89 protein-coding genes, 1 other RNA gene and 1 pseudogene are annotated in these 101,400 nt (G+C 38.1%); 62 read left to right on the forward strand and 29 right to left on the reverse strand.

Annotated elements, in window-relative coordinates; translation table 11 throughout:
- Positions 1 to 142: 142 nt before the first annotated feature.
- From HMPREF2988_RS01720 to recU, 3 genes are all read right to left on the reverse strand, one after another.
- A complete protein-coding gene (locus HMPREF2988_RS01720) occupies positions 143 to 676 on the reverse strand; it encodes a hypothetical protein (RefSeq protein ID WP_024635162.1) in 534 nt (177 codons plus the stop codon).
- 295 nt (positions 677 to 971) lie between these two features.
- Positions 972 to 3,350 (reverse strand): PBP1A family penicillin-binding protein, encoded by a 2,379-nt coding sequence (locus HMPREF2988_RS01725; protein ID WP_002339329.1) that lies wholly within the window; start codon positions 3,348 to 3,350, stop codon positions 972 to 974.
- On the reverse strand, positions 3,340 to 3,987 hold the full coding sequence (gene recU, locus HMPREF2988_RS01730; RefSeq protein ID WP_002309362.1) for a Holliday junction resolvase RecU: 648 nt from the start codon (positions 3,985 to 3,987) through the stop codon (positions 3,340 to 3,342). Before recU ends, HMPREF2988_RS01725 begins: the two co-directional genes overlap by 11 nt.
- Before the next feature lie 63 nt (positions 3,988 to 4,050).
- On the opposite strand from recU, the gene HMPREF2988_RS01735 reads away from it, so the two are divergent.
- The 11 genes from HMPREF2988_RS01735 to HMPREF2988_RS01785 all read left to right on the forward strand — a co-directional run bounded on the left by HMPREF2988_RS01735 (position 4,051) and on the right by HMPREF2988_RS01785 (position 16,681).
- Positions 4,051 to 4,590 (forward strand): SLOG family protein, encoded by a 540-nt coding sequence (locus HMPREF2988_RS01735; RefSeq protein ID WP_002315085.1) that lies wholly within the window; start codon positions 4,051 to 4,053, stop codon positions 4,588 to 4,590.
- A gap of 89 nt (positions 4,591 to 4,679) precedes the next feature.
- Entirely contained in the window at positions 4,680 to 5,099 is a 420-nt protein-coding gene (gene gpsB, locus HMPREF2988_RS01740; RefSeq protein ID WP_002295835.1) for a cell division regulator GpsB, read from the forward strand.
- Between the two features lie 21 nt (positions 5,100 to 5,120).
- Positions 5,121 to 5,488, forward strand: an RNA gene (gene rnpB, locus HMPREF2988_RS01745) — RNase P RNA component class B.
- Positions 5,489 to 5,649: 161 nt separating this feature from the next.
- Positions 5,650 to 6,816, forward strand: a complete 1,167-nt coding sequence (locus HMPREF2988_RS01750; protein ID WP_002329169.1) for a THUMP domain-containing class I SAM-dependent RNA methyltransferase — start codon at positions 5,650 to 5,652, stop codon at positions 6,814 to 6,816.
- Between the two features lie 45 nt (positions 6,817 to 6,861).
- Positions 6,862 to 8,358 carry a carboxypeptidase M32 gene (locus HMPREF2988_RS01755; protein ID WP_070769881.1) on the forward strand — a complete coding sequence of 499 codons (1,497 nt, stop codon included), beginning with the start codon at positions 6,862 to 6,864 and terminating at the stop codon, positions 8,356 to 8,358.
- Positions 8,359 to 8,438: 80 nt separating this feature from the next.
- On the forward strand, positions 8,439 to 9,122 hold the full coding sequence (locus tag HMPREF2988_RS01760) for an HD domain-containing protein (RefSeq protein WP_024635165.1): 684 nt from the start codon (positions 8,439 to 8,441) through the stop codon (positions 9,120 to 9,122).
- Positions 9,123 to 9,617: 495 nt separating this feature from the next.
- On the forward strand, positions 9,618 to 10,808 hold the full coding sequence (locus HMPREF2988_RS01765) for a glycine C-acetyltransferase (RefSeq protein WP_002315081.1): 1,191 nt from the start codon (positions 9,618 to 9,620) through the stop codon (positions 10,806 to 10,808).
- Between the two features lie 101 nt (positions 10,809 to 10,909).
- Complete coding sequence (locus HMPREF2988_RS01770) at positions 10,910 to 11,863, forward strand: L-threonine 3-dehydrogenase (RefSeq protein WP_070769882.1); 954 nt, start codon at positions 10,910 to 10,912, stop codon at positions 11,861 to 11,863.
- A 63-nt stretch (positions 11,864 to 11,926) separates the two neighbouring features.
- Positions 11,927 to 13,276: an APC family permease gene (locus HMPREF2988_RS01775; RefSeq protein ID WP_070769883.1), complete on the forward strand. Its 1,350-nt coding sequence runs from the start codon at positions 11,927 to 11,929 to the stop codon at positions 13,274 to 13,276.
- 88 nt (positions 13,277 to 13,364) lie between these two features.
- Entirely contained in the window at positions 13,365 to 14,783 is a 1,419-nt protein-coding gene (gene pepV, locus HMPREF2988_RS01780) for a dipeptidase PepV (protein WP_070769884.1), read from the forward strand.
- Between the two features lie 236 nt (positions 14,784 to 15,019).
- Positions 15,020 to 16,681: an AbgT family transporter gene (locus tag HMPREF2988_RS01785; RefSeq protein ID WP_143355231.1), complete on the forward strand. Its 1,662-nt coding sequence runs from the start codon at positions 15,020 to 15,022 to the stop codon at positions 16,679 to 16,681.
- Here HMPREF2988_RS01785 and HMPREF2988_RS01790 read toward each other — a convergent pair.
- Positions 16,605 to 16,928 (reverse strand): hypothetical protein, encoded by a 324-nt coding sequence (locus HMPREF2988_RS01790; RefSeq protein WP_002315076.1) that lies wholly within the window; start codon positions 16,926 to 16,928, stop codon positions 16,605 to 16,607. The genes HMPREF2988_RS01785 and HMPREF2988_RS01790 overlap by 77 nt on opposite strands.
- 128 nt (positions 16,929 to 17,056) lie before the next feature.
- On the opposite strand from HMPREF2988_RS01790, the gene HMPREF2988_RS01795 reads away from it, so the two are divergent.
- Entirely contained in the window at positions 17,057 to 18,220 is a 1,164-nt protein-coding gene (locus HMPREF2988_RS01795; protein WP_002329179.1) for a VanZ family protein, read from the forward strand.
- 69 nt (positions 18,221 to 18,289) lie between these two features.
- Positions 18,290 to 19,639 carry a DEAD/DEAH box helicase gene (locus tag HMPREF2988_RS01800; protein WP_002315074.1) on the forward strand — a complete coding sequence of 450 codons (1,350 nt, stop codon included), beginning with the start codon at positions 18,290 to 18,292 and terminating at the stop codon, positions 19,637 to 19,639.
- Between the two features lie 44 nt (positions 19,640 to 19,683).
- Here HMPREF2988_RS01800 and HMPREF2988_RS01805 read toward each other — a convergent pair whose 3' ends face one another.
- On the reverse strand, positions 19,684 to 20,115 hold the full coding sequence (locus HMPREF2988_RS01805; protein WP_002339320.1) for a GNAT family N-acetyltransferase: 432 nt from the start codon (positions 20,113 to 20,115) through the stop codon (positions 19,684 to 19,686).
- A gap of 390 nt (positions 20,116 to 20,505) precedes the next feature.
- Here HMPREF2988_RS01805 and alaS point away from each other — a divergent pair, with 390 nt between their 5' ends.
- From alaS to HMPREF2988_RS01820, 3 genes are all read left to right on the forward strand, one after another.
- Positions 20,506 to 23,148, forward strand: a complete 2,643-nt coding sequence (alaS, locus tag HMPREF2988_RS01810; RefSeq protein ID WP_002315072.1) for an alanine--tRNA ligase — start codon at positions 20,506 to 20,508, stop codon at positions 23,146 to 23,148.
- 206 nt (positions 23,149 to 23,354) lie between these two features.
- A complete protein-coding gene (locus tag HMPREF2988_RS01815) occupies positions 23,355 to 23,951 on the forward strand; it encodes an ECF transporter S component (protein ID WP_002315071.1) in 597 nt (198 codons plus the stop codon).
- 112 nt (positions 23,952 to 24,063) lie between these two features.
- Positions 24,064 to 25,212 carry a cation diffusion facilitator family transporter gene (locus HMPREF2988_RS01820; RefSeq protein WP_002342634.1) on the forward strand — a complete coding sequence of 383 codons (1,149 nt, stop codon included), beginning with the start codon at positions 24,064 to 24,066 and terminating at the stop codon, positions 25,210 to 25,212.
- Positions 25,213 to 25,259: 47 nt separating this feature from the next.
- Here the strand turns inward: HMPREF2988_RS01820 and HMPREF2988_RS01825 are convergent, their stop codons facing one another.
- Complete coding sequence (locus tag HMPREF2988_RS01825) at positions 25,260 to 25,664, reverse strand: ribonuclease HI family protein (protein ID WP_002315069.1); 405 nt, start codon at positions 25,662 to 25,664, stop codon at positions 25,260 to 25,262.
- A 78-nt stretch (positions 25,665 to 25,742) separates the two neighbouring features.
- On the opposite strand from HMPREF2988_RS01825, the gene HMPREF2988_RS01830 reads away from it, so the two are divergent.
- Positions 25,743 to 26,192 (forward strand): EbsA family protein, encoded by a 450-nt coding sequence (locus HMPREF2988_RS01830; protein WP_070769885.1) that lies wholly within the window; start codon positions 25,743 to 25,745, stop codon positions 26,190 to 26,192.
- 103 nt (positions 26,193 to 26,295) lie between these two features.
- Here the strand turns inward: HMPREF2988_RS01830 and HMPREF2988_RS01835 are convergent, their stop codons facing one another.
- On the reverse strand, positions 26,296 to 26,526 hold the full coding sequence (locus HMPREF2988_RS01835) for a cold-shock protein (RefSeq protein ID WP_002315067.1): 231 nt from the start codon (positions 26,524 to 26,526) through the stop codon (positions 26,296 to 26,298).
- A gap of 182 nt (positions 26,527 to 26,708) precedes the next feature.
- Between HMPREF2988_RS01835 and HMPREF2988_RS01840 the strand changes: the two genes are divergently transcribed.
- From HMPREF2988_RS01840 to HMPREF2988_RS01960, 26 genes and pseudogenes are all read left to right on the forward strand, one after another.
- Entirely contained in the window at positions 26,709 to 28,379 is a 1,671-nt protein-coding gene (locus HMPREF2988_RS01840; RefSeq protein WP_070769886.1) for a formate--tetrahydrofolate ligase, read from the forward strand.
- Between the two features lie 173 nt (positions 28,380 to 28,552).
- The gene (locus tag HMPREF2988_RS01845) at positions 28,553 to 28,939 is read left to right on the forward strand and encodes a hypothetical protein (RefSeq protein ID WP_002315065.1); all 387 of its coding nucleotides are present in this window, start codon (positions 28,553 to 28,555) and stop codon (positions 28,937 to 28,939) included.
- Positions 28,926 to 29,624, forward strand: a complete 699-nt coding sequence (locus tag HMPREF2988_RS01850) for a CBS domain-containing protein (RefSeq protein ID WP_002309327.1) — start codon at positions 28,926 to 28,928, stop codon at positions 29,622 to 29,624. The genes HMPREF2988_RS01845 and HMPREF2988_RS01850 overlap by 14 nt, the downstream gene beginning before the upstream one ends.
- A 4-nt stretch (positions 29,625 to 29,628) precedes the next feature.
- A complete protein-coding gene (lspA, locus tag HMPREF2988_RS01855) occupies positions 29,629 to 30,093 on the forward strand; it encodes a signal peptidase II (protein ID WP_002309326.1) in 465 nt (154 codons plus the stop codon).
- Positions 30,090 to 31,001 carry an RluA family pseudouridine synthase gene (locus HMPREF2988_RS01860; protein ID WP_002315064.1) on the forward strand — a complete coding sequence of 304 codons (912 nt, stop codon included), beginning with the start codon at positions 30,090 to 30,092 and terminating at the stop codon, positions 30,999 to 31,001. Before lspA ends, HMPREF2988_RS01860 begins: the two co-directional genes overlap by 4 nt.
- Positions 31,002 to 31,236: 235 nt before the next feature.
- The gene (pyrR, locus tag HMPREF2988_RS01865; protein WP_002295862.1) at positions 31,237 to 31,776 is read left to right on the forward strand and encodes a bifunctional pyr operon transcriptional regulator/uracil phosphoribosyltransferase PyrR; all 540 of its coding nucleotides are present in this window, start codon (positions 31,237 to 31,239) and stop codon (positions 31,774 to 31,776) included.
- Positions 31,777 to 31,789: 13 nt separating this feature from the next.
- Positions 31,790 to 33,073 (forward strand): solute carrier family 23 protein, encoded by a 1,284-nt coding sequence (locus HMPREF2988_RS01870; protein WP_002315063.1) that lies wholly within the window; start codon positions 31,790 to 31,792, stop codon positions 33,071 to 33,073.
- A 12-nt stretch (positions 33,074 to 33,085) separates the two neighbouring features.
- A complete protein-coding gene (locus HMPREF2988_RS01875; RefSeq protein WP_002335694.1) occupies positions 33,086 to 34,012 on the forward strand; it encodes an aspartate carbamoyltransferase catalytic subunit in 927 nt (308 codons plus the stop codon).
- An 18-nt stretch (positions 34,013 to 34,030) separates the two neighbouring features.
- Positions 34,031 to 35,311 carry a dihydroorotase gene (locus HMPREF2988_RS01880; RefSeq protein ID WP_002335695.1) on the forward strand — a complete coding sequence of 427 codons (1,281 nt, stop codon included), beginning with the start codon at positions 34,031 to 34,033 and terminating at the stop codon, positions 35,309 to 35,311.
- A gap of 4 nt (positions 35,312 to 35,315) precedes the next feature.
- Positions 35,316 to 36,392 carry a carbamoyl phosphate synthase small subunit gene (locus HMPREF2988_RS01885; protein ID WP_070769887.1) on the forward strand — a complete coding sequence of 359 codons (1,077 nt, stop codon included), beginning with the start codon at positions 35,316 to 35,318 and terminating at the stop codon, positions 36,390 to 36,392.
- A gap of 4 nt (positions 36,393 to 36,396) precedes the next feature.
- Positions 36,397 to 39,582 (forward strand): carbamoyl-phosphate synthase large subunit, encoded by a 3,186-nt coding sequence (gene carB / locus HMPREF2988_RS01890; protein ID WP_070769888.1) that lies wholly within the window; start codon positions 36,397 to 36,399, stop codon positions 39,580 to 39,582.
- Between the two features lie 53 nt (positions 39,583 to 39,635).
- Positions 39,636 to 40,412, forward strand: a complete 777-nt coding sequence (locus HMPREF2988_RS01895) for a dihydroorotate dehydrogenase electron transfer subunit (RefSeq protein WP_070769889.1) — start codon at positions 39,636 to 39,638, stop codon at positions 40,410 to 40,412.
- Entirely contained in the window at positions 40,409 to 41,341 is a 933-nt protein-coding gene (locus tag HMPREF2988_RS01900; protein WP_070769890.1) for a dihydroorotate dehydrogenase, read from the forward strand. The genes HMPREF2988_RS01895 and HMPREF2988_RS01900 overlap by 4 nt, the downstream gene beginning before the upstream one ends.
- Positions 41,338 to 42,051 (forward strand): annotated as a pseudogene (pyrF, locus tag HMPREF2988_RS13820) (orotidine-5'-phosphate decarboxylase); the annotation flags it as partial. The gene HMPREF2988_RS01900 and the pseudogene pyrF, both read left to right, overlap by 4 nt.
- A 9-nt stretch (positions 42,052 to 42,060) precedes the next feature.
- A complete protein-coding gene (gene pyrE, locus HMPREF2988_RS13825; RefSeq protein ID WP_029744090.1) occupies positions 42,061 to 42,690 on the forward strand; it encodes an orotate phosphoribosyltransferase in 630 nt (209 codons plus the stop codon).
- Between the two features lie 593 nt (positions 42,691 to 43,283).
- On the forward strand, positions 43,284 to 43,700 hold the full coding sequence (locus tag HMPREF2988_RS01915) for a PTS sugar transporter subunit IIA (protein WP_002309312.1): 417 nt from the start codon (positions 43,284 to 43,286) through the stop codon (positions 43,698 to 43,700).
- Entirely contained in the window at positions 43,697 to 44,167 is a 471-nt protein-coding gene (locus tag HMPREF2988_RS01920) for a PTS sugar transporter subunit IIB (RefSeq protein ID WP_002315055.1), read from the forward strand. The genes HMPREF2988_RS01915 and HMPREF2988_RS01920 overlap by 4 nt, the downstream gene beginning before the upstream one ends.
- Positions 44,168 to 44,186: 19 nt before the next feature.
- Positions 44,187 to 44,966: a PTS mannose/fructose/sorbose/N-acetylgalactosamine transporter subunit IIC gene (locus HMPREF2988_RS01925; RefSeq protein WP_002335699.1), complete on the forward strand. Its 780-nt coding sequence runs from the start codon at positions 44,187 to 44,189 to the stop codon at positions 44,964 to 44,966.
- 14 nt (positions 44,967 to 44,980) lie between these two features.
- The gene (locus HMPREF2988_RS01930; RefSeq protein ID WP_070769891.1) at positions 44,981 to 45,793 is read left to right on the forward strand and encodes a PTS system mannose/fructose/sorbose family transporter subunit IID; all 813 of its coding nucleotides are present in this window, start codon (positions 44,981 to 44,983) and stop codon (positions 45,791 to 45,793) included.
- Between the two features lie 52 nt (positions 45,794 to 45,845).
- Positions 45,846 to 46,823: an SIS domain-containing protein gene (locus tag HMPREF2988_RS01935; protein WP_002313783.1), complete on the forward strand. Its 978-nt coding sequence runs from the start codon at positions 45,846 to 45,848 to the stop codon at positions 46,821 to 46,823.
- A gap of 105 nt (positions 46,824 to 46,928) precedes the next feature.
- Positions 46,929 to 49,658 carry a sigma 54-interacting transcriptional regulator gene (locus HMPREF2988_RS01940; protein ID WP_070769947.1) on the forward strand — a complete coding sequence of 910 codons (2,730 nt, stop codon included), beginning with the start codon at positions 46,929 to 46,931 and terminating at the stop codon, positions 49,656 to 49,658.
- A gap of 11 nt (positions 49,659 to 49,669) precedes the next feature.
- Positions 49,670 to 50,305, forward strand: coding sequence for an HAD family hydrolase (locus HMPREF2988_RS01945; protein WP_070769892.1), 636 nt, complete (start codon positions 49,670 to 49,672; stop codon positions 50,303 to 50,305).
- 127 nt (positions 50,306 to 50,432) lie between these two features.
- Positions 50,433 to 50,660 carry a hypothetical protein gene (locus tag HMPREF2988_RS13935; protein WP_306807592.1) on the forward strand — a complete coding sequence of 76 codons (228 nt, stop codon included), beginning with the start codon at positions 50,433 to 50,435 and terminating at the stop codon, positions 50,658 to 50,660.
- A gap of 37 nt (positions 50,661 to 50,697) precedes the next feature.
- Positions 50,698 to 51,339 (forward strand): YfbR-like 5'-deoxynucleotidase, encoded by a 642-nt coding sequence (locus HMPREF2988_RS01950; protein ID WP_002288886.1) that lies wholly within the window; start codon positions 50,698 to 50,700, stop codon positions 51,337 to 51,339.
- Positions 51,340 to 51,381: 42 nt separating this feature from the next.
- Entirely contained in the window at positions 51,382 to 52,074 is a 693-nt protein-coding gene (locus HMPREF2988_RS01955) for a carbonic anhydrase family protein (protein ID WP_179294098.1), read from the forward strand.
- Positions 52,071 to 52,973, forward strand: coding sequence for a LysR family transcriptional regulator (locus tag HMPREF2988_RS01960; protein ID WP_002335705.1), 903 nt, complete (start codon positions 52,071 to 52,073; stop codon positions 52,971 to 52,973). Before HMPREF2988_RS01955 ends, HMPREF2988_RS01960 begins: the two co-directional genes overlap by 4 nt.
- 181 nt (positions 52,974 to 53,154) lie before the next feature.
- Here HMPREF2988_RS01960 and efbA read toward each other — a convergent pair whose 3' ends face one another.
- Positions 53,155 to 54,861, reverse strand: a complete 1,707-nt coding sequence (gene efbA, locus HMPREF2988_RS01965; protein ID WP_070769893.1) for a fibronectin-binding protein EfbA — start codon at positions 54,859 to 54,861, stop codon at positions 53,155 to 53,157.
- 188 nt (positions 54,862 to 55,049) lie between these two features.
- On the opposite strand from efbA, the gene HMPREF2988_RS01970 reads away from it, so the two are divergent.
- The 11 genes from HMPREF2988_RS01970 to HMPREF2988_RS02020 all read left to right on the forward strand — a co-directional run bounded on the left by HMPREF2988_RS01970 (position 55,050) and on the right by HMPREF2988_RS02020 (position 65,460).
- On the forward strand, positions 55,050 to 55,673 hold the full coding sequence (locus HMPREF2988_RS01970; RefSeq protein ID WP_002315045.1) for a hypothetical protein: 624 nt from the start codon (positions 55,050 to 55,052) through the stop codon (positions 55,671 to 55,673).
- Between the two features lie 449 nt (positions 55,674 to 56,122).
- Positions 56,123 to 57,172 carry a tryptophan ABC transporter substrate-binding protein gene (gene trpX / locus HMPREF2988_RS01975; RefSeq protein WP_002339299.1) on the forward strand — a complete coding sequence of 350 codons (1,050 nt, stop codon included), beginning with the start codon at positions 56,123 to 56,125 and terminating at the stop codon, positions 57,170 to 57,172.
- Positions 57,169 to 58,050: an ABC transporter permease gene (locus HMPREF2988_RS01980; RefSeq protein WP_002309295.1), complete on the forward strand. Its 882-nt coding sequence runs from the start codon at positions 57,169 to 57,171 to the stop codon at positions 58,048 to 58,050. The genes trpX and HMPREF2988_RS01980 overlap by 4 nt, the downstream gene beginning before the upstream one ends.
- A 2-nt stretch (positions 58,051 to 58,052) precedes the next feature.
- The gene (locus HMPREF2988_RS01985; protein WP_002335710.1) at positions 58,053 to 58,823 is read left to right on the forward strand and encodes an ABC transporter ATP-binding protein; all 771 of its coding nucleotides are present in this window, start codon (positions 58,053 to 58,055) and stop codon (positions 58,821 to 58,823) included.
- Between the two features lie 278 nt (positions 58,824 to 59,101).
- On the forward strand, positions 59,102 to 59,956 hold the full coding sequence (aroE, locus tag HMPREF2988_RS01990) for a shikimate dehydrogenase (RefSeq protein WP_070769894.1): 855 nt from the start codon (positions 59,102 to 59,104) through the stop codon (positions 59,954 to 59,956).
- 177 nt (positions 59,957 to 60,133) lie between these two features.
- Positions 60,134 to 61,297: an LCP family protein gene (locus HMPREF2988_RS01995; RefSeq protein WP_070769895.1), complete on the forward strand. Its 1,164-nt coding sequence runs from the start codon at positions 60,134 to 60,136 to the stop codon at positions 61,295 to 61,297.
- A gap of 110 nt (positions 61,298 to 61,407) precedes the next feature.
- On the forward strand, positions 61,408 to 61,818 hold the full coding sequence (locus HMPREF2988_RS02000; protein ID WP_070769896.1) for a VOC family protein: 411 nt from the start codon (positions 61,408 to 61,410) through the stop codon (positions 61,816 to 61,818).
- A 174-nt stretch (positions 61,819 to 61,992) separates the two neighbouring features.
- Positions 61,993 to 64,221 carry a type IA DNA topoisomerase gene (topB, locus tag HMPREF2988_RS02005; protein ID WP_024636303.1) on the forward strand — a complete coding sequence of 743 codons (2,229 nt, stop codon included), beginning with the start codon at positions 61,993 to 61,995 and terminating at the stop codon, positions 64,219 to 64,221.
- A gap of 170 nt (positions 64,222 to 64,391) precedes the next feature.
- Positions 64,392 to 64,676 carry a hypothetical protein gene (locus tag HMPREF2988_RS02010; RefSeq protein WP_002313773.1) on the forward strand — a complete coding sequence of 95 codons (285 nt, stop codon included), beginning with the start codon at positions 64,392 to 64,394 and terminating at the stop codon, positions 64,674 to 64,676.
- 152 nt (positions 64,677 to 64,828) lie between these two features.
- Positions 64,829 to 65,065 carry an AbrB/MazE/SpoVT family DNA-binding domain-containing protein gene (locus tag HMPREF2988_RS02015; protein ID WP_002289715.1) on the forward strand — a complete coding sequence of 79 codons (237 nt, stop codon included), beginning with the start codon at positions 64,829 to 64,831 and terminating at the stop codon, positions 65,063 to 65,065.
- Positions 65,062 to 65,460 (forward strand): type II toxin-antitoxin system death-on-curing family toxin, encoded by a 399-nt coding sequence (locus HMPREF2988_RS02020; RefSeq protein ID WP_070769897.1) that lies wholly within the window; start codon positions 65,062 to 65,064, stop codon positions 65,458 to 65,460. Before HMPREF2988_RS02015 ends, HMPREF2988_RS02020 begins: the two co-directional genes overlap by 4 nt.
- 658 nt (positions 65,461 to 66,118) lie before the next feature.
- On the opposite strand, the gene HMPREF2988_RS02025 is transcribed toward HMPREF2988_RS02020, so the two are convergent.
- From HMPREF2988_RS02025 to HMPREF2988_RS02045, 5 genes are all read right to left on the reverse strand, one after another.
- A complete protein-coding gene (locus HMPREF2988_RS02025; protein WP_002329192.1) occupies positions 66,119 to 67,063 on the reverse strand; it encodes an L-lactate dehydrogenase in 945 nt (314 codons plus the stop codon).
- Between the two features lie 123 nt (positions 67,064 to 67,186).
- Entirely contained in the window at positions 67,187 to 67,429 is a 243-nt protein-coding gene (locus HMPREF2988_RS02030) for a hypothetical protein (protein ID WP_002329193.1), read from the reverse strand.
- 25 nt (positions 67,430 to 67,454) lie between these two features.
- Positions 67,455 to 67,787 (reverse strand): hypothetical protein, encoded by a 333-nt coding sequence (locus tag HMPREF2988_RS02035; protein WP_070769898.1) that lies wholly within the window; start codon positions 67,785 to 67,787, stop codon positions 67,455 to 67,457.
- Positions 67,788 to 67,857: 70 nt separating this feature from the next.
- Complete coding sequence (locus tag HMPREF2988_RS02040; protein ID WP_002339290.1) at positions 67,858 to 68,100, reverse strand: hypothetical protein; 243 nt, start codon at positions 68,098 to 68,100, stop codon at positions 67,858 to 67,860.
- Positions 68,101 to 68,664: 564 nt separating this feature from the next.
- A complete protein-coding gene (locus tag HMPREF2988_RS02045) occupies positions 68,665 to 69,609 on the reverse strand; it encodes an AraC family transcriptional regulator (RefSeq protein WP_024635189.1) in 945 nt (314 codons plus the stop codon).
- Positions 69,610 to 69,830: 221 nt separating this feature from the next.
- Here HMPREF2988_RS02045 and HMPREF2988_RS02050 point away from each other — a divergent pair, with 221 nt between their 5' ends.
- Positions 69,831 to 71,045: an MFS transporter gene (locus tag HMPREF2988_RS02050; protein WP_179189353.1), complete on the forward strand. Its 1,215-nt coding sequence runs from the start codon at positions 69,831 to 69,833 to the stop codon at positions 71,043 to 71,045.
- Positions 71,046 to 71,066: 21 nt separating this feature from the next.
- Positions 71,067 to 73,082 carry an alpha-L-rhamnosidase-related protein gene (locus tag HMPREF2988_RS02055; RefSeq protein WP_070769900.1) on the forward strand — a complete coding sequence of 672 codons (2,016 nt, stop codon included), beginning with the start codon at positions 71,067 to 71,069 and terminating at the stop codon, positions 73,080 to 73,082.
- A gap of 82 nt (positions 73,083 to 73,164) precedes the next feature.
- Here the strand turns inward: HMPREF2988_RS02055 and HMPREF2988_RS02060 are convergent, their stop codons facing one another.
- From HMPREF2988_RS02060 to HMPREF2988_RS02080, 5 genes are all read right to left on the reverse strand, one after another.
- The gene (locus HMPREF2988_RS02060) at positions 73,165 to 74,538 is read right to left on the reverse strand and encodes a PTS ascorbate transporter subunit IIC (RefSeq protein ID WP_002313768.1); all 1,374 of its coding nucleotides are present in this window, start codon (positions 74,536 to 74,538) and stop codon (positions 73,165 to 73,167) included.
- A gap of 25 nt (positions 74,539 to 74,563) precedes the next feature.
- The gene (locus HMPREF2988_RS02065) at positions 74,564 to 74,848 is read right to left on the reverse strand and encodes a PTS sugar transporter subunit IIB (RefSeq protein WP_002309270.1); all 285 of its coding nucleotides are present in this window, start codon (positions 74,846 to 74,848) and stop codon (positions 74,564 to 74,566) included.
- 1 nt (position 74,849) lies between these two features.
- Positions 74,850 to 76,865 (reverse strand): BglG family transcription antiterminator, encoded by a 2,016-nt coding sequence (locus HMPREF2988_RS02070; protein ID WP_070769901.1) that lies wholly within the window; start codon positions 76,863 to 76,865, stop codon positions 74,850 to 74,852.
- A gap of 162 nt (positions 76,866 to 77,027) precedes the next feature.
- Positions 77,028 to 77,333, reverse strand: a complete 306-nt coding sequence (locus tag HMPREF2988_RS02075; protein ID WP_002329195.1) for a hypothetical protein — start codon at positions 77,331 to 77,333, stop codon at positions 77,028 to 77,030.
- Positions 77,334 to 77,429: 96 nt separating this feature from the next.
- The gene (locus HMPREF2988_RS02080) at positions 77,430 to 78,461 is read right to left on the reverse strand and encodes a Gfo/Idh/MocA family oxidoreductase (protein WP_070769902.1); all 1,032 of its coding nucleotides are present in this window, start codon (positions 78,459 to 78,461) and stop codon (positions 77,430 to 77,432) included.
- A gap of 206 nt (positions 78,462 to 78,667) precedes the next feature.
- On the opposite strand from HMPREF2988_RS02080, the gene HMPREF2988_RS02085 reads away from it, so the two are divergent.
- Positions 78,668 to 79,543: a MurR/RpiR family transcriptional regulator gene (locus HMPREF2988_RS02085; RefSeq protein ID WP_002315027.1), complete on the forward strand. Its 876-nt coding sequence runs from the start codon at positions 78,668 to 78,670 to the stop codon at positions 79,541 to 79,543.
- A gap of 121 nt (positions 79,544 to 79,664) precedes the next feature.
- Here HMPREF2988_RS02085 and HMPREF2988_RS02090 read toward each other — a convergent pair whose 3' ends face one another.
- The 4 genes from HMPREF2988_RS02090 to HMPREF2988_RS02105 form a co-directional block, all read right to left on the reverse strand.
- Complete coding sequence (locus tag HMPREF2988_RS02090) at positions 79,665 to 80,507, reverse strand: class C sortase (RefSeq protein WP_002339284.1); 843 nt, start codon at positions 80,505 to 80,507, stop codon at positions 79,665 to 79,667.
- A 91-nt stretch (positions 80,508 to 80,598) separates the two neighbouring features.
- Entirely contained in the window at positions 80,599 to 82,476 is a 1,878-nt protein-coding gene (locus tag HMPREF2988_RS02095) for a SpaH/EbpB family LPXTG-anchored major pilin (protein WP_070769903.1), read from the reverse strand.
- A complete protein-coding gene (locus tag HMPREF2988_RS02100) occupies positions 82,473 to 83,894 on the reverse strand; it encodes a SpaH/EbpB family LPXTG-anchored major pilin (RefSeq protein WP_070769904.1) in 1,422 nt (473 codons plus the stop codon). The genes HMPREF2988_RS02095 and HMPREF2988_RS02100 overlap by 4 nt, the downstream gene beginning before the upstream one ends.
- A gap of 1 nt (position 83,895) precedes the next feature.
- Positions 83,896 to 87,285, reverse strand: coding sequence for a SpaA isopeptide-forming pilin-related protein (locus HMPREF2988_RS02105; RefSeq protein WP_070769905.1), 3,390 nt, complete (start codon positions 87,283 to 87,285; stop codon positions 83,896 to 83,898).
- A 244-nt stretch (positions 87,286 to 87,529) separates the two neighbouring features.
- Here HMPREF2988_RS02105 and HMPREF2988_RS02110 point away from each other — a divergent pair, with 244 nt between their 5' ends.
- Positions 87,530 to 88,921, forward strand: coding sequence for an AcpB/EbpR/MafR family transcriptional regulator (locus tag HMPREF2988_RS02110; RefSeq protein ID WP_070704600.1), 1,392 nt, complete (start codon positions 87,530 to 87,532; stop codon positions 88,919 to 88,921).
- Positions 88,922 to 89,130: 209 nt separating this feature from the next.
- Here the strand turns inward: HMPREF2988_RS02110 and HMPREF2988_RS02115 are convergent, their stop codons facing one another.
- From HMPREF2988_RS02115 to HMPREF2988_RS02125, 3 genes are read right to left on the reverse strand one after another with little or no spacing between them, the layout of a single operon-like run.
- Entirely contained in the window at positions 89,131 to 90,969 is a 1,839-nt protein-coding gene (locus HMPREF2988_RS02115; protein WP_070769906.1) for a carbohydrate-binding domain-containing protein, read from the reverse strand.
- Positions 90,970 to 90,991: 22 nt separating this feature from the next.
- The gene (locus HMPREF2988_RS02120) at positions 90,992 to 91,666 is read right to left on the reverse strand and encodes a DUF4956 domain-containing protein (protein WP_070769907.1); all 675 of its coding nucleotides are present in this window, start codon (positions 91,664 to 91,666) and stop codon (positions 90,992 to 90,994) included.
- Positions 91,656 to 92,390 carry a polyphosphate polymerase domain-containing protein gene (locus tag HMPREF2988_RS02125; protein ID WP_002290387.1) on the reverse strand — a complete coding sequence of 245 codons (735 nt, stop codon included), beginning with the start codon at positions 92,388 to 92,390 and terminating at the stop codon, positions 91,656 to 91,658. Before HMPREF2988_RS02125 ends, HMPREF2988_RS02120 begins: the two co-directional genes overlap by 11 nt.
- A gap of 158 nt (positions 92,391 to 92,548) precedes the next feature.
- Here HMPREF2988_RS02125 and HMPREF2988_RS02130 point away from each other — a divergent pair, with 158 nt between their 5' ends.
- A complete protein-coding gene (locus HMPREF2988_RS02130; protein WP_070769908.1) occupies positions 92,549 to 93,223 on the forward strand; it encodes a response regulator transcription factor in 675 nt (224 codons plus the stop codon).
- Positions 93,224 to 93,227: 4 nt separating this feature from the next.
- Complete coding sequence (locus HMPREF2988_RS02135) at positions 93,228 to 94,568, forward strand: sensor histidine kinase (RefSeq protein WP_002290385.1); 1,341 nt, start codon at positions 93,228 to 93,230, stop codon at positions 94,566 to 94,568.
- 199 nt (positions 94,569 to 94,767) lie between these two features.
- Here HMPREF2988_RS02135 and HMPREF2988_RS02140 read toward each other — a convergent pair whose 3' ends face one another.
- From HMPREF2988_RS02140 to HMPREF2988_RS02155, 4 genes are all read right to left on the reverse strand, one after another.
- Entirely contained in the window at positions 94,768 to 95,754 is a 987-nt protein-coding gene (locus tag HMPREF2988_RS02140) for a DUF2382 domain-containing protein (RefSeq protein WP_002292433.1), read from the reverse strand.
- A 242-nt stretch (positions 95,755 to 95,996) separates the two neighbouring features.
- The gene (locus HMPREF2988_RS02145; RefSeq protein ID WP_002292434.1) at positions 95,997 to 96,374 is read right to left on the reverse strand and encodes a hypothetical protein; all 378 of its coding nucleotides are present in this window, start codon (positions 96,372 to 96,374) and stop codon (positions 95,997 to 95,999) included.
- A 16-nt stretch (positions 96,375 to 96,390) separates the two neighbouring features.
- Complete coding sequence (locus tag HMPREF2988_RS02150) at positions 96,391 to 97,317, reverse strand: phosphodiester glycosidase family protein (protein WP_002292435.1); 927 nt, start codon at positions 97,315 to 97,317, stop codon at positions 96,391 to 96,393.
- Between the two features lie 12 nt (positions 97,318 to 97,329).
- Positions 97,330 to 98,361, reverse strand: a complete 1,032-nt coding sequence (locus tag HMPREF2988_RS02155) for a GtrA family protein (RefSeq protein WP_002292436.1) — start codon at positions 98,359 to 98,361, stop codon at positions 97,330 to 97,332.
- Between the two features lie 211 nt (positions 98,362 to 98,572).
- On the opposite strand from HMPREF2988_RS02155, the gene HMPREF2988_RS02160 reads away from it, so the two are divergent.
- Together HMPREF2988_RS02160 and HMPREF2988_RS02165 are read left to right on the forward strand one after the other, a co-directional pair.
- Positions 98,573 to 99,604: a tyrosine-type recombinase/integrase gene (locus HMPREF2988_RS02160; protein ID WP_002292437.1), complete on the forward strand. Its 1,032-nt coding sequence runs from the start codon at positions 98,573 to 98,575 to the stop codon at positions 99,602 to 99,604.
- 103 nt (positions 99,605 to 99,707) lie between these two features.
- Positions 99,708 to 101,240 carry an AMP-binding protein gene (locus tag HMPREF2988_RS02165; RefSeq protein WP_002339267.1) on the forward strand — a complete coding sequence of 511 codons (1,533 nt, stop codon included), beginning with the start codon at positions 99,708 to 99,710 and terminating at the stop codon, positions 101,238 to 101,240.
- Positions 101,241 to 101,400 lie beyond the last annotated feature (160 nt).

Raw genomic sequence — 101,400 nt, forward strand, 5'->3', positions numbered from 1 at the left:
AGAAACCACGCCTGTAGACGTGGTTTCTTTAATTGCAAATAAATGTATGAATTATCTTGTTATTATGGAGGAAAGCTGTTTCGTTTATCTTTTTTGCATGAAAAAGTAAATGTACATTCTCAGTAGCTAGGATGGTAACTTATTACAATTTATTGCGATAAAAATAAATGTTGTTATTTTTCTTGGGAAAATACCCGATGTAGAAAATAATGCCTTCCAATATACCTATAAAATAAGTCCAGTATTCCAAAGGATTATATAAATAAGTGACGTATCTATCTAAAGGTGTAATAAAAATGATAAGTGATAATAAAAAAATACCATTTATAACTAAACATAAACTAATGGATTTGGGCGGTTTCAGGCTCATCAGAAAAATATAGATTCTGGTGAACAACAACCATAAAAAAGTGAGAATCATTGCATGAGAGCTTCTTTCCATAAATTTTCCTTTAAGAGTAGTGCTTAAAAGTACAGAAAAAATAATAAATGCAAGGATAGGAGCAATTAAAGTAAATTTATTTAATAATAAACTAAATTTTTCAGCTTTTTTATTCTTGGAATAACGAGGTATTGTTTTCGATAAAAAAAGATGGTGCAGACAAATTATGATAATTAAGCATACTATTAGATAACCCATAATGAAGCCTTCTTTCAAAAAATTATTCAAAACCATATATTGTATTTTTTATTTGATAATAACAATGGGATTATTAAGAAGTGGCACTAAATAAAAGACTAGTGTGTATTTAGCCGATTTAATTATAAACAAGTCAATGGATAAAGTATATGTAATGATAAAAGAAAAATGGATTTTCTAATTTTTAAGCTAAATGTTAGATCACACATGTATACGCTGGATAGTCTTATAAAAAATCATGTAATACAGCTTGGTACATGATTTTTATTTGTAGCTGTTTTTTACATAGACACAAAAAAGAAACCACGCCTGTAGACGTGGTTTCTTTTTTCTATCTGTTTCCAGAAGCTGAGGTGCTACTGGATGGTGTATGGTCATTTGCAGCATCCGCTTCGCTAGTTGCTGGTTCACTGGAAGAAGCAGGAGGAGCAGATGAAGACGGCGTCGAGCTTTCTTCAGATGAAGAACTAGGAACCGTCGTTGATGACGCTGGCTCACTTGTCTCTGCTGTCGTGCTTTCTGTTGAGGACTCAGCGGTTGATTCGCTTTGACTAGTAGAGCTAGTTTGAGTCGTCGTCTCTGTTGTTGAACTTCCAGGAGTCTGGACATAGCTGGAAGAAGGAATAGTTGTTGATGGCGCAACTGTATTTGATCTCACTGTATATTGATCCTTATAGTACAGTTCACCGCCCACACGAATCAAGCCACTTGGCATCTCCCAGTCTGTATTTGTCACGTTAGCTGAAACATACTGCATAAGCTCGCGATAAACATCAGAGGCCACGTGTGACGATTCTGAAGTGACAGGTGTCATTTTATTGTTGTAACCTGTCCACACGGAAATCGAATAATTTGGTGTATAGCCCGCAAATAGGATATCTGGATATACACCAGAAGAAATACCAAGTTTCGCATACTCGTCATCTGTATAATTTGATGTTCCGGTCTTACCGGCTTGATATAACCCAGCGATTTGCGCATTCGTACCAGTACCTTCAGTGATTGTATCTTTTAAAATGTCTGTGATCATATAAGCTGTTTCTGGAGACATGGCTGTTTTTCCATCAGGTTCATAAGTTTCTTCTGTACCGTCTTGGAAGACGATTTTATTAACATATTGAGGTTTGTAATAGGTTCCTCCATTGGCGAAAGCCGCATAGGCTGCTGCCATTTTTAAGGAAGAAGCTCCGTATTTTGTCCCATCTTGTTCTTCCGTATTACTAGAGATCGCATTCGATTGATGGATCGTACTGTATTCGATCCCAAGATTTTTTAAGAAAGAAGCCACTTTATCTGAACCGACTTCATTGAATAATTTGACTGCTGGAACATTACGGGATAAGTAAAGTGCTTGGCGTAAAGTAATGGTGCCCATATATTGATTATCCCAGTTTCCTACAGGAGTAGAAGTGCCTTCATAGTTATACGGTGCGTCAGTGATAGTTTTTCCAGTAGAATATTTCAAATATTCAAAAGCTGGTCCGTAATCTGTGACAGGTTTCATCGTAGAACCAAAATCACGGGAAGTATTCACTGCTAAGTTGTTGCCTAAAGTCACGTCTTCTGCGATGTGACGCCCGCCAATCTGGGCTTTGACTTTCCCGGTATTTGTGTCGATAAGCGTGGAGGCAACTTGCATCTCATCGTCTGGATAAGAGACATACTGATCCGTATTGACGATATCATATAGTTTCTTTTGAGCATCCAGATCCAAATTCGTATAGATCTCTAAACCGTCTGTGTAGACATTCTTATCTGTTTTTTCTTGTACTTCATTGATGACTTCTTTGACATAATTATCGACGATCTTAGTGTTGTCATCAGATTGAGTCAGCTCTTGCAAACCATCCGTTACCGGTACATTGACAGCTTGATCATATTCTGTTTGAGAGATTTTTTCGTTTTGAAGCATCGTATACAAAACAGTATCTCGTCTTTTCTTCGCCTGATCGGGATAAACATAAGGATCATAGGCAGAAGGGGCTTGAGGCATTCCAGCAAGCAATGCTGTTTGTGGTAAAGAAAGTTCTGATAGTTTCTTACCAAAGTACATCTCAGAAGCTGTCTCCATCCCGTACAAACCATTTGACATGTACACTTTATTTACGTAGTAGGTCAAAATTTCTTGTTTCGATTTTTTCTGTTCCAATCTTACAGCCATCCACGCTTCTTGAGCCTTTCGTTTCAGAGTCTGATCCTCGGCGCTGGTGGAGAAGAAGGACAGTTTGATCAATTGTTGTGTCAAAGTACTTCCGCCTTGTAGACCGCCAGAGGTGAAATTAGAAAGGGCAGAACCGATGATCCGAATAGGGTCAACCCCGATATGTTTATAAAAACGGCGATCTTCTACTGACACGATCGCATCTTCCAATGTTTTCGGTAATTCATTTGCAGAAATCTTTTCTCGCTTTTCCGCACCTAGATCTTCGAATAATTCGCCATCTTGTGTATATAATTTGGAAGATACGGTAGCGTCTAATTTTTTATCTGTCAATTCGGGCGCATCTTTTGCGTAATACCAGAACAGTCCTACACCTGCTAAAAAGAGGATACAGAAAAACGAGAGGATGCCTAAAAGGATTTTGATAAACAATCCTTTTTTATGTGGTCCAGAAGTCTTCCCAGAACCTTTGCCCGAATTCTTCTTCACACTCTTTTTAGGAGTAGGCTGTTTCTGTCGTCTAGAGCTTCTAGTTTGTTCATTTGCCATTCTTGCTTTCTCCTTCAATAGATAATGTTGATAAATAGAAATCAACCGCGTCCAAATAAGGAATCCGCGGAGAAATACCAGTTTTGATCTCTATTCCTAGTTCTTCGATCAATGATAAAGGCAGTGATTTGCGTCCTTTTTCCTTTTGGGCATCCCAGTAAGCAATCAAATGAACACTATTCAAATAAAAACAGCGTTTCAATGTCGAAAACCATAATAAGACAAAGCAGACTCCTTTTTGTTCGAGGCATGCTTTCATGTGTTCGATTTGATGGGCATGGAAGTTTTTAAAGGGAAACGATGTTTTGTTCTTGGTTTCTTTTGCTTCAAAGTCCAAGTAAAAGCCTCGATAGACGCCATTATAGTCTGTGGTTGAGGCTTGGGTAAAGTAGGCTTCTTTGATTACAGCAGCGCTTCTCTTAGGATAGTCTACTTTCACGATTTGGATAGGGGTAGGCTTTTTATGGATAACTGCCAACCCGCGGGAAAGATAATACTCATTACTTTCATTGATTGCTTCTTCAAAGCGCATCCCCCGATTGCCGAATTCGGTGATTTGTTTTCTTTTTTCTTGAATTTTTTCGACGGGAGAGGCATTCTTATAATAAGGTTGGCCGTTTGGATAGCGCAATACCATCTTTAATCACACTCCTAGGCCACATTATAGCAAAAAAGCAGATAGAAAGAAAAGGAATCTGAGATGGATAAGTCAAAAGTAATCTATGTGTCTGGGTATCGAAGTTTCGAACTCGGTGTTTTTAAAGAAAATGACCCTAAAATACAAGTTGTTAAAAATGTTTTAAAAAGGGAACTCCGTCAATTAGCAGAAGAAGGGGTGGAATGGATACTTGTCAGTGGGAATTTGGGCGTTGAACTATGGACCGTGCAAACAGTAGCGGAATTGAAAGAAGAATATCCGGAACTTTCCCTTGGTATTTTGTATCCTTTTGCTGATTTTGGTAATAACTGGAATGAAGGGAACCAAGAGAAGAAACAATTAGCAGAACAATTAGCAGATTATGTCGAAGCTGTTAGCCATCAACCCTACCAATCACCTAGTCAGCTAAAGAATCATACTCGTTTTATACTTGAACATACAGTAGGCTGTCTGCTGATCTATGATGAAGAATTCCCTGGGAAAACGAAGTATTTTTTTGAAGATGCACAGAATTACCAAGCAGATCATCCCTACGAAATTCGGCTGATCAGTATGGACGATCTTCAAAATTTTAGTGAATAATCGATATTGTGTTTGATTTATCAACTTTTTTCCTATACAATGAAAAAGGTAGAAATGTTATTACGTAAATGAAAACTAGAGGTGTAAATATGGCGAATTTGGTTTATAGTCCTAAAGACATTTTACAACAAGAATTCAAAACAAAAATGCGCGGCTATGATCCCGTTGAAGTTGATGAATTCTTAGACAATATCATCAAAGATTATGAAACTTACAGCAAAGAACTCCTTGCTTTACAAGAAGAAAACGATCGATTGAGTGCAAAAGTAGCTCAATTATCTAAAACTCAAGGAGCAGCTCAAACACGTGTGCAGCAAACAGAAGCACCGAAGAGCGCAGCAGTAACCAATTTCGATATCTTAAAACGCTTGTCAAACCTTGAACGTGAAGTATTCGGTAAAAAGCTTGATCAACAAGCAAGTGCAGTCAAACCAGCACAACCTAATCCAAATAACTACACAAATGCAGATACAAGCTTAGATGATAATGAAAAAACACGTCAATTTTAATTTTTGACTAATGAATTTGCGGTTTTCGGGTAATCGCGGTCTGACTTGATCAGGCTGAGGAAAGTCCATGCTCGCACAGGCTGTGATGCCTGTAGTGTTCGTGCTTAGCGAAACCATAAGCTAAGGTACTCTTTGGAGTAACGGCAGGAAAACAAGCTAAGGCTTCGGCTATGCTTAAGTATCCTTGAAAGTGCCACAGTGACGAAGCGGCTGGGGAAACCCATCCGGTGGAACGCGGTAAACCCCTCGAGCGAGCAACCCAAACAATGGTAGGGGCGCTTTTTGTCTGGAAGAAGAACAAGACAAAAAGGCAGTACAACTGCAGATAGATGGTTACCGCTTTGCTTTTTCTCCCTGGAAAAGCAAAGTACAGAACATGGCTTATAGAAAACCGCAAACATCAGGGAATAAGGTCGTGACAAAAGAAAGTATGTTGTTCTTATTGCAAAACAGGCTTTTGTGTCACCGGTTATTCGGAGTTTGAGTAAAAGCGTGGGGTAGGACTGACTGATGTCCCACCCCCCTTTTTTTATAAATAAGGAGATTATGTATGGAAAAAAACAGGAAGTTCAACCTCGTCGCAACTGCGGCAAGCGGTCTCGAAGCGCTGGTTGGTAAAGAATTAAGAGATCTTGGAATCGAATGCCAAGTTGAGAACGGACGTGCACGATTTGAAGGAACAATGGAAACGATCGCTACAGCTAATTTATGGTTACGTACAGCAGATCGAGTAAAAATCGTGGTTGGGGAATTCGATGCGTATACGTTTGATGAATTGTTTGAAAACGTAAAAGCATTGCCTTGGGAAGATTTTCTTCCACTAGATGCAGCTTTCCCTGTAGCTGGAAAATCAATCAAGTCGAAACTATATAGTACACCTGATTGCCAGGCAATCACAAAAAAAGCAATCGTTGAACGTCTTCGTACGTATTATCATCGTCCAGCTTCTGTTCCGCTGACGGAAACAGGCGCACATTTCCAATTGGAAGTAGCTTTGCTGAAAGACCATGTGATGGTAACTTTGGATACGACAGGACCAAGTTTATTCAAACGTGGTTATCGCTTAGAAAAAGGCGGTGCACCATTGAAAGAAAACATGGCAGCAGCACTTGTGATGCTGACAAATTGGCGGAAAGATCGTCCATTTTATGATCCTGTATGTGGTTCAGGTACGCTTTGTATTGAAGCAGCCTTAATAGGCCATAATATCGCACCAGGATTCAATCGCGAGTTTGCTTGCGAATCTTGGGACTGGTTCAGTCAGGAAATCATGGAAGAGGTTCGATCAGCAGCAGAAGAAAAAGCAGATTATGATATTGAATTAGATATTACTGGTTCAGATATCAATGGACGAATGATTGAAATTGCCAAAGCCAATGCAGAAGAAATCGGACTAGGCTCTTCGATTGTCTTTAAACAACAAGCAGTGAAAGACTTCAAGACAGATAAAGAATATGGGGTCATCGTTGCTAATCCGCCATACGGAGAACGACTAGGAGAAGAAGAAACCGTTCGAAAATTATATAAAGAAATGGGCGATGTATTCCGTCCATTAAAAACATGGAGTAAATATATCTTGACTAGCGACTTAGCGTTTGAGGAATTTTACGGACAAAAAGCAACCAAAAAAAGAAAATTGTATAATGGTGCTTTGCGTACGGATCTGTTCCAGTATTGGGGAACTCGTCCGCCTAGAAAAAAAGAGAAAGACGAATAATCTGACTAATTGATTCATTTAATTGGATGTTTGGAGGAATAGGGAATGAAAGAAAAAGAGTTTTTACAAGAAGTAAAAGAAATCAATCTTCTACAACAAGCTTTAGGAATCCTCGATTGGGATACACAAACAGGTATGCCAGAAAAAGCTAGTGCATACCGGAGTGAAGTAGATAGCTATCTTTACAGTATTTATTTTTCAAAAAAGATCGGTCCAAAAATTAAAGAAGCCATTCGCTATTTTTCTGAACATCCGGAAGAATTATCGGAAGTCGGAACGTCCGTTTTTGACAAAGTAAAAGAAGAGTATGATTTAGAACATCGCGTACCGGAAGATCTCATGAGAAAATATACAGCTGCTGTTTCTTCCGCTCATGGTCAATGGCAAAAAGCTAGAAAAACACAACAGTTTTCTGATTTTCAAGAAGCATTGAACCAAAATATCGAATTGACAAAACAATTGATACCTTATTGGAAAAAAGAAGAAAAGACAGATTATGATGTTTTGCTGAACCAATATGAACCTGGGATGACTGTTGAAATCCTCGATAAGGTATTTGATCAACTCAAAGAAGGAATTCTTACGATCCGCCGTACGCTCCAAGAAAAAGGGACGGAACCTGAAACAGACTTCTTAAATCGGAGAATGACAAAGGAACAACAGAAGAGATTTGTAGTAAAAGTGATCGAACAACTTGGTTATGATTTTAGTCGTGGTCGTCTAGATGACACTGTCCACCCATTTATGACTGGAATCAATCCAAATGATGCACGGATCACGACACGCTGGAACGAAACAGATTTCAAAATGGCTGTTTTTGGAGTGATCCACGAGGCTGGTCATGGAATGTATGAACAAGACATTGATGATAAATATGCTTATACACCAATTTACCAAGGTACATCAATGGGTATTCATGAATCACAATCGTTGTTTAACGAGATCATTGTGGGAAGTAGTCGCAGCTTCTGGAAAAAGCAATATCCTTTTTTCCAGGAATGTGCAGAAGGAACATTCGATGATATTCCTTTTGACAAGTTTTATCGTTCATTGAAACATACACAATCAAGTTTGGTTCGTATCGAGGCAGACAGTTTGACTTACCCTCTCCATATCATCATTCGTTATGAAATCGAAAAAATGATTTTCAATGAAGGGGTAGATGTTGCTGAATTACCTGAGATATGGAATCAAAAATATGAAGAGTATCTGGGAATACGACCAACAAATGATGTGGAAGGGATCTTACAAGACGTTCATTGGTCAGGTGCAAGCTTTGGTTATTTTCCCTCTTATGCATTAGGGTACATGTATGCGGCACAATTACTTCATTCTTTGCAGCAAGAAATAGATGTGGAAAATGTTCTAGCGTCAGATGATTACTCTCCAATCAAAAATTGGATGTCAGAGCATATCCATCAATATGGTGCATCTAGAAAGCCAAATCAATTGATTATGGATGCAACGCATGAACCACTTAATCCACAATATCTGATCGATTACATGAGAGAGCTATATTTCAATGTATATCAGGTAAAATAAAACCTATTTATAAAGATAGCTGGAATTCATCTAATCGATTAGATGTTTTCAGCTATTTACTTAAGAAAGAAGTGGACTGGATGGATAAATTACAAGTAATCGCTGATTATAGCATAGAACAATTAGCACATGATCAAACGGGACATGGAAGCGACCATACCAAAAGAGTCGTCAAGCTAGCAGAAAGAATTTTGGATACGGAACCGCAGGCAGACCGTTTTGTGACGCTTGCAGCAGCTTACCTACATGATACGATTGATGATAAAGTCGTTAAAGATGAGAACGAAGCAAAGCAACAGCTTCGTGTATTTCTTCGCTCTTTGCCAATCACAGAGGAACAGATTTCAATGATTTTTGCCATTATCGAAAATATGTCCTTTTCTAAAAATCTCTCTGAAGCAGTCGAACTATCTTTGGAAGGGAAGATCGTTCAAGATGCTGATCGTATCGAAGCGTTAGGAGCAATCGGCATTTTGCGAACTGCTTATTTCGGTGGAGGACATGGACACCCGATTTTTGATTCTGAACTGTATCCACAAACATTCAAGGACAAAAAAAATTACCGAAAAGGCACGACAGTTATCAATCATTTTTATGAAAAACTGTTCTTGCTGCCTGATAAAATGAACACTGATTACGGATACAAAGAAGCCAAACGTAGAGAAGGCTTTATGCGTGAATTTTTAGAAGAATTTTTTCTAGAGTGGTCTATTGACGATCCATCTTTCACACCAGATAATTGGATCAAAAATAACAAAAAATGATGGAGATTGTGTCCGAGGAGTTGGCAGGAGAACACCGTTTATTCGGAAGAAGGGATTGTGATAAGACATTTATCACAGTCTTTTTTTCAAATTCAATATAAATATTTTGTGAAAAAATGATCAGGTAATAAGATTAAAAATTGCTGATAAATAAAGATGAAAGCTTTTTACATATTTTTTTATTTTTATTGGTCTATGCGAGGAATAGTTTAAAAATTCAGAATATACTAGATTTTATCTAGCTAGCTTCCATCAATGGTTTTGTTGTGTTTTCTTTCTAGGTAAATCAAAATACCACTATTATTTAAAAGTTAACTTTTCATACTATACAAGTTCTTGGAAAGTAAAAAGATGCAGTAAATAAAAAATATGGTTAAATAACTCTCATAATTAATGTAAGCGTTACCAATCGTGTGGCATACTTGCTTCGTAGATGAATGACACGATATATGTTTGGTATGTTCTGCAAGACAGATAAATATGGAGGTGGAGGCCATGTCTTCCAAAGAGTTAACGATGTATTTGGAGAAAGAATTGGAGCAACTGAAAGAAAAGGGATTGTACAACACGATCGATATACTAGAAAGCGAAAATGGTGCTTGTATCATCGTAGACGGAAAAAAGATGATCAATCTGGCATCCAACAATTACCTCGGGTTTGCCAATCGCAAAGAATTGAAAAAAGCATGTATTGAAGCAACTGAAACTTATGGCGTAGGAGCAGGTGCAGTCCGAACAATCAATGGCTCGCTGAAGATCCATCAACAATTAGAAGAAAAAATCGCAGAATTCAAAGGGACAGAAGCTGCAATCGCCTTTCAATCTGGATTCAACTGTAATATGGGCGCTATCTCTGCAGTAATGACCAAAGAAGATGCTATCTTATCGGATGAATTAAACCATGCATCTATCATTGATGGCTGCCGTTTATCCGGAGCAACAATCATCCGAGTCAAACATCAAGATATGGAAGACCTTGAGAATAAAGCGAAGGAAGCCGTAGAAAGTAAGAAATATAAAAAAATCATGTATATCACAGATGGGGTTTTCTCCATGGATGGAGACATTGCGCGATTGCCGGAAATCATCCCGATCGCCGAAAAATATGGACTGATCACCTATGTAGATGATGCGCACGGCTCAGGTGTAACTGGAAAAGGTGCAGGAACCGTCAAACATTTTGGATTAAGCGACAAAATTGATATGCAAATGGGTACGTTATCGAAAGCTGTAGGTGTTGTTGGGGGTTATGTAGCTGGTTCAAAAACACTGATTGACTGGTTGAAAGCCAGAAGCCGGCCATTTCTATTTTCTACCTCGCTAACTCCTGGAGCAGCTGCATCTGCGTTGGCTTCGATCTCTTTGATGCAGGAACATCCGGAACTTGTCGAAAAAGTTTGGGAAAATGCTAATTATTTTAAAGAAGAATTGAAAAAAGTCGGCTATAACATCGGTGTGTCTGAAACACCTATCACTCCAGTTATTTTAGGAGATGAAAAAGTGACTCAGACTTTCTCTAAGAAACTGATCGAACATGGGATTTATGCTAAACCAATCGTTTATCCAACTGTTCCTCTGGGGACAGGCAGAATCAGAAATATGCCGACTGCGGAACATACAAAGGAAATGCTTGATGAAGCAGTAGCGGTTTATCAAAAAATAGGAAAAGAAATGGAAATTATTTAACTAATTTAGTTTTTTCGCATATTTAAAATTAGAGAACATGTTCACGCATATATTGTTAATCATCTGAAGATAGTAGTAAAAAAAGATCAGGGAGGATCATCATGAAAAAAGTATTGGTGACAGGATGTTTAGGACAAATTGGTTCAGAGTTGATCACACGGCTACGTCAAGAACTAGGCAGTGAAAATGTCATTGCGACAGATATACGCATGCCTGAAGTCATTGGGAAGAACGATATCTTTGAGATCCTAGATGTAATGGATTACGAAAAAATGCGCAGCATAGCAGAACAATATCAAGTGGACACATTGATCCATTTGGCTGCTCTTTTGTCAGCTGTTGCGGAAGCAAAACCACAGTTAGCCTGGGATTTGAACATGACTGGGCTGGTCAATGCATTGGAAGTCGCTAGAGAATTCCAGCTGAAATTTTTTACGCCAAGTTCAATCGGCGCGTTTGGTCCAAATACTCCAAAAGATCATACCCCACAAGATACTCTTCAGCGCCCTACAACCATGTATGGGGTAACGAAGGTAGCGGGAGAACTACTATGTGATTATTATTATGTGAAATATGGCGTAGATACTCGTGGTGTCCGTTTCCCTGGATTGATTTCTTATGCGACCTTGCCAGGAGGCGGTACGACAGACTACGCAGTCGATATTTATTATTCAGCAATCAAAGAAGGAAAGTACACTAGTTTCATTGATCAAGGTACATCAATGGATATGATGTATATGCCAGATGCGATCGATGCCATTATAAAGCTCATGAACGCAGACCCTAATCGACTAGTTCATCGAAATGCCTTTAATATATCGGCAATGTCTTTTGAGCCTGAAGAAATCAAAGCATCTATTCAAAAAATCATACCAGATTTTAAAATGGATTACGATGTCGATCCTGTGCGTCAATCGATAGCAGAATCTTGGCCAAACTCACTAGATGTTTCTTGTGCGCAAGAGGAATGGGACTTTTCACCAAAATACGATTTAGATGCAATGACAAAGGATATGTTGGAAAAACTGAGAGAAAAATTAGCAGAGACGGTATAAAACAAGAACCATAGTCAAAAAGGTTTCTATACTTTTTGGCTATGGTATGGAAGGAGGTAAGTAATGGAAGAATATCAAGCCACGCCAATAAAGGAAGTAAAAACGGAAAATGAATTGAAGCGTACGATGGGTTTTTTCACTGCTTTATCGACTGTTATGGGCACAGTGATCGGTGCAGGGGTGTTTTTCAAAGCCGCAAGCGTAGCAGAAGTAACAGGTACCGTCAGTTTGCATATGTTTTCCTGGTTTCTAGGTGGTGTGATTTCTGTTTGTGCAGGACTGACAGGAGCTGAATTGGCAGCGGCTATTCCTGAAACAGGCGGGATGATCAAATACATCGAACGGATTTATGGAAATACAGCAGCATTTTTACTTGGCTGGGCTCAAGTCGTGATTTATTTTCCAGCAAATGTAGCAGCCTTGTCGATCATTTTCGGTACACAGTTCGTCAATTTATTTGATCTTTCCCAGTCGATGATTGTTCCTGTAGCTGTTACAGCTGCTGTATCGATCATGCTGATCAATTTTTTAGGTTCTAAAGCTGGAGGAGCTTTTCAGTCGATTACGCTTGTCTGCAAACTCATTCCTTTGTTTGTGATCGTTATTTTCGGTTTATTCCGACAAGAAGGAGTAGACTTCCAACTGTTTCCGATCCAAGCAGGAGAAAACCTTTCATTTTTCTCTGCCTTGGGAGCTGGCTTACTAGCAACGATGTTCGCATACGACGGTTGGATACATGTAGGAAATATTTCGGGAGAATTGAAAAAGCCGGCGAAAGATTTGCCAAAAGCCATTTCTTTAGGAATCATCGGAATCATGATCGTTTATTTATTAGTAAATGCGGTGTTCTTAAGAACCGCATCTATCGACGGAGTCGTAGGAAACAGCAATGCGGCAAGTGATGTTGCAAAAATGATTTTTGGCGGCTTTGGTGGAAGACTGGTCACAGTTGGTATCTTGATTTCTGTTTATGGAACTATCAATGGCTATACCCTTACTGGAATGCGTCTTCCTTATGTTATGGCAAAAGAAAACAACCTGCCTTTTAGCAAGCTTTTTGCTAAACTTCATGATAAAACTAAAGTTCCTGTAGCCGCAGGTATCTTAGAGCTAGTCATCGCTATTGGCATGATGATGGTCGGTGGTTTTGATACACTAACGGATATGCTGATCTTTGTCATTTGGATTTTTTATACGATGGTCTTTGTTGGTGTCATTCTTCTTCGTAAAAAAGAACCTGATCTGATTCGACCATATAAAGTTCCGATGTATCCGTTTATCCCATTAGTAGCAATCATTGGAGGAACCTTTATTGTATCAAGCACACTTATCACTCAAACTTTTTTAGCTTCGATGGGGATTGCACTGACACTTGCTGGTATCCCGTTTTACCTTTATTTGAAACGTAGATAGCAAAAAATGATTTGAAATTCATTGGAAACAAACTTTTGACCATAAATACCCGTTAAGAAATTAAGTCATTTCTACCAAGGAGGATCTTATGGAAATAAACTGGTTGCAAGAAGCACAAAAGAGAAAAGAGATGTTGCTAGAGGATTTAAGTGAATTGCTACGCATCAATAGTGTAAGGGATATCGAACATCAGACAGATGAATATCCACTAGGCGCTGGTCCTGCTTTAGCATTGAAAAAAGTACTGTCATTTGGGGAAAGAGATGGCTTCAGAGTTAAAAACATTGATAATCTAGCCGGACATATAGAATATGGGGAAGAAACAGCAGAAGCACTTGGTATCTTAGGACATGTAGATGTCGTACCGCCAGGAGAAGGGTGGGCAACTGATCCGTTCGAACCAATCGTCAAAGAAGGGAAATTGTTCGCAAGAGGTTCAAGTGATGACAAAGGTCCTTGTATTGCTGCCTATTATGGGATGAAAATTATCAAAGAACTGCAATTATCAACATCGAAAAAAATTCGATTCATTTTCGGAACAGATGAAGAGAGTGAGTGGATAGGTATCCATCGTTATATGGAAAAAGAAGAAATGCCAGCATTTGGATTTTCGCCAGATGCCAATTTCCCAATCATTAATGGTGAAAAAGGGATCTTATCTTTCGAGTTGAGTTTTACTTTGAAGGAAGAAAAGGCAGACAAAATGCAACTGAAAAGATTCTCTTCTGGTTTGCGTGCAAATATGGTACCAAGCGAGGCAATAGCCGTCTTGGAAATTCCTGATTTGGAAAAGTTATCTTCTTTAGAAGCTGGATATACAAAATATCTAGATGACAAAAAATTGAAAGGGACTTTTGAATATAAGGAAGGAGAAGCATCCTTCGTTCTGTATGGAAAAGCTGCACATGCCCAAGAACCAAAATTTGGTATCAATGCGGGAACTTATCTCGCCGACTTTTTGCATCAATATCCATTAGACAGCTCAGGATCTGCTTATCTTTCTGTCATTGCCAATTATCTGCATGAAGACTTTAATGGGCATCGGTTAATGGTCGATTATGAAGATGACGTGATGGGAAAAGTGACTTCAAGTGCTAATGTATTCATTTATCAGCAAGAAGGAGAGAAAAAGATCATTCTTAATATTCGTCATCCAAAAGGGATCACAAAAGAAAAAATTCAAGAATCCTTGCTAACTGTCCTTCAAAATGAATCAGTATCAATTTCGATAGTTGGAGACATCAAGACTCCGCATTATGTTTCAGGAGATGATCCATTCATCCAAACATTATTGTCTGTTTACGAAAAACATACTGGGGAAAAAGGTTACGAACAAACAATTGGTGGTGGTACGTATGGACGAATCTTGGAAAAAGGATGTGCGTACGGTAGTTTATTTCCTGGTAGAGAAAATGTAATGCATCAGCCAAATGAATATATGTACGTAGAAGATATTTTGAAAGCAACAGCTATTTACGCTGAAGCAATCTATCGTTTGGTTAAATAAACGTATTCATAGAAAAAACGTTCCCAATCAGTCGTAACTATTTTCACACTCGTAACGCTTGTATCCTTCAGTAAAAAAGAATATTCATGAAAGTTTGAAAGATTGCAGAGAATAAGACGGCAATTTCCTTGAAGTAAAGAAGATTCTAAAAATAAAAATGAACCAGATGAATGAAAAAAGATTCCATAGAAAAAGCTTGTTTTTCTTTCATCTGGTTTGAAAAAGGAGGAGAATAGATGCCAAAAGAAAAACATTCTAGATTAGATAAAGTGTTAGATACAGTAGAAAAACTAGGGAACAAGGTGCCCCATCCAGCTATTATATTCTTAATTTTGATCGTTATTGTAGGAGTACTGTCTCATATTTTTTATCTAATGGGTCAACACGTTACGTTTGATGCTATTAATGCTGAAACAGGAGCACTAGAGCTTACTACTACACATGTAAAAAGTTTGTTGAGTGGTGAAGGGATCCGTTTTATGTTGACTTCGATCGTCTCAAATCTGATGAGCTTTCAGGCTCTTGGAGTCACTTTAGTGGCGATGGCAGGCGTAGGATTTGCAGAAGAGGTTGGCTTAATCGGTGCGATGATTCGAAAGCTGGTAAAGGTAGTACCAAAATCTAGTCTGACAGCGGTACTAGTACTTCTTGGCGTAATGTCGAGTATTGCCTCTGATGCTGGGTATCTAGTATTGATTCCATTAGGTGCAGCAGTATTTTATAAAGTCGGGCGACATCCTTTAGCAGGTTTATCTGCTGCCTTTGCAGGTGTTTCAGGAGGATTTGGAGTCAACTTAGTTATTACGCCAGTGGATGGTATGCTTACCGAAATATTAAATGATGCAGTACATATCATTAATCCATCCTATTCTGTTGATTTAATGGCAAATTTTTATTTTTCGATTGCATCAACCATCTTAGTAGTGATTGTTTCCACTATCATTAACGAAAAACTCATTGAACCTCGCTTAGGAACATTCCAAGAAAAAGGAATGATTGCTAACGATGAGATTACCGATGAATCGAAAGGCTTACATTGGGCTTTTTGGGGATTTACAGTGGTACTGGCATTTATCCTGTTGATTACGATACCAAGTGGTGCCCCACTTCGCCATCCTGAAACTGATGAATTGATTGGTTCTACACCTTTTATGGATAGTTTAATCGCTTTGATCTTGATTTCATTTTTGATTCCAGGGATATGTTTTGGAAAGGCAGTTGGAAAAGTCAAATCGAGTTTGGATGTAGTAAATCCGATTATTAAAGTATTCAGCAACTTAGGTGGGATGATTTTCTTATTGTTAATCATTAGCCAATTCATTTCATATTTCAATTTTACTAATTTAGGTACTGTTTGGGCAGTCAATTCAGCCACGATTATTGAAGATATGAATTTGAGCAGCTTAGCCTTGTTACTTAGTTTCTTAGCACTAGCACTTATTCTTGATTTTATTTTAGTGGGAGCGATACCAAAATTTGCTATTTTAACCCCAATATTTGTTCCATTACTCTATCAGTTGGGAGTAGCTCCAGAAGCTGTTTTGGCTGCTTATCGAGTAGCTGATTCTCCTGTCAATATTATTACGCCACTGATGCCGTATTTTGCTTTGATCGTCACATTTGCCACGAAATATCAAAAGAAAACCGGTGTCGGAACGATTATTTCCATAATGCTGCCACATGCTGTAAGTCTAACTATCACATGGATCATTTTATTTATTCTCTATTATGTATGTATGCCAACTACCGCTAGGACCAGGGATCGGTATGCATTTGAATTGAGAAAACAGGCAGAAATCGGGTTCAACCGATTTCTGCCTGTTATTTTGTTTTGCGTAAGAGAAATATTCGGCGTACACCGCGATAAATATTTAATAAAACTAAGCAACCAGAAATGAAAATGGGAAGCCAAATCAGATAGACAGGGTAGCCAATCATTTTAGACAAAGCATGTGGAGTCATTTTATCCATTTCAAAAAGCGCTTGCTGCCAAGTCTGAAGGTTGAAGACAAGCATGAAACCTGAAATAATCAGGAGAATAAATCCTAAATAATGAATCGTAGTTCTTTTTCTTACATAAGCAATTGTTGCATAAAGGAACAGTAAAAAAATAGGTACGCCAAAAACAAAGTACATATTCAGCATCTCGACACCCCCTTTGAGTTTATCTTACTTTACTTTGAAAGAAATGAGAAATAATAGCCTCGTTACTTGCTTGAAACAGCAAGGGACTGCTAAGATAAGGGAGATACAAAGAATCAAGGAGGAGTCACATGGCAAGTTATATCGAACCGATTCGTTTTGCGCTGATTGTTTTTCCATTTTTAGCCTTAGCGATTTCATCTGTTTTTTTTATTTATGAATATCGAAAGTATGGAACATTTCTAGTAACAAGGGCAGTTATTTTGTATTCCTTTGTTTTCTATTTATTGTGTGCATACTTTCTGGTGATCTTACCACTTCCGGCAAAGGAGACGGTTGCCCAAATGACAGGGCCAAAGATGGAGCTGCATTTATTTGCTTCATGGCAACATTTCAGAGACAACACGGTATTGGTATTATCTGAACCTAGTACCTATCTGCCGGCGATGAAGCAGAGTGTGTTTTTGGAACCAGCTTTTAATGTTTTATTACTCATACCATTTGGCATTTATTTAAGATATTATTTCCGGCTTTCTTTTATGAAAACGATGATTGCTAGTTTCTGTCTATCACTATTTTTTGAGCTGACGCAGCTAAGTGGCCTTTATTTTATCTACCCAAGACCATACCGCTTATTTGATGTGAATGATTTAGTGACAAATACATTGGGTGGAATCATTGGTTTTGTCGTTACGCCGTTATTTACATTTATGCTTCCTACGAGAAGACGGATGGATGAACTTTCTTATGAAAAAGGAAAAACTGTCTCGTTGACACGACGTTTGGTCGCTTATTTGATCGACTGGACATTTTTATCTATTGTCAATTTTATCGCAGCGATTTTCTTTAAACTTGCGTTCGATTCAGGGACAGTTACTTCTCATATCTGGTGGCTTTTATTGGAAGTAGGGCTATACTTTATGATTGTACCGTTTATAACCAATGGATGGACACTTGGGAAAAAAATTGTACGCATCCGCTTGGTGGAGCAAGACCGCGAGCGAATTTCTTTGAAAGCATTGATTATCCGCTACGGGTATCTATATTTTCTTTTTTATGGTTTAAGCTGGTTGGGACAGTTGCTTCAGCAAATCATGAATTCGACAACGAATACGGTGTTGCAGATGAGTGCAGTATTCATTTCTCTCGGTGTCTTGTTACTGCAAGGTATTTTTATTTTAAATATCTTGCTATCATTTTTGAGAAAAAAACGGATTCTGTTTTATGAAAAAGCTAGTCACACATATACCGTTAGCACGATTGCTCAAACAAAGGATGATGATTCTCGAAATTAGCTGAGCAAAAATACTTTGTCTATGTTATAATGCCAAAGTCGTGATAATTTAAAGAGAAGAGGTGCACGAATGAATAATTTTGATATATTCCGCTTCAAGCCATTTATCAATGAAGCGTTAGCCGCAAAGGGCTTCAAACAGCCCACAGAGGTCCAGGAACGTTTGATTCCTTTAATTGCAAAAGGAAAAAATATCATTGGGCAATCTCAAACTGGTACAGGAAAAACACATACGTTTTTGTTGCCGTTGTTTGAAAAAATCAATGCAGATAAAGAGGAAGTACAAGTTGTTATTACAGCTCCAAGTAGAGAACTGGCTGCACAAATTTATGAAGCAGCTACACAAATCGCTAAATTTTCTACACCGGAGATCCGTGTTTCGAATTTTGTCGGGGGGACAGACAAACAGCGTCAGTTAAACCGTCTGCACCATCAGCAGCCACAGGTCGTAGTAGGCACGCCAGGTAGAATATTAGACATGATGAATGAACAAGCGTTGAAGATTCACACAGCATTTGCATTTGTTGTTGATGAAGCGGATATGACATTGGATATGGGTTTTTTAAATGAAGTAGACCAAATTGCAAGTCGGTTACCAGAAAAATTGCAGTTCTTAGTCTTTTCTGCCACTATTCCAGAAAAACTGCGTCCATTCTTGCGAAAATATATGGAGAATCCAATCATTGAAGAAATCAAGCCGAAAGCAGTTATTTCTGAAGATATCGAAAATTGGCTGATCTCAACAAAAGGTAAAGATGAGAATCAAATGATTTATCAACTGCTGACGATTGGTCATCCTTATTTAGCAATCGTATTTGCCAATACAAAACAGCATGTGGATGAAATTGCTGATTATTTGAAAAACCAAGGATTGAAAGTAGCAAAGATTCACGGGGACATCACACCAAGAGAGAGAAAACGAGTGATGCGACAAGTACAGAATCTGGAGTATCAATATGTTGTAGCGACTGATTTAGCTGCTAGAGGAATCGATATAGAAGGCGTTTCTCATGTTATCAATGCAGAAATCCCGGAAGATCTGGACTTCTTTATCCATCGTGTCGGACGTACTGGACGTAATGGATTAAAAGGAACGGCCATTACGTTGTATTCACCAAACGATGAACAAGCCATTGATGCAATCGAGAAATTAGGCGTCTCATTTGAACCGAAAGAAATCAAAAATGGTGAAATCGTTAAAACATATGATCGTAATAGACGTACCAAACGAGAAAAATCAAAGGATGTATTAGACCCAACACTGATTGGACTTGTGAAGAAGAAAAAGAAAAAGATCAAGCCTGGTTATAAGAAAAAAATCGATTGGGCAATTGCAGAAAAAAATAAAAAAGCACGTAAAATCGAACGCAGACAGCAAAGTCGTACTGCTCGTAAAAATAAGAAAAATTCGCATAAATAAAAAACAAGAGGTTGTGACAAAAGGCGTGTCACAATCTCTTGTTTTTAAGCTAGACTTTTTTCCATTCCGATACAAAGTACTTCATCTTCAATAAAAGGTTCTGTGCAAGTATGATACCCTTGTTTTTCATAAAAATCTACAGCCGTCATTTCAGCTACTACATAACTAGTCTGACAACCTTCTGACATCGCCTGTTTTTCTGCAGCTTCAAGCAACTGACCGCCTAACCCTTTTCCTCGGTATTCTTTTGCTACGCAAAAGCGTTCTGGCTTGAAGCAAGTAGGTGTTTTCTTTTCATAACGCAATGTGGCTACTGGTCTTTTTTGATCAAGAAATAGATAATAGTTTTGTTGCGGGATATCTTTTCCGTCGAATTCTAGTTCTGCAGGAATCCCTTGTTCTAATACAAAAACTTGATATCTCAAAAAGCAGCTAGCTGCGCGGATCCATTCATCTGCGCCAACTATTTTTTTCATTATATTCCTCCTCATCATGAATAACTGAGATGTATTGATTTCTTTATCCTTATCGTACCAAAAAATATGGAATATGACCAAAAGGAAATAAAAATAGGCAATTGAGATATTGACAGTGATTGACAGAATGCGTATACTTATTAAAGTACGAAAAGGACATGATTTGTTTTTTTAAGACTCACAGAAAATTCTTTCTTGGCTGAAAAAAGAATAGTCACTAATCAAATTGCTCCCTTTTTCTATTTTGGTAGAAATACCGACGCAGCTCAGCGTTATCGAGTTTAAGAGGTAATGATTACACATCATTGCAATCAAGGTGGTACCGCGAGTTTTCGTCCTTGGCTGTAATGGTGTTTTTTTGTATTTAATTTATAGAAAGCAGGTAATGACATGAAACAATTAAGTAGTGCACAAGTTCGACAAATGTTTCTTGATTTCTTCCAATCTAAAGGACATACAATTGAACCTAGTGCGTCTTTGATCCCCGTGAACGATCCAACCTTATTATGGATCAACTCTGGTGTTGCAACATTGAAAAAATATTTTGATGGTTCAGTTGTACCAGAAAATCCAAGAATCACAAATGCCCAAAAGTCTATTCGAACAAATGATATCGAAAATGTCGGTAAAACAGCACGTCACCATACGATGTTTGAGATGCTGGGTAATTTTTCTATTGGTGACTATTTCAAAAATGAAGCTATCCACTGGGCATGGGAATTTTTGACTGATCCAAAATGGATGGCATTCGATCCAGAAAAACTTTATGTAACAGTTTATCCAAAAGATACAGAAGCAAAACGCATCTGGCATGAAGAAGTCGGTCTGCCGCTAGATCACATTATCGATGTAGAAGACAACTTCTGGGATATCGGAGCAGGCCCATGTGGACCAGATACGGAAATTTTCTATGATCGAGGAGAAGCTTATAACGATTTAGCAGAAGATGATCCTGAAAACTATCCAGGAGGAGAAAATGAACGTTATTTAGAAATCTGGAACTTGGTATTTTCAGAATTTAACCATAAACCTGATAATACATTTGAACCACTTCCTCATAAAAACATTGATACGGGCATGGGATTGGAACGTATGGTCTCAATCGTTCAAGATGCGCCAACGAACTTTGAGACAGATTTGTTTATGCCTATTATCCACGCTGTAGAAAAGCTAAGCAAACAAGTAAAATATGGTGAAAACCCAGTAACAGATATTTCTTACAAAGTAATCGCAGATCATATTCGCGCCCTTTCATTTGCTATTGGCGATGGTGCATTACCATCGAATGAAGGAAGAGGGTATGTCTTACGCCGTTTGCTTCGTCGTGCGGTCATGCATGGGAAAAAATTAGGTATTGAACAAGCATTCTTATATCGTTTAGTCCCTGTCGTTGGAGAGATCATGGTAAGTTATTATCCTGAAGTACTTCAACAAAAAGAATTTATTGAAAAAGTTATCCGTACAGAAGAAGAACGTTTCAATGAAACAATCAATGAAGGTTTGGAAATCTTGAATCAAGTGATCCAAGAAGTGAAAAACGAAAACGGTACGACTCTAGCAGGAAAAGACATCTTCAAACTATACGACACATATGGCTTCCCAGTAGAATTAACGGAAGAAGTGGCAGAAGATGAAGGACTGAAAGTTGATCATGCTGGTTTTGAAAAAGAAATGGACGCACAACGTGAACGTGCTCGCTCTGCCCGTAGTACAGAAAAATCAATGGGTGTACAATCTGCTTTATTGACAGATATCAAAGTAGAAAGTAAATTCATCGGATACACGGAGCAAGAATCAGATAGTCAATTATTGGTCATCGTAAAAGGCGAATCTCTTCTGAACGAAATCGCAGAAGGTGAAGCTCAAATGATCTTTGACCAAACACCTTTTTATGCAGAAATGGGTGGCCAAGTAGCAGACCAAGGTTGGATTATGGATGAAGCAGGAGAAATCGTTGCAGTTGTTACAGATGTTCAAAAAGCGCCTAATGGTCAATTTATGCACACAGTAGAAGTAAAAGCACCAATGAGCGAAGGACAAACCTATCATCTATTGATCGATCAATCGATGCGCAATCGTATCATCAAAAACCATACAGCAACCCATCTACTGCACAAAGCATTGAAAGAAGTACTTGGCGAGCATGCAAATCAAGCTGGTTCTTTAGTCGCTCCTGGACATTTACGATTCGACTTTACCCACTTTGGTCAAATCACTTCAGATGAATTAGCTGAAATGGAAAGAATCGTCAACGAAAAAATCTGGGAAGCTATCCCAGTTGAAACAATTGAAACAGATATCGATACAGCCAAAAATATGGGTGCAATGGCTTTGTTTGGTGAAAAATACGGACATGACGTTCGCGTAGTAAATATTGGCGGTTGGTCAATCGAACTGTGCGGAGGCACACATGTAGCAAACACAGAAAACATCGGAATCTTCAAAATCGTTTCTGAATCAGGAATTGGTGCAGGCGTGCGACGAATCGAGGCTGTAACAAGCAAAGAAGCGTACGAACTACTTGAAGAAGAAGAAAAACAACTAAAACAAGTAGCAGCAATTGTTAAATCACCTCAATTGAAGGAAGTTGTTTCAAAAGCGGAACAATTGCAACAGCAAGTAAGAGAGCTGCAAAAGGAAAATGAACAATTAGCTAGCAAGTTAGCGAATCAACAAGCCGGTGATGTATTCAAGGATCCAGAAACGATCAGTGGAAAAACAATCATTGCAGCACAAGTAAAAGTGAAAGACATGAATCAGCTGCGTCAATTAGCTGACCAATGGAAACAAAAAAATATTTCAGACATTCTTGTTTTAGCAAACGAACAAGAAGGAAAAGTCAGTCTGCTAGCGGCAATGACGAAAGAATCAAATGAAGCTGGACTAAAAGCTGGCGACTTGATTAAAGCAATCGCACCAAAAGTAGGCGGTGGCGGTGGTGGACGTCCAGATATGGCACAAGCTGGCGGGAAAAATCCTGCTGGTATTCCAGATGCACTTAAAGCTGCGAAAGAATGGCTTGCGCAACAATAGACCGTTTATGTTTGATAGAAAAAAACAACTGTTCAATCATTGAACGAAACACGATCATGGGGGCGAAGACAAATAGTCTTGCCCTCATACTTTTTTCGATGGGATAGAAGAGCGCGTCTAATCAATTGGTCGATTTCGGATGGTCTTTAGTTGACGAAAGTGACAGAAATTTTTACGATTAGTATAAATAAAAAGGGGTGAAAACAATGAATAGCAGAAATAAAACCTTTCGACTAGTCTTACGTGCTATCTTATTAGCAATCATCATCGTACAAGCTATGGTACCTTGGCTTGGCTTTATTCCATTAGGGTTCATCAGTTTAACGATTATTCATATTACAGTAATTATTGCCGCAGTAGTATTGGGTCCAAAAGATGGTATGGTAATTGGCCTGTTTTGGGGAATTGCTACAATTGTCCGTGCCTACGCCATGCCGACAACGCCATTTGATACATTGGTATTCACGAACCCGATTATTTCGGTAGTTCCCAGAGTACTTGTTGGCTTAGTAGCTGGTTTGGTTTTCCACTGGATTTATCAAAAAAATAAATCAATAACAATCAGCTCGATCTTTGCAGGAGTATTAGGTTCATTGGTCAATACAGTCTTAGTGTTAGGATTCATGGGATTATTTTATACAGGTGCAACGGCAGATGCCTATGGTGTAGATTCTGCTCTTTTATTTAAAACCTTAGCAGGAGTTGCAGCAATCAATGGGATACCCGAAGCAATAGGAGCGGGAATCATAACACCATTACTAGCAAAAGCGTTATTTGCAGCAACACCATTAAAACCAGAATAATGGCCATCTTTGAATGAATAATAGGACGCATGATAGATAGAAAAAGGAAGAGAGGAATTGTCCTCTCCATCTTTTTACCTGAGCAACAAGCAAACTAGAAGGGGTAAAAAACTTGGTTAAGAAACAAGAAGAAAAAAAGAAACAAATACCGCAACAGCGGACAAAAAAAGGAGTATTAGCTGGCATATTAGGATTGGTTACGAATCTGATCTTGTTTGTCTCTAAGCTAATGATCGGGCTTTTTTCAGGGAGTGTCTCCATTATGGCTGATGCAGTGAATAGTCTATCAGACACTGCTTCATCCATATTGACTTTGATTGGATTTAAAATTGCTGCAAAGCCAGCGGATCAGGAACATCCTTATGGACATGAACGTTTCGAATATATCAGTGGGTTATTTGTTTCAATCATCATTACTTATGTAGGATTTCAATTTTTAGAGTCATCTGTTGAAAAAATCATCCATCCAGAAAATGTCTCTTTAGCACCCATCGTCTTTTTTGTCCTAATCATTTCCATCTTTTTGAAATTTGCACAAGGAAAAATGTACCAGGTTATTGCACGATCCATTGATTCTGAAACATTGAGAGCTACAGCAACAGATAGTTATAATGATGTCTTTACTACACTGGCTGTATTGCTTTCAGCAGCAATCGAATGGGTAACTGGATGGCGTATCGATGGATATATCGGTTTTGCTTTAGCATTATATATCCTTTATAGTGGATTGACGATGCTTCGGAATTTTGTATATGAGCTATTAGGTAGTCGCCCAACGTCAGCAGAGATTGAAGAAATGGAAGAGCACTTGAATGCTTGCAACGATATACTTGGCTATCATGATTTGTTGGTGCATAACTATGGACCCAATAAACGCTTTGCATCAGTCCACATCGAAGTAAATGAATCAATGAACTTGAATGAAGCACATAAGATTATTGACTTGATAGAAAAAGACTTTAAAAAGTCTTTGGATGTGGAACTCGTCTGTCACTTGGACCCAATGCCTGTTGATAACGAAAAATACTATAATATCTTGCATCAATTAAAGCAAATCCTTCTTGAAACAGGTAGAGGGCTCGATATACATGATTTTAGAGTCATCCATCAAGGGAAAACGCTGCAGTTTGATGTAGTTGTTCCTGAAAAATTCCAATTTGATGATACAGAACTCGAAAGAATTTTACGTATTCAAATAGAAGAGAAAATCGGAGATTATCATTTGGAAATCACGTTTGATCACAATTATCTTTTGTATTAAAGATAAGATACTAAAAAGACTCTTTAAAGTTTTTTTCTTCAAAGAGTCTATCTTTCTTTTAATTGTTTTTGTAGGGCTTGTCGTGCGAGGTTATCTGCCCCTTTGTTTTTGTTTTCGGGCAACCATTGTAGGATCAACAAGGAAAAGTCGGGCAGAAGTTCTTTGATTTTTTGGAGATAGGGAAGGAAAAGCTCGTTTTTCGTTGTGTTTTTATCGACTGTAGAAACCAGTGTTTTGCTGTCTGAAAAACAGAAAATCGTTTCATTCTGTAAATCTTTATTCTTTAGAAATTCTAAAGTTTTTAAAAAGACTTCGAACTCTGCTTGATGGTTTGTCCCTACGGAAAGGGGAATAGATAGCTGTTCTTGTTTACCTTGATAGACAATCAAGATCCCTCCCCCGCTAGGTCCAGGGTTGCCTTTTGTAGAGGCATCAATGTATACTTTTAACATAAAAAGAGATTCTCCTTTTTGTTCAAATTAATGTTATGGTAAGATTATATCATTACTGAATCGGTGAGAGGTTAGAGAATGAAAAAAAATATTCGATGGCAGCCTGAACTGGCACATACGATCATCTATTGGTCATTGACCTTGATCATTCTGTTTTTTAGTCTGATTCTTTCTTTAGAAAACACGGGTCCTTATTGGAAAAGCAATGTTGTTTTAGGTGTTTTTCTTGTTTTTCTATTTCTAGGATGGCGGCGTTCTTTTATTTTAAAATCCAACTCGGTCATCATACGCTATGCTGCTTTTTGGAAAGATCGGGAAATAACTGTCGGTCAGATTCGGTCTTTGACACCGACTAATACAGGAGTACAAATGACATTGCAAAATGAGGAAGACCCATCTGTTTTTATGATGCGAAAAAAAGATCAAGTGGTTCTTTTTGATCATCTTGAAAAAAACGGGCCTAAAGTAGGACCATCTTCTCAACAGCAAAGAAATAATATCCCATATACGAAAAATAGAAAAAGTTAATTTTAAAAAATAGGCCCTGAAGAAATGAATCTTTGTAGGAAAAGAAAAGAGTGAGACGTACGGATCAACCCGTTAAGCGTCTCACTCTATTTGATTATCTAAATCAATGTATACTGGATTCGGAAGTCTGAACACTGCCTTTCTTGACATGGGCAGCTTGTGTTCCTCGATTCCCCTCGATGATCTCAAATTCGACCACTTGATTTTCTTCCAAAGTTTTGAATCCCTCTTCTTCAATCGCAGTAAAATGTACAAAAATTTCTTCTGTGTCATCATAACTGATAAAGCCGTATCCTTTTTTGTTGTCAAACCATTTTACAATTCCTGTGGTCAAAGCACTCACGACCTTTCTAAAGTCTGATCATAGCCTTCATTATAAAGAGTATTTATAAGTACGTCAAATAAATTAAAAACCTGTAATTTAATGTTTTTTTTCTGAATAAAAAAAGGTATAATTGGCATATCTTAACAAAGAAGATGTTTTGTTGAATAAAGTTCGTGAAAAGGGGTAATCAAATGAAGAGTGATCTGCAAATTTCACAAGAAACAGAGCTAGAACCGATTATTGAAGTAGCTAGTAAATTAGATCTTAAGGAAGACGATTTGGAACTGTATGGGAAATATAAGGCGAAAATCAATTTTTCTGGAATCAATCGATCAAAGGATAACGCTGAAGGGCATTTGATCTTAGTTACTTCCATCAATCCAACACCAGCTGGCGAAGGAAAGTCAACGATCACTGTAGGGTTAGGAGACGCGCTCAATAAAATCAATAAAAAATCTGTTATTGCACTGCGAGAACCCTCACTTGGTCCTGTGATGGGAATCAAAGGTGGTGCTGCAGGCGGAGGATATGCACAGGTATTGCCTATGGAAGATATCAACTTGCATTTTACTGGTGACATGCATGCTATCACAACAGCTAATAATGCATTATCTGCTCTTTTAGATAATCATATTCATCAAGGAAATGAATTGAACATCGATGCCCGCCGAGTGATTTGGAAACGGGTAGTCGATCTCAATGATCGTGAACTGCGTAAAGTAATCGTTGGCTTGGGTGGGCCAATCCAAGGTGTCCCAAGAGAAGATGGGTTTGATATCACAGTTGCCAGCGAAATCATGGCTATCTTGTGTCTTGCGGCAGACCTTGAAGATTTAAAGGCTCGTCTTGCAAGGATCGTTGTCGGCTATACATTTGACCGTCAGCCTGTGACTGCTGGAGACTTGAAAGCAGAAGGCGCTCTGGCATTACTGCTGAAAGATGCAATCAAGCCGAATCTTGTACAAACAATTTACGGAACACCAGCTTTTGTCCACGGGGGACCGTTTGCTAATATCGCCCATGGCTGTAATAGTATTTTAGCTACCAAGACAGCATTGAGATTAGCAGATTACGTTGTCACAGAGGCAGGATTTGGTGCAGATCTTGGCGGAGAGAAATTTTTAGATATCAAAGTACCTAACTTGAAAAAAGCGCCGGATGCAGTGGTGATCGTCGCAACAATCCGCGCATTGAAAATGCATGGTGGAATGAAAAAGGATGAACTTAAAAATGAGAATCTTGACGCTTTGAAAATAGGTTTTGCAAATTTAAAACGTCATATACGTAACATGGAACAATACCAACTCCCTGTGATCGTTGCAATCAATGAATTCGTAACAGATACAGATAGTGAGCTTACACTGCTGGAGCACTTGTGCGAAGATCAGGGAATCCTTGCTAAAAGAGCAAGTGTATGGGCAAATGGAGCAGAAGGTGGCGTTGATTTAGCAGAAGCTGTGGTACGATTGATTGATAGAAAAGAAGCTGATTACAAGCCATTGTATCGCCTAGAAGAAACGATACAAGAAAAGACTGAAACAATCGTCAAGAAAATCTACGGAGGAAATGGTGTTGTTTTTAGTAAAAAGGCGCAAAAACAAATAGAAGAATTTACGAAAAATGGATGGGATAATTTGCCGATTTGTATGGCGAAAACCCAATATTCATTCTCTGATGATCCTTCATTGCTAGGCGCACCTGAAGATTTCACCATCACGATCCGAGAGATCATCCCAAAATTAGGGGCAGGATTTTTAGTAGCCTTAACTGGGGATGTTATGACGATGCCTGGTTTGCCTAAAAAACCTGCTGCATTAAATATGGACGTGACAAACGACGGAGAAGTATTGGGATTGTTTTAAGCTTGATTATAATCTACCGTATACTAAATGACTTTCATTAAACATAAGAGGAGCTGTATTTTGACTACAGCTTCTTTTTTTGAAGGTGTCAAGAGATTAATTGTGTTTGCACTAGGATCATTCTTTTTCTTTATTGTATTTTGAGCTATACTAAAGCATAATAGGAGGGTACGATGAAAACGACATTTATAAGAAAAACCGGTTTTTACGGTATGGGCAGCTCGATTCAATTAAGAATCAATAATGAAAAACGCAGTGTTCTCAATCATGAACAAAAGATAACGCTTGATCTGGAAGTGCCCTTTACGATGCAGGTCACCTTTTATTGGCTAAAAAGCCCCGTTTATACAGTGAAAGAAGCAAAGCCTGTTTATGTGATCACAATGAATGGTTTGATTCTTCAAATCTACCCGTTCTTATTTCTGGCAACTGGATTGGGGGCCGTTTTCCTACAAAATCTATTTTTCAGTTTTTTTGCAGTTATCGTGTTATTTGCGTTCTTTTTCTATATAAAAAACCGGGCATATTTGATCAAGGAGGAAAATTATGGCAAACTCTGATCTTTTTTTAATCAGTTTCAATCGAATCGAAAAATGGATGAGAGACGAGATGGGAAATGCACGAAACATGGGATTTACCGAACTTGTCAGACGCCTAGCTCAAAGAAAACAATTGATGATCAGAAAATATGAAGATGATCTTTTACAGCTTGCTCAGTTAAGGAATGCAATCGTCCATGACCGAATCGCCGTCGATTTTGTCATTGCAGAACCAAATGATTGGACAGTCAAGCGAATCCAGCTGATCGAACAAGAACTGATACGCCCAGAAACCGTACTACCTCGATTTGCGAAACGTGTGACAGGTTTTGAGCAAGATCTTCCGCTACTTGAACTATTAAAGATAGTAGCAGAAAAAAGGTATTCACAGTTTCCGTTATATAATAAAGGAAAATTTGTAGCATTGATTACTTTACGGAATATCGGATTTTGGCTAGCAAAAGAAAGCCAAAAAGGTCCTGTTGATTTAACAAATAAACGAGCATTGGATTTGATTATCCAAAATGGGAAGTACACAAATTATCATTTTGTTCCAGCTAAAACACATATTTACGAGGTTGAAGCGATGTTTCGCGAGCAAGGAACTTTGGAAGCCGTACTTATCACTAAAGATGGGAATCCCGATGGTAATCTGCTCGGGATCATACGACCTCGCGATATTTATAAACAAATAGAAAAGGATTGATTTTTTGTTAATTATTTATTGGATATTCAGCGCTCTGCTAGTGGGAGTGGATCAGCTGGTCAAATGGTGGATCACTGATAATTTAGCGCTTGGAGAGACGAAAAGTCTTATACCAGGTATTTTGTCACTGAATCATATTCGAAACACTGGAGCCGCATGGAGTATGCTAGAAGGGAAGATGTGGTTCTTTACTATAGTGACACTCATTGCAGTCGTTGTGATTCTCACTTTGATGATTAAAAATCGTGAAAAAGGTAATCGCTGGTTCATGATTGGATTGAGCCTGATTCTAGCTGGTGCGATTGGCAACTTTATTGATCGTCTCCGACTTGGCTATGTAGTAGACATGTTTCAAACAGACTTTATGAACTTTCCAATTTTCAATGTAGCAGATGTGACACTTGTATGTGGAGTGATCTGTATATTAATTTATATTATTTTAGATGAAAAGGATCAAAGAAAAAAATGACCGAACTTAAAACAACGATTCGCCATGAATCTGGTAGGATCGATAAAGTATTGACTAATCTATTCAGTGATTACAGCCGTTCGCAAATTCAATTGTGGCTGAAAGAACGTGCGGTTTCTGTCAATGGACAACCAGTCAAAGCAAATTACAAAGTAAAACAAGGAGACGAGATCACTGTCTTGATTCCTGAACCAGAAACATTAGATGTTGTCCCAGAGAACATCCCGTTGACCATCGTTTACGAAGATGAAGATGTCGCGGTAATCAATAAACCCCAAGGAATGGTCGTTCATCCTTCAGCAGGTCATACGCATGGCACAATGGTCAATGCGCTGATGTATCATATCAAGGATCTTTCTACGATCAACGGGGTTATCCGACCAGGTATCGTCCACCGAATCGACAAAGATACTTCAGGTCTGCTGATGGTTGCTAAAAATGACCAGGCACACGAATCATTAGCTAAGCAACTAAAAGATAAGACTTCTTTACGTAAATATGTTGCTTTAGTCCATGGAGAGATTCCTCACGAAAAAGGCACGATCAATGCGCCAATCGGCCGTTCGAAAGAAAACCGAAAAATGCAGGCGATAAGAGAAGATGGGAAGCCGGCTGTCACGCATTTTACTGTGTTGGAACGTTTTGAAGGTTTTACTTTGGTTGAATTAAAACTGGAAACTGGAAGAACACATCAGATCCGCGTGCATATGAAGTATATCGGCTATCCGTTAGCTGGAGATCCAGTATATGGACCGAAGAAAACTTTGAAAGGCAATGGCCAGTTTCTCCATGCGCAAATGCTAGGTTTTACACACCCGACTACAAACGAAAAGATGGTCTTTGAAGCACCTCTTCCAGAAGTTTTTGAAAAAACTTTAGAAAAATTAAGAAAAAACATTGCATTTTAATTTAGATAACGGTATAGTAATTAACAACGAAAGCATAAAACTTAATAGAATTCCTTTAAGTTTAGTCCCGTGAGGCTAAGAAGGGTGGGAGCAAGGATACGTATGGTGCGCCATAAAGTAAATTGCTCATTGACATAGTATAGCTATCAGTGTATCAGTATACGCTCAGTCTAAACATTCCTCCTGTCCTCTTAGGGCAGGAGTTTTTTTATGCAAAAAAGTAGGGGGAATGAAAATGCAAGCAAAAGAAGTAGTAGATCAGGTAACGATGAAGCGAGCATTGACTCGAATTACTTATGAGATTATCGAGAGAAACCATAGTATCCAAGATATCGTATTGGTAGGTATCAAAACACGAGGGATCTACATTGCATCAAGAATCGCTGAACGTTTGAAGCAACTAGAAGATATCGATATTCCTGTGGGAGAACTAGATATCACTTTATACCGAGATGACAAAAAAGAAAATCCAGAAGAACCGGAACTTCATTCTTCTGACATCCCAGTTTCCTTAGAAGGAAAAGAAGTTATTTTGATTGATGATGTTTTGTATACAGGACGAACGATTCGAGCAGCAATGGACGCAGTAATGGATTTTGGCAGACCAAGAAAAATTTCATTAGCAGTCCTAGTAGATCGTGGGCATCGAGAATTGCCAATCCGTGCAGATTATGTTGGGAAGAACATTCCAACATCTCGGGCGGAAGAGATTTTAGTAGAGATGCAAGAGCTTGATGGACAAGATCGCATCATGATTTTGAAAGAGGAAGATTAGAGGAGAGAGAAACATGTCGGAGAAAAAAGGATTTCATAATGATGACGTGGTGTTAGATATCCACGATCGCCCAACCCCAGGACATTGGGTTGGATTAAGTTTACAACACTTGTTCACGATGTTCGGAGCAACCGTGTTAGTACCTATCTTAGTAGGGATCGATCCAGGTATCGCGCTAGTCAGTTCAGGACTAGGGACATTGGTGTACTTATTTACTACTAAAGGAAAGATACCGGCGTACTTAGGAAGCAGCTTCGCTTTCATTGCGGCGATGCAGCTTTTGATGAAAACAGATGGTTATCCAGCGATTGCACAAGGAGCAGTCACAACTGGATTAGTCTACTTGATTGTTGCGCTGATCATCAAAAAGATCGGTTCAGCATGGCTGGATAAAATCTTGCCTCCGATCGTCGTCGGCCCAGTCATCATGGTTATCGGGTTGGGACTTGCGGCAAATGCAGCAACAAATGCTATGTATAATCAAGGCACATATGATTTCAAGTATATTGCCGTAGCACTGATCACATTAGGATTGACCATCTTCTTCAACATGTGGCTAAGAGGTTTTCTCGGATTGATTCCGATTTTACTAGGTATTATTAGCGGGTACATCGTAGCCTTGCTGTTTGGAATCGTGGATACTAAGCCAATCGTAGACGCTGCCTGGTTTGCTGTTCCTAACTTTGAGATTCCATTTGTACAATATGAACCAAAGCTATATCTTGGAGCAATTACAACAATGGCACCCATCGCTTTTGTGACGATGACAGAGCATATCGGCCATCTTATGGTATTGAATAAACTAACTAAACGTAATTTCTTTGAAGAACCGGGTCTTCATAAGACGTTGACAGGTGATGGCTTAGCACAAATCGTAGCAGCCTTTGTTGGTGGACCTCCTGTAACAAGTTACGGCGAAAACATTGGTGTTCTGGCTATCACACGCGTCCATAGCGTGTTTGTGATTGGGGGAGCTGCAGTTTTTGCAGTCGTTTTGGGATTCGTAGGAAAATTAAGCGCTTTGATTTTAAGTATCCCTGGACCAGTCATCTCAGGAATCAGTTTTATCTTGTTTGGCGTCATTGCAGCAAGCGGAATGAAGATTTTGATCGAGAACAAAATCGATTTTGACAAAAAGAAAAATCTGTTGATTGCTTCAGTTATCCTAGTAGTAGGAATTGGCGGACTTGTCTTTGAAGTAGGCACATTTACATTGTCGGCAATGGCGTTAGCAACTGTACTTGGCATCATTTTAAATCTTATCTTACCAGAAACTTCACGAAGCGAAGAAAACTAAGGAGGAAACATTATGATCATCAAATCAGAACGTATCAGTTTAAAGCATTTATTGACCGTTGAGGCACTTACTGACCAAGAAGTTATGGGCTTGATTCGCAGAGGGCAAGAATTCAAGCAAGGGGCTAATTGGACTCCGCAAAAGCGCCAGTACTTTGCTACAAACCTCTTTTTCGAAAATAGTACCCGCACACATAAAAGTTTTGACGTAGCGGAGAAAAAACTAGGGCTTGAAGTGATTGAATTTGAAGCAAGTACAAGCTCTGTCCAAAAAGGAGAAACGTTATACGATACAGTACTGACGATGTCTGCATTAGGTGTAGATGTAGCGGTCATCCGTCATGGTGATGAGAACTATTATGACGAACTGATACAAAGCAAAACCATCCAGTGCTCGATTATTAATGGGGGAGACGGAAGCGGGCAGCATCCAACCCAATGCTTGCTTGATTTGATGACTATTTATGAAGAATTTGGACACTTTGAAGGACTGAAAGTTGCCATTGTAGGAGACATCACTCACTCTCGGGTAGCGAAATCCAATATGCAGATGTTAAAACGCTTAGGTGCACAAGTATTCTTCTCAGGTCCTAGAGAATGGTACGATGAGGAGTTCGAAGTATACGGACATTATATGCCATTGGACGAACTGCTAGATCAAGTTGATGTCATGATGATGCTTCGAGTGCAACACGAACGCCATGATGGAAAAGAAAGCTTCTCAAAAGAAGGCTACCATCAGGAATATGGTTTAACAGTTGAACGTGCGAAGAAGCTGCAAAAACATGCGATCATTATGCACCCAGCACCAGTTAACCGCGATGTGGAATTAGCTGATTCATTAGTGGAAGGATTACAGTCACGAATCGTTCAACAAATGAGCAATGGTGTCTTTGTCAGAATGGCAATCTTAGAAGCAGTGCTAAATGGAAAAGCGTAATTATAGGAGGATGAAAAAATGAAAACACTCATTAAAAACGGTCAGATCAATACACGAAAAAATATGACGACACCAGCAGAAATTTGGATAGAAGATGGGCGAATCAAAGCAATCGGTACAGGATTCTCAGAAGCCGAATTTGATGAAGTGTTTGATGCAAAGGGACAATTGATCACACCTGGTTTAGTGGACGTCCATGTCCATTTGAGAGAGCCAGGATTTACATACAAGGAGACGATCGAAGCTGGAACTCGCTCAGCTGCACGTGGTGGTTTTACTACTGTATGCGCGATGCCAAATTTAAATCCTGTACCTGATACGGCAGAAAAGCTGAAACAAGTATATGACATCATTAGAAAAGACGCAGTTGTGAAGGTATTACAGTATGCGCCAATCACAGAAAATCTGCGAAGTGAGAAATTAGTTGATCAAGAAGCACTGATTGAAGAAGGTGCTTTTGCTTTCACAAATGACGGTGTAGGTGTCCAAACGGCTGGAACGATGTATCTGGCTATGAAAGAAGCTGCGAAAAACAATAAAGCACTAGTAGCCCATACAGAAGACGAATCTTTATTATTTGGCGGTGTTATGCACGCTGGCAAGAAGGCAGAAGAACTTGGTCTTCCCGGAATCTTAAGTGTAACCGAGTCTTCTCAAATCGCTAGAGATCTGTTGCTAGCTGAAGCAACTGGTGTTCATTACCATGTGTGCCACGTATCTACTAAAGAGAGTGTCCGAGTAATCAGAGACGCAAAAAAAGCAGGAATCCAAGTAACAGCGGAAGTTTCGCCCCATCATCTTATTTTGATCGACGAAGATATTCCCGAAGATTTCGGCTTTTGGAAAATGAATCCACCGCTAAGAGGACGGGAGGACAGGGAGGCCTTGATCGAAGGTTTGCTTGACGGCACAATCGATTGTATCGCTACAGATCATGCCCCACATGGATTAGAAGAAAAAAGCCAAAGCTTCATGAAATCACCATTTGGCATCGTAGGAAGCGAAACAGCATTCCAACTGATCTACACTCATTTTGTAGAAACTGGACAATTCACATTGGAACAAGTAATCAATTGGTTGGCAGTTAAACCGGCTGAGATTTTTGGTTTGAATGCAGGAACGCTGACAGTCGGCGCACCCGCTGATGTAGCAATTTTTGATATTACAAAAACTTGCACGATCGATAAAGAAGACTTTTTATCAAAAGGGGAAAATACACCTTTTATCGGCTGGAAAGTAAAAGGCGAAACACAAATGACTTTTGTCAACGGAAAACTTGTGTGGCAGAAGGGAGAATAAAAGTATGGAACGTTTGCTTATATTAGAAGATGGAACAGTTTTCGAAGGAAAAGCTTTCGGCGCGGATGCAAATGTCTTCGGAGAAATCGTTTTTACAACAAGCATGACTGGTTATCAAGAAACCATCACCGATCAAAGTTTCAACGGTCAAATCATTACATTTACCTATCCTATGGTGGGCAATTATGGGGTAAATAGAGATGATTATGAATCGATTTCTCCAACATGCAAAGGAGTAGTAGTAAAAGAGCACGCGCGTGTAGCTTCAAACTGGCGAAACCAAATGACGCTAGATTCATTTTTGAAACAAAAAGGGATTCCTGGAATATCAGGCATCGATACACGCGCCCTTACTCGTAAAATCCGTGAAGTCGGAACGATGAAAGCAAGTATCGTTGATGCTGGAGATTCCTTCGAACATGCATTTGATCAGCTGAAAGCAACCGTTCTAGCAACCAATCAAGTGCAGCAAGTCTCCACTAACAAACCCTATCCCAGTCCAGGAACAGGGCGGAAAGTCATCGTCATTGACTTCGGCTTGAAACATAGTATTTTACGAGACTTGAGTAAAAGAAACTGTAACCTCACAGTACTTCCCTATAACACAGATGCCGAGACGATTTTAGCGCTATCACCAGACGGAGTCATGCTGACGAATGGACCTGGTGATCCAAAAGATGTGCCAGAAGCAATCGAAATGATCAAAAAAATCCAAGGAAAAGTACCGATTTTTGGTATTTGCCTTGGCCACCAGTTATTTGCTTTAGCCAACGGTGCAGATACCTATAAAATGAAATTCGGACATCGAGGATTAAATCATCCAGTCCGAGAAGTAGCGACCGGAAGAATTGATTTTACTTCTCAAAATCATGGCTATGCAGTCGATGAAGCCACGATTGATCCAGAAAAACTCATCGTAACCCATGTAGAAGTGAATGACGGAACAGTAGAAGGAGTCAAACACAGAGATTATCCCGCTTTCAGTGTGCAGTTTCATCCAGATGCTGCCCCTGGTCCGCATGATGCACTACATTTATTTGATGAATTTATGGAAATGATGGATGCAGGAAAGGAGCAGTAAACAGATGCCGAAACGTACAGATATCAAGAAAATTATGGTGATTGGATCTGGTCCGATCATCATTGGTCAAGCCGCAGAATTTGACTACGCAGGAACACAAGCTTGTCTTGCCTTAAAAGAAGAAGGATATGAAGTGGTTTTAGTAAATTCTAATCCTGCGACGATCATGACGGACAAAGAAGTGGCAGATCAAGTATATATCGAACCGATCACACTTGAATTTGTATCAAGGATTCTTCGAAAAGAGCGTCCAGATGCTCTCCTTCCAACTTTAGGAGGACAGACAGGCCTCAATATGGCAATGGAGCTGGCAGCATCTGGTATTTTAGAAGAATTGAACATAGAACTTCTAGGAACGAAGCTTTCTGCGATCGATCAAGCAGAAGACCGTGATTTATTCAAACAGTTGATGAAAGAATTGAATCAGCCGATCCCCGAATCTGAAATCGTCAATACAGTAGAAGAAGCTGTAGCGTTTGCAAATAAAATCGGCTATCCCGTCATCGTTCGTCCAGCCTTTACTTTAGGCGGGACTGGTGGAGGCATGTGTGAAAATGAAGAAGAATTACGAACAGTCTCAGAAAATGGATTAAGTCTTTCCCCAGCTACCCAATGTTTGATTGAACGAAGTATTGCGGGTTTTAAAGAAATTGAATATGAAGTGATGAGAGATTCGGCTGATAATGCAATCGTTGTCTGCAATATGGAAAATTTTGACCCAGTGGGTATCCATACAGGTGATTCTATCGTATTTGCTCCTAGCCAGACATTGTCTGACCATGAATATCAAATGCTTCGTGATGCTTCTCTTTCGATTATTCGAGCACTTAAGATCGAAGGAGGCTGTAACGTCCAACTTGCTCTTGATCCACATAGCTTTAATTATTATGTGATTGAAGTCAATCCGCGTGTTTCTCGTTCATCGGCGTTAGCAAGTAAGGCGACTGGCTATCCGATCGCTAAGCTAGCTGCTAAAATAGCGCTTGGATTAACATTAGACGAAATGAAAAATCCTGTCACAGGAACGACTTTTGCAGAATTTGAACCTGCATTAGATTATGTTGTAGCTAAAATTCCTCGCTGGCCATTTGATAAGTTTGAAAATGGAGAACGGCTTTTAGGCACGCAGATGAAAGCAACTGGTGAAGTGATGGCTATCGGTCGGAATATCGAAGAGTCTTTATTGAAAGCTGTGCGTTCTTTAGAAATCGGTACACACCATATTGAACTTCCTGACTTGGCAGACATCACGGATGATGACCTAATCCAAAAAGTGGTTCGAGCACAAGATGATCGTCTGTTTTATGTAGCTGAAGCTATTAGAAGAGGGTACACCATAGAAGAATTGGCAGATTTGACAAAAATCGATTTATTCTTTTTAGATAAACTGTTGCATATCGTAGAAATCGAACAGCAGTTGAAACAGCAGCCGTTGGATGACAGGATATTGAAAACAGCGAAACAAAACGGTTTTACAGACAAAAAAGTGGCGGAGCTGTGGGAAATAAGCGAAGAAACCGTTCGCCAGATGAGAAAAGAAAATGATTTGATTCCTGTATATAAAATGGTTGACACTTGTGCAGCGGAATTCGAATCAAAAACACCTTATTTTTATAGTTCCTATGAATATGAAAATGAAAGTTCACGATCAGAAAAGCCCTCAGTTCTAGTACTGGGATCTGGTCCTATCCGTATCGGACAAGGAGTTGAATTTGACTATGCGACTGTGCATTCTGTCAAAGCAATCCAGCAGGCAGGATACGAGGCAATCATCATGAACAGCAATCCGGAAACAGTTTCTACTGACTTTTCTATTTCGGATAAATTATATTTTGAGCCATTGACCTTCGAAGATGTGATGAATGTGATCGAGCTAGAACAGCCGATAGGAGTAATCGTTCAATTCGGTGGTCAGACAGCAATCAACTTAGCCGAACCTTTGACTGCTGCTGGTGTAAAAATCTTAGGGACAACGATCGAAGACTTGGATCGTGCGGAAAATCGTGATTTATTCGAGCAAGCGCTGAAAGAGTTGGGTATTCCTCAACCTTTAGGGGATACTGCTACAAGTAAAGAAGAAGCTGTGGTTATCGCTTCGAGAATTGGTTATCCAGTTCTTGTTCGTCCAAGCTATGTATTAGGCGGGCGTGCGATGGAAATCGTTGAAAATCAGCGAGATTTAGAAGACTACATGGAGCATGCTGTGAAAGCTTCTCCAGAACATCCAGTACTAGTGGACCGCTATTTGCTTGGTGGTGAATGCGAAGTGGATGCGATTTGTGACGGTGAAACAGTACTCATCCCAGGGATCATGGAGCATATTGAGCGTGCCGGTGTCCATTCAGGGGATTCAATGGCTGTGTATCCACCTCAAACATTATCTGAATCGATCAAGAAAACGATTGAAGACTACACGATCCGTTTAGCATTAGGTTTGAACTGTGTCGGGATGATGAATATCCAGTTTGTCATCCATGAAAATGAGGTTTATGTGATCGAAGTCAATCCTCGAGCAAGTCGGACTGTTCCATTCTTAAGTAAGGTGACAGGAATTCCAATGGCACAAATTGCGACGAAAGCTATTTTGGGAGAGAAATTAAAGACACTTGGTTATGAAAACGGACTTTATAAGGAAACAAAAGAAGTCCATGTTAAAGCGCCCGTCTTTTCTTTTACTAAATTGCAGAAAGTCGATACTTACTTAGGGCCTGAAATGAAATCGACTGGAGAAGTAATGGGGTCTGACAGACAATTAGACAAAGCTTTGTACAAGGCATTCGAAGCTTCTGGATTACACTTGCCTGAATATGGAGCCGTATTGTTTACGATCGCGGATGAAACAAAAGAAGAAGCACTAGAGTTAGCTAAACGTTTTACAGAAATTGGCTATAGTCTGATAGGAACGAAACATACAGCTGCCTATTTCGAAAAACATGGTTTGGTCGTTGAAACAGTTGCGAAAATTTCTGAGGAAGCAGCAGAAAAAAATGTAGTTGACTTGATACGAGATGGTAAAACACAAGTGGTTGTCAATACGATTGATAAAGATCGGGGAAATGCTTCTAAAGACGGCTTCATTATCCGAAGAGAAGCAGTTGAACATGGTATTCCGTTGTTTACTTCTTTAGACACAGCAGATGCAATCGTTCGAGTGATGGAATCCCGTGCATTTTCAACCAACCCTATTTAACGGTGTACACATGTTAAGACCGAAAGAAGAAAATCCGTTACAGGAGGGGACAGATGAAACAAGAAATGATGGAAATCGTTCAGCAAAAACAGCTGGCACCAAAGATTTTTGAAATGACATTAAAAGGTGATCTAGTAAAAGAAATGCAGCAACCAGGACAGTTCTTGCATATCCTCGTGCCGCGTGCAGACTTGCTGCTACGCCGACCGATTAGCTTGAATCATATCGATCACGAGACAAATACTTGCCGTATTATCTATCGGGTGGAAGGTGAGGGGACTAGCGTCTTCTCTACTCTTTCTGCCGGAGACCATTTAGATGTCATGGGTCCTTTAGGTAATGGTTTTGATTTATCTGGTCTTCATACAGGAGACGAAGTATTTATAATCGGTGGAGGAATCGGTGTCCCTCCCCTGTATGAGTTATCAAAGCAGTTAGTCAAAAAAGGGATCAAACCAACGCACTTTTTAGGTTTTGCCACACATGAAGTCGTTTATTATGAAAAAGAATTTAATTGTCTAGGAGAAACAAGAATCGCTACTGACGATGGAACATACGGTATGCACGGAAATGTCGGTAATTTATTGTTAGGAACGAAGACGAAACCTACAGCTGTTTTTGCATGTGGTTCCAACGGGTTATTGAAGACAGTGGAACAGCTGTTTTCTTCGCATCAAAATGTCCAGTTATCATTAGAATCCCGCATGGCATGTGGGATAGGGGCTTGCTATGCTTGCGTTTGTCATACGCCGGAAGATGAAACAGGAACAAAAAGTGTGAAAGTTTGTGACGAAGGACCGATTTTTAAAATAGGAGAGGTAATTATATGAATGAGAATCCTTTAGCGGTCAAACTTCCTGGCCTAGAATTAAAAAATCCTATCATGCCGGCAAGCGGCTGTTTCGGTTTTGGCAAAGAATACGGGAAATACTATGATTTGAATCAGCTTGGTTCGATCATGGTCAAGGCAACGACTCCAAATGCTCGCTTTGGCAATCCTACACCGAGAGTGGCGGAAACACCATCGGGCATGTTGAATGCGATTGGGTTACAAAATCCTGGTCTAGACGTTGTTATGCATAAACTTCTTCCAGAATTAGAGGAGTACAATGAGTTACCCATCATCGCAAATGTCGCTGGTGCTTGCGAAGAAGACTATGTAGAAGTTTGTAGCAAAATCGGCGAAGCGCCAAATGTGAAAGCAATCGAGCTGAATATTTCCTGTCCAAATGTCAAGCATGGCGGTATCGCTTTTGGAACAGATCCTGATGTTGCTTTTCAATTAACACAAGCAGTAAAGAAAGTTGCTTCTGTTCCTGTCTATGTCAAACTATCCCCCAATGTGACAGACATCGTTCCAATCGCTCAGGCAATCGAAGCTGGAGGGGCAGATGGATTTACAATGATCAATACACTACTTGGTATGCGGATTGACCTTAAGACAAGAAAACCGATTTTAGCCAATCAAACAGGTGGACTATCCGGACCAGCAATCAAGCCTGTCGCTATCCGTTTGATTCATCAAGTGGCAAGTATATCCAGTCTTCCAATCATTGGGATGGGCGGCGTGCAGACAGTGGACGATGTTCTTGAGATGTTTATGGCTGGAGCAAGCGCTGTAGCTATAGGGACTGCGAATTTCACCGACCCCTATATCTGTCCTAAACTAATCAAAGAGCTCCCAGTGCGAATGAGCGAACTAGGTATTGAGTCACTGGAAAGATTAATCAAAGAAGTGAGAGAGGAACGTGAACGATGAACCAACTAAACCAACGACCAATCATTGCATTAGATTTTTCAACTTGGCAAGAAGTAGAAGACTTTCTTCGTTTTTTCCCAGAAGAAGAAAAATTGTTTGTGAAAATCGGAATGGAATTGTTCTACCAAGAAGGACCTGAAATCGTACGTTATCTAAAAGATGCTGGTCACGATGTGTTTTTAGATCTGAAACTTCACGATATTCCGAATACGGTCGAAAAAGCAATGCGGGGACTGGCAAAGCTTGGTGTTGATGTCACATGTGTTCATGCAGCTGGCGGTATTCGCATGATGGAGGCGGCAATGCGTGGATTAGAAGAAGGAACGCCAGAAGGTGGGAAACGTCCGCTACTTCTAGCTATCACTCAACTTACCTCTACAAGTGAAGAGGAGATGCATGCAGATCAACTAATCGAAGTTCCTTTAGAAAAAAGTGTGATCCATTACGCTAACTGTGCCAAAAAAGCAGGATTAGATGGTGTGGTTTCTTCTGCTTGGGAAGTAGAAGCGATCAAAGAAACGGCGGGAGATGAATTTGTTTGCTTAACTCCAGGGATAAGACCAGAAGGAACAGTCGCAGGAGATCAGACAAGAGTAGTCACACCTTCTCAAGCAAGAGAGATTGGCTCAACTTTCATCGTTGTGGGACGACCAATCACGCAAGCAACTGATCCTTATGAAGCATACCGAACGATTCAAACAGAATGGAGTCAACCTAAAATGAATGTAGAACAAAGTATCGCAAAAGATCTATTAGAGATTGAAGCAGTATTTTTAAATCCAAGTGATCCTTTTACTTGGGCAAGTGGAATCAAAAGCCCCATTTACTGTGATAACCGAATCACGATGAGCTATCCAAAAGTCCGAAAAGAGATCGCAAAAGGCTTAGCGAGCAAAATCAAAGAAGCTTTCCCTGAAGTACAAGTAATTGCTGGAACTGCAACGGCAGGAATCCCTCATGCTGCATGGGTAGCGGAAATATTAGACTTGCCAATGGTCTATATTCGAAGTAAGGCGAAAGATCATGGGAAAGGCAATCAAATCGAAGGGCGTATAGTTGAAGGCCAGAAGATGGTTGTGATCGAGGATCTGATTTCTACAGGAGGCAGCGTCTTGGAAGCAGCTGAAGCAGCGAAAAGAGAAGGTGCAGATATCCTTGGTGTTGCAGCTATCTTTACGTATGAGTTGCCAAAAGGAAAAGCAAATTTCGAAAAAGCCGAAATCCCTCTTATGACGTTGACCAATTACTCTGTATTGATCGAAGCAGCTTTAGAAGATCGTTATATCGATGAGCAAGAATTAACTCTGCTAAAAGAATGGAAAAAAGATCCTGAAAATTGGCAGTCTTAAGTACAAAAACACTTAGATAATTGAAAAAATAAAGCTATGTTATTTTGAATATTTCTAAATTACCATTTCTCTACACCGTTATATTTTTAGAGGCTGGGACAGAAGCGTTTAACTCCAAGAAATAAGAAGGAATTCAGGAAAATTGCTTTTCAAATTTTTGTGAATTTCAGCTTATTTCCGAAGGAGTTGCTTCTGCTTCCGCCGTTTATACGTGTTTAGAGCGTGAGACAAAAGTGTTCTTTACTTTTGTCTCACGCTCATTTTTTTCATAATCCTGCATGGATGATTTGGATGAGGAAATATATCCATAAGATACATATGCCTTATCTTCAATAGCATTGATTACACAAAGTATGAACGACTTCAACGAGTCAAAAACAGCCCCTCGACTGTGTTTCTATCACACAGTCAAGGGGCTATTTTTGTTTTATATATGTAGAAAAGCAGTTCAACACTTTTACAAAATCGATTGAACACTTATCAGTAAATGATAAAAGTGTTGGGAAATAGTTGTAACTATTGATTTTACAGGCTTAACAGAAGTTGGCACGATATTTGCTTTATATAAAACTGTCAGCGAGGAGGAAATAAAAATGAATACGATTATTCTAGCTAGTCACGGCGCATTATCTCAAGGTCTAAAACAAACAGCTGAAATGATCTTGGGGCCTGCCACTAATATTTATGCATTATCAGCTTATCGAGATGAAGATGAGCCGATAGAACAACAAATACAAAGTATAGTTTCAAAATTAGGAAAAGAAAATCTATTTATTCTCACAGATATCTTAGGAGGAAGTGTCAATAATGAAATGATAGGACTGTTAAAGAAAGAGCCAGCAATACGCTTGATCACAGGAATGAATCTACCCTTAGTGATTTCAATCGCCACGCAAGTTAACCCAATTGCTGCTGCAGATTTAGAATTGATTATCGAAGAAAGTCGGCAGTCATTGATTGATTGCAATCGATTACTAAAAAAATCAAATGAAGGAGGAGATGATCTATGATCAAGTTCATTCGTATCGATCACCGATTGTTGCATGGACAAGTGGTGTTTTCTTGGAGTAAATCTTTGCAAATCAACCGAATTCTGGTGGTGAATGATGAAGCAGCCAATGATGAATTTAAAAAAATGTCTTTAGAACTATCAAAACCTCAAGGAATCAAACTCAATATATTTACCGTTGAAAATACATTGACAAAAATATCTAAAATAGAAACATTGAGCGAAAACATCATGATGATCTTTGGAAATACCAAGGATGTTCGTCAGTTTTGCGAAAGTTACTCAAACGTTAAGGAAATCAATTACGGAGGCATCATAAAAAAAGAAGGATCAAAACAATTCAGTAATGCTATCTTCTTGACTGAAAATGAGATAGAAGATGCGAAAGTACTAAAATCAATGGGCATCAAACAGTTCATGCAACAGGTTCCAACCTCAAAAAAAGAGGATTTGAATACAATGATTTAAAAAGAAAGGAGTTTACGTTATGTTGTTTCAATCGATTGCCTTAGGTCTGGTCGGAATCCTGTGCATCTTGGACTCTAGACTACTAGGGAGGATGAATTTTGAACGGCCTTTAATCGTGAGTACGTTAGTTGGGTTAGTATTAGGTGACTTGGAAAAAGGTTTATTGGTTGGTGCTTCTCTGGAATTGATGTCGCTTGGTCTGGTAAATATCGGAGCAGCAGCGCCACCGGATATGAATATGGCGTCCATTATTGCTACAGCTTTTGCTATTCTATCTGGCTCCAATGCTGAAACTGCTCTGACTATTGCCATTCCAATCTCTGTGTTAGGACAAATGCTTGGAATATTGATGCGGACGGTACTCTCAAATCTGACACATTGGGCAGATAATTTAATCAATGAAGGAAAGTTCAGCAGAGCACGACGGATCCACATAATCTATGGTACGGTCTTATATTCACTGATGTATTTTATCCCTATCTTTTTAGCTGTTTACTTTGGAACAGATTTAGTGAAAAATATCGTGAGCAGTATCCCAGTATGGTTGACAAATGGTCTGACTTTAGCAAGCAAAATTTTACCAGCATATGGTTTTGCTTTGTTGTTACAAACGATGTTGACGAAAAAAATGATCCCGTTTTTATTACTTGGTTTTCTAATCACAGCTTACTCCGGATTAAGCATCACAGGTATCGCAGCTTTTGCTTGCATTGTGGCCTTTGTGATGGCACAAGTCAAATTCAATGGTAAAGATAATAGGACAGCTGTAAGCGAACCTGATCCTTTAGATGATTTATAGAAAGGAGTTTTTTTATGACTAAGAAAGATCAAAATAGTTGGAAGTATTGGCAATTTTTCTGGCGTTCGTGGGCAATACAAGCTTCGTGGAATTACGAACGACAAATGAATATGGGGTTTATGTATGGGATCGCACCAATCATCGATAAAATCTATGACAAGCCAGAAGACAAACAAAAGAAAATCGATGCTTATGAGCGGCACATGGCTTACTACAATTGTACGCCGCAAACAAGTTCATTCGTTTTAGGTCTAGCAGCATCTATGGAAGAACAATATGCCGAAGATCAAGAGAATTTCAATCCGGAAACCATCAGTGCTTTGAAGACTTCGCTTATGGGCCCTTTGTCAGGAATCGGAGACTCTTTCTTCCAAGGAACCATACGTGTTTTAGCCTTTGGCTTTGGAATCAATCTCGCTCAGCAAGGTAGTATCTTTGGCCCTATCTTGGCCATTATCATCTCCTTCATTCCGTCCTTTTTCGTTACATATTATGGCGGAAAAATTGGTTATAATACTGGGAATAAATATTTAGCGAAACTGTATCAAGAAGGGCTGATGGATAAAGTGATGTATGTTTGTACGATTATCGGTTTGATGGTCATTGGAGCTATGATTGCTAGCATGATTGGAATCACCACGCCGCTAAGATTCGGCAAGGCGTTTGTTTTACAGGATGTTTTAGATAATATCATGCCCCAGTTGATTCCTTTAGGGCTGACATTTTTTATGTATTGGTTGTTGCAAAAGAAAGTTCGGACCGGTTTGATGCTCACTATTTGTATCGCTGGTGGTGTTTTACTAAGTTTATGCGGGATTTTTAATTAAGGGACCAACCTAATTTAGGTTAAAAATAAATAGTATGAGGAGGAATTCAAACATGAATTCAACATTAAGTCCAAAAGATATCGTCAAAGAAATCATCGCGAACAAAGAGGTGGAGTCCATCGTATTTGTCGGCTGTGGTGCATCGAAAGCAGATCTATATCCGGCAAAATATTTTTTAGAACAAAACGCAAACAAATTACGTATCAGCCACTTTACGGCAAATGAATTCAATTATGCGACACCTCGCTCGATCAACGATCATACTGTAGTTATTTCAGCTTCATTGGGAGGTACGACTCCTGAAACTGTTCAAGCTAACGCAGTAGCGAAAGAACAAGGTGCCACAGTTATTAGTTTAACACATAGCGTAGATTCTCCGTTAACGAAAGACGCGGACTATGTGATTTATCATCGTTTCACAGAAGATTACGCAGCAAAACTAGAAAAAACAGGTTACTGCTTAGAACTTGCAGTTGAACTACTAAATCAGATCGAAGGGTATAAAGACTACGATAAGATGATGGATGGTTTCGACAAAATTTATGATTTGTCGCAAGAAAGTGCAAAGGGAGCACGTCTACAAGCAAAAAAATTCGCCGAACGTTTCAAAAATGAAAAGGTGATATATGTTATGAGTTCAGGAGCGACTCATGAAGTTGCGTATTCCACTTCTATTTGTTTAATGATGGAGATGCAATGGATTCACTCTGGTACTTTCCATTCTGGTGAATTTTTCCATGGTCCATTTGAAATCACGGACAAAGACGTACCATTTATCTTATTGATGAATGATGGTCGTACGCGTCAAATGGATGCCCGAGCACTGACCTTTTTGAATCGTTTCGATGCAAAAATAGAAATCGTAGATGCACTGGATTGGGGACTGTCTGCCCACATTGCGAAAGAGGTTCTTGATTACTTCAATCCATTCGTCATCACAGCAGTATTCCGCGTCTATGCAGAAGAATTAGCTGAAGTACGCCAGCATCCGCTGACAAAGCGTCGTTATATGTGGAAATTAGAGTATTAAACTAGAGCTGAGGCCAAGTGCCTCGGCTTTTCTTCCCATGCATTGAAAAGGGTTTCTTATTCTCGTACAATTGATTGAGCAAGAGTAAATTGGGTGGTGTTGATCATGAACAAAAAAGTAGAAAAATATTTAAAAGAGCTGACAAAAAATTACAGTGAGCATCATGCAGAAGATTTTTCAGCTTTATCAATTAGCGAAAATGTCGGTTTGAATCGAAGTACAACAAGCTTCTACTTAAATCAAGGAATGAAAGAAGGAGTATTGGTCAAGGTCAAGAGTTACCCCGTCTCTTTTTTACATGTTGAAACTTTAGCTGAACTTGGCATTTTCCACAGAGAATCTGAATATGAAACTTGGGAAGACTTATTTGCAGCAGAAAAAGCCAATGCATTAGAAACGGTGATTGGAGCAAATGGCAGCTTAAGAGAAGTAGTTGATCAAATAAAGACAGCAGTACTTTATCCTGGGAATGGGTTGCCTATTCTTTTATCAGGCAATAGCGGTTCAGGGAAAACATTTTTAGCAGAAAAAATCTATGAATATGCTGTAGCAGAAAAGGTCATCCCAAAAGATGCTCCGTTTATCTCTTATAATTGTGCCCAATATTTCAACAATCCTGAACTCTTGTCTTCTGCTTTGTTTGGACATGTCAAAGGAGCATTTACTGGAGCGGAAAAAGAACATATTGGATTGATAGAAAAAGCTGATAATGGCGTATTATTTTTGGATGAGGTACACCGCTTAAGTGATGAAGGGCAAGAAAAGCTTTTTACATTTATGGATACAGGAGAAATTTCACCGATGGGGGACAATGCAATCAGACATAAAGCAAACGTCCGTATGATATTTGCAACAACTGAGAATGTCTATCAAACATTTTTGCCGACATTTATTCGCCGTTTGCCAGTGATTGTCATGTTACCGAATTATGAACGTCGTCCGCAATCAGAGCGTATGCAACTGATAGACGCATTTTTTATTAATGAAGCGAATATTTTGTCAAAACGCATCGATGTAAGTTATCAACTAGTGGACTTTTTGCTTAATAGTGACCTAGAAGGCAATGTAGGGAAGATAAAGAACATCGTGAAATATGTCTGCGGTAGTGCGTACGCCAAAAATCAAAATAGTCTGTCTATTCGAGTTCGTTTGAAGGATCTTCCAACTGAAAATACCATGCAGCTAAAAGAGCAGCTGAAAAAAACGATTAAAGCTTTACCAGACCGCCAATATTTGCCGCATACAGCTAATCAAGTCTTTTTAGAATCTTCAGAAGTCAGGCAAATCAGGCAGTTATTTGAAAAAATAGTGCAAATGTATCAAAAAGTTGAAAAGCAAGAATTAATGATCAAAGATTTTATTGATCATACGGTAAATCGAATCAATCATTTGATGGACGAGTTTATTTTTAAAGATAGTTATTCGAAAGAAGAATCATTTTATTCTGTACTAACCTATCAGATACGAGAAACTTTTGATTGGATGCATGAAAACTACGGATTGGAACAAGATGGTAATCGTGTGATTGCCCTGGCACAGTATCTCTACCATAAAAACAACACAGATATGATTGCAGAAAACCATGAATGGCAAAGTGTCAAAGACAAGTTGTTAGAATTGGTTTCGAGTTCCATAGATACTTCTTATTGGTATGCTAAAAAAGTACTAGGACATATTTCTCGACAATTAGATCAAGATTTTAAAGAGGAAGATTTGATTTTTATTTCCTTTTATTTTCATGGGCTGCAGATCACGCTAGGAGAAAAGAAAATCAAGAGTATCATTTTAGCTCATGGTTATTCTACTGCTAGCAGTATGGCGAACGTAGGCAATCGGATGCTGAAGCAGAATATCTTTCAAGCTTATGATATGCCAATCAATATCACGTTAGCTAAAGTAGAAGAACAAGTCATTCGCTTTATCAATGATCATCAAACGGACGCCGGGTTGATTTTATTAGTAGATATGGGGTCGTTGAACGAAATCGGAAAAAAGCTAGCAGATAAAATACGTGGTCCACTGCTGATTATCGATTATGTCTCTACGCCTCTTGTATTGGAGATTGGGCAGTTGATTCAAAGACAAATGTCTATCGCAGAAATCAGCCAAAAAATCGATATAGAAAACAAAGTAAAAAAACAACTAATACTACCAAAAAAAGAAAAAACACAGGCAATCTTAACTTGCTGTTACACCGGAATAGGTTCAGCTACTCAAATACAAGAGATTTTGGAATCTTGTTTAGAAAATCATTGCAAAGAATTGACGATTATTCCGTATGATTACAAAAAATTGCAAAAAAATAAAATGTATGAGGATCCTTTCCAGATATATGAAGTATTGATGATTGTAGGAACAGAAGATCCCAAAATCGAACAGGTTCCTTATATTGGTCTTGATCATTTAATTAACGGTGAAGATGTTGAGAAGTTCATTTCAATTCTACAAGATTATTTTGACATACGTGATAAAGATTTAAAAGAACAGCTGATGTTCAGTTTTTCAATTAATAAAATCATCGAGAATTTAACGATTTTGGACGCAACCAAACTGTTGCGTTTAGTGCAAAGTGCTGTATCCGTAGCTGAGGAAACCTTAGAGATCACTCTATCTAATAGTAAGTTGTTTTTACTATACCTACATTGCTGCTGTATGATTGAACGAATTTTAAGGAAAGAAAGTGTGGATGAACAAGAAGATATAGAGGAATATACGACTCAAGCAGGGGCAGAAATGGAACAGATTCATCGTGCCTTTTTCGAGATAGAGAGTGAGTATACTATCAAGATTTCCACGTTGGAGTTACGATTGATTCATGAAATTATTTATGGATAGGAGGAAGGTTTGTGAATTTAGGCATGATTTTTGATATGGATGGTGTCTTAATTGACTCAGAAAACTTTTATTTTGATCGACGTATGCAATTTTTCAAAGAAAAAAACATCCTACCAGGTTCGACGAATAAGTTGGATTTCGTTGGACTGACAGAAAATGGGATTTGGGAAGTATTGGTCTCAGAAAAAGACCAACGAGCTGATCTTAAAAAAGAATACCTTGCGTACCGGGAAAAACATCCTATTGACTTTAAAATAGCACTGCGAAAGGGTGCGGAAGACATCTTGGATTATTTAAAAAAGAAAAGTATCAAAATTGCTCTTGCTTCTTCTTCTCCGCAAAGAGAAATCGACAAAATGCTGACACAGAATGCTTTAGCACCATACTTCGATTTTGTCATTTCAGGGGAAAAGCTATCTAAAAGCAAACCACATCCAGAAATTTATCAAATCGCAGTAAATGCATTGGATGGTAGACATTGCATCGCAGTAGAAGATTCTCCTGTTGGTATTGCATCAGCAAAAGCAGCTAATTTATATACGATTGCATTAAAGCAAGATCTGCCCCTTGATCAGGCACAAGCAGATATCGTGATTGATGAGTTGAATGATATCATCCAAATAATCGAAACTTACGATATAGATTGATTCAACTCTCTGAAAAAGATTTAAATGCTCCGAAATTTCGTGAAATTTTTGAACAAGAATCTTAAGCATATAATTAATTGATTGTGAGAAAAAATGGCTATCAATCGATATAAAAACAATCTAAAAACTGATTGCGGGAAGCATCTTTTCATCAGGTATGAAAAGAAATTTCTATCGTAATCAGTTTTTGATTTTTGCAAAATTTATTTTGCTAAGACTGGTTAGCAGAGAGAAGAGAATAATCTCTTCTCTGCACTCTATTCTATCGAAATTTTCTCTATTTTTTGGTAAGCGAGCTGTTGCGAAAATGGAAAAGAGCGGAAATGTTGCGAATGTCAGTTATTTAATGATATGATATTCGGAAAAAGAAATCTCAAAGGGAGGTAACTTTTATGGGATTGAATGAATTTATTTTAGGATTGAACAATTTAGAAACGATCACAAGGGCACCTGGTTTTTTTAAATATACGGAGCATACAGTTGCAGCACATTCGTATCGTGTCGCGTCCATTGCGCAAGTTCTGGGAGATATTGAAGAAGCAAATGGGCAGCCAATCGATTGGAAACTGCTCTATGAAAAATCACTGAATCATGACTACACAGAACGTTTTATTGGTGATATCAAAACACCAGTGAAATATGCAAGCAAAGAATTAAGAGGGATGCTGCAAACAGTTGAAGAAAAGATGACGGACGAATTCATCAACCAAGAGATTCCAGCTGAGTTCCAAGAAGTTTATCGCCGTCGGTTGTTCGAAGGAAAAGATGAAACCGTAGAAGGAGAACTATTAGCCATTTCAGATAAGGTTGACCTTCTTTATGAGTCTTTTGATGAAATCATCAAAAATAATCCAGAAAAAGTTTACAAGGAGATGTTCATTGAGGCAGTGACTACTATCAAAAGCTTTGAACATCGGCCTTCTGTTCAGTATTTCTTTAAAGAAATATTTCCGGAACTATTGAACCAGGAATTTTATGGAAAAGAGGCGTTTTTAGAAACCGTCTCAACGATTGTAAAGAAAGAAGAAAAATAAAAACGATATGAGATGCAGGGGGAAGTATAGTTGAAAAAGAATATGGATGTCGAATGGGGCTATTCTGGAGACAGAGGTCCGGAAAATTGGGCGAATTTATGTGATTGGTTTGCGAGAGGTGCAGAATTTCCGTTGCAGTCACCTATTCATTTAACAAAAGGTGAAGAAATAAAAACGAAAGGAGATACACTTTCGTTTCATTATCAAAAGCAACGCTTTACTGACAAGGAATTCAAAAATACGATTCATTTAGTACCTTTTGATCAACTCAGTTATGTAGAGTTCAAGAAAGAACGCTATTATTTGACAGATATTCATTTCCACTTACCATCTGAACATATCATCGACGGGAACCAGGAAGATATTGAATTTCATTTTGTTCATATGAACAGCAAAAAAGAGAATCTGGTCGTGGGAGTCATGTATCAGTTAATGGAACAGGAAGGTTGGTTTTATGATCAAGAAAACGGAGAGAGATGGAATTTAGAAAAACATGAACACTGGGTAAATCCGGATGTCTTCTTTCCAGAGAAAAAAAGCCATTTTCATTATGTAGGTTCATTGACAACTCCACCTACCAGCGGGCCAATCCAATGGTTTGTGATGGATCATGTAGGAAAATTGAACCAAGAGTTTCTTCTACCCTTCAAAGGGCAGTATGCACAGCCGAACAACCGACCAATTCAACCCTTGAATGGAAGAGAAATTTATTATTTCGAGGAGTTTGAGGAATGAATATTCAACAAATGAAATATGTGGTCGCTGTGGCAAACAATGGTAGTTTCAGAGAAGCAGCAAAGAAAATGTTTGTTTCGCAGCCAAGTCTTTCAGCTGGTATCAAAGAATTAGAGACTGAGTTAGGAATTACGCTGTTTACTCGAACGAATCGAGGTGCATATTTAACAGAAGAAGGACAAGACTTCTTAAATCGTGCCGAAAAAATCTTGGTTCAGCTTGATACATTAGAAAGTCACTATCTAACGAGTGAAAAGAGAGACAATTTTTCAATCGCTGCCCAGCATTATGATTTCTTAGGTCCTTTGACCGCACAGCTACTCGAGGAATTCAAAGATGAAATCAAACAATTTCGGATCATGGAGACGACGACGGCGAGAGTGATCGAAGAAGTCAAAGAGCAGCATAGTGAAATCGGCATTATTTATATGAACGAGCATAATCAAGCTGGTATCAGAAGATATTTGCAACAAGGAGAACTAAGTGGCCGCAGCATTGGAAAATTTAAAACACACATTTTTTTAAGGCATGGACATCCGCTAGCTACACACGCAGAGATCACAAAAGAAGAATTGTTATCTTATCCTCAAGTTCGTTTTACACAGGATGGAAATAATTTTCCGTATTTTTATGAAGACCTTATCGAGATTCCTGATCAAGAAACAGTGATCTATACCAGTGATCGAGGGACTTTGATGAATATCGTTCTTGAAACTGATGCGTACGCTTCAGGGTCTGGTATTGTGATTGGAGGAATTCGTGAGCACTTGCGGTTAATCCCTTTAGCAGAAGGCGAACTAAATGAATTTTATATCATTTATTCGGCAAAGCGCCCACTCAGTGAAATCGCTCAAAGATTTATCAAAGAGCTTACTCGGTTACTGGACCAACAGAATTAAGAAAAGTAGACGGAACATCTGACTGATATTAAGTAGAAAGAACAGCCAAACAAAACAGTTTATTCGAAATAAGGGGTTGTGACACGAATTTTGTCCCAACCCCTCTTTTTATAGAAAGCAATCTATAACTGATTGCTTTTATGAAAAAGTACGAAAATATGATTCTAAGAAAATACATTCATTACCCGTTTTGTTTCATAGCTATAATTTTCTCTTCTTCTGGTGTTACGATGACTGTTTTCTGATTTTCATAAATGACGTAACCAGGTTTGGCACCATTTGGCTTGCGGATATGCTTCACTTGTACAAGATCAACTGGTACTTGGGCAGAGTATCGGTATTTTGAAAAATAGGCAGCTAACTCGGCTGCTTCGGTAATTGTTTCATCTGAAGGCTGATCACTTTTGATGATGACGTGCGAACCAGGGATATTCTTTGCATGGAGCCAATAATCGGTTTTCTTAGCTGTTTTCATTGTCAGCTGGTCATTTTGAAGATTGTTTTTACCGACAAGAATGAGCGTTCCGTCAGAAGAAAAGTATTGATCAGGCTGAGATGGTTTCTTTTTCTTTTGTTTTTTCTGTGTCTTCTTTTTCAAATAGCCCTCAGCAGTCAATTCTTCTTTGATTGCTTCGATATCCATCGGACCGGCAATTTCCAGTTGAGACAAGACAGATTCAAGATATTGGATTTCATCTTTGGCTTCTTGGATTTGTTCGCCAATCAACTTAACGGCGTTCTTCAGCTTTTGGTATCGATGGAAATATTTCTGTGCATTTTGATTTGGCGTCAGCGCCGGATCTAATGCTATTTTGATTGGCCGATCTTCTTCATAGTAATTAGGTAAAACAACTTCTTTTACGCCACGTGGCACTTGTGTCAGAAAGGTAGTAAGTAGTTCGCCATCTCTACGGTAATTCTCAGCGTTTTCGGATTCTTTGAGTGTTTGTTCACGTTTTTTCAATTTATTTTTATTTCGTTTTAGTTCATTTTCGATTTTTCGGATCAGTTCTCCGCCTTGTTGTTTTGCCCGATCTTTCTCCGCTTTTTCGTGATAATAGCTATCTAATAATTGACTGAGTGTTGGATAAGTTGTCACAGCAGATGCTTGTTCGGAAAATACCTGGTAGACAATCGGTGTAAAGAAATCTTTATTTGTCGTTTCGTAAAAAGTAGGAACAGGATGATTGATGATCGATGAGAAAAATTCGTCCCAAACAACCATTTTTTCATTAGGACGTTCAAGCAATCTCTTGGTCAGCTCTTGAGCAGTATCGAAACCGATTCCCTGAAACTGATGTTGGATTGCTTTTGGTTCTAGTTCAGTTTGAGAAAGTCGCTGAAAGATTTTTTCTTTATCGGAGCTAAATGGATTCAAGACCTCTTGTTTTGGCGGAGCAATGTATTCTACGCCGGGAAGCAAAGAACGATAAGTGTTTTGAGAGCTTCCTATGTGTTTGATCGCGTCCAATATTTTCCCAGTTTCTTGATTAACTAAGACGATCGTGCTATGACGTCCCATTAATTCAACGATCAATATGATATTCTGTAGATCGCCCAACTCGTTGCGCTTAGCAAAGTGAAAATGGATCACTCGATCGTTTTCGATTTGTTCGATGTTTTCTAAAATAGCACCATCCAAATACTTTCGAAGCATCATCACGAAGTTAGGTGGATTATCAGGATTCTGATAATCGATTTGGGTAATCTGTACACGAGCATAACTAGGGTGCGCAGATAATAATAATCGATGGTTTTTGCCGCGTGAACGAATCACCAGCACGATTTCATTTTCATAAGGCTGATGGATTTTCGAGATCCGGCCAGATAGTAACGTTTCACGCAATTCGTTGACCATCGCATGGGTAAATACACCATCAAAGGACATGGTTCATTCCTCATTTCTTTTCATAAGTATATTCATTATAACGAAAAAAAGAAGAAAAACCAATTTGACCGAATAGTAAAGCAAAAGTCTAGAAAAACTTGGACCAATTACATAAAAAACAGTGTTTCTATCGTTGAAATCCAAATTTTTAGGTATAATAAAAAATAGGAGAAAAAGTAGAAAAGAAGGTGTTTGTTATTTGGGAAGCAGTTAAATCGAGAGTACAAGAAATGAATGATCATTTCTCAGTGTCATTCGCAGAAAATCCAAGTAAGTATTTTCGACGTCTTGTGTTTCTGCTCATCTTATCATTGCTGCTAACAATTGCGATGTTTTTGTTGCCGGAAAAAATCCGAGAAGAGCAAGTAAATAGTCTCGTTTATTCATCCATACCAACCAGTAAATTAAAACCTTTTGCTTACAGCCAAGCGGATCAGAAAATCAAACAAAGCCGAGCGATATCGGTGATGTTCAGCAAACCGAACGGGAAAACCTATCAGGATGTGCTGGATGTCTTTAATGATCCTGAGCTTATGGAAGAATTGAATCGACCGATCTTTTATTATCCGATCGTTTATGATGTACATGAACTGGAACAAAAATATAACATACGAACGGATGAAGTGACATTTATTTTCTTTGATGGAGGAAAAGAAGCAAATCGGATAACTGCGGGTAAGGGAGGAATAACTGATTTTGATAAGGAGTTGATCCCTGAGCTGAATCGACTACCGTTAGCCAATATCAAACAATTAGAAGAAGAAATGGATAGAACAGGAACAGCTTCCCCAAATGCCGAGACTGCTAATTGAGTCGTTAGCGTGATGAAATGGTGGCTCTATATAGTGCTATTTTTAATTATCAGAACAAGTGATGTTTGATCTTCAAAATAACAAATGAAAAAAATGAAAAATATAGTTGACGAAATTCAAAAATTCGATTAGACTTAAATCAATTCTTAAGGAAAGGGTGACCTGTAATGAACTTATCAAAACGTATTTCAGCAGAGAACAAAAAAAATTGGCGCAGCTGGCGTAGATAAGTTGTATTAATGGTGAAACTTTCCCATAGATACAACTTTTTAGAGTGCATTTCTAAAGCTTGTATCTATGCTAGACATGAACGTTGACTGCCGCATAGATCCTATCTATGCGGTTTTTTGTGTAAAGACAATGACCGTTTTGGCCATTGTCTTTTTTTGTAGACTGGATACTTGCCTGATTATAATAAATAAAAAGATTGACTTTGCAGGAGGAAAAAAATGAAAAACAAACGTTTAATAACAGTTGTAGTAATTATTTTAGTTTATTTAGCAGGTGCATTTATTTATGGAAAAGCCTCAGGCGAAAAAGAAAGTACTTCGACGAACCAGACAAAGAAAACAACAGTTGTCGGGGTATTGCAATATGTGAGCCATCCGGCATTAGATGAGATTTATCGAGGGATCAAAGATGGCCTGAAAGAAGAAGGATTAAAAGAAGGAGAAAATCTTGAAATCAAATTTCAAAATGGACAAGCCGATCAGAGCAAGCTAGCCACAATGAGTCAACAACTAGTACAATCCGATCCTGATGTTTTGATCGGAATCGCAACGCCTGCTGCTCAATCATTAGCAAACACGACTTCGTCCATCCCCGTTGTATTAGGTGCTGTAACGGATCCTGTGGGGGCTGGATTAGTTGCTTCTTTAGAGAAACCTGGTGGAAATGTGACAGGTGTTTCTGATCAGCCGCCTGTTGCTTCACAAATCAAGCTTGCTTCTGATTTGCTGCCAAATGCAAAAAAAGCCGGAATCTTGTATGCTTCTTCGGAAGATAATTCAAAGTACCAAGTAGCACAAGCGGAAGAAGCTGCAAAAAAAGAAGGGTTAGAAGCAGTAAAATATGCGGTGCCTTCCACTAACGAGATTGCACAAACGGTTCAAGTGATGAGCCGACAAGTCGATTTTATCTATGTTCCATTAGACAATACGATTGCCAATGCTATGCAGACAGTGGTGAAAGAAGCGAATAAAGCAAATATCCCCGTCATTCCTTCTGTTGATACAATGGTAGAACAAGGCGGACTAGCAACAATCGGGATCAATCAATATCAATTAGGGCTTCAAAGCGGTAAGATGGCGGCAGAACTTGCGAGCGGAAAAGAAAAACCGGAAACGACGCCTGTTTATACGTTTGATCAAGGGGATACAGTGATCAATCAATCTCAGGCTGATCGCTTAGGAATCACGATTCCCCAATCGATGAAAGAAAAAGCCAAAATCATTACAGATGAGTCGCAACAAGAAACATCTAAGGAGGATGACAAATGATCGTATCAGCTATTTCACAAGGCATGCTTTGGGCAATATTAGGATTAGGGATTTTCATGACCTATCGGATCTTAGATTTTCCTGATATGACGACAGAAGGGTCCTTCCCATTAGGTGCTGCTGTCTGTGTGACAGCTATCACTCATGGGGTAGCACCGATTTTAGCTACGTTATTGGGCGTAGGCGCTGGTATGGTAGCAGGACTCATTACAGGGTTACTTTATACAAAAGGAAAGATACCGGTTATTCTAGCAGGGATTTTAGTGATGTCAGGATTGAACTCAGTTATTTTGTTTGTGATGCGAACACCAAATCTTTCTTTATTGAATCATCCGATTCTGCAAGACAGCTTCCATCGCTTTGGGTTACCGGATTACTTTGACACAGTCCTTCTTGGCTTCATCTCTTTGGGCATCTTGATTGCTGTACTGCTATTCTTCTTCAATACAGATTTAGGTCAAGGCTATATTGCGACAGGAGACAACGAAACGATGGCTCGGTCGTTAGGGATAAAAACCGATCGTATGAAAATTTTAGGTTTGACTTTGTCTAACGGTGTCATTGCGTTATCCGGTGCGCTGATTGCCCAGAATGACGGATATGCAGATGTAAATAAAGGGATTGGCGTGATCGTCATCGGTCTTGCTTCCATCATCATCGGTGAAGTGATTTTCCAAGAATTGACGCTAGCAGAAAGATTGATTGCTATTGTTGTCGGCAGTATCATTTATCAGCTATTGATCTTAGTAGTAATCAAACTAGGGTTTGACACGACTTATCTGAAGTTGTTCTCCGCTATCATCTTAGCTATTTGTCTGATGATCCCGCAATTGAAGAAAGCACTGAACTTAAAAACGGGTTTTGAGAAGGAGGCCTAGTAATGACAGATATATTGACAATCAAAAACGGCAGAAAAGTCGTAAACAATGGAATGAATGAAGAGAAAGTGCTATTGGATGAAATCAACCTTACAATCAGAGAAGGGGACTTCATCACTGTCCTTGGAGGGAATGGTGCTGGAAAAAGCACATTGTTCAATACGATTGCTGGTACGCTTCAACTCAGTCAAGGATCGATCTCTTTTAAAGATCAGCTGATCACAAAAGATTCAGAAGAAAAAAGAGCACGATTCCTTTCTCGGGTTTTCCAAGACCCTAAGATGGGAACGGCACCCCGGATGACTGTAGCAGAAAATCTGCTGCTTGCACAAAAAAGAGGACAAAAGCGGAAATTCCGTTTACGTAACTTGAAAAATCAAAAAGAAGATTTTTTCAGACTATGTCAAGAAGTCGGTAATGGCCTAGAACAACATTTGGATACTCCAGCAGGGGAATTATCTGGCGGTCAACGGCAAGCATTAAGTTTGCTGATGGCGACGATCACGGCTCCTGAACTACTGTTATTAGATGAACATACTGCCGCTTTAGATCCTAAAACAGCTAAAGCATTAATGCAGTTAACAAATCAGCGGATCAATGAACAAAAATTGACTTGTCTCATGATCACGCATCGAATGGAAGACGCCTTGAAATACGGAAATCGTCTGATCGTACTCCAAAAAGGAAAAATCGTTCAGGATCTTTCTGAAAAAGAAAAGCAACATTTGACAATGAGCGACCTTTTGCAGTTCTTTGAAGAAGTAGTGGATTGATTTCGACAGAAAAATCCCTTTCAGTAGAAGAACTTGAAAACTCATTGACATCTTCCTTTGATTCATCCTATACTTAAAACAATAAGCAATTGAACATATTTGGGTGTTTTGTAGGATCACGTAGTCAATGATTTCAACAATTAAATAGAATATTCTTTGCTCTGACAAATAGACGATGAGAAAAGAATTTGCTACTTTGCCACCTAGACGTTTCGTACTTTTTCGTATCAAACGCTAAGTGGCTTTTTTTATTGAAGTAAGAACAAAGGAGGAATAAGATGATTTCTGGAAAAACCAAATTAGCTGGGCTCTTTGCTGATCCAGCTTCTCACAGTTTATCTCCATTGATGCACAATACTGCTTTTGAAGCAAGCGATATCGATGCGGTGTATTTAGCTTTCAAAGTAAATCCAATGAATTTGAAGCAAGCAGTCGAAAGTATTCGAACTTTTGATATGTTAGGTGTAAACCTTTCGATGCCGAATAAAACAGCGGTTATTCCTTACCTAGATGAGGTAAGCCAGGAAGCACAATTGATCGGAGCAGTGAATACGATCGTGCACGAAAAGGGACGTTTGATTGGCTATAATACCGATGGTGCGGGATTCATGCAATCCGTGCAAGAAGCTGGAATTTCGGCCAAAAAGAAAAAAATGACTCTGCTGGGCGCTGGAGGTGCAGCAAAGGCAGTTACTGTTCAAGCGGCGTTAGACGGCGCTGAGGAAATCGTAGTTTATAAACGAAACAACCAAACATTCGCTCAAGTAAAAGAAACATTCGAACAACTCAGCTATCGAACTTCTTGTAAGATAAAAGTTCGTGACTTTGCCGATACGGGTCAATTAAGAAAAGACTTGAAAGAAAGCTGCCTTCTAGTCAATGCAACAGATATCGGGATGGGAAAGAAAATCGATCAGTCACCGCTCTTAGATATAAACATGATGCATGAGAATCTAGTGGTTTTTGATTTGATTTATGCACCTAGAGAAACACGTTTATTAAAAGAAGCAAAAAAAGTAGGAGCAAAAGGATACAATGGACTTGGCATGTTGATCTACCAAGGAGCAATCGCGTTTGAATTATGGACAAAGGAAAAGATGCCGATCCATGTGATTGAAAAGCTGTTTGAATAAAAAAGGATAATAGATAAAGATTGTTTATTCTCGCATAAACGGTCTCAAGAAAAGTAATCCTTTATGTATCGAAGCATTTATTTCGTTATTTTTTATTAAATTATCAAAAAATGATAGGCTTTTGTCGATTGGTTATCGTATCCTTTATTTATCAGTAAGAAACGAGGAGGAACCACAATGAGTCGGATGGATCGCTATAAGGACATCCATAAGAAGGCGAAACCTCTGAAGCGGGATACGGGGAGTATTTTTGCTAGAAGAGAACGAAAACGAACGCGTATGGAAAATGAGGAAGATGCTACCCGTATTTATGAAAGAGAGCAGCATTCATTTGAACATTTGAACCAACATGAACAACAGATATATAGAGATGCACCAAGAGCAGAAGAACAACAAAAAAATAAAAAATTTTTCAATCGGCAAAAGAAGAACAAACCGTTGAAACCTCGAAGAAAGCGATCGTGGAAAAAAATCATTCTATCGATTTTGCTTGTTTTGATCCTTTATTCAGGTATCTCATTTTTTATTGGTAAATATGTAGCTGAACATGACACAAGCTTAGAGGCAGCGACTTCAGAAACCTTTCATGGGCAAAAAGCGACGAATGGTGCGCATAATATTTTGATCCTTGGGAGTGATACACGCGGAGAAGATGCCGGGCGAGCCGATACGATCATGGTCTTACAGTTGGATGGTCCTTCCCATAAGCCGAAACTGATTTCTTTTATGCGTGACAGCTTCGTTACGATCCCAGGGGCAGGACAAAATAAGATTAATTCAGCTTATGCATACGGAGGAGCCGATTTAGTGCGTCAGACTTTAGTAGAAAATTTTGGAATCAATTGTCAATACTATGCGAAAGTCGATTTCAAGTCGTTTGAAAAAGTGATCGATGCCTTGTTCATGAACGGAGTGAAGATCGATGCAGAAAAAGATCTGAATCTGGATGGTGTAGATATTAAAAAAGGGGTCCAGAAGATGGATGGACATGTTCTTTTGCAATATGCACGTTTCCGAATGGATGAAGAAGGAGACTTTGGCCGTGTCAGACGCCAACAGCAAGTAATGAACGCTATTTTCAGCCAATTGAAGAATCCATTGAATCTGATCCGTGCACCTTATGCAGCTGGTAAAGCTTTAGGGTATACATCCACAGATGTCACTGCTTGGTTCTTGACGAAAAATCTCTTTTCGATTGCACGAGGAGCTGGTGGCATTGATCGAATAAGTGTGCCAGTAGACGGTTCGTGGAATTATGGGCAAAGTGATTATGCTGGCAGTATTCTTGAAATTGATAATCAAATGAATCAAGCTGCTATTACAGATTTTTTGAATAAATGATCATAAAAAAGATCAAGAAGACAAGGCTTTTGTCATGAATCAATCAAACGATTCACTCGTAAAAAACGCTTTCTTATGGTAGATTATAACCAAGAAAGGAGCTGTTTTCATTGGATATCTATCTGAACTTCAAAAATGAGTCTCGTGAAGTCATCGCATTTTATGAAAAAGTTTTTGAGACTGAAGCATCAGGTATCACCACATACGGTGAAATGCCTGGAATAGAACAAATGAACTTGCCAGAAGAAGCAAAAAATCTAATCACGAATGCACGGTTGAACATTTATGATACATTAGTTATGTTTGCAGATACGCCAGAAGGAATCGGTCCTGAATTGATTGTTGGAAATAATGTTTCTTTAGTCATCCAAACAAGAAATGAAGAAGAAACGAAGCGCCTATTTGAAAGCTTAGCTGAGGGTGGTAAGATTGAGATGCCGCTGGATACTGTTCCGTGGGCTCAATTGTATGGGATGGTAACTGATCGATTTGGTATCAACTGGCAGATTAACCAAGAGTGACAGCTAAAGATGAATATTTTCTAGAAACATCAAGCAGCAAACGGAACATCGTTTGTTTGCTTGATGTTTTTTGTGCCTGTTTCGACTATACGGTATCTTTTTTTTATTGCCAGATGCGAAAATATGTTCCATAATAGAGAAGTCCGCAAAAAATCAAGTAACGGAGGTCAGAAGATGAAGACGGTGATACTAGCTGAAAAACCTTCACAAGCAAAAGCCTATGCCGAAACCTTCCAACAGCGAAAGCGGCATGAAGGGTATTATGAAATCAGCGATCCATTGTTTGCTGGTGAAGTAACCATCACTTATGGTTTTGGACATTTGGTAGATATGGTTGCTCCAGGAGCTTATGAAGAGCGTTGGGCAAAATGGTCGTTAGAAAATTTGCCTATTTTCCCAGAAACCTTCCGTTACGAAGTTCCAAGGGACAAACGTGCGCAATTTTCGATCGTAAAGCGAGAGTTACAGTCAGCCGATACCATTATTATTGCAACAGATGGTGATCGAGAAGGTGAAGCCATCGCGTGGTCGATTATTCGACAAGCAAACGCATTTTCTAAGGAAAAGAACTATTTACGTTTATGGATCAATTCTCTTGAAAAAGAAGCAATATATGAAGGTTTTAAGAATCTCCAACCTGGAAAGAACTATTTTCCAAAATATAAAGAAGCGCAAGCAAGGCAGAATGCTGATTGGCTGATTGGAATGAACGGAAGCCCATTATATAGCTTACTGCTTCAACGAAAAGGGATTGATGGTAGTTTTTCTCTTGGTCGTGTACAAACGCCGACACTCTACATGATTTATCAGCTGCAAGAAGAAATCAAACACTTCAAAAAAGAAACGTACTTTGAAGGAGAAGGTTTAATTACGACAAACAAAGGACAGTTTTCAGGAAAAATCGTACCAAAAAAAGCATTTAAAACACAAGAAGAGTTAACGAAGGAAATAGAGAAATTCGGAGCACATTTAGGTAAGCAAAACGGAAGGATTCTTGAAGTTACGAAAAAGGAAAAGAGGTTGCATAGCCCACGTTTATTTTCGCTATCTAGTTTGCAGACAAAGATGAATCAGCTAATGAAAGCAAGTGCTAAAGCCACACTTGATGCTGCTCAAGGATTGTATGAAAGCAAATTTCTAAGCTATCCAAGAACGGATTCCTTTTACATCACAGAAAATGAGCATCAGTATCTGGTTAAACATCTGCAAAACTATAAAAAGTTTTTAGGAATAGAAGAAGTACAGACAACTGAGATCAGAGCAAAGAAACGGTATGTCGATGCGAAAAAAGTTCAAGAACATCACGCAATCATTCCGACAAAAACGATTCCGACTCCTGCACGCTTTGCGAAGCTATCTAAATTACAGCAAGCAATCTATTTGCAAGTCTTACGTACCACTGTGGCTATGTTTGCCGCAGATTATATTTATGAAGAGACGACTGTAATGACCGGTGTACAGCAATTAAAGCTAAAAAGTATCGGAAAGATCCCATTACAGCAAGGGTGGCAGGAAATCTTGCGCATCAAGTCAAAAAAGAAAGAAGCTCAGACTCTTCCTCCTATCGTAGAAAATGAAGAAGCAGAAGTAGAGCTGAAAAGTATGGAGAAAGAAACACAACCTCCGAAACCCTATACCGAAGGAACCTTAATCACAGCAATGAAAACTGCGGGAAAAACGCTGGATAATGATGAAGCGCAAGAAATCCTCAAAGAAGTAGAAGGAATAGGGACCGAAGCTACGCGGGCCAATATCATTGAAAATCTTAAGCAGAAACATTACATCGAAGTCAATAAAAACGAAATAATCGTTACGCCAAAAGGAATCACTCTTTGTAAGGCAGTAGCTAATGAACCATTGCTGACAAGTGCAGAAATGACTGCACGCTGGGAAGGATACTTGAGAAAAATTGGTAACCAAGAAGGGACGCCATCTGTTTTTTTAGAAAACATCAAAAAATTCATCTTACATTTATTGGCAGAAGTACCTAATCAAATCGATAAGGTAGATTTCTCAGATGAGATCAGCGGAACACGCCAGATAAAAGCGATGGAGAAGAAAAACGATCAATTAGGAAGATGTCCAAAATGTAAAAAAGGGATAGTCATGCTTTATCCTAAAATCGCTACATGCTTGAACCCAGAATGTGACTTCAAATTGTGGCCAACAGTAGCTAAAAAGAAGCTGACTAAAACAAATCTCAGAGATTTGCTTTCAAAAGGAAAGACAAGTAAAGTTGTCAAAGGTTTTACTGGTAAAAAAGGGAAATTCGATGCAGTTTTAGTATTAAAAGAAGATATGACGATCGGTTTTTCTTTTCCATGGATCGAAAACAGCGGAACAAAAGCAGTTGATGGAAACAAAGAAACATCAAGAAAAAATAATGAAAACGAAGTAGAGTAAATGAAAACAATGAAATAGCAGAATATTTATTCCGAAAAGCGAGAATATAAATACCAATAAAACCAAAAAACATCAGTCAATCAAGCAAAAATGTTGGGGGAGGCTGATTTTATATAGATAGCAAGGAGTTTTTTTATTTGAAAAAAGTGCATTCATTTTTAAATTATCTTATGGGAGCAATCACGATTGTGGCTGTGTATCAAGCATTTCTAAAGTATCCTGATTACGGGACGAAGTTGTTGTCATTGACGCACAATCAAACAGCATATTCACCAACGCTGATTTTATCGACTTTGACTGCAGGAGCTAAAAGCGCTACTTATTTTTTTCATAAAACGACAAGCATGCTGAAACGAAAGAAACAGCGTAAACAATTATTGATGGTGGTAGGGGCTATGATCATTATTTATTTCCTACCAGTTATTACGCAAGTATTCCATCAATATTTTGGTTAAGAATACGAGAGTTTGTGACAAAAGTCATGTCACAAACTTTTTCTTTACCATTTTTTCGTAAGAAAAAGCAAATCAATAGTATATACATTGATTAAATGTATATACTTGGATATAATGTACTTACTATAGAACGGTATAGAGGGTGGCGAAATATGAAAAAAATGAAAAAGTATAAAATTAGAAAATCCGGCAATAGCGATGTAACAACTATCCCACCAGAAGTAAAAGAATTCATGGGTGTGCAGACGGGTGACGCAATCAGTTATGTTTTTCAATCTGATGGTTCTGTACGAATGATCAAAGCACAAGAAGAACCTGATATTGATTCATTAGTTGATTCGATCATGAATCAATATGAAGACGCGTTAAAAGATTTGGTTGATTTATGAGGTATCTTTCGACTAAAGAAATTATCAAAATCAACGCAAAAGTTATTTTACGTTACTCACCAGGCGAAATGATTGGTGTAAAAGATGCTAATGCATTAGATATGGCTGTTAAACAGCCTTCACAAGCAGTATTTAATCAAGAACTCTATCCCGAAGTCTATGAAAAAGCGGCGATTTTAGCAATTAATTTAGCTAAAAAACATCCTTTTCATAATGGTAATAAACGAACTGCTCTTGTTGCCATGTTGTTGTTTCTTCAACTGAATAATTGTCCAGTTGCTTTTTCTCGTCAAGAAGCTGTTGATTTTATCATAATGATTACCACTAGTTCATTGGATTTCGATTCACTGAAGTCTAAGATAACCAATTATTTACGACAAATCGCAATAAAATGAACGAATTAAAAACTTTATTTCTTAAAAAATCAGCATGTCATTAAAGAATATGCTGATTTTTTGTATGGTTGTTCATACAAAAAAGTTTTTTCATAAATATATGGATTAATTTTGAAATAATTGATTTAAAAGGAATACAAAAGAGTGAATAGTAGGAAATAGTGGTTTAGAACTAGTGGATTGATTTTTTATATATTTTAGTTTACATAATATATATTATACAAAGTAGTTTTAAAAAATAATAAGCCTCTCTCGAACGGTTTTTTATTAAAAATCGTCGTTTTTCCATCAAAATCTACTTGTGCAAAATTATAAAAAAATTTTGCAGTTTTTCTTACTTTTTCAGCGTTTAATTAAATGATAAAAACCATTTTCTTTATACAGTTAATCAGATTACGACTCACTGTATTTATGTTTGCCATCACTGAAGGATTTTTAATCACATAGATAAATCATTTACTTAAGTTTTAGTTGTCATTGATATCGATTCGATTATTTAATCAGCAGATTACATTTCATACGTATGGATCATTTTCGACCGAATCGATTATAATCATTCCGTTTATTTGCTTACCTATAGATATCAATAAAAAACCTGCTTAACAGCTGAAATATCTGTTAAGCAGGTTTTGATTTTTTAGTTCTTACTCATTATCTCTTATAATACAGTGTTCAATACTTCTCTTAAAGCACTTGTTGATTTGCTGAACATTGCTTTTTCTTCTTCGTTGATGGACAATTCAACAACTTCACGAACGCCATTTTCGTCAACGATTGATGGCACACCTGTAAAGATATCTTTTTCGTTGTATTCACCAGTTAAGTAAGCAGATACAGGCAATACAGCTTGTTCGTTATTCAAGATAGCTTTTACGATACGTGCAGTACTCATACCAATACCATAATAAGTTGCTTTTTTACGATCAATGATCTCATAAGCAGCATTACGAACTTTATCAGCAATTACATCTAATTCGTCTTTTGCGATACGATGATCTTTTTCTACAATTTCAAAAACTGGTTTACCACCAACAGTTGTATGTGACCATGCAGCAACTTCTGAATCACCATGTTCACCTAAGATATAGCCGTGAACGCTACGTGGGTCTACTTTTAATTTCAATGCGATTTCTTTACGGAAACGAGTTGTATCCAATGTTGTACCAGTACCGATAACACGTGATGTTGGCAGGCCTGATTCGTTCCAAGCGATATATGTCAAAATATCTACTGGATTTGAAGCAACAACGATAATTCCGTCGAATCCTGATCCCATGATTTCTTTGACGATTTGGCGCATGATTGACGCATTTGTCTTAACTAAATCTAAACGAGATTGGCCAGGTTTTTGGTTGATACCAGCTGTGATAACAACGATATCTGCATCTTTACATTCTTCATAACCGCCTGACCATACAGCAACGTTTTCATCGCCCCAAGCCATACCATCTAAAAGATCCAGTGCTTCCCCTTCTGCTTTTTCTTGGTTCACATCGATCAAGACTAATTCATTAGAGATTCCTTGGTTGATCATTGCATAAGCGATACTTGTTCCAACAAAACCTGTACCGACGATTACTACTTTACGACTTGTTTTTTTCATGAATAAACAGCTCCTTTTTCATAACTATTTGTTACTTTCATGGAAATTATAGTCTTGTTTATTCATTTTATCAATATGTTAATTATAATAGCTGTTATTATAATTTTTGATGGAAACGAATTCCTAAATACGTACAACAGATAACTGATAAACGATTACACCCATGTACCCTGCCAACACAACTAAAAGTACTAACGCTATCACTAATGGAGCTACTTTAGCTCCACCTTTATCAAAGCTATACTTTTTCCTTGTACGCTTTAGAACTGAAAATAAAACCAAGCCAAAAATAATTAACCATAATAAAAAGCCAATCGCACCTAAAATCAATATCCCTTCATTTACGATTGAAATCCCTATATCCATTTGCTCTGCTCCCTCATTGTCCCATCTAAAGTTTTGTTTTGTTATAAACGTTTTTCTTTACTTTATCCGTATCAGTCAATCCTTTTTCGTAATTTTCTTGGATCGTTTTCTTTTGTATTTTATAGGATGCAGCTAACTGTCTTTTAAATCGGCGTTTGTTTTTTCGTATACTGGTGCCTTTTAGATATTCATAGAACTGTTTGACGATAAAAATGAACAGATAGACGGCAAAAAACGTGGACAATCCGTATCGGATGAGATACATAACAACGAAGGTGGCAAAAATACCAGTTCCTTCATTTTGTGCTAAGACAGCAAATTCGCTTAAAAAAGTTATGATAAATGCAAAATTTCCCATGCTTCACCTCATTGTAAATAGTAAATAGTTGCCGTATCATCCTTTGATTTCTTTAAAGAGATAGAAAATATCACTTACGATAGTTTTTATATTGCTGCTGCTTCTGAAAACCCTTATTACCAGGTGCGTTACTCTTCGTACTTGAACTTGCGGACATCTTTTTGCTCAACAGAACAGTTAATAGAATCACGAAAAAAAGAGCACCTAATAACACAAAACGATACTTAGACAAGTACATAGCGAACGCAGAAAATAAATCAGTTTGTCCAACAACGCTGTAAGCAGCTAAACCACTTAACCAAGCCTTTACCATTTTCATCTCCTCCTCCCTTCTTCAATCACATTATCTAAAGGATACAATAAAAGAAGTTTAAAAAAGGAACTGCTTTTTCTTGTTTATGAAAAAACTGTTCCTTCTATATGTTTATTGGAAGATAAGAAATGAGTACACTAGTATCGGATATACCTTATGATATGTACCAAACAAAAGTCTATCTGTCTGACTAACCTATTGAAATGAGTGAATATTATGAAGAATAAGTCCAATGGTTCATCTTGGATAAAGTATGTCTTTTTGAGTGTCCTCTATTTTTTTCTGCCACGTGTCCAATTAACAATGGATTCCCATCTATGGACGCTAATCTTCCAAGTTAGAAAGATCAGCGTATCTATCATCACTGTATGCTTACTAGTGAGTATTTATCAAATGAAGAGAAGGCACAAGTGGAAACAGCCACTACTAAAACATCTATTTATAGCAACTTATCTCCTATATGGTGCCATCAACTTTTTCCTTCTTCTCTTGATTGAGTTTAGTTAATACGCGGGTAAGACTTTGAATAGTCTTACCTGTTTTTTACATGTCAGACTGTTCTTCTTATCGGGTGTTTCTCCATTCATTGGGTGTACATGTTGAATACTTTTTGAATAATTTGAATAAAGAAGTGGTTTGTTTATATCCGATGCGATTAGCAATCTCTTCCAACGAAAAACTCGTTTCTTGAATCAATTCCAATGCAAAGTCAAATTTTTTTTGTAGAACCAATTCTTGAAAAGAAGCATCAAAATACATTTTCAATTTATTACTAAGGTAGACCGGATTGTAGCCAAAATGAGCCGCTGTTTCTTTTAACGTACAAGAAGTAAAATGCTTATCGATATAATCCAATATACCAAGCATCTCGTTTTCTGCGTATCCATCTGCTGACGAAAAGGTTTGCTGTTCTAATAAATGAGTCAATTCGATTAGTAGTAGTGATATATATAGGTTTAGTGAACGGATTTTATGACTGTATGTATCAAAATAAATCAACAGCATATTTTCAATCAAATGCGTCAAACGACTCGCTTTTCCGCCATGAAAATGAATGAATTGCGTATGTTCTCCCTTTTCTTTTGCCGCATTGATCAAAAAAGAAGAAAGCAGATTATTGGTGCTTGCCAAATGGTTCAATATTTCTGTAGATAAGGTCTCTTCCTTTAATAAGATGTTGATTAAAATATCCTCTTGACCTGTGTATTCAATTCTTTGAGTAGCTTCTTTATCAATGATTACCACGTCACTTTCTTCCATATCCACTCTTTCTCCATTGATGACCTGTGAGCATCTTCCGCTATACATATAATTGATTTCAACAAAATCATGTGTATGCTCAGGAACTTCCGCATATCGACGGTGTTTACTGATATGAATATTTCCGTTTTGAAATAAATCTCCTCGGTGGATTTTTGGTGGTGTCTGAAGATGATAAGCTAAGTTTAAGTCATTGACATTCTTTCCTTGTTCACGCTGCAGAGTTTCGATTGATTCTTCATTACGCAAAAAAGTGTCTAATTCAGCTAGTTCCAATTGACTTCCTCCTTCTTGTAAGCAGTTTCTTTCGCTTATTAGTTTACGCTGTACTGCAATTATATGCAAAGCTATTTTGGTTTTCACAAAGACTTTCTATGGTTGGGACATGAATTTCCTGTGGTTCCGCTATTGAGTGAAGAGCTACTTCATACTATATTTTTGATAAGCGATTACAAAAAAGTGAAAGGGATATGTGTATGAATAAAAAAATGATGAAATTTTCTCTACTGTCAGTCTCTCTTATTTTGACTTCTGCTGGTGCGGTCACATCAGCGATTCCCAGTATGTCAGCTACTTATGCCACGCGTTCTTTATCTGCTGTTGAATTATTAACGACTGCTCCATCTTTTATGGTCACTATTTTCGTTTTGTTTAGTAGTTTTATTGCTAGGAGAATCGGACAAAAACAGACTGTGATCATCGGGTTAGTGATTGCATCGATTTGTGGTGTCCTCCCCCTCTTCTCGCAAAGTTACAGTATCGTCTTAGCTTCACGAGCTGGGCTAGGCATTGGCTTCGGATTGATCAATTCTTTGGCAGTCAGCATGATTGCTGCCTTTTATCACGGAGATGAACGTGCATCTATGATTGGTTTTCAAAGTGCATTTCAGGGATTTGGTGCAGCTCTAATGACATTTGTTGCAGGACAACTAGTACAGTTCGGCTGGCAATATACTTTTTTAGTCTACGCCATCAGCTTACCTATTTTAATCTTGTTTGTTTTGTTTGTTCCTAGACCTGAAACAACTGAGATTCAAGTACAAGGCACAGCTTCAGCAAGACAAGTAATCAAAACAAATCCCAAAATGATTAGTTATGGTATTTTTCTCTTACTGATCATCGTGGTATATAATGCTGTCTCAATCAAATTAGCCACAGTCTTGACGACCTATTCTCTAGGAGACGAAACCAATGCAGCGAATATCTTGACCATCATGCAGTTGGCAAGTATGGCCGCCGGAGTTTGTTTTGGCTGGCTTCAGGCAAAAGCACATCGTTATATGCTTACTCTTTCTTTACTACTGATGGGTATTGGCTTTGTATTGATTGCCAGTGCCATGAATCTGTATGTGATTGGATTTGGCGCGATTTTAACTGGGATTTCTTTTTCGTTATTCATTCCTTATTTATTCAACCAAGTGAGTATCCAAGCGCCTAAGCATGCGGAGAGTTTCAATACTTCGATCTTACTAGTTGGCGCTAATTTAGGCACTTTCATTGCACCATATGGTTTGCTTTTTCTCTCTTTTGTTTCTCTTGGAAGTAAGACACTTGCTGTTTTCGTTAATGGCAGTATCTTGCTGTTGATTAGCGCGCTTGTTAGCGTTCTAGTGGTATACAGGACGAATAGAAAGACAGTGATAAGAGTAGATGAAGAAATAAAAGAACAATTGACAACAAAATAATTTTGATGGAGGTCGCGCAAAATGACAAATGAAAAATCACAAAATAGATGGCTTTGGTATCCTGGAGACTTTGAGATCCGCCATGGACTGCTACAAAATTTCCAACGAGAAGAACGAGGTTTCGACTGGCCGGCGTACTGGTACATGGATGATTGTCATCGGAATGTCAAGTTTAAGAGATATTACTTTCTTGATCATCCTTCCATGTTCAAAGTGACGATCCAAGGAGTTGGGTACGTAGAAATTAATGGGCAAAAGCATCCATGTGGAAAATGGCTGACTTGTCCGGCTGGTAAAGTAAAAATCCGGATCTTCGTTGGACATACATCTGGGCTACCAGCGATGTTTATCGAGGGAGATGAAATAAAATCAGATATCGGCTGGACAGCAAGCAACTTTATTGAAGAATACCCAGCTGGCTGGAGTCCACTCTATGTCGATATCGCTAAAGATCCAAATCAAATCTATTATCAAAAAGAATGTGTCCATCCAGTTACTGAAACGGAGGTTAATGGAGGAGTCTTATTCGATTTTGGACGAGCAGTGAATGGCTGTGTAGAACTAATATCTCTGGACGATCCTATCGAATCCATCACTCTATGTTATGGAGAGTCCGATGTAGAAGCTATGGATATCGAGTATTGTTACTATAAACAAATTGGAATGACAAGAAAAATGAAAGCTCGTAAACGCGCTTTTCGCTATTTGTTTATACCGGAGGTTTCTACTGGAATGGTTCAACTTCAAGTTTTTCATGAATTTTTATCTCTTTCGAAACAAGCTACTTTTTCAAGCGATTCTTCTTTATTGAATCAGATCTGGTCAGTATCAGAAGAAACTTTCAAGTTATGTAGTGATTTGTTTTTTATCGACGGTATCAAACGAGACCGCTGGATTTGGTCTGGAGATGCGTATCAATCATTTATGATCAATCAATATCTTTTCTTTGACGAGGAAATCAATAAGCGAACGATATTCGCATTAAGAGGACAAAATGAAATCAAGCAACATATGAATACGATTGTCGACTATTCGATCTTATGGCTGATTGGCATCGAAAACCACTATATGATGACGAAAGACTGCGAATTTTTACGTATTGTCTATCCTAAGATGCAATCATTGATGAGGTACTTGATGGAACAAACGAATGAATTAGGGTTTATTTATGGAAGAGCAAAAGATTGGATCTTTATTGATTGGTCTGAAATGGATAAAGAAGGAACGCTTGCTGCAGAACAAGTCCTATTACTGAAAGCCTACCACTCTATGATCACTTGCGGAAATATCTTAGCTGAAACATATGGAGAGGCTGAAATTTATCCTACTGATCTCTATCAAGAAAAATACCAGGTATTGAAACAAAACCTATTTGACTACTTTTGGGATGAAGAACTTGGCGCTTTTATCGATTGCTATGAATCTGGGAGAAGAAATGTGACGCGTCATGCGAATATTTTCGCTGTTTTATTCGATTTTGCTAACAAAGAACAACAGCAATCGATTTTAAAGAATGTCTTGTTGAATGACTCGATCACACAGATCACTACCCCCTATTTTAAATTCTATGAACAAGATGCCTTATGCAAACTAGGACAGACGGAAATCGTCTACCAAACGATTCTTGATTATTGGGGAGGGATGTTATCACATGATGCGGTAACTTTCTGGGAAGAATACGACCCTACTCAAACAGGAAATGAAAAGTACAGTATGTATGGAGATCCTTATGGAAAAAGCTTATGCCATGCATGGGGAGCAAGCCCAATCTATCTTTTAGGACGCTATTTTATCGGTTTGTATCCAACAAAGCCAGGTTATGAAGAATTTATGATACAACCTAATCTAGATTCATTTGAAACACTGAATTGTACGCTACCTATCAAAGATGGAATGATTTCGCTGGAAAAAACAGAAGATAAGATCGTGATTACTTCTGATAGAACAGGCGGAACAGTGAAAATGAATGGTAAAAGTTATCCTCTTCTAGCAAAACAGCCACTTGCCTTAACAATCCATTCAAAAATAAATGCATAAAACAAAAAACTGCTTGCGACCTATCAGAAAACATTCGATCGTCTTCTGATATTGTCCAAGCAGTTTTTATTTTGAAGCTTGCTTAATTCTGTTCTTTAGAAACAATGTTTGTTCTTTTTCCGGCAAAAAGAAAGCTAGATAATACGACAAGTAAAAAGAAAGCGATGATTCCGACTGTCAATGCCATTTGACCGTATTCTCCTAGTTTCCCAAGTACAAGTCCTGGTACTAGATAATCAGTATCGGCAAATGTGGAAGAAGCGATTTTAAGATCTCCTAATACCGGAAGGATAAATAATGGCAACCAACTAATCAATAAGCTATTGAAAGCAGAACCTAATACCGCCCCTCTTCTACCGCCAGTCGAGTTGCCGAAAACACCAGAAGCAGCTCCGCAAAAGAAATGGCCAACTACTCCAGGGATGATGACTGTAGTCTGCAAGCCTATCATGGCAAACATCGATAGCGTTCCTACAAAGAAGCTGACAAAAAAGCCAATCAATACAGCATTAGGTGCATATGGAAAAACGATAGGGACATCTAACGCTGGTTTAGAATCAGGTACAAGCTTTTTAGCGATTCCTTGGAATGCTGGAACGATTTCTGCCAACACCATCCGAACCCCTTGAAGGACGATAACAAACCCTGCTGTAAATGTTCCAGCTTGGATCAATGCAAAGATTACAGCATTATCTCCATTGCTTAATTCTCTTTCAACAAATCCAGGACCTGCTAATAAGGCAAGTGCGACATATACGATTGACATCAAGAGCATGATCGATACAGTAGAATCTCGCAAAAAACTGAAACTTTTAGGAATCTTTATGTCCTCTGTAGAGCGGTCTTTATTTCCAAAGAACTTACCGATCCACCCGCTAGACGCATAACCGATATTGCCGGTATGCCCCAGCGCAACTTGGTTGTTCCCAGTAATGTTCTTCATGAATGGTTGACAAAGAGCGGGCGTAATAGTTAATAGTGTTCCTTCAAAAATCCCTCCTAATAAGATCATCCACACGTTTGCAGTAAATCCAGCGCTTACTAAAATGACTGCTGTCAGACAAGAAACATAAAGCATCGCTTGACCTGTAAGAAAAATAAATTTATATCTTGTGAATCGAGCAAGTAGAATATTCACGATCATCCCTACTAGCATGATCAAGGCAGTAGGTGTGCCGAATTGTTGTAAAGCAATCGCCACTACTGCTTCATTACTTGGAACTACACCTTGGGTATGCAGAGCCGTTTGGAACATCGAAGCGAAAGGGGTTAATGAATTACTGATCAGTCCAGCGCCGCCAATCAATACTAAGAATCCGACAAATGTTTTGATGGTTCCTTGGATCACTTCTGAAAATTTCTTTTTTTGCAGAACAAGCCCAAGCAGTGCAATCAGAGAAACGAGGATGGAGGGCTGACTGACGATTGAAACAAACAAATTCAACAATTTATCCATTGATATTTCCTCCCTTGAATCATTTTTATTCTTTTGACAAGATCTGTTCTACTTTTTCTTTTACTTCATCACTGTCGATGATCGATTGCAACGGCACGAGTTTTTCATCCGGTATAGAGGTAAGTGTATCTTTCAAAGAATGTTCAATGAAGAAATAATCCGCCATATCGCTAGATACACTCCCAACATCCGTATGACTTACTTCGAAATCGTCCACATCTGCTCCAAGATCTGCAAGAGCTTGTTTGATGTTCATCTCTACCATAAAACTTGTTCCTAATCCACTTTGACACACTGCAAAAATTTTCATGTTATTCGTCTCCCTTTTTTATGATTGCTAGTATTTCTTCTTTTGTTGAGGCTTGTAATAGTTCTTGAAGATTTTGTTTATTAGAAAGTAGCTTGGTTAAATTTGCCAACGCCCGAAGATGTGCCTCGTTATCGATAGCGGCTAAACAGATAAATAAGCTGATGGGATGAGCAGGATCATCGATTAGATCAACTGGTTGTTGAAGTTTCAGCAAAGACATCCCTACTTCGTTTACACCGTCTTCCGGACGAGCATGCGGCAGTGCGATGTGGTCGCCGATGTGGATAAACGCACCATACTGCTCCACACGTTCAATCATCGCTTTGATATAACTCTCCTCTATTTTATTCTTTAATAATAGCGGTTGTGCGGCAAGTGTGATTGCTTCTTGCCAGTTTTTTGGTTGATCGGATAATTGGATCATTTCTTCTGTTAATAATTCAGATAGCATAGGACGTTGATCCTCCTTCTTTTCTAAAAGTTTGTTCATTTTACGATTTAAGACTTGATAGAGCTTTTCTTCATCTACACCTTCTTTTAATTCGATATATGGAAGTAGCGCAGCTAGCAATTCTTGAGCAGAAGGCATGGAGAATCCTGGTATCAGCCAATCTCTTTGTACTTGATTGATCAGCTGGTTTTTTTCCAAGTCAGTCATGATTGGTTGTAGGACATACAGTGACTTTTTCTTATTCGTAAGCGTGAGAGGCACAGTAGAAAAAACGATATCGTAAGAAGTTTCATCAACCTCGTGCAAGCGATCAGCTGAATTGGTCTCTGTAAAAAGGATCATCGGGAATAATTGCTGAAGTTCGCTTTTTAAGATCAATGAAGAGCTAATGCCACTTGGACAGACGATCACGGCTCTTATTTTTCTATTTCTCTCTTCTTCATCTACTTTTCTTATTTCTCCGCCGAATAGTATAGTGAAAAACCCAACCTCTTCTTCAGGGATGCTCTTTCCTATCCGTTTTTCTAACGGACGCAATGCTTTTCTTGTCATTTCATAGATGGAAGCATATTGATGTTTGATTTGATCAATCATCACATTAGGCAAATAAAAAGAATAAGAAATACGAAAATAGGCAGGTACCAAGTGATAAAAGACATTCATCAATAATTCACGAAATGAATCAAATTCTATGGCCATCAGGAATTCCATGCGATGGATGACTTCTGAAGAACATTCCAGCAAAAAATCAAGCGCAGGCTCCTGGATATCTCCTTCAACAATGGAGGCTAAGCAAAGAGAGAGAAATAGAATCTCTGACTCTAGATGTTCGGAATAGCCTAAGCCAGTCAATATTTGTCGGCTGATGTCATTGATCGCAAGAGAAGCTAAAAGTTCAGCATCTTTTACCTTTTCTACAGATATTTTTCCGATTCGATTAGTGGTCAAACTTAAATAATACGCTAACTCATCCATTCGATTGGGTGCAAAGCGAAGATCTGATAGAGAGATTGTGTTGTCTAACAAATCTCTGGCTTTTGCATAACAATCAAGAGAGAGCATTGCGGTTAAATACGTGAGACCAAATCTTCCAGCAAGCGATTGCATTAAATGAGCAGTGCGATTTTTTGCTTCCCTTCTCAATATCACTTCTGACCCTAGTAGCCTAAAGCCTGCTTTTCTAGTATATGTCAGCTGACATTCTTCCCCTTCTAATTCCTTTCTTACTTTTTTGATATCCGATAGGACTGTTCCTTTAGAAACCTGAAGAAAGTCTTGAAAATGAAATACAGAAATAGGTATGCTATTCGAATAGACCATCAAATAAAGAAGATCTCTACGCTCTTGTTCGGTGTACACCGCTTCAAAGCGAGTGATATTCACGTATTTTTCTGCCCAGTCGATCGCTCGAAATTTTTTCAGATGGATATGGGTCTCATCCATATATTCGGCAAAGGGAGTTAGTTGGTTGATTGCCTCGTCTATATTTACTTCGATGATCTCGGCTGCTCTTTCTAGACTGATTTCTCTGGGTGTTTTCAGGAGATAACTAATTTTGTAGTTCACAGCGCTGTTCACCTCCTATTTGTATTCTAGTATGATACCGCTTTTAAATCGAGGGTTGTTTGGTACAACTTACAGTTAGATTTTTTTTACGACTGTACCAAACGACCTCTATCGGGTTACATAAAAAAAGCAGGTGACCAAATGGCTCCCTGCTTTTATGAATTAATGATGATCGTGTTTCTTTTTTGAAGTCAGTTCTTCAAATTTTTCTTTGACCTCTTCAACCGCTTTTTCGATATCTTTTTCAAAGTGATTAGGTTCGTTAGGCTCTGATTCTTCTTCTACAGAATTTGAACCAGATAAAGCTGTTTCTTTGTTTTCTGTTTCACCGGAGTTTGTACCAGCTAATGATTCTTCTTTATCTTCTGTTTCACCAGAATTAGTACCTGCTAGAGCTACTTCATCTTCCGTTTTAGGGGCCATTGAACCTCTTAATCGTTTGTGTTTTTCACCATCATAATTTGTCATATTGGTTCCTCCTAGTAATTCTATACTTTTTCATCGTACAATAAGACAGTTTGTGCGTCAAAAAACAAACCCGATTCTTACAAAGATGTCATGTTTTCATCTTTTATTTTCTGATTCTTGAATGCCTTTGATTCCTTCTTCCAAAATTTTCATCTGTAAGATTGTTTCTTCATCTTTAATGACTTTTTCAGCGCCATTGACTAATGTCTCGTAAATGCCTTCGTAGACGCGTCTATAATCACCGACCTCGGAAATCACTTTTTCTTCATGATAATCCCCTTGTTCATCTATATAAGTCAATACACCGTAGTGTTCGGGCAAGTCGATCCCAAAGTCTTCATGATCAGGCATATAAAACATTTTAAGATGTTCTTCTTGCCGATCTTTCGTTTGTTTCACGAACATCCCCTTTTTTCCATAAACGACGAAACTTGGACGTTCTTTGATACGGAAATAGCTGGATTTTATCGAAATTTTCATGTTTCCGTAGAAAAAGTCCAAATCGAAGTAATCATTCATTCGTCCTTTCCCTAATAGTTGACGAACATCATAACGGATATCATCTGGTTCGCCGAAATAAGAAAGAACTTGGTCTACTGTATGACAAGCATGTCCATATAAATAGCTGTTTGCAGTAGAAAATTCATGCGTATTTTCTGGTACTTCTGGTCTGAAATAATCGTAATGCATTTCTACTTCTAAAATATCCCCTAATTTTCCGCTTTCGATTACTTTTTGGACTGTCAAGAAGTCAGAATCGAACCGTCTGTTTTGGTAACATTGGATAAATAGCCCTTTTTCTTTTGCTAATGCAAATAACTCTTCTGCTTCCTTTGACGTTTCTGCAAAAGGTTTTTCTACCAATACATTCTTTCCATGTTCGAGTGCCATTTTTCCATATTCATAATGAAATTGACTTGGCGTAGTAATGACAACTAATTGGATCTCAGGATCATTCCAAAGATCAGATAACTGATCGGTATATTCGATGTCTTCAAATGTTTCCCACACTGGTTTAGATGGGGAAAAAATTTTTTTGATATTGATTTTGTCCGTAAGTTTTCTTGAAAATGGCAAATGATAGCGATTTGTACTCTTTCCATTACCGAGATAAGCGATTGTAAGCATGATTTGTACCTCCTTTTATTGTTGTTTTCAGTATATCTTAGAAAAATATAGAAAGTATCTATAATAGCTATTCTGGCAAAAAAGTTCAGAAAAACATTTGTTATCATTTGGTTTGGTGAAATTTATGTTCAAAGTAAGGTAAAAAATCAAAAAGAGAGTGGCGGAACCAAGCATTTATCAGTAAGATAGAATTTGGAGGTCAGATCATGCTTATTGAAGAAAAATTAACCAAACAAGAGTTGTTTACCACGACAGAGAAACGGATCGCTGATTATATTCGGAGGAATATCGAAGCCGCAGTCTACATGACGATTGAAGAATTAGCAAAAGCTACGTATACTTCCCATTCAGCTATCATTCGTTTATGCAAAAAAATGGGCTTCAGCGGATTTAAAGAATTTCGTTTCGAACTAGGACGGGAAGTTCATCAATTGATTGCCCAGTTTAATCAAACGGTCGATCCTAATTTTCCTTTTTCAAGTGAAGATAACACACAACAAATTGCAAAGAAAATGGCAGATTTGTCGATCCAGTCAATAAAAAAAGCGCAATTGCAGATCGAGCATCAAGATTTGGATCACATCAGTAAAGTATTGAACAACGCACAGCGAATTTTTCTTTTTGCAAAAGGCGATTCCCAAATCACGGCAAGGAAGTTCCAGAATAAAATGGTCAAGTTGAATAAATTTTTGATCTTGGCCGAAGAATATAGCGATTCTTCTTGGAATGCAGCCAATTTGACTAGCGAGGATTGCGCAGTTTTTATTAGCTACAGCGGTCGTATCCATCATTATGAACGGATAATGACCTATCTAAAGCATGTAGGAGCTCCAACATTATTGATTACCGGAAATCAGCATTCAGAAATGGCCAAACAGGCTGATATGTGTCTTGTTATATCGCAGGAGGAATATGATTTTGCTAAAGTAGCGACTTTCTCCTCTCAAATTGCCTTCGATTACGTATTAAATACGTTATTCTCAGTGATATATTCTCAAAATTTTGAAGAGAATATCCGCAACTTGAAAAACAAACAAGAATTGATGCAAAAAGGCCTTCTTAAAGAATATCGGAAAAATTGAGACAAGCTTTCTTTGATATCGTTATACAAATAAACTGGCTGAAGTTTTCTTTTTCAAACTTCAGCCAGTTTATTTGTTTACGCATTGCTTTGAATACATCTATCATAGAAAAGAGACACAGTTACCTTCTGTTTCTTATTTTAAATGTTTGCCGAAAAAGATAAATAAGAAACAGAAAAATCAGTATACTTATAGCTATCAATCCATACAGGAAGAAACGTTTGTTCTCAGATACTTTCTGTACTTCTTTCTGCACTTCTTTTGCATGATAAGGAACGCGATGCCCTCTGACAAGTAAGCGATGACTGTTGATCATATAAGGTGTACAAGTCAGTAGTGTCACGAAATCCTTTCCTTTTTCGATTCTCAGGTCTTTTGTATCAGTTGGTTCTACCGTCTTTATCTGATCGACTTGATAAGCAAGTGTCTGTCCGTTGATCTCGATATAGAAAGAATCACCTAAAGTCAGTTTTGGCAAGTCAGTGAACAACTTTGCTTGAGGCAGTCCCCGATGACTGGAAATAACGGCATGTGTACTTTCTCCCCCAGTAGGATAAGATGTGCCTTCCAATAACGAAGCGCCTTTTTCTAGCAGCACGGTATTTGTTTCGTCAAAAATCGGTAAATGGACATTGATTTCAGGAATCGTCAGAACGCCGATCGTATGTTTTTCAAAATAGGTTTTGTCTGTTTTCACTGGTTCCTTTTTCTTAGTAAAGGGATCAACACCGGGATTTCCTCCTTTTTTTGCTAATTGCTGGTTTTTCTTTGTCATGTCTTTTTGGATTTTGGCCATGACTGCTTCATTTTCTTTTACTGCTTGTTGCTGATAATGAGAGATGATTTGCTGATCCAGGTAGTTATTCAGCGCATCGCTAACGAATGGATAAGCCAAGACGCCTATCCCTGACAGAAGCAGAAGGATCATTAGCAGGTCTAGATAGTTCCTTTTCTTTTGTTTCATTTGTGTTCTCCTTGTGCTGACTAGTTGTTAATAAAAGAAAAAGGAGCAATTGCGTAAGCCACTGCTCCTCTTTCCAATTCATGTACAAAGATTAAATCTGACTATGCTTGCGTCTAGCAAAGTACAATCCAGCAATCAATAGAAGGATCACTCCTGCACCAATATAAAGATAGATTCCCTTACCACCTGTTGAAGGAAGTGTACCTTTGTGTTTATTTGGTATTTTTTCAGGAGAAATCAACTGTCCTGCTGTTGCGTAAGATTGTTCATCGACAGTAAATGCTACGCGGTTTGCCAATGGAACATAATTTTCTGGTGCTTTCGTTTCTTCCAGATAGTACGTGCCGTATTTGAGACCTGTCACATCAACTAAACCGTTGTTTGTGGTTGTAAAAACTGTTGCTGATTCTTTCGTCGAAACCCAGTTGACGGCTTTTGTAGATGGGTCGATCGACAAATAGTTGGCTGTGTCACTCTCTTGATCACGAACGACGAATTCTGCTCCAGCAAGTGTTTGATCTGATGCAACATCACCATCTACTTTGACAAATCGTTTGCCGCCAGTAACGACATCGACTGACGGTGGCGTTTGATCATTTGTATGTCCGTTATCGACATTTGCTTGGTTAGAAAACCCTTTTGTTGGATCTGCTTTTTCGTTCAAATGCATATAGTAAACAAATTTCAGCGTACCACCAGGAGTGAGTGAAGGAATATAATTCGAGTCAACTGAAACCGTGAATCCGTTTGTTTGTTCAGTGACAGAATAATTTGTTGGATCGATTTCTTTATCCCCATCATACAAGACATACGCATACGTTCCTGAAGTTTCATGATCAAATGTCAAAGCAGCGTCATGAGTATCAATGAGTTTGAATGTCGTGTACTTGTTTTGTGTTCCTTCTTTATCAGCGATACCTAAAGGAATATTGACAGAGATCTCATATTGGATTTTTTCTCCGATTGCGACATCTTTTCCATTCAATTGTGGAGTTGTCTTATCGACTTTGGACGTATCATTTTTGATTGTCTTTTCTACAGGAGTTTGACTATTTGCCAAGATCTCAAACGGCGTGTTTGTTTGATTATCAATCATTTCTGCATTATCAGGAGCTTTTACTTCTTCTAAATTATATTTTCCAACCTCTAAATGATTGACGATCAATTGACCTTTTTCAATCGTTGCCTCGGCAAAGTCATTGTTGCCGATATCATAAGAATGACCAGTAATGAAATGTTTGGCTTTCGTTTGATCCGTTGTCCAAGTGTACAATCCATCTGTGACGCTTTGGATATATTTTTTGACGCTTGGTGTTCCTTCTTCTTTAGAAATAATGAATGCTGCACCGTTTAGTGCTTCGTTTTCGGCAGTACCGACTTTGGTCACTTTCAATGTTCCATCATTACCAACTATATTTTTAGGATAGAGATGGATAGTGTCCAATTCTTCTGTCCCGTATTTATAAGAGCCATCTGCTTGTTTGATCATCTCGTATACAGGAAAAGCGAGCACCATGTTTGTGGCAGCTGTCACTCCGTCTTTTGGTTCCTCTTTGATTGTGTAGACTGCATCTTTCCCATTTTGTTTTTTTGGTAAAGATAAAGTCACATTTCCATCCGCATCTGTCGTTCCTGATGCAATTGGTGTACCAGGAGTCAAAGATTGGACTGCTTGTTTTGCTGCATCCACCGACGCTCCTTTCTCCCGTTGCGCATAAAATTCTGTAGTGACGTTATAAACGGAAAATGAAATATCGGCTAATCCTTGGTATTGATCGAATTCACTCATTTCTTTCCCACTGTTTTGAATCAAAGGATCGGGTAAATCAGTCATTTTCTTTTTATGGAGAATGACTTGAGCTGCTGTATCCTCCGCAAACACTCTTTTTGCGCCGAAGCTACTTGTGATTAATGGTAAAATAAGAAAAAGTGCACCTAATATAATGCTTATTTTTTTATGATTTTTCATTTTGTCACTCCTGTTCTTTTTTTAATAAACAACCATATTGCAAGGCTTGCGAACACCATGCCAACAACGACTAGAAGGATGTTTTTCGTTTCGTTTGTTTTAGGAAGAAATGGACGACTATTTTCTTTTTTGTTGACTACTTTCAATCTACCGACAGTCTCTTTCTCCTCAGAGAGGCTAGTTGAAATGGTAAACGGAATTTCTGTTTCACTTAAAATATAACCAGATGGTGCTTTGATCTCTTTTAACCAGTAATCTCCTGTTTTCAACCCGATAATTGAAAAAGCGCCATTTTTATCGGAGGTCAGGTGAAGCGCATCTGATTCATTACTTGTCCACTTGTATCCGTTGGCTGTTCGTTGCAGGTAATTTCCTGCTTTGTTTTTAATAAGGAATACTGCGCCAGCTAATCGTTTGTTTGGTTTATTTGTCTCGATTTTGACAAATTGCTTACTCCCTGTATATACAGAGACTTTCTTTGTGCTGATACCAAAACCAAAATCTAGTGTTCCGTTGTTATTGATTTCCTTGTTCGCCTGAGCTGTACTGTTTAGCTGCATCTGATAAGAAATGGTCAGGTTTTTTCCAGCATATTTTTCTAGCGAAGGAATCGAAAATGCAATTTCAAATCCGTGTGGTTTCGTGTGTATGACAAATCCTTCGGATAGCTTTTGTCCATTCGATGACATCGTTAGACTATTAGGTAAAAACGTTAATGCTCCATCCGCACTATCTGATAATACGAATTTTTGATAGTCTAAGATATTCATAGGGATCGTCGTGTGCAAGGAATAAGTGACTTTGTCACCAATCGTAAAATTATCCCTCGTTTCTTCTAATACCTTTTCAAAAGGAGGATCAGGGTAGTTATTTTCTTCATTTTTAGGATACAAATGGATAGATGAAAGTTCTTGATCGTTTTGTCCATATACAGGTAGAACAACTACCATGTTCTCTGCTTTTTCTTTGACGACTTCTGGTGCTTTGGATTCAAAAAAAAGATACGCTTTCTCTCTTTTTTTATGATCTTTGGCAGGTAGAGAAAAAGAAGCAATACCATCTTCGTTGTTCAGAGTTGCGGTTGTTGCTTCTGCGATAAACGTGCCAGAAGACTTACCGTTTTTTGCGATCTCTGTTTGTGCTTCCTCTACTGTTTTCCCCTTTTCTCGTAAATGGTAAAAAGATTCTGTGACATCATAAACTTGAAATGTGACTCCATTCAATCCCCGATACGTTTGCAATAACTCTTTTTCTTGTCCGTCACTTGGCTGGTTTTCCGGTAGTTGGCCATTTGGAAACAGTAATTTGTGCAAAGTGATCTGGACCATATCTGGTTCTGTTGCTGTTACTGCCTGAGTAAAAGCAGGTTTAAACAGTAATAAGAAGAGACACATACTAAGCCAACCAAGTTTTTTCATATTAGCTGCCCCCTCTTTCTTTTTTGAAAAAAAGATACCAAATAGAAAATGTACAACCAATCATCCCTACTAGATAGATTCCTAAGCGGCCAATTCCTCCCGTATCAGGTAATGGTACTTTTGCCTGATTCGTGATGTCTAAAGAAATCTGGTTGTTTTTGGCTCCTGGTGAAAGAACAGACTCATACTCTTGTCCATCCACTTGAATCGATCCATCTTCTTTTATGATGATAGTAACTGGATCTTTTAGTCCTTGGTATCCTTCTGGTGTAAAGGTTTCGGTCAGCTTATAAGTTCCAGGTTTTAAATTTTCGAATAGAAAGGTGTCCGTTTCTTGTCCATCTTTTGGCAATTCTAAGTCCATTTCTGGTCCTTGCAGTCTGAATTTGGCTCCTTTTAATGCCTGTCCGTTGTCTTCCTTTTTGTGTACTGTCAGGTCAAACGCTTTTAATCGATTTTGATGAGTGAGCGTCCACATGCCATTCGTTGTCTCGGTGTTTTTCCCCGTGTAAATAATCTTTCCATATTTGTCGATTTGGAATTCATAATTTCCCGGCGAAGTATCATATCCGGCAGGACCAGCTGTTTCAACGACTCGATATTCTCCAGGTGTGAGTGAATCAAAAATGGCAAGACCTTTTTCATTCGTTGTTTGGCTGTCCATTGGCTGATAAGCACCGTTTGCTTCTTTTTTCTGTAGGGCAAAAGCTGCACCTTTAAGATTCATCTCTTTGCCCGTCCCTTGCATCGTATACTTACGTACTGCTATAGGAATTTCAACAAAAGGATTTTCAATGGTCAACTGGATCGTATCATCGGAAGTAGTGACTGTTTTTCCATCAATGGTTACCGTACCATCAGAAGCAATCTTGATTTCCCAAGTAGTCTTCTTGCTTAATTCATGACCTTCTGGAGCTTTTGTTTCTGTCAGTGTATAAGTCATTTCTTTTTGCAATTTGACATTTTCCGGAAGAGAATAGGTCCCATCACCATTATCAGTTAGTAAAGTATCAATAGAATCTCCTGTTAATTTGAAAACAGCGCCAATGAGATCCTTTTCTCCTGTAGAGGAATTTTTCGTTATTTTTAAGTCTAACGGTGTGAATTGTTTAGTATTCTTCCATGTCAGTGCATCTATTTGTTGAGAATCATATCCTGGTACAGGTAGTTCTTTGATTGTTTGGTAACTGAATGCTTGACCTTGATTATTATATTGAGGCAGTGATAGTATCTCGTGATAACTTTCTCCACTATTTGCAGAGAGTTTGTCGACGTCTGCACGTTCCCACGAATTTGCAGTATCTTTAGCTGGTTTAGTGATGCGGATATATCCGTTTTTCCAAGCTGCAGCATCTGTTGTATGGTTCCGTTGGATTTCAAAAGTGACTTGATCTGGACGATTAGCTGGATTATTGTCAAATTCTTCCCATAATTTTTTGATGTGAAGATTGACTCCGGGAGCTTTAGCAGATGGTATACCGAATTCAGCTAATTCGTCAGTGTCAATACTTGGTTGGAAAGTCGTCCTACCGTTCATTTGATACCAGAAATTCGGGTGGAAGTCCTCATTTTCTGTCTGGATCCTCACTTGGTAATGAATTTGGATTTCTTGGTCTTTTCCTAAATAAATCTGATTGCTCTTGATCGTATTTCCATCTATAGAAATAGTTGGAGTAACTGTTGTAGGGTTTGTTCCCACGCTTTTGACTGAAAGTGTACCAGGTTGATAAATAAATGGTTCTGCGATTGGATCATTTATTTGTCCATTACTTACAGTTGCAGAGATCTGTACAGCTTTTTTAGCCAGATATTCAGAGATATCTGTTGCATGATCGGCTGATTCATAATAAAGGTCACCTTTTTCATCTGCTGAAACCATTTGCCGCATACGAGACTCTACTTCTGCTTTAGATAGACCAGCTGCTGGATCGCTTTGAAGTTGGATACCAAGACCATGTATCTCGATTCCTCGTTCTTTAAGCGCCATCGCTTCTCCGATGGTTGCGATAAATGTGCTGTCTATTCTTCTGGATTGGTTGTTTTGGTCAGGTGCATAATAGCTTCTTGCAATTCGAGAAGTATTTCCCGGCTGATCTTGAGTATTGGAAAACTGGGTACCGTAATAATCGTTGCTTGGTTGTGCGTGTACTCGCTGTACTTTATAGGAAAATGTCGGTACACCATCCGTCAGCAAGACGATCACTTTTTTATGTCCGTTTGGAACGGATAGCATGTCTCCTGCATCTCTTAGTCCTTTTTGTGTAAAAGTACCGCCATTTGTCCATGAAGGTGTGATGGATTTTACTTGATTCTTTACTGAATCAAATGAACCCATCTGCACAGTACCGTTACTGTAGTTATAGCCATCACTGGAGTAGCCGACATATCCCATATTGATTTTGTCTGTGATACCGCTATCTGCTAAAGTATCGACAAAACGATCGACACCAATTTTTACTTCACCGATCCGATCATTGTCGTTCATACTTCCTGACCAGTCTACGACCAATACGAGATCAAGAGGTGTGATATCTTTTTGTACATTTCCACGGGCATTCAAATAAACATCAAACAATCCAGGTGTAGTTGTCTCCTTTGCAAACTTACGTATCGCATAGTCTGCTTGATTGCCTGTTCCCCCGTATTCGATATACGAATGAGTCCGATCATTAGGATCTCCATCCCAAGAATTTATCCCATCCCATTGATTTGATCCATTTTTATTACCTTGGTGATCAAGAACATTTGTATTTCCTGTAGGTTGCCAATTGGCTTTAGGATAAGTGCCTTGATCATCCGTCGTATACTCTGTAGGGATCGTCTGGTTAGCTGAAACAGTCATAGTTGGCAAAGACAATGTAGGCAATGTAAAGGGACTGACAGAATTTTCATTTTCTTCTGATATTCCTTCTTTTGTTTCGTCTGTATTTGGTGTTGACACTTCTGTCTCTTTCTTGTGTTCTGTCGCATCAGTAATGTCATACTCTTTATTATCGACGATCAGCTTATTTGTCTGGCTGTGATAAAGTGTTGGATCGATTGGAAGACTTAGATTGATCGTTTGTTTAGTGTTTGGAGAGATTTCCAGCGTGGTTTTCCCGCTTTTTACCTGATAAGCATAGCCATCTCCTTCCTTTCTTTCCACATCACTTAAGTAATTCTCAACTAGACCAATTTCTTTCTCTACCTTTTCTGTACTGTTGTTATTCGCATTTAGTTTGACGTTCAGTGCTTTTTTCCCAGATTGATCTGAAGTGATTTCAGCTGAAATGATTTCTAACATCGTTGGATTATCTGTAGCTTCTGCTGTTGCAGTTACAGGCAGAATGTTCGATAAACTCAATAATATCAGCACAAAAACAACTTTCAGCTTCTTCCCTGTGGTCGTCATTTTTCCCCTCCTTTTTATTTTTTTCTGTTTTGACGTGAATAGTGATGATTATTAAAATAAATAAACGTATTTATTCTAATATGATAATTATTATACGAAGGGCACTAGAGGGAATCACACCAATTTTCATACCAATTGGTTTCATTTATGACGTTGATTCCTTTGATTAATGAGCGTTTCATTAAAGAAAAGGGTTGAGGGAGAAAAACATATGATCAGGTTGCTGGAAGGAAACTATAGAAAGATGGAAAAAATCATTCGGATTCTATCCATTTCTGACAAGTGGATGACTAAAAAAGAACTTGCCAAACGAATCGGTAGTTCGGAATCTACGTTTGTAAGGTATATCGAAGAAATCAAAATCCGCTGGGGAACGGATGTAACGATTCAGTCTTCACAAAAATTGGGGTATCGACTTGAACATTTGAATGTACCGGCTTATTTAAATGTGCTAATGGAAATGTCACAAAGTTCTACAAATAGTCGTCTATTAAATGAAATCATTGTCAATCCGGGTAAAACGATCGAGTATTATTGTGAAAAAATCTCGATTAGTCGTTCTTCTTTTACGCGTAAGTTGAAACAATGCAATCAAATTTTAGAAAGCTATTTATTAAAAGTAATCGTCGACCAAGGGTTTCAGTTGACTAGCCTGAAAAGTGAGCTCCAGCTGCGTATCTTTGTCACCTTTTTCTTTTTAAGCTACTATGGAAGACGTACTTTGCCATTTCCAATCGAAAAAAAGAAGATCAAAGAAATTATGTCAAAGAACAATTGTCAGTTGAATTTATTCCAAGAAGAAAGTCCTTATGAGCAATCTTTCTTTATTATGTATTTTGTTGTGCATCTTATGCGGGAATCACAAGGAAATCCATTCGAATGGAAAGCTGGAGACCCATATGTAAAGTTGATAAATATAGATAAAAAAGACTTTTTGATCTTGAAAAATCTTTTAGGGAAATTGAAGTACAGCAGCTATATAAAAGTAGTGAACTATTTTGTCAATACGATTTTTTCAGAATTTTCGGAGAAAGAAAAAAATGAAATCAGTGAACAGATACGAAAAAATATATCCTACTGTTCATTTTCATCTGCTGATTGCAAAGAAAAAAACGAAGAATTTGTTGTTCGACTCTTAACTCAAATTTATTTTTTCTCACGTATTTTTCCATACGATACGACTCATTTGACGATCCGTGCCACTTTCTTTGCGGAACAGATGCAACATCGCCATATACGTCTATATGCTGGATTTCGTGCAGAACTTCAATTTTATTCCACCCTACTGAATCGAAATTTGATTTATTATTTATCTAGCTATATATTTTGGATGCTCATCGGTAATCCTGAAATACACCATTATACTTCCGATAAAAAAATACTGATCGTCAGTGACTTAAGTCTTCGACATAGTCGATACATTGAAGAATATGTCAGTGATGTTCTTGCTGTGCATAAGATTCACTCTGAAACAACTGCTATCACTGAAGATCAACTTTCGAAATACAATCTTCTTGAGTATGACCTGATCGTCACGAATCAACCAATTCCGAATACCCATGTTCCTTATATGTTGATTGATGATAGTGTGTCATTCGCAAATGAAGAAGAACTGATCCGCTTATTTGAGCTATAAACAATCAAAAAACAGCTATGTATACTCTACCATCCTGATAAAAATATCAGGAGAAATAGACATAGCTGTTTCTTTTTATTGGATACCTTTTGCAATCCAACGAGATTTAGGGCGAAAGTATATCAATAGTTATTCTTTCATTTTCAATCATAATTATCTGTTTATGAAACATCTTTTGTTGATTCATAATGTTAGGATCATTTTACTTGTTATCTTCCTCCGGGTCCCGCCATCTGACTCATTGAAATAGTTTCACCTGACTGTGAGACACTTGCTGTGTTTTCCGAGAGTGTAAATGAACCAAGCTCAGTTCCAGTTGTTTCTGATCCGGTATCAAATAACCCATTTTGTGGTTCTGTATTTGCAGTACCACCACTGACAATCGAGTAAGTATCTCCAGTGATCAATTCTTTTGTAGAAATAACAATTGTTTGATAATCTTTTGCGGGTTGATATGTGACCACAGTATCACCGCTGCTATTTTTGATGCTTATCAAAGTACCAGCTGATTGAACCGAATCAAACGTGATTGCAATGGTACCTTGTGTAGAAGAATCGCTAACTGTTTGCGCCATCCCACTTGCACCCGCAGCTACCAGTGAGCCACCGGATACATCAAATGTTCCTCCATAATCCAATGCGCCGTTTCCGCCATTTGTCGGTCCATCAACAGTAACTGTTCCGCCAGACATAGTGATATTTCCGTTACTATCTAATCCATCTCCTTCAGAATTGACTGACAGAGTCCCTCCGCTAATCGTTATTTGTTTGCTGTCATCTGATTCATCTGGAGCTCCGCCAAATGAATCAGCACCAAATTTTCCATTTTCCTGACTTGTGTCATTTCCTCCACCGGCATTTACCCCGTCATCACTGGCTACTATTTTTGTTTGTCCATCTTTGAAGTTAATCACAGCTGATTCTATTCCTTCGTAAGACTGTTGGATGTCAACAACACCTGCACTGATTGTCAATTCATTATCTGCGTGGATACCATCGTCTCCAGTTTTAGCCGTAATTGTACCGCCAGTAAGTTCAAAAGTGTTATTGGAATGGATGCTGTCATCAGCACTGTCTATGGAGTAGGTCCCACTGCTTATTTTTACTTGATTTCCAGCTTTGATTCCTTTGTAACTTTCATTTGTATTTATAGTTTGACTATTTGCCCCATCTGCAGTTTTGATTGTCATCTCAGCGTTTTGTAAAGTTGTATTTGTTTCTGCTTGAATGCCATCTCTTCCGCTACTAATTTCAAAAGTACCACCATCAATTGCTACGTATCCTTTTGTTTCATCTTCTGTATTGTTTGCTTGGATAGCGTCCCCTTCTGTTGTATTCAAGTTATAATTCCCGTTTCGAATAGAAACAGAATCTTTTCCTTTGATAGCATTGTTTTTAGCAGTAACTTCATATGTTCCTGAAACGAGTACAAGATCATCTTTGCTCCTGATTCCATTGCTGTAATTTCCATTGACTTTTAACGTGCCGGTTCCATTAATCGTTAAATCTTCTTTGCTGTATAATGTTGCGTCGGGTTCTGTTTCATTTTCAGCAAAAGAATAATTTTCACCATCTTTTAGATTGTTCGTTTTATTGTCAGCTAATGTTAGGATCACCTTCTCTGCTTGCTGGATATTGACGGCTGATCCGCTTGTATTAGTAATAGAGACACCGTTAAAGATCAAATGGATTTTTGCTTCTTTCGACGCATTGATAACGAGCTGGCCATCAGAAAGCGTTCCACTGAGGACGTATGTTCCTTCTTCTGAGATCGTTACTGTTTCTCCCTCTGCTGTTGCTCCGTTTCCATTGATAACCGGTTCTTCATCTAACGTTATTTTTGTTGCTGAGGTCTCATCGTATTCTGTTGATAAATCTTCTTCCTCGTACTTCCCATAGTAATTAGCTAACTCTTCCGATGTACTATTACTTGTTTGAGACGATGAGTTACTTGTTTCGGTATTACTCGTTTTGTTGCTAGATGATGATTGTGAACAAGAAGCAAGAAACAAGCTTGCAAGGAGCATTGTATAAATTGTTTTTTTCATCTAGTATCCTCACCTTTCAATGTTACAATTCATCGCGATTTGTAGCGACTTTTCCTAATACGACAGGCAGATTTCCATTCCTAACACGAACTCGATCAATCAATTCTTTTTCTTTTCCTTGGTCTTTCATCAGAATAACGTAGCGTAGTTCATATAAACTTCCCATTGTTGTTGTTCTCACAGAAGATAAATGATTGGTATAAGTATATTCTTCAAATATATCTGTAAATAATTCTGGGTAATCTAAATCCTCTGGTATTGTTATTTTTAATTCTCGTTCGGCAATTTTTTCTCTGCTTCCAAAAGGTGATAAATATAGAAACAATAAAAATAAAGCTACAATAACAGAAAATAACACAACATAAACTACGTATCCCATTCCAGTAGCGATCCCGATACCCATTGACCAAAAAATACTGGTAATTTCACGAGAACCACCTGCAACAGAGCGGAAACGAATTAAGCTGAAGGCGCCTACTACTGCTAAACCAGTGCCAAGGTTACCATTAACTAGCATAATGACAGATTGAACAAGCACCGGTAAAACAGCTAAAGTTACGACGAAGCTTTTAGTATAAACATTTCGCTGCATATGGATAAATGCAACTAATAATCCTAAAACTAATGAGACAAAGATACACAAAAGCAAATCGGTAAACTGAATGGTTGTTCCTGATTCAAACAGACTAGATAGCATGGATTTCTTCCTCCTTATGTTGAACAAATAGATGTCTTTTGTACGTTTCTGCATATTTTGAGAAACTGCTTTTTCGTACTGTAAATTTATTTAACAGTTCAACAAACCATAATGGATAAGCCCCCATTGCCTTTACTTCCATTAGCACACCAAGTTCAGGTGCAACTAGCTGTCCGCCACTTCCTTTTTTTAAATCAAGACAGGTATCTCGAAAACGAATTTTCTGATCAAAGGTCACTCGGAATTCTACTTCTTCGTCAGTGAACAAAGATATTCTGTCATAAGAGATCAATACTTGTGGAGTCAAATCTGGGTGCTGCTTGAACAACCAAAAGATCTCTTCGTTGATTTGATTACTGTCTACGTTGTTTCTTAAATAAAAATCTTTACTTTTCAACCAACATTCGTATGTTGAGTAATCCACAGGCAGCCTTCTTTTATAGACAATCCCATTTACTTTCTTTTTGATTTCCAAGAATATAGTACTCTCTTCGCTAGGGATTCCGTAGCTTCTTACTCTGAATTTTTCTTTGTATATTGGTTTATCCATCGAATGCTGAATAAACTGAAAATCTTTCGTATCATAATACAGAGACATAATTGTATGAAGCCCGTATTCGTCTATTGCCATCTTTTTTTCAAGTTGCTCGAAAAAAAGAGGAAATTGCTGTTCGGTCAATAAATATTTGTTTTCTTTTCTTTGAAATACTTTTTTTAGTTTCATGTTTTCTCCCCTTTACTGTTTGGTGATTATAACAACGAGTCTATGTAAACAAACTTAAATTCTCCTTAATTTAATAGATAAGTGGATTCTTTGATTATTTAAGCCAATTTTATGCTATCCATGTTAAACTAAAGTGACCAAATGAATGAGGTGGGAAAATGATTAAACTATTAGTAGTAGAAGACGATAAGGTATTATCCAATAATATAAAAGAAATACTCACAACAATTGGTGAGATAACACAAGTTTATAACGGTAGTGAAGGACTGTTTGAGTTGGAAAGCGGTGTTTATGACCTTGCAATCTTGGATTTGATGATGCCGGAAATGAATGGTTATGAAGTCCTAGCAAAGTTACGGAAAGAAAAAATACAGACTCCTGTATTGATTTTGACAGCAAAAGATAGTTTGGAAGATAAGATTGAAGGATTTCAACGTGGTGCAGATGATTATCTGACAAAACCGTTCTATCGAGAAGAATTGATCATGCGCGTGAAAGCATTATTGAAACGATCGCTTGGTCTCTTTGATGAAAACATTCTGAAGTATAAGGATATCAGTTGTGATCTAAAAAGTAATGAAGTATTGTATAAAGAACAAGTTTTGCCCATACAAGGAAAAGAGTTTGAATTACTCGTTTATTTTTTACAAAATAAAGGAATCATTTTGACAAAAGAGCAGATATTTGATCGGATCTGGGGATTTGATTCTGATACGACGATTACAGTTGTTGAAGTTTACATGAGCAATTTACGGAAACATCTACGCAGTACTGGACTAGATAAAGAAATCAAAACTTTACGTAATGTTGGTTATATATTGCAAGGGGTGTGATGCAATGAATGGAGATATTACACGCAAGCAGCGTAGCCGTTTTTTTGCAACGAATGTAGCTGCATTTGCTTTGATCTTTTTTCTTCTGGGGTTTATTACTTTACAGATATTGAACCAATCTGCGTATAGAGAAACGGATCTTTCATTAGAGAAAACAGATTTTGATTCTCGGACAGTACAATTAGAGATACAAAGGTATCAGCAAGGTGATCCCTTTTTGAACCCGAATCAAATGGAACAAAACAGAACAAACATGGAACAACCATTGATGGAACCATCAAATGACCGATTTAACACTCAAGTGATCTTGTGGTCTGAAAATGGTGAGATATTGAATAAGGCAGCTATTGGTGGACGCTTCAATCAGATCAAAGAATTAAAAATGGATACAAAAAATCTGAATACCATCCAAAATATTGAATTAAATGAAGAAAACGACTCATCTACCCTCTCCTTCCGCTCGATAACGAAAAAAGCAGAGACGAATCAAGTTGGTGTTGCCTATATCCAAATTTTAGAAAATACAAATCAAATCAAAAATTCATTAGCAACTTTTCGCACAATTATGATTTTGTGTATGGTTGTTTTCTGGCTTATCTCAATTGGCATTAGTTATTACTTGTCTAGTCTAAGCATGCGCCCTATCATTCTTTCTTGGAGAAGACAAAAAGAATTTGTCGAAAATGCTTCTCATGAATTACGTACACCGTTAACGATTATTCAAAATAGTTTGGAACATCTGTTTACCAAACCTGATCATACCATCATTGAGGAATCTGAAAGTATTGCTCAAGCATTGTCAGAGACGAGACGGCTCACTGGATTGACTTCAGATCTGCTGACGATTGCCCGAAATGATTCTGATCAGCAGCTACTTTCAAAACAAATGATCAATACACAGGAATATATCGAAAACCTTGTTAAACCATTTCAAGAGATGGCCACCATAGACGGAAAGGAGTTTATCCTTCATAACGAGGCAACATCAGAAGTACCAATTGACGAAAAAAAGATCCATCAAGTTTTGGTTATTTTGCTAGATAATGCCTTAAAATATACGAATCCAAAAGATAAAATTATTTTAGATTCGTCTGTTAACCATAAAGAATGGCTGATTCACGTAAAGAATACTGGCCCTTCTATCAGTGAAGAAGATCAAGTAAGAATCTTTGATCGATTTTATCGGGAAGATCAATCTCGTGCGAAGGAAACTGGCGGTTACGGACTTGGATTGGCGATTGCAAAACAGATAATCGAACAGCACCACGGACAAATTTCTGTATCCAATTATCTTCCACAAGGAGTTGATTTTAAAGTCCAATTACCGTTGAAGCCTAAAAAATAATGCTTAACTCTAAAACATACTAGGAAAAGGGCTGTGACAATAATCTTGTCACAACCCTGTTTTCCGAATAAACGGTGTTCCAGAAGTAGCTTCTTCGAAAATAAGCCGAAATTTCACAAAAATTTGAGAAGCAATTTTCGTAAACTCCTTCTTATTTCTTGAAGCTGACCACTTCTGTCACAACCTCTTTAGCTTACGCTTAAGATTTTTTATTGCGGTCTTCAATGTGTACATCACCGCTTGTGTCAATATCCAATTCTTCTCGGCTAACATCTTCTGTCACTTTTTCAACGTCTTCATGTTCTTCTTTATGAATTCCCACTTCTTCACGAACAACTGTATGCTTGCTAACATCTACTTGCTCTTCTTTGATTGGGATAGTGATCGTGTCATCTTCCAAGTTTTCGTCTGTACCCTGTGAAGATGGATCTGTTACTGGTTTGCGCTCGATGACGATTTCTTCACGTTTGACCGGTACTTCTACCGTTTCAGTATCGTTGACCACATGTTTGTGGATGTCGACTTCTCCAGTTGTAACATCATGTGTATTTACATCTAATTTTTCTTCTTTTAGTTGAATCGTATCATCATCTAGATTTGGTTTGCGATCGATGTCTTCCGTCTCTTTTGTACCCATAGAATCAGCTTCGCCAGGTACGTCCATCGGATCAGTTCCTGGTGTCATATTCAGTGGATCTGTTGTATTTTGAAAGCCTGTCGTGCCATCTACGTCCATTGGATCAGTGCCAGTCCCAGTCCCTAGTCCTGTTCCCATTGTGCTTGCTGGGCTAACAGTATCTTGTGTATCCATTGTGTCTTCTGTTGTTTCTGGCTGACGATAGCCTTTTACTGTGATGACAAATTTTCCAGCAGAAATATCTCCTCTATACTGATATAAAGGATCATTTTCTGGCGTAGCCGTCTCAGAATCATAGGTATCAAAAGAAAAAGTGTCTTTTATTCTTTCCCATAAAGAGCGATCTTCTTCGCCATCCATCCGATTCTCGTCTGTTTCAACATCTATGCCGGATAATCCGTCGAATCCTAGTCTAGTTGCTGCTTCATCAGTAGTATAAATAACGATATCATCTCGATCATACCCTTCGTTACGCAACCGTTCGATTACTGATAATGCTTCATCCCTTGTACTGTAGCTACCGATGACTGTTAAATTTTTGTCTTCCATGTAAATTCCTCCTAGCAAATAGATTTATGATTGATATATTTTTACTTATAAATTTATTCTATAGGAGACGATTGATTTCTACAAATATTTAGATTGGAATTAGATTAAAACATTTTAATTGAAATTTTGGAATATCTATGCTAATAGCAAAATATATATCACTAAAATAGTCATTTGTGCATTTATTCCTATAGGAAATTTTTTGAAAAAATTTCTTATATTTTCCATTTATTACGATTGTATTATTTATCCAATCCTTGAATAAGCAAGCTACTTATATAGATAAATAGACTGATTCCTAGTATAATCGTTCCTATCATAGGATAAATTCCTATGTAAGGTGATGAAGCTCCAGCTATTTCTAATATTCCTTTAAGAATCATTCCGACGATATAGCTAGCCAAACCCGTATTGAATAAATTGAAAGCCAGGCGATTTCGAAAAGTATTTAATATTTTTTCGAAAATAAAAAGGAATGCCCCTCCTACCATTGGAATAACCCAGACCCATTTCAGTGCTTGTGAAGTGACCCCGTGGCTAAAATGATGATAAACCAATTGAAAGATGAAAAGAATGACTGAACTAATAAAATAACTATAAAACGTTTTTTTCTTATTCATAATTATACCCCTTTTCTTAACCTATAAAAACGATATCGCTGACAGATCGTTCAGAGTTTCCACTTCCGCCGACTGTTTGATTAATGACTTTTCCATTGAAATAAAGCGTTGTTGACCCTCCACCATCTAAATTATATGCGGTTTTTGCTCCATGATTTTTCAATACAGTTGCTAGTTCGCTGAGACTCAACCCTTGACTATCATCTGTTCGACCTTCTGAAACAACAACGAGATAATGGTTTGTTCCAACTTGAGCAATTGCGGTTCGTGGATTACTTTGCATCGACTGCGACACTTCCTCATCTTCAGAAACAGTGACTTCTCCATCTTCAACTAAAGCAGGACCAAAAGATAAAACTTGTTGTACATCTTCTTCTACTAGCTTTTCAGCAGATGTTTCTGCTTCTTTTATTATTGAGAAATCACCATTTTTATCAATTACTAAGTCTTCTTTTGTTTCATCTTCACTAGGTGTATCACGATATAGTGTGCCATTTCTAAGTACATATCCTGTATCTCTAAAACCATAATAATCTCCGTTTATCGCTAAAATCGCTTGTTGTTCTTGTGCGATCGCAGATGTAGTTTCTTTGATGTTGCGTCCATACGTATTGTTTGCCAAAGCTGTTTTTAAATAGCTAGAATCGCTTACTGTAATATCAGCAACATAAACTGTGGTTTCATCAACACGTTCTGAAGATAATGTGATATTGATATTTTCATCTTGGTAGCTATTATCTGTAATCACTGGTTCAAAAGAACTTGAGTTACTCGTATTTTTTGTGTCTGTTGTCGAAGTGGAAGTCTCATTGGATACCGATTCTACTGCTGCTATTTCCTGAGGCAAAACAAATGTTTTTAATAATATATAACTTGAACTTCCTAACAAGAAAACACTCGATAGACATGCCCACATATATTTTTTTCGTAAAAAATGTTTCATAAAGATTTCCTCCTAACAAAAGACTATGCGTCTTTGAATCGAAAAACTGGCAAAAAACAATAAAATATCCACAACGGCCTTACAAAGCAAAAGCGACTGAATAATAACCGAAAGGATCGACACACCTAGCCAACTTAAAATCAGTTGAAGGAGAAACAGCAAGCTGTATTTATAAAAAGCAGTACGGGCTCTTTGTTTTCTGAACACATAATGTCGATTCATTTGATAATTGAAAATTCCTGATAGTACTCTAGAAAGTACGGTAGCAATCAACAAAGAAGCCATTGTATGATTTCCAATAAAAAATATAATGGAATAGAATAGTCCAATATCCACCAATGAAGAGGAAATCGAGGAAAAAAAGAAACGAATGAACGGACGATAAACAAGATAGGAATCTTGGAATATTCGAAAATGGGAACCTTTATTTCCATCGCTATATATTGTTTTGATAGGGATCGTAGTCATTCGATAGCCGATCTTTGGTAAAACTAGCAGTTGATTGATTTCATATTCAAACCGATTTCCTTCGATTTTGAGCAGTTCAGATAAACTAAAGATAGAAAATCCCCTCAGTCCTGTTTGTGTATCCTGTAAGTGGATACCTGAGGAAAGATAATAAAAACCGCTCGTCATTCGATTCCCGAAATAGCTTCGAAAGGGCGTGTTTTCATACGAAAAATCTCTTACACCCAAAAGGAATTCCTGACCAGCTAATCGATCTACTGCCACTAGCATTTTTTGGATGTCTTCGATTTCATGCTGACCATCACTGTCTGCTGTGACAACGCCAGTAATGTCTGGATAGGAATCAAGTATAACTGAAAAGCCGAATTTTAATGCATATCCCTTGCCTTTGTTGTCAAAGTAGCTGATTTTAGTGATATTAGGATGTTCCATTCGCTGAAACAGTTTTTGATAGGTTTTCCCACTTCCATCATCAACAATGATAATCGGTACGTTTACAGATTGTGCTAATTGATTAATGAAGAATACAGTGTTTTCTGTGGGTTCGTAGATTGGAATTAATAGAATAGCTGACATATACTCACCTGCTTTTATTTGAAATTGTAGTTATTGTTGCAAGTGAAACTTAAGGGCTTCTTAAAAACTAAGAGAATCACCTCTGATTTTGTAAAGACTTTTAAAAGACAGTTACATGGATGTTCGTTATCAAAGCAAGACAAATTCCCTATCGTCATTTGAGGAAATGCGGTAAAATAAAGGAAATGAACAATAACTGGAGGGATTTGTATTGGACAGCAAAACTAGAAAACAACTGCAAGAAAAATTAAAACAACGTACACATTTGCTCCCTTCCGTCTTTCAACAGTTTTTAGAAGAAAATCGTTCTTCTTTATCATTAGGTAGTCGCTATGAATATGCAAAAGATTTCCATTTGTTTACTGATTATTTGAGAAAAGTATTTTCTGAAGAAGTGGATGATCAGCTGATTATCCGTTTAGAAAAACAAGATTATCAGAATTTCTTAGCTAAAATCTATCGACATACTCGTTCGTTCCAAACTACAGCGAACCAAGAAACGGAGCAATTGTTTGAAAATAGCTATTACGGGATTTCGAGGAAGCAATATTCATTAAATCATTTTTTACGATTTTTATATCAAAAAGGACTAATTGAAGAAGAGATCTCTCTTTTGGGTACAAGTTTACCGGAAACGACTAAAGCAGCTCCGCGATATATCGATGCAGAACTTTTCAAAGATTTTGAGCATTTGTTTATCCCGATTGAAGGCTTTCAAACAAGCAGAGAAGCTAGCTTTGAAGAAAAGAATAGACCGAGGAACCTTGCGATTACTGCCATTCTTCTGTATTGCGGATTAAAGATCCATGAAGTAGTAGAACTTAAACGTAAAGATGTATCTTTGACCAAGCAGATTCTTAATCTGAATAGAAAAGAAAACAGATTGAGTAAAGTACCAATACCAAAAGAAGCGATGCCGTTTCTGGAGAACTATTTTAAGTTAACCGCACAAAATACGGACGAAAATTCTTTTGTTTTTCGTTCCTCGCATGATCAACAAATTTCTCCTCGGACTATTCGCCAAATTTTGAGCAAAATCACAGTGTATAAGAATGTATCACCAGAATTATGCCGAAAAACCTATCGCTATTATACCGAACTATATTTAGATGATGCTGACGCGGTAAACTATTTATGCGGTAATCGATACCTATCTTCCCACTCTTTTCAAGAAATCTGGGAAAAAATGGTTGATTTTTCTTATCACGAATTAGCGGCATTCGTTCAGGTTTCTGTCACATAGGAACCTGAACTTTTTTTCACAATAAACTATATTATTGTATAAAGGTTTATGTTACGATTATCTTGAGTTTGTATATTACTTAACAAAAGATAATGGAGTGTGAATGATGGAGACCATAACGTATTCCCCTTTGAATTTATTTACGAATTTTCAAGAAGCCGCAGCTGGCTTTTCCGAGACCCCGATTATCTGTGATCAGCCGCTTTCTGCTTTTCCTGAGTTAGGACTTGAAACAACTTACAAAAAATGCTTTGAAAGTGTGTTAGATCGAGCTTATCAATTGGCCCATCTTGGTGTGAAATCTGGAGACAAAGTCATTATCTATAAGAGTTCCGCTTTTGACACATACCTTCTCGCTGTTTCTGTGTCTTACCTTGGTGCAGTGCCTGTCATGACTTCTTATCATCTACCAACAGCGACAATGGAAGTATTTATCGACCGTTTAGAAGACCCCTTCATTTTATTTGATGATGAGACAAAAAAACGAGTGGGAGAAATTTCAAACGGGACTAAGTCAAAACAGATTCCTATTTTTTATTTACTGGAGCAACCTACTTTTCCTGTTCCCCAATCGTTTTTAGCTAAAAATGAAATTTCTTATATGACCCATACTTCTGGTACAACTGGTATCCCTAAGCTTATTTGTCATTCTGCTCATTCTATGGGTTGGCGAACGAAATGGCAAAAAACTGTTTTTGCAAAAATTTCAGAAAAGAAATTAATCGCTTTTCACATTTCCCCCGTACATTCTAGATTCAATATTGGCATCTCTTCTTTGATGTCCATGGGTTTTCCTATGATGCCTTTAGCAGACGCACAAAGTTCAAAAATTATTCGTATGTTGGAAACCCACCGACCAATCGCATTAGAGACTCATCCGAATAACTTTGTTCAGTGGAGTTTTACTGCTAAAGAACATCCAGAAGCTTTCTCTGGTATCCGTTATTATCACTCTACTTTTGATGCCATAAACAATCAGACAATGGAAACATTTTTGCGAACATCAATAACACAAGATGCGGTATTCCTTCAAGTATATGGCCAAAGTGAATGTGGACCAATGATTCTTAAGGCTCATACACTGGAAAGTTTGAAAACGAGTGATGCAAGAGATATGGGCGTTGGACTGGAAGACATGACAAGCGCTCGGATCACAGATTCAATTGGGAATGTCCTTCCTGAAAATACAGATGGTCATATACAATTACTGTCTAAAGGACGGGCTTTGACTTATTATAAGGAAGATGCACGGTTCCAGGAAAATGTTTATGGCGATTGGTGGGATAGCGGAGATTACGGATTTATGGATGAGCGTGGTCACCTATTTTTGAAAGATCGGCAAGTGGATTTGATCGAAACGATCAACAGTACATTAGCTATTGAAGACTTTTTATTAGATTCGTTAGATTTTTTGGCAGAAGTAGTGATTGTAAGGGATAAAAATCATTCTCCACAGCCGATTATTGCTTTAGCCCCTGATAAAGAAATGGATTGGAATCGCTGGTGGGAGCAAGTCCATGAACTTCCACGTTTGAACGCCCCTATCATCCGTGACTTTGATGCAATCCCGCGAACAGCTACAATGAAAGTTCAGCGGCTTCAAATCGAGAAAGAATTAAAAACACAAAACAACTAATCGTTTTTAAGGGGTTATTAAAAAGCTGTCCTGCATCAAGTAATAAGAACAGCCAAACAAAAGTGGTTCCTCATATTTTGCCGTTTGTTGAGCTAATACCAAGAACCAGCTAATTGAACATCGTTTATTTGGAAAAAGGGAATGTGACACGATTTTTGTC

This window comes from Enterococcus sp. HMSC061C05 (genome assembly GCF_001814765.1).
GTDB lineage: Bacteria > Bacillota > Bacilli > Lactobacillales > Enterococcaceae > Enterococcus_B > Enterococcus_B lactis.

What these genes read in the sequence shown, in the direction of transcription:
- HMPREF2988_RS01770 (WP_070769882.1), top strand. Translation starts at nt 10,910, where the DNA reads ATGAAAAAAGTATTGGTGACAGGATGTTTAGGACAAATTGGTTCAGAG.
- HMPREF2988_RS01795 (WP_002329179.1), top strand. Translation starts at nt 17,057, where the DNA reads ATGGCAAGTTATATCGAACCGATTCGTTTTGCGCTGATTGTTTTTCCA.
- HMPREF2988_RS01775 (WP_070769883.1), top strand. Translation starts at nt 11,927, where the DNA reads ATGGAAGAATATCAAGCCACGCCAATAAAGGAAGTAAAAACGGAAAAT.
- efbA (WP_070769893.1), bottom strand. Translation starts at nt 54,861, where the DNA reads ATGTCCTTTGATGGTGTATTTACCCATGCGATGGTCAACGAATTGCGT.
- carB (WP_070769888.1), top strand. Translation starts at nt 36,397, where the DNA reads ATGCCGAAACGTACAGATATCAAGAAAATTATGGTGATTGGATCTGGT.
- HMPREF2988_RS01950 (WP_002288886.1), top strand. Translation starts at nt 50,698, where the DNA reads ATGGGATTGAATGAATTTATTTTAGGATTGAACAATTTAGAAACGATC.
- HMPREF2988_RS02055 (WP_070769900.1), top strand. Translation starts at nt 71,067, where the DNA reads ATGACAAATGAAAAATCACAAAATAGATGGCTTTGGTATCCTGGAGAC.
- HMPREF2988_RS01870 (WP_002315063.1), top strand. Translation starts at nt 31,790, where the DNA reads ATGTCGGAGAAAAAAGGATTTCATAATGATGACGTGGTGTTAGATATC.
- HMPREF2988_RS01755 (WP_070769881.1), top strand. Translation starts at nt 6,862, where the DNA reads ATGAAAGAAAAAGAGTTTTTACAAGAAGTAAAAGAAATCAATCTTCTA.
- HMPREF2988_RS01850 (WP_002309327.1), top strand. Translation starts at nt 28,926, where the DNA reads ATGGCAAACTCTGATCTTTTTTTAATCAGTTTCAATCGAATCGAAAAA.
- HMPREF2988_RS01785 (WP_143355231.1), top strand. Translation starts at nt 15,020, where the DNA reads ATGCCAAAAGAAAAACATTCTAGATTAGATAAAGTGTTAGATACAGTA.
- gpsB (WP_002295835.1), top strand. Translation starts at nt 4,680, where the DNA reads ATGGCGAATTTGGTTTATAGTCCTAAAGACATTTTACAACAAGAATTC.
- HMPREF2988_RS02135 (WP_002290385.1), top strand. Translation starts at nt 93,228, where the DNA reads ATGAATGGAGATATTACACGCAAGCAGCGTAGCCGTTTTTTTGCAACG.
- HMPREF2988_RS01750 (WP_002329169.1), top strand. Translation starts at nt 5,650, where the DNA reads ATGGAAAAAAACAGGAAGTTCAACCTCGTCGCAACTGCGGCAAGCGGT.
- HMPREF2988_RS01995 (WP_070769895.1), top strand. Translation starts at nt 60,134, where the DNA reads ATGAGTCGGATGGATCGCTATAAGGACATCCATAAGAAGGCGAAACCT.
- HMPREF2988_RS02140 (WP_002292433.1), bottom strand. Translation starts at nt 95,754, where the DNA reads ATGGAAGACAAAAATTTAACAGTCATCGGTAGCTACAGTACAAGGGAT.
- HMPREF2988_RS02090 (WP_002339284.1), bottom strand. Translation starts at nt 80,507, where the DNA reads ATGAAACAAAAGAAAAGGAACTATCTAGACCTGCTAATGATCCTTCTG.
- HMPREF2988_RS01980 (WP_002309295.1), top strand. Translation starts at nt 57,169, where the DNA reads ATGATCGTATCAGCTATTTCACAAGGCATGCTTTGGGCAATATTAGGA.
- HMPREF2988_RS01885 (WP_070769887.1), top strand. Translation starts at nt 35,316, where the DNA reads ATGGAACGTTTGCTTATATTAGAAGATGGAACAGTTTTCGAAGGAAAA.
- HMPREF2988_RS01765 (WP_002315081.1), top strand. Translation starts at nt 9,618, where the DNA reads ATGTCTTCCAAAGAGTTAACGATGTATTTGGAGAAAGAATTGGAGCAA.
- HMPREF2988_RS01875 (WP_002335694.1), top strand. Translation starts at nt 33,086, where the DNA reads ATGATCATCAAATCAGAACGTATCAGTTTAAAGCATTTATTGACCGTT.
- pyrR (WP_002295862.1), top strand. Translation starts at nt 31,237, where the DNA reads ATGCAAGCAAAAGAAGTAGTAGATCAGGTAACGATGAAGCGAGCATTG.
- HMPREF2988_RS02065 (WP_002309270.1), bottom strand. Translation starts at nt 74,848, where the DNA reads ATGAAAATTTTTGCAGTGTGTCAAAGTGGATTAGGAACAAGTTTTATG.
- HMPREF2988_RS02145 (WP_002292434.1), bottom strand. Translation starts at nt 96,374, where the DNA reads ATGAATAAGAAAAAAACGTTTTATAGTTATTTTATTAGTTCAGTCATT.
- HMPREF2988_RS01920 (WP_002315055.1), top strand. Translation starts at nt 43,697, where the DNA reads ATGATCAAGTTCATTCGTATCGATCACCGATTGTTGCATGGACAAGTG.
- HMPREF2988_RS02115 (WP_070769906.1), bottom strand. Translation starts at nt 90,969, where the DNA reads ATGAAAAAAACAATTTATACAATGCTCCTTGCAAGCTTGTTTCTTGCT.
- HMPREF2988_RS02030 (WP_002329193.1), bottom strand. Translation starts at nt 67,429, where the DNA reads ATGGATATAGGGATTTCAATCGTAAATGAAGGGATATTGATTTTAGGT.
- trpX (WP_002339299.1), top strand. Translation starts at nt 56,123, where the DNA reads ATGAAAAACAAACGTTTAATAACAGTTGTAGTAATTATTTTAGTTTAT.
- HMPREF2988_RS02110 (WP_070704600.1), top strand. Translation starts at nt 87,530, where the DNA reads ATGGAAAAAATCATTCGGATTCTATCCATTTCTGACAAGTGGATGACT.
- HMPREF2988_RS01760 (WP_024635165.1), top strand. Translation starts at nt 8,439, where the DNA reads ATGGATAAATTACAAGTAATCGCTGATTATAGCATAGAACAATTAGCA.
- HMPREF2988_RS02040 (WP_002339290.1), bottom strand. Translation starts at nt 68,100, where the DNA reads ATGGTAAAGGCTTGGTTAAGTGGTTTAGCTGCTTACAGCGTTGTTGGA.
- HMPREF2988_RS01930 (WP_070769891.1), top strand. Translation starts at nt 44,981, where the DNA reads ATGACTAAGAAAGATCAAAATAGTTGGAAGTATTGGCAATTTTTCTGG.
- HMPREF2988_RS02075 (WP_002329195.1), bottom strand. Translation starts at nt 77,333, where the DNA reads ATGACAAATTATGATGGTGAAAAACACAAACGATTAAGAGGTTCAATG.
- HMPREF2988_RS02105 (WP_070769905.1), bottom strand. Translation starts at nt 87,285, where the DNA reads ATGACGACCACAGGGAAGAAGCTGAAAGTTGTTTTTGTGCTGATATTA.
- HMPREF2988_RS01805 (WP_002339320.1), bottom strand. Translation starts at nt 20,115, where the DNA reads ATGAAAAAAATAGTTGGCGCAGATGAATGGATCCGCGCAGCTAGCTGC.
- HMPREF2988_RS01955 (WP_179294098.1), top strand. Translation starts at nt 51,382, where the DNA reads ATGGATGTCGAATGGGGCTATTCTGGAGACAGAGGTCCGGAAAATTGG.
- HMPREF2988_RS01960 (WP_002335705.1), top strand. Translation starts at nt 52,071, where the DNA reads ATGAATATTCAACAAATGAAATATGTGGTCGCTGTGGCAAACAATGGT.
- topB (WP_024636303.1), top strand. Translation starts at nt 61,993, where the DNA reads ATGAAGACGGTGATACTAGCTGAAAAACCTTCACAAGCAAAAGCCTAT.
- HMPREF2988_RS02165 (WP_002339267.1), top strand. Translation starts at nt 99,708, where the DNA reads ATGATGGAGACCATAACGTATTCCCCTTTGAATTTATTTACGAATTTT.
- HMPREF2988_RS01825 (WP_002315069.1), bottom strand. Translation starts at nt 25,664, where the DNA reads ATGTTAAAAGTATACATTGATGCCTCTACAAAAGGCAACCCTGGACCT.
- HMPREF2988_RS01725 (WP_002339329.1), bottom strand. Translation starts at nt 3,350, where the DNA reads ATGGCAAATGAACAAACTAGAAGCTCTAGACGACAGAAACAGCCTACT.
- pyrE (WP_029744090.1), top strand. Translation starts at nt 42,061, where the DNA reads ATGAATGTAGAACAAAGTATCGCAAAAGATCTATTAGAGATTGAAGCA.
- HMPREF2988_RS01895 (WP_070769889.1), top strand. Translation starts at nt 39,636, where the DNA reads ATGAAACAAGAAATGATGGAAATCGTTCAGCAAAAACAGCTGGCACCA.
- HMPREF2988_RS01860 (WP_002315064.1), top strand. Translation starts at nt 30,090, where the DNA reads ATGACCGAACTTAAAACAACGATTCGCCATGAATCTGGTAGGATCGAT.
- HMPREF2988_RS01915 (WP_002309312.1), top strand. Translation starts at nt 43,284, where the DNA reads ATGAATACGATTATTCTAGCTAGTCACGGCGCATTATCTCAAGGTCTA.
- HMPREF2988_RS02050 (WP_179189353.1), top strand. Translation starts at nt 69,831, where the DNA reads ATGTGTATGAATAAAAAAATGATGAAATTTTCTCTACTGTCAGTCTCT.
- HMPREF2988_RS02015 (WP_002289715.1), top strand. Translation starts at nt 64,829, where the DNA reads ATGAAAAAAATGAAAAAGTATAAAATTAGAAAATCCGGCAATAGCGAT.
- HMPREF2988_RS02120 (WP_070769907.1), bottom strand. Translation starts at nt 91,666, where the DNA reads ATGCTATCTAGTCTGTTTGAATCAGGAACAACCATTCAGTTTACCGAT.
- HMPREF2988_RS02010 (WP_002313773.1), top strand. Translation starts at nt 64,392, where the DNA reads ATGGGAGCAATCACGATTGTGGCTGTGTATCAAGCATTTCTAAAGTAT.
- HMPREF2988_RS01985 (WP_002335710.1), top strand. Translation starts at nt 58,053, where the DNA reads ATGACAGATATATTGACAATCAAAAACGGCAGAAAAGTCGTAAACAAT.
- HMPREF2988_RS01845 (WP_002315065.1), top strand. Translation starts at nt 28,553, where the DNA reads ATGAAAACGACATTTATAAGAAAAACCGGTTTTTACGGTATGGGCAGC.
- HMPREF2988_RS02085 (WP_002315027.1), top strand. Translation starts at nt 78,668, where the DNA reads ATGCTTATTGAAGAAAAATTAACCAAACAAGAGTTGTTTACCACGACA.
- HMPREF2988_RS01880 (WP_002335695.1), top strand. Translation starts at nt 34,031, where the DNA reads ATGAAAACACTCATTAAAAACGGTCAGATCAATACACGAAAAAATATG.
- HMPREF2988_RS01800 (WP_002315074.1), top strand. Translation starts at nt 18,290, where the DNA reads ATGAATAATTTTGATATATTCCGCTTCAAGCCATTTATCAATGAAGCG.
- HMPREF2988_RS01840 (WP_070769886.1), top strand. Translation starts at nt 26,709, where the DNA reads ATGAAGAGTGATCTGCAAATTTCACAAGAAACAGAGCTAGAACCGATT.
- recU (WP_002309362.1), bottom strand. Translation starts at nt 3,987, where the DNA reads ATGGTATTGCGCTATCCAAACGGCCAACCTTATTATAAGAATGCCTCT.
- HMPREF2988_RS02035 (WP_070769898.1), bottom strand. Translation starts at nt 67,787, where the DNA reads ATGGGAAATTTTGCATTTATCATAACTTTTTTAAGCGAATTTGCTGTC.
- HMPREF2988_RS02155 (WP_002292436.1), bottom strand. Translation starts at nt 98,361, where the DNA reads ATGTCAGCTATTCTATTAATTCCAATCTACGAACCCACAGAAAACACT.
- HMPREF2988_RS01720 (WP_024635162.1), bottom strand. Translation starts at nt 676, where the DNA reads ATGGTTTTGAATAATTTTTTGAAAGAAGGCTTCATTATGGGTTATCTA.
- HMPREF2988_RS01935 (WP_002313783.1), top strand. Translation starts at nt 45,846, where the DNA reads ATGAATTCAACATTAAGTCCAAAAGATATCGTCAAAGAAATCATCGCG.
- HMPREF2988_RS01925 (WP_002335699.1), top strand. Translation starts at nt 44,187, where the DNA reads ATGTTGTTTCAATCGATTGCCTTAGGTCTGGTCGGAATCCTGTGCATC.
- HMPREF2988_RS01940 (WP_070769947.1), top strand. Translation starts at nt 46,929, where the DNA reads ATGAACAAAAAAGTAGAAAAATATTTAAAAGAGCTGACAAAAAATTAC.
- HMPREF2988_RS01900 (WP_070769890.1), top strand. Translation starts at nt 40,409, where the DNA reads ATGAATGAGAATCCTTTAGCGGTCAAACTTCCTGGCCTAGAATTAAAA.
- HMPREF2988_RS02130 (WP_070769908.1), top strand. Translation starts at nt 92,549, where the DNA reads ATGATTAAACTATTAGTAGTAGAAGACGATAAGGTATTATCCAATAAT.
- HMPREF2988_RS02125 (WP_002290387.1), bottom strand. Translation starts at nt 92,390, where the DNA reads ATGAAACTAAAAAAAGTATTTCAAAGAAAAGAAAACAAATATTTATTG.
- HMPREF2988_RS02020 (WP_070769897.1), top strand. Translation starts at nt 65,062, where the DNA reads ATGAGGTATCTTTCGACTAAAGAAATTATCAAAATCAACGCAAAAGTT.
- HMPREF2988_RS02150 (WP_002292435.1), bottom strand. Translation starts at nt 97,317, where the DNA reads ATGAAACATTTTTTACGAAAAAAATATATGTGGGCATGTCTATCGAGT.
- HMPREF2988_RS02025 (WP_002329192.1), bottom strand. Translation starts at nt 67,063, where the DNA reads ATGAAAAAAACAAGTCGTAAAGTAGTAATCGTCGGTACAGGTTTTGTT.
- HMPREF2988_RS01790 (WP_002315076.1), bottom strand. Translation starts at nt 16,928, where the DNA reads ATGCTGAATATGTACTTTGTTTTTGGCGTACCTATTTTTTTACTGTTC.
- HMPREF2988_RS02095 (WP_070769903.1), bottom strand. Translation starts at nt 82,476, where the DNA reads ATGAAAAATCATAAAAAAATAAGCATTATATTAGGTGCACTTTTTCTT.
- aroE (WP_070769894.1), top strand. Translation starts at nt 59,102, where the DNA reads ATGATTTCTGGAAAAACCAAATTAGCTGGGCTCTTTGCTGATCCAGCT.
- HMPREF2988_RS02060 (WP_002313768.1), bottom strand. Translation starts at nt 74,538, where the DNA reads ATGGATAAATTGTTGAATTTGTTTGTTTCAATCGTCAGTCAGCCCTCC.
- HMPREF2988_RS02100 (WP_070769904.1), bottom strand. Translation starts at nt 83,894, where the DNA reads ATGAAAAAACTTGGTTGGCTTAGTATGTGTCTCTTCTTATTACTGTTT.
- HMPREF2988_RS01815 (WP_002315071.1), top strand. Translation starts at nt 23,355, where the DNA reads ATGAATAGCAGAAATAAAACCTTTCGACTAGTCTTACGTGCTATCTTA.
- alaS (WP_002315072.1), top strand. Translation starts at nt 20,506, where the DNA reads ATGAAACAATTAAGTAGTGCACAAGTTCGACAAATGTTTCTTGATTTC.
- HMPREF2988_RS02080 (WP_070769902.1), bottom strand. Translation starts at nt 78,461, where the DNA reads ATGCTTACAATCGCTTATCTCGGTAATGGAAAGAGTACAAATCGCTAT.
- pepV (WP_070769884.1), top strand. Translation starts at nt 13,365, where the DNA reads ATGGAAATAAACTGGTTGCAAGAAGCACAAAAGAGAAAAGAGATGTTG.
- HMPREF2988_RS01735 (WP_002315085.1), top strand. Translation starts at nt 4,051, where the DNA reads ATGGATAAGTCAAAAGTAATCTATGTGTCTGGGTATCGAAGTTTCGAA.
- HMPREF2988_RS01830 (WP_070769885.1), top strand. Translation starts at nt 25,743, where the DNA reads ATGAAAAAAAATATTCGATGGCAGCCTGAACTGGCACATACGATCATC.